The organism is Leeuwenhoekiella obamensis, assembly GCF_055391795.1.
The window spans coordinates 701030-816372 of sequence record NZ_AP029251.1 but is presented as its reverse complement, the minus strand read 5'-3'; the positions used below and the strand labels follow the sequence as shown (position 1 = coordinate 816372).

Genomic DNA, 115343 nt, shown 5'->3' with positions numbered 1-115343 from the left:
CCGTCTTTACTGAAAGGTTGAGATACTCAGCGATCTCAATATTTGTTAGACCTTCTCTTTTACTTAATATAAAGACCTCTGCACATTTATTAGGTAAAGCAGAAACCCCTTCAAAGACCATTTCCTTTTTCTTCTCAAGGAGATTGATCTCGTTGCTGTTAATAACAGCCTCCATTGTTTCTAGGTATACTTTATCAAAATAAGTAAGACGTTTGTTCTTCTTATAATGATTAATAAACTCGTTATAGCAACTCTTATAGAGAAAATTTTGAAGAGATTGATCTGGTTGCAAACGATCTCTATACTCAAAAAGCTTTAAAAACACATTTTGAATAATATCTTCTGCAACCGCATGATCATGCGTTAACGTCAACACATATGTAAATAAGCGCTTATGATAAAGCCCTAAAAGGTAGGCATAGGCAGACTCCTCCCCGCTTTTTAAGCTTTCAATAAGAACTAAATGATCTCTATACATATGTGAGAAAGATAATAAATAAATCGATTTATTAGCTAATATTAAAAAAAACATATAAAAAATTAAAAAAAATGTTAATCAAAACAAGGGTATCGAAAATTTGAGTTGTAATTACTAGCAAAGAATGTATTTATAAATGACTGAGAAAATTCAGCAAGCGATAATGAGATACATCACCAGCACTGCAACTGCAGATGATCTGGAGATGTTATCTGAATGGTGTAAAGTACCGGCAAATAAGAAAACGTTTGAGTGCTTTTTAAAAGACCACTATTCTATTACGCATAGCGTGAATGATCCTAATAGTGAACAAGCCATTAATAGACTACTATCTGCGCTGCAGAAAAAACAAAAATTACGTCTGAATAAAAAACGTCAAATTTTAACAAAATATGCCGCGGCAGTTTCAGCCATAATCATTTTATTTGGAACTTATTATTTTATAAATGTTATTTTTACCTTAAATTTATCGTCTCCTTCATCGAAGGAGATTAAAGTAGGGACAGATAAGGCAACATTGACACTCGCTGATGGCTCTGAAGTAGAACTTGGTAAAGAAGAAGTTTTTCAAGAAGAGAATTATAAGAGTAACGGTACTCAACTAGAGTATGACAATGATAAAGATGGGCAAACAGGTAAAATTGCTTATCACTTTTTAACTGTTCCTCGAGGGGGAAAATTCATGATCACATTGTCAGACGGAACCAAAGTTTGGTTAAACTCTGATAGCCGATTAAAATACCCTACAAATTTTAGGTCAAAAGAATCACGTAAAGTGGAGCTTGTATATGGTGAAGCATATTTTGATGTTTCTCCATCAACAAAGCACCAGGGATCGGATTTTATGGTTTATAACAGCGGTCAAGAAGTAAAAGTGTTGGGAACCGAGTTCAATATCAAGGCTTATATAGATGACAGTGATATTCTAACCACACTAGTGGAAGGAAAAGTAAACCTTAAGATAAATAACAAAGAACAGGTTCTTGCTCCTGGTCAGCAAGCTAAGTATGATTTTGATAAAAAAGCCATAGTTACGAAAACGATTGATATTTATAATGAGACGTCTTGGAAGGATGGAGTTTTCAGTTTTGACAATAAACCCTTGTCTGAGATCATGAAAGTACTCTCAAGATGGTATGATGTAGAGTTTAAGATTGAAAATGAGGATATAAAGACTGAAGAATTTATAGGAAGCCTGAGCAAAAATCAGGAAATAGAAGAAATATTAACCCAAATCAAAAACACTGGAATAATAAATAACTACAAAATCGAAAAAAATGAGGTAAAAATAGAATAAGAAAAAGAGAACGAAGTCAAACATTTGGCGATGGACTTAACTTCGTCTCTCTCAGGGATAAATATTAGACAATTAAGACTAACAATTACACAACAAATTTATGAAAATTAAATTACCCAATTCACATTTCCTATATCGGAAACTGTTGCTGTTGCTTATGAAAACATTGATATTCTTACTTTGCACTACTGTATTCGGGTTTTCTGCAAAAACATCTTTCTCTCAAGAACGTATTGTCGTATCGCAAGATCAGATGGCAAGTGTAGATGATGTTTTTCATATGATCAGAAAGCAAACCAATTACCGATTCATCTATTCAAAGAAGTTATTTGAGAATATCCCAGATGTCCAACTTACTAAGGGGGAAATAAATGTTGGTACTCTGCTAAAACGTTTTAGCGACTTGGCTGACGTAAATTTCGACTTAACTTCAGATCATACTATAACGATTAAGAAGAAAAGCGAAGCACCAATAAGCAAACCAAAAACATCAACAATACAGCAAACTATAACGCTTAAAGGAAGTGTAGCTACTGCTGCAGATAACCTTCCTCTACCAGGTGCTACCGTTTTAGAAAAAGGTACCACCAATGGGGTCGTTACAACCTTTGAGGGCGACTTTACCATTGATGTAAAGAACCGTGATGCTATTCTTGTTATCTCTTATGTAGGTTATGCTCCAAAGGAGGTGCCTGTAGGCGAAAAGAACATATTCGAGATCTTCCTAGAAGAAGATGCGGCTAGCCTTGATGAGGTTGTTGTAGTAGGTTTTGGTAAACAAAAGAAAATATCACTTACAGGTGCAGTTTCTACTGTAGATGTAGATGATATGAAACAAAACCCTACAGCAAGTATCTCTAATGCCCTTGCGGGGAATGTACCAGGTATCATGGCCATGATGCAATCAGGACAACCAGGTAAAAACATCTCTGAATTCTGGATCCGTGGTATCTCAACATTTGGTGGAGGTACTAGTCCTCTTGTACTTGTAGATAACATTGAGCGTGACCTTAACGATCTGAATATAGAAGATATTAAATCTATCTCGGTACTTAAAGATGCTGCTGAAACTGCAATGTATGGTTCTAGAGGTGCAAACGGTGTAATCCTTATCACAACAAAAAGAGGTAGCGCCGGAAAGATCAAGATCAACTTTAAAGACGAATTTATTTATAACACGCGTACCATAACTCCTGAATTTGAAGATGGTGTTACTTACGCTAGTTTGATCAACGAATCTCGTATCACGCGTAACGAGGCTCCTATATACCAACCAGAAGAACTTGAGATCATTAGACTAGGTCTAGACCCCGATCTTTATCCTAATGTTGACTGGAAAGATCTACTTCTTAAGGATGGAGCAATGACTTACCGTGCAAACCTTAACATGAGCGGTGGTGGTCCAACTTCGCGATATTTCGTTTCTGGTAGTTATATCAATGAAGGAGGTATGTATAATATTGATGAATCGCTTAAAGACGATTATAATACAAATGCAAACTATCGCCGTTGGAACTATCGTCTTAATGCAGACTTCAACATCTCTGAAACTACTATCGCCAAAGTAGGTGTTGCAGGATCACTAAGTAAAAGAAATAGTCCAGGTCTAGGAGATGTTGATTTCTGGGGATCTTTCTTCGGGTACTCACCTATTCGTACTCCTGTACTTTATTCTAATGGTTATGTTCCTGCTATTGGTACTGGTAATCAAACCAACCCATGGGTTATGGCTACACAGTCTGGTTTTAATGAAAACTGGGTAAATCAGGTACAAACTAACGTTACCATAGAACAAGATTTTAAATTCATCACTCCTGGACTTCGTATGAGAGGTATTGTAGGATATGATATTCAAAACGTAAATAATATTCAGCGTCGTAAGTGGCCTGAGCAATGGAGAGCGGCACGTGCACGTGATGCAAATGGAGATCTTGTTTTCTCACAGATCAGTGGACCACAAGAATTGGCTCAATCTAGTAACTCTACAGGAAATAGATTAGAGTTCTACGATCTTATGCTTTCTTATGATCGAACATTTGGCGACCACAATACTGGTGGTGCTCTTAGATTTACTCGTGATGCCTACGTTCAGACAGTGGCTTTAGGTGGAGATATCAAGAATGGTATCGCAAGAAGAAACCAAGCATTAGCAGGACGTGTGTACTATAATTACAAAAGCCGTTACTTCTTAAACTTTAACTTTGGTTATACAGGATCAGAGAACTTTGCTCCAGGACAGCAATACGGTTTCTTCCCTGCGATCTCAGGTGCTTATAACATTGCCGGAGAAGAGTTCGTTAAGAAGAACTTAAGTTGGTTAAAACTATTTAAGATCAGATATTCTTATGGTAAAGTAGGTAATGACCAGTTAGCTGGTGGTGAACGCTTCCCATACTTATATACAATTGGTCAAATACGTAATGGAGATGGCGATCAAGTAGGTGGCTATCAATGGGCAGACTTTGGATCTAGCAGATATTTTGGAGGAATGAGATATTCTCAAGTTGCATCCTCATACGTTACTTGGGAAGTGGCAACAAAGCAAAACCTTGGTTTTGATATTGAGACTAAAGGAATTACTGCTAATATGGACTTCTTTAATGAAGAACGTTCTGGAATTTATATGCAAAGAAACTTCCTTCCTGCTATTGTGGGATTAGAAAGTACTCCAAGAGCTAACGTAGGAGAGGTTAGATCAAGAGGTTTTGACGGACGCTTTCAGTACAGAAAACAATTTGGAGAATTCACTGTTACTGCTAGAAGTAACATTACCTTCAGTAAGAACGAAATTGTAGAAAGAGATGAACAAAACAATGTTTATCCTTATCAAAACCAAGAAGGTTTCCGTGTAAATCAATCTAGAGGGCTTGTAGCATTAGGTCTATTTGAAGATTATGATGATATTAGAAATAGTCCTGCACAACAATTTGGAACATATCAACCTGGAGACATCAAATACAAGGATGTTAACGGTGATGGTGTTATTAACGATGGTGACATTGTTGCTATAGGTGCTACTCAGAGACCAAACCTTATTTATGGTATTGGTGCTAACGCTAACTGGCGTGGTTTCAGCCTTGGTGTTTTATTTCAAGGAGCAGGGAAATCTACTTTCTCTACATACGGAAAAACCGTTCATGCATTTAGCGAAGGAGAATGGGGACAAGTAATGAAAGGTATTATGGGAGATAATCGTTGGATAGATTCTGATATCTCAGGAGATCCTTCTACCGAAGACCCTAATGCCTCATATCCTCGTCTTAGTTTTGGGCCAAACCCAAATAACTTTAGACAGTCAACCTTCTGGTTGAGAGATGGTCGCTACCTACGTTTGAAAAACTTAGAAATAGGCTATAATCTACCTCAAAAGTTGATCAATAAAGTTGGTTTTGAAAATGTGAGACTATATGTTGTTGGATCTAACTTGGTAACGTGGTCTAAGTTTAAGCTATGGGATCCAGAACTTGCTACTCCTAGAGGAGAGGATTATCCCCCTGCGAAATCTTACACAATGGGAATTAGTATAAATCTGTAAAAGAAAAAGAAATGACAAAAAGAATATTTTATACTGTTTTATCTGTTGTATTTGGAGCAGGAATATTAGCGTCATGTACTGACGACTACCTAGATTCCAGCAGATATTTTAGAGATCGCCTTACAGAAGAAAAGGTTTTTCAAAGTAAGGTATATTCAGAAGAATGGCTTGCAAACGTTTATGAGGAACTAGGAGGCATCAATGCAGATGTTGCTAGTAAGGGTGTAACCCCTCATAACTTTGCAGATGACATGTACTATGGGGATCGTGATAGCGATTATGATCCATCAAAAAATGAGCTTTCCTACAACAACTTTAAGATGGGAGAGTATGGAGAAAATGCAAAGCAAGGTACCTGGACCCGATGCTATCGTGGTATACGTAACGCTTCTACCTTTATTCAAAACATCTATATGAATGAAGAGATGACTGATGAAGAAATAGAGGATTATAGAGGTCAGGCTAGATTTGCCAGAGCATATATGTACTGGTTACTACTTCGTAAGTATGGACCTATACCTCTTTTGCCAGATGAAGGCTTAGACTATTCTGACAGCTATGATGATCTTGCAATACCACGTAGTACATATGAAGAATGCGCTACTTTCATTGCTGATGAATTAAAGCTTGCTGCCCAAGAAATGGAAGTTTTAGGAATGGTTCGTGGTCAGGATGCATCAGCAAGAGCCACAGTGGGAGCAGCACTAGCTGCACGTGCTAAAGTTTTGATCTATGCTGCTAGCCCAATTGCCAATGGTAATACATCTGATTTTGCTTCAAGATTGACTGATGATCAAGGAAATCTTCTTCTTTCACCAGACTACAATGAAGAAAAGTGGGCCAAAGCCGCAGCAGCTGCAAGAGACGTTATGGAACTTGGTATCTACGAACTTTATACTGTGCCTGTAATTGAAACAGGTGATGAAGCAACTGTTGTACCACCTGCAGATGGTAACTTTTCTGAGAGTCCATGGCCTTCTGGCTGGTCTAACATAGATCCAGAAAAATCTTATGCTAGAGTCTTTGACGGAACATTACCAGTTTCAGGTAACCCTGAGTTGATCTTTTCTAGAGGTAACAATCAAGATGGTGAAAGTATCAGAGCAATGGTTGCGCATCAGTTACCTAGATCTGCTACTGGATGGAATACTCATGGATTAACACAGAAACTTGTAGATGCTTACTATATGAATGATGGTGAAGATGTACCTGGGAAAGACAAGGAAATAGGAAGAGGAGATGGATCTGATCGTCCTTCAGGATATGTTACTCAAGCTGATTATGATGCTGGACTTCATAGACCTTTACTTCCAGGAGTTCATATGCAATATGCTGACCGTGAACCAAGGTTTTATGCTTCAGTAGCGTTTAACGGAAGTTTCTGGCCGCTATTGAATGAATCTCAAGAGCGTAACCGTAATCAGCAGGTATTTTACTACCGTGATAATCCAAAGGGTAATGGTTTTAACTCATCGAATGCCTACTGGTTAAGAACGGGTATTGGGGTTAAAAAGTATGTTCACCCTAATGACACCTATGAAGGCGGACAAATAGGTAACATCGTGTTTAAACCAGAACCTGCTATTCGCTATGCAGATATCTTACTACTTTACGCGGAAGCGGTAAATGAATTAGATGGATCATACAATGTAGAAGCATGGAATGGCGGTAGCTACACAATCTCTAGAGATATATCAGAAATGCAAAAAGGTATTCATCCTGTGCGCATTCGTGCTGGAGTGCCTGACTATCCATCATCTGTATATGCTAGTAAAGATGAGATGAGAAAGAGATTAAAGCGTGAGCGCTTTATAGAACTTCTTGCAGAGGGGCAACGTTATTATGACTTACGTCGCTGGATGGATGCTGATGAAGAAGAAGCTTTACCAGTATATGGTTGTAATGTTCTTATGAACGAGGAGGAAAGAGATCTTTTTCATCAACCCGTTGCTGTATGGGCTCTTGAGTCAACATTTGCAGATAAAATGTGGTTTTGGCCTATTGGTCTAGAGGAGCTAAAGCGTAATAAACGCCTTACTCAGAACCCAGGTTGGAATTACAATGATTAATAAAAACATAAAGCATTATGAATAAAGTTATAAAACTATTTGTGGCACTTGCAATGCTTATTGTATTGGGGTCCTGTAATGATGAGTGGACGGATGAACAATTTGAACAATTTGTTTCTTTTAAAGCTCCAATAAACAACCAAGGCGTTAGTGATATTTATGTGCGCTATCGAGCAAATGAGGGTACTACATTTGAACAACCGTTAGTGGTAAGTGGATCAACAACAAATGATCAGAACAGAACAGTTCATGTTGCTGTAGACTCTGACACTCTTGTAGACCTAAATTATGAACGCTTTCAATCACGCACTGATTTCTATTATAGAGAATTAGACAGCAAATACTATAGTTTTCCTTCTGAAGTACAAATAAGTGCTGGCGAGAATACTTCTATGCTTGACATCAATTTTACTTTAAAGGATATTGATATGGTTGATAAATGGGTACTACCTATAACAATTGAAGATGATCCTTCTTATAACTATACCGCTAATCCTAGAAAGCACTATCGTAAGGCGCTTTTAAGAATAAATCCATTTAATGATTATTCTGGAACTTATAGTGGTACTGCTCTTAAAACGGTGATGGAAGGTTATGAGGATGAAACTCCTATTGTAAAGTCTGAGATCAAGACTTATGTTGTAGACGAAAACACAATCTTTTTCTATGCCGGTAATATAGATGAAGATCGTACTGATCGTGGTAACTATAAGATATATGCTAGGTTAAATGAAAATGGTGGAGTAACACTGTATGCTGATAATCCAGCAATGAATTTTCAGTTAAACAAGGACGCTAGTTACTCTCTTAACGAGCAGATGGATGAGGTACGCCCCTATCTTTTGCGTAGATATCTAACCATTAATAATATCGATTATCAGTTTACTGATTATACGATGGTTCCTAATGTAGATATTAATTATAAAGTTTCAGGATCAATGATCTTAGAACGTAGATTGAATACCCAGATCCCAGATGAAGACCAAGCAATTGAATGGTAATCACAGAGCGTTTTCAAACGATGAAAAAGAGCTTTAGCTTAATAAAAAATTGAATTAAAAATCTAAAACTATGTATTTAAACATACTAATTAATATGAGGAAATTTCAAATCCTTAGTTTGATGCTGGCATTTCTGAGTGTAGGTTTATACAGTTGTAAAAGTGATGATCCGGGTGATGAAACCATGCCCGCTTTTGATCCCTCACAACCTGTAGTTGTATCAGGTTTCACGCCAGAAACTGGTGGTGCCGGTCAACGTCTCGTGATTTACGGTAAAAATTTCGGTACAAATAAGGATATCGTTAAGGTATTTATAGGCGGCAAAGAAGCTGTAGTTATTAGCGTAAATGGTGACTCACTTTATTGCCTTGTTCCAAAGCAAGCCTTTGGCGGAGATATTGAAGTTATAGTAGGTGAAGAGACAAGACAAGTAAGCGCTGTATCTGACACAAACTTTGATTATCAACGTAAGATGGTTGTATCCACTGTTATTGGCTATAAAAATGACCGTGGTGATGAACCATGGAAGGATGGCGTTTTCAAATCAGACAACCAAAATGAAATGGCGAGTGGATTTTGGAATCCTTCGTTTATGAAATTTGATCCTCTAAATCCTAAGCATTTATATGTAACCTTTGACTTTAATAATGGTCTTTATCTGATGAACTTTGCAGATAGTACCGTTACTAAGATACGTTCTGACTTTGACAGACCTCGTAGTGTTGATTTTACAAACGATGGTAAATATATGATCATTGCAGAAGACCGTGGTGGTGAGAATGATAGAGCTGCGTATAGACTGTCTAGAGACCAGAATTGGCAAGATAGAGAAGTATTGACCAGATACAGACAATGTAATGGAGCTTCAATTCATCCTGTAAATGGAGAAATGTACTTTAATAGTTATGAAAAAGGTCAATTCTTCCGCTTTGATCTAAATAAATATTTTGAAGAAGGTTTAGGTGATAAAGAATATGAGAACCTCTTTGTGATCCACGATCCGGGCTGGGAATTTAAAATATTCATTCACCCTACAGGTAATTACGCATATATTGTTGTAATCAACCAACATTATATATTACGTTGTGATTATAACTGGGAGAAAAAGCAATTTAACCAACCATACCTTGTTGCTGGTCAACTTAGAGGAGAAGGTTACCAAGACGGTGTAGGTTCTAGCGTACGATTAAGAAACCCATATCAAGGTGTATTTGTGAAAAACGAGGATTATGTTGAAGCAGGTAAGCCTGATGAATACGACTTCTACTTTACAGATCAACGTAACCACGCAGTTAGAACGCTAACCCCAGAAGGTAGTGTTACCACCTTTGCTGGTCGTGGAAGTTCTAGTATCAATCCAGACCCTTGGGGTTATGTTAATGGTGATCTTAGAGAAGAAGCTCGATTTGATAGACCATCAGGAATTGAGTACAATGAAGAAGAAAAAGCATTCTATATTGGAGATCAAGCGAATCACCGTATTCGTAAGATCGCGCTTGAAGCCGCAGAAGAAGACTAATTTTACATAGATTTTTCCATTAGTGATAAAGCCTGAGTTGTATAGCTCGGGCTTTTTTTTTTTAATTCCACACCCCTACTCTTCAATAGAATAGATTTATATTTAATATCAACAATAAGCAACAGATCCTTCTATGATCAATAGCATTAAAAAACTTAAGCCAATAAAAATCAAAGATCTGATAAGAAGAATTTCTTATAAAAAGAAGAATTCTGTCTTCTACAAAAAATCACCAAAAGATACTTTTACCTCCATTTACCAAACCAATCACTGGGGCGGAAAAGAAAGCTTATCTGGTAGAGGTTCTGACCAGGCACAAACCGAAACAATCATTGAAGAATTAAATTCTCTTTTAAGCTCACTTAATATTCAATCTATTTTAGACTTGCCTTGCGGAGATTTTAAATGGATGAAACACGTAGATCTAAAAGACATTCAATATCTGGGAGCAGATATTGTAGATGAATTGATTATAAAAAACAAAAATACCTTCTCTAAAAAGAACTTAGATTTTAAGGTTATTGATCTAATAAACGATCCTTTACCCACCTACGATCTAATACTATGCAGAGATTGTTTTGTGCATTTATCATATTCTGATCTCTACAAGTCTATTAATAATATTAAAAACTCGGGTTGCGAATATCTCCTCACAACCTCCTTTATAGATCGTGATTTTAATTATGACATATGCACTGGCGATTGGCGACCCTTAAATTTAGCTCTTAAGCCATTTCAATTCCCTGAACCCATAGCCATCATTAACGAAAATTGCTCTGAAAACAATGGTGAGTACCTAGACAAATCTTTATGCCTTTACAGAATAAAGGACATTGAAATAATCCCTAAATTGTTTGACATAAAGTAATTTTTATTATGAAATTCTACCTATCACTCCTACTCTGCACTTTCATTTCCCTTACGGGGAAAAGTCAATCGCTTGAGGGCGCTTGGCAAGCAATTCATGCTGATGCAAACGGAAACAGTCTAAAAAGCGTCGTGATATTCGCTGATGATTTTCAAGCAGTGGCTACGTATGAAGTAGATAGTGGGAAGTTCATTAATACAAACGGCGGCCTATATGCTATCAATGGAGATACCGTTACCGAGAAGGTGGAATTTAATTCTTCTAATCCCGAAATGATAGGAAAAGAAATCAGTTTTAAGATCGTGAAGACAGACTCTACCATCCGCATTGTAGGACACGATATAATTTTCAACAGAATTGATAATGGCACTCCTGGAGATTTAAATGGCGCATGGTTAATGTCTGGCCGCGTGCGCGACGGAGAGACGCAAACAAGAGACACAAGCGGACCTAGAAAAACAATGAAAATACTTTCGGGGACGCGTTTTCAATGGATAGCTTTTAATACAGAAACTAAGCAATTCATGGGTACCGGTGGCGGGACTTACACTACCATTGACGGCAAATATACTGAGCACATAAAATTCTTCTCTAGAGACGATTCTCGTGTGGGCGCCAGTCTTGAATTCAACTATAATATTATTGATGGAAATTGGCATCATGAAGGCCTTTCAAACAAAGGGGATCCTATTCACGAGATCTGGAGTAAAAGACTTCTAGACAATTAATTTTGTTCGGCTTACGCCAAAATCAGCATTCAACTAAAACGTTTTATTTTTTTTAGCTATATTTCATTTCTCATATAACTGAAGCCCTTTTTAATAGGCCAGCAAATAATTTGAAATAATGAAATATCGCTTGTTTTTTTGTCTTTCTCTCATAGTCATTTTCGCGAAAGCGCAAACACCAGTATCTCTACCTGAAAATCCAGAAGTAAACGCTACTAAAGTAGCGCTTAACGACGATCTCTTAACGCTAAGCTGGAAAATTGCAGATACTTATGGTTATGAAATGATCTTAGATCTTAAAGATGAAAATCCGCTATTCAAAGCGATAAATGTGTTGCGCGAGGGTGATGTACAATCCATCATAAAGAACGCAAACCCAGAGTTTATTTTAAATGTGGGTAAACGCGAACTCAAGCCAGAAAATGGCTGGACGGTTTTCTTTGACAAAGTGCCAACACGACCTTATGAAAGTCACCTATTAACCTTAGAAAAAAAGTCTGTTAAAGTCACTAAAACTGCTTCAAGGACAGTGGTAAGTATTGGCGAAATCAAAGCGCCAGATTTCACTGGTAATCTTGAGATAACGATCTACAGCAACACACATTTATTCAATATCGCAGCTGTTGTGGAGACAGAAAAAGATGCCACAGCAATCTTGTATGACGCCGGTCTTACCGTTGATGAGCCTTTTAAAAATGTGGCTTTCGCCAAAACTACTGACGAATTTCAAACCGTTACAACCACAGATGCTCCTAGCATAAATGAAAAGGTAAAATACCGCACGATCATTGGGACTCAAGATCACGGATCGATTGCCGTTTTTCCTGCGCCGCATCAATATTTCTATCCGCTCGATGAAGCCTTTAATTTGGCTTTTGTTTGGCACGGAAATAACTATCGCAACATGATCTCAAAAAACGGAATAGGGATAAGACAAGAACCTAAAGGTGATGAACGCTTTGTGCCTTGGTTCAATGCCCCGCCTAACACAAAACAGCGTCTTAACTTCTTCTGTGAGTTGTGGGGCGGTAATGAGAAACAATTGCTAGATAATGTAAAAAGATACACTCACGGTGATACATATCCAGAAATTGAAGGTTACAAAACCATGGCAAGTCATTTTCATAACGAATACATTATGAACGTGGTAAGAAAAGATAAGCCAGTGCCAGATATGCCAGAGTTTGTGAATGTCTTAAAAAGCATGGGGGTTGATATCGTGCATCTTGGTGAATTTCATTACACCGCGCATCCCAAAGGTCCAGATGAATTACGTCTAGAAGAACTTAAAGCCCTTTTTGATCTTTGTGATCAAGTCTCTGATGAAGAATTTTTGTTGCTACCCGGTGAAGAACCTAATGAATTTTTAGGCGGTCACTGGATGCAGCTTTTTGCAAATCCTGTGTACTGGATCATGTCTCGCGATGATGATAAACCGTTTGTCACAAATGACCCTAAATACGGCAAAGTATACCGCATTAAAGACAAAAATGAAATGCTTGATCTTCTTAAAAAAGAAAACGGTCTTGCATGGACGGCGCACCCTCGTATTAAAGGTTCTACCGGTTATCCTGATAAATATAAAGATGAAGAATTCTTTAAAGCAGATGAGTTCTTAGGTGGCGCCTGGAAGGCAATGCCAGCAGATCTATCTAGACCAGAACTAGGATGGCGTGTTCTAGATCTTCTAGATGACATGAACAATTGGGGACTTAAGAAGCATGTGATCGCAGAGTCTGATCTTTTTACTATCACACCAGAAAATGAGATGTATGCACACATGAACATGAATTATCTTAAGATCGAAGAAATCCCTGATTTCTCTAAAGGTTGGAAACCTGTGGTAAATGCCATGCAAAAAGGTCAATTCTTTAGTACCACTGGTGAGATCACGATCCCAAAATTTAAAATAAATGGCAAAGAAGCTGGAGAGACTGTTACATTTAAAGAAGATGATACTATTGAAATAGAACTAGATGTAAACTATACCTTCCCTTTGAATTATGTACAGATAGTTACTGGCGACGGTGAAAAGACGTACACTAAAAATTATGAAGCAGTTTCTTCTCGTGCCTTTGGTTCTGAGCAATTAAAATTCTCCACCACGCTTAACGGTAAAAAATGGATACGTCTAGAAGTATGGGATGTTGCGGCAAATGGAGCTTTTACACAAACAATTTATTTGGATGAAAAGCCTGTAAAAGATTAATTTCATTAAAATAATCCCCTAAATAATTCTTGATGAAAAAACACAGAATCTTTACCATGCCTTTTGCTAGCGTATATCCGCACTATATCACAAAAGCCGAAAAGAAAGGACACACTAAAGAAGAAGTTGACACAATAATAAAATGGTTAACAGGCTATGATCAAGAAAGTCTTGAAGATCAAATAAAAAATAAGACTGATTTTGAAACATTTTTTGCCGAAGCACCACTAATAAATCCTAATGTATCAAAGATCAAAGGCTTGATCTGCGGTTACCGCGTAGAAGAAATAGAAGATGAGTTGATGCAAAAAATACGCTATATGGACAAACTCATTGATGAGCTTGCCCGCGGCAAAAAGATGAAAAGTATTCTAAGAGAATAAAATGAATTAATAAAAACAGCAATCTTATGAAAGATCAAAAGATCAATTTGAATTATATTTTATGGGGTTGCATTATCGTTTTGTTCACTTGGTTGTTGCACGAATTCTCACACTGGGTTGTAAGTGAAATTCTGGGATACGACACCACACTAAGACTCAACGCTACATCTCCCGTTCAAGGAAGTTATAAGCAAACAGAAGATCACATTCTCATCTCGATCGCCGGACCGATAATCACGATTTTTCAAGCGGTATTGGCTTATATCCTTCTTAAGCCCCAGTGGAATAAAGCTTTGTATTTACTGCTCTTCACGCCGTTTTACATGCGCGCTTTAGCAGGATTCATGAACTTTATAAACCTCAACGATGAGGGTAGAATAAGCGCTTATCTAGCAATAGGTACTTTCACTTTGCCAGTGCTTGTAAGCGTGTTTTTATTTTATCTTGTTTATCGCGCTTCCGCGAAAAGTAATCTTGGATGGAAGTTTCAACTAGGTACGACATTGATCGTCATGTTTTTTAGTTCCATATTGATCTTAGCTGATCAAGTGTTTAAAATAACGCTCATTTAAATACGTATTATCGTGAGAATACAAATACTATTCGTTTGCCTTTACCTTGTCTGTTTTTCAGAAAAAAGCTTAGCACAACGTCATAAAGAACTTACTGACAATGTAGAAGTCTTTAAAAACATCCCTTATGTGACATATGGAGACAGAACGCTTTTACTAGACATTTACAAACCTCAAGAAACTACTATCGAAAAACTACCTGCAATTCTAGTCATTCGTGGTGGTGGATGGCAAAAAGGCGATAAAGAAGGCTATGCAACTATCGCTGCTGCGCTTACCGCAAAAGGATTTGCAGCCGTTTGTATAGAATATCGCACTGCTCAAGAAGCTTTGTTCCCTGCTGCGGTTTTTGATACTAAAAACGCTTTACAATGGATAAAAACCAATGCTGATAAATATGGCATTGATGCAAATAAAATTGGAGCGATAGGCGGTTCTGCTGGTGCGCATTTAGCACTTTTACTGGGAGTTTCAGCAGATGTTGAAGCGCTTAATCCAGAATCAGAAAATGCCGATTACAGTCTACAAGCGGTGGTTGCCCTTGCTTCGCCTACAAACTTTCATGCTACTTGGGGACCAAAGCATTGGCTGGGTAAACCTTTTGGCGAAAGCCAAGAAACCTGGCGCCTCGCTTCTCCTGTAACGCATATTGACAGCAACTCACCTCCTGCCCTTCTCATTCACAGTTCTAATGACAAAGTGGTAGATTATAGTCATTCAATTTTAGCGCTTGAGAAATATGGCGAAGCTGGTGTGCATTGCGATCTGGATCTTATTCCTGATGCTGCTCATGCCTTCTGGTTCAGTGAGAAATGGTTTGATTACACCATTGGTAAGTCGGTGGCATTTTTTCAAGAATACTTAAAATAAAAAACCACCTACGGATGCAGGTGGTTTAGTTGTTTTGGCTTTAAGCCAAATAAAATTTCATCTAGGCCTTAACCCATTTTTCTTCACGCTGACTCTCGATGATTCGCTCACAAAGGATCAACTCGCGCAATCCATCTGCAAAGGTTGGGAACGTAGGCTCATCTGGCTGTCCTCCTGCTCTCACCGCCGCATAGAATTCTTTAAATAATTGCTTAGAAGTATCTGGGAAACCTTCGTTATGACCACCAGGATAATTGATGATCTTAGCAGCCTCACCATCAAAAAGCGCAGGGTCGCGCATCAATTCTTGGTTAGGCTTATCACGATGTCCTACCCAAAGCGCGTTAGGGCTCTCTGAGTTAAACTGCACGGTTTCATTAGAACCGGCGATCTCAATTTTCAACTGATTTTTGCGACCAGCAGCCACTTGGCTTACCGTTACAACACCTTTGTTACCGTTATCAAAACGCAACAAAATAGAAGCATAATCTTCTGTAGTGATCTCCATATCTGCATAATCTTCTGGTTTCAACATTTTACCAGAATAGGTCTCGATAGGTTTAAGCGGTTTTTTTCTTGTGGGATGCACGGTATTAAAATCTGCAAAAACTGCTGTGATCTTCAATCCTGTAACATACTCAAGCAAATCGATAAGGTGACTACCAATGTCTGCCACAGCACGCGATTCGCCAGATTGAGAAGGCTCTAATCTCCAGTTATAATCTGTTTCATAAAACAACCAATCTTGAAGGTAAGAACCAATGATCGAGTAAATATTTCCTAGCTCACCAGTTTCGCGCATGCGTTTCATTTGACGAACAGCCGGATAGTAACGCAAATTAAAGTGAACACAGTTTGCAAGACCTTTTTCTGCAGCAAGCTTTACAAGCTCTTCTGCCTCTTCTATCGTGGTAGAAAGTGGCTTCTCACAAACTACGTGCAATCCTGCTTCAAGGGCTTTTTTTGCCATCTCAAAATGCAGGAAATTTGGTGTACAAATATGCACGCTATCTAGATCGTCATTTGCAATAAGCTCATCAAAGTCTGTGTAATACTTCTCGATAGAAAGACTCTCTGCTTTTGCTTTTGCCTCATTTGCATCTGGATGAAGAATTGAAACTACCTCGATCCCTGGATTTCGGCGTAAAGCTTCTATATGCACAGGCCCAATAAAGCCCATACCTGCAACGCCTACTCTAATATTTTTCATAAACTATGGTTGATTTTTAAAAAGTAAAAAATACTGCTTTTTCGTTAAGAAAGCTAAAAATAGCCATTTTCATCAGTAAAAAGCAGAAATATTGATAAGACCGTGAGAATAGCTTTAGTTTTTTGGCTTTAAGCCAAAAGGATTTTCAGAAATCAATAGTGACAAAAATCCCCTCCAATGGGTATTTACTAACTGTGAGGCCTCAAATACTTTTATGCATTATGAACTAAACCTATAAACCAATGCGTAAAATTCTATTTATTCTGTGTATTCTAATGGTATTAGGATGCGAAAAAGACGAGCAGCCCATACCTGACAAAAATGGCTCAGAGCAAGAAAATCCCGATCAACCAGATGGGTCTGGTGAAGAACAGCCAGAAACCTTTAACTTGACTGTTGAAAATGCTGATGTTACCACCCTAGAGATCGTAACGATTTCATCTAGTGACATGTCATTCTCTGAAGATTCTTATACTGGAACCTTAGGAGAAACGGCTGTAGATCTTGTAAATAATGGAGATAATACATTAAGTCTATTGATACCTAGTTCACTCACCGGTGAACATGATCTTAAACTGGAGATCGATGAGAAGCTAGGAGTTGTCGCTTTTAAAATACAAGAGCAAGTTACTGAAGATGCCACAGAGGTTATTTATGAGGCTGTTGAGAAACCTATAGGCCAATTGAGCAATATTCTGGAACAAATAAATGATACTGATAACTTAGACGATGGGGTTTTCAATCAATTAGAATCTGCAAAGCAGATGCTTGCGTATTATGAAAATGCTATGACCAATCTAACGGCAGAAGAGAAACTAGAGATGGCGCTCTTTTATGAGGCAAATCCACAGTTTTCACTTAACTTTTTGCTTGAGCTTACACGCGCATTAGATGGAAATACAGATTATGATTGCTTTGATAAAAATGCTGAAAGAATTGTGATCATAACAGCTGCAGTACTTATTGCATCTGTAGAAGGGATACCGCTTCTTGTAGCTAAATTATCAACTATTATACCGGGTGGTATAATTGCAACAGTTGTGGGTTATGCTGCGGGAATTTATGCAGCTGTTTCAATTATTAGTTATTCGCGAGAAAAACTACTTAAGGATTGCTTTTTACCTTTTGAACAAGAGCTAAAGGCTTTTGATAAAAGCTATGAAGAGAACGAAACGTTTGAGTTCTATAACAGAGAACCTAAGGAGTTTTCTATACTAACCTCTGAGCGTCATATAGTATCTAGTGATGCAAATGCTAATAGCGACTATCTTTCAAACGTGGCATCAAAAATGAACGAACTTTCTTCAAAATGGTCTTCTGTAAAAGATACTCTTAACCAGATACTTTCAGACACGGCAAACTGGTTTACAAGTTGGTTTAGTAGTTCGTCACAAAAGCTTGAACTTATAACCTATGATTTTGGTGCGATCCCAAGTTCCTCTGAAGAACGTCAACGAGCAGGAAAAAGTGAGTTTATAAGTATGCAAGGTTTTCCTTCAGATATAAATGTCAAAGTGACTAAAAACTCTTCAAGCTCTATAGAAATAGAATTTAATGCTGATGATAGCTCACTTCCTAGAAGCTTTTCTGGAAAAATAAGATATGACGATGGAAATTTTATCACAGAAGATGATGTGCGAGTTAAACTCGATAAGATCATAGATTCAACATCTATTTATGAAGAAGCGGTATTAGGAGAATGGTCAGTTCTTACGCTTAGTAGCCCATCAGAACCTAGAAAATTAATGCTTTATGAAGATGGTTACGGAAGATATGTGGGCGATGGACCTAATGGTGCTAATAAGGATGGTATTGATGACGATGGTAATGCTTATTGGGAAGTATCTTGGAGAATATATAAATCTGAAGGAAGATATTTCTTAAGAGAAAGTGGATTTTATCATTCTGGATTTGAGTCTTATAGAACCTTTGACTTAAGTCTAGAAAAAGTCCACCTCACTTACCCTGTAACAACATTTCTTACTTACACAGATTTTGGCTCAGGCCCTGGAGAAGCTGACAGGAGATATACAAAAATTTAAATACCAAAAGAGCGGTCAAATGGCCGCTCTTTTTATTTTTTCATTTTGGCTTAAAGCCAAATATCATTTCTTACGCACAGGAATGTAAATCTCCTCTTCGCTATCCGGATGTTCTGGACCCAGGCATTTATCGCCTAAAACTTCAAAATGCGCTCTATCATCAACAGTATATTGCGATTGGGGCAACCAAGTTTTAAAGATATAATTAGAGGTTTCTACAAACTCACGCACCGGCCCTTTATGAATGAATTTTGCATACATACCGCCTGCAAGCTCAAAATTCTTAAAACCATCTGGCTTTGCGCCAAAAGCACTCACCTCAACAGCTGCTCTGCGTTCAAAATGGGTATCTTCAGTAAAATCGTCCATTTTAAAACCATCAGGATAGCATTGCATTGAGTAGAGTTCACCAGCCACTCTATTCTCTATCAACTCACGCTGACTCATGAATTTTTGCCACATGGCTTTTGTATCGTCAAAGGATATCTTCCCAGAAATAGAAAGTCCCACAAGTTTTTTAGTTGGAAATTCTAGAAGTATAGGTTCTTGCATAGATCTTTGTTAGCCTAAAACTTACTGATTTTTAAGACCGTTTTCAAGTACTTTTTTAATTCCTTCTAAATTCTCTGTAAAAGCCATCATTTGTGCTAATACTTGTGCCATTTCATTCTTATCGCCAAAACCTTTGAGCTTGTTGTTCTTTACAAAGGTTTCTTTAATGACTTCCCAGCGTTCTAGTTCCTTTGGCGAAAGCCTATTTGCAAGCTCTTTAAACTTCAATAAGTTTGCTTCTGCTGATGCTGTCAAGGTTTGAGATTCACTCTCATAATGCGTGAGTAACAAGGTGTCTAGCTCCTTATCGTTCATGATAGGTACGACTTTAGCCACCAGTTTATTCATATCGCGATACGACCCTTGTAATTTAAAAGCCGGCTCTGTGCGATAGGCATCTTCCATACCGGCAGATTTGATATATGTGTTGTTTACCACAAGCAAAGTATCACGTACTTTAAGCACTTTTTCTAGCACATTAATGTAATCTTGAACCTCCTGATTGGTGTGATTTCCTTTAAGCTGAGCTTCTTGATTTCCGGTTTCTACGCGATCTATTAATGTATATACATCGTCAAAATTCTTTGCACTTAACTGCTGTAAAACTGTGTTTGACGTAAGTGCATTTTCCACTAAGCTCAACTTGAATAAATGCGCAGTGTCGCCAATAATATCTCCCAGATTATAAATATCTGCACGGTTTGCAAGCATATCTGGAATTCTAAAACGCTCGCCACTCTCAGTATACGGGTTACCCGCCATGATCACGCAAAACTTCTTACCACGCAGATCATAGGTTTTTGACTCTCCTTCAAAAACACCTTCTATCTTTCTTGTACCGTCTGACAGCGAAATGAATTTTTGCAAAAACTCTGGGTTACAATGCTGAATATCGTCTAGATACAACATCACGTTATTTCCCATTTCAAAAGCGAGGTTTAGTTTTTTAAGCTCTTCTCTCGCCGCAGCATTTGTTGCCGCACCAGGATCTACAGAAGTGATCTCATGACCTATCGCAGGACCATTGATCTTCATAAATGCAAGTCCCAGACGGTTTGCAACATATTCCATCAAGGTGGTTTTACCATATCCTGGCGGTGAGATCAATAGCAACATACCCATGCGATCTGTGCGTTTATTATCGCCTACCGTCCCTAGCTGTTTGGCAAGATTTTCTCCAAAAAGCGGCAAATACACCTGATCTATCAATCTGTTTCTCACAAAAGAAGTAAGCACTCTAGGCTTAAATTCATCAAGCTTAAGTTCATTTTTAAGATCTTCTGTGATCGTATGTTTTTGTTTTCTGAAGGCTTCAAATGCGGGTACAGTTTCTTCTGAGAAATGCTTAAGATCACTTACAAAATCATGATAATTAAAGAAAAAACTTCCATCGCTGATCGTTGCGTGATCGCCTAGCAAACCGCTGATATTTTCATCTGGAGATGCGGGTTTTGTATTTAAAACCGATTCATCCTCAAAAAGAAGTAAACACACCGTCTCATCTACATATCGCAATTTGCGTTGTAGTTCATTTGGCTTTAAGCCAAAAAACACCTTCTTAGTAAATGCAGAGACCCACTGACGGGCGAGTAAAATGCGTTCTTCATGCGTTTCTGCCTGTGCCAGACTATCTCTGAATTTAAGATCAGCCTTTTGCTCCTTCAGGTTTTTGTTGAACGCTTCTTTGAGTTGGCGAGCCACTACACTCACCGCAAAATTATTATCCGATTTAAGTTCGTCAAAAAGCGCCACGGCAACATCTTCTGCATTTGCAGAAAGTTTGATCTGTGTCGCTTCCGCGAAAGCGTTAATCCTTTGCTCAAGCATATGAATGATGAATGCGTATTCTCTACTCTCTGGAAAATAAGCCAGCACCTCGCCTGAAGCTTTTATGGTATTATTGAGTTTTTGCTTCTCACCATTTTGCAAACTATACCAGTAAAATTGTGCATAAGCCCTAGTTTGTGGATGATGCGTTAACATGCCAAGATCGCCATGTTTTTGCACAAGAACATTAAGGATCTTTGCCGCATCTACATCGTGTACACCTTTGATATACCCTTCTGAATATTGTGTACTGCTTTGCTTTTTCACAAGCTCATGCAGATCTTCTGGCGTTGCTTTTTGTAAAACTTCCCAAGATCGATCTTTAAAAATTTTATAAGCCAGATAAGCCGCACGGTAAATTTTATCATTTTCAGAAACCAATTCTTGATCCCAAAAAATCTTGTTTTCCTTGAGCGCTTCACTTTGTAAAGGGTAGTAAAAATCTGTACCTGTGATGTGATAGGTGAGTTCGTCGTTCTTGTATACAATGGTAAGATCTAGCGCTTGCTTGTTTACACCAAATTTATGTTTACCCAGCTTAATTACATTCTCGCCGTCTTCATACAATTCCTGACGATCCTTAAGTTTTCTCAAAGCATCTTCACGAGCGGTTTTTAACTTGTTCTCAAGCTCTTCTGCTTTACCTACATCTTCTAGATCTCTAAGTTGAGTGACAATATCTCGCACCTTATTGATCATTAGATCTGATGCAAAATAACCGTTGATCTCATCAGCAGACTTAAGACTTTCGGCTTTCTTGTTGACACCTTTAAGAATGCGTTCAGCAGCATTTTGAAAAGCTACCGCCTTTTTATTTCGGCGCTCAACAAGTGTATTTTTGCGCGCTTCGAAGGCTGTGTACACCTCTTCACGCTTCTCAATTATTTCGGTAATAAAACCTTCAAAATCTGCAAACTTACCTTCTAACTCCTCTAACTGTATAGAAACTTTAGTTAAGTATTCGTCACACTTCTCTGGTGTTTCTGAAACGTCTAGGTAATTTATGATCGCTTGATCTACCAGCTTCATCTGCGCGGCAAAATCTGCCTGCGCTTCTTCTTTACCCAGCGATTTGCGTGTATTCTTAAGATTAGCTTTGAGTTGGTTTATCGTAGCGAAGATCAGCGAAATATTATCTATGATCTTTGTGCTATGCGAAGTATCTTCTATCTCAAGATTAGAAACTATGTCAATAAGCAGTTCTAGATCTGTTGCTATCTGATTAACCTCATCTTCAAGCTTTTTAGCTTCAATGACCTTTTTAACCGCTTTAAGCTCCTTTTGCTTCTCCCCTACTCGTTTATGATATGGCGCAAGGGCTTTATCGTCTAGCAAGAAATTAACGCAACGTCCAGAGATCTTTTTTGATTGCTCTGCGATCTCTTCCTCTAGACCTTTAAGTAATTTTTCGTCTATATATCTTACTTCATAAAGACTTATGATCTCACCACGCAAGCCGCGCAACTGTGTGAGAACATTAACGTACTCTTCAATAGATCTAAAAGAGGTGCTCTTTATTTTATCAAAAACAAGCTGTGCTTTTTCCTTAATATCTTTGGTTTGCGCAGCTGCCGTTTTCTTAAGCTGTACTACTTTATCAAACTCGTCAATGGCAGCGTTCGCAGCTTTTTTTATTTCGCCAAGAGGCTCATTAAGTTTAAAAGCTTCGCTCTCATTGAGCCAATAAAACGCATCGCTTATATCTTTAGCCTGCTTTGCAATATCTGCATACAAACCATCATAATTATCCTCTTTATTAAGCAGCGTGATCAACTCATTAGACTCTGCCATGGCCTTCACAATATCCTTGTTACCTATCTTATAAAGAATGGTATCTTGATGCTGTGACGGGATAATATCGCCTTTGAGATAAGGCGTTTGCCAGATTTGAACAACATGATGTCTGGTTTGCTCATTCTCATTCTTGAAGTAACACAATTCACCATTTGTCATGATGGTAAATCCATTACATTGAATAGGCGTTTGAACTTCCTGCTCTATCACATTGTAGGAAATAAGATAGTATGACCCATCTTGCGGCAAGTAAAAAACATACATATAATCTTCGCCGTTTGGCGAAATGATCTGTTGCTCAAACTTGAGACCTTTGATCTGATTATCAAAAAGATTGTAGCGACCCGTTTGCAAATAATACCCGTTAGGAAACATCAATCCCTGATCGTCTGGAAGTAAAACCGCAGCATCTGCAACGCTTTCTACCTTCTGAACTTCGCGTAATTTATGATTGTAAACAAAGTAGCGCGGATTCTCTTGAAAGGGTTTTATCTCAAGAACAATAAGATTCCCCAGATCTGCGTATCTAAACTGACCGTCATCAAGCGTTTGATCAAGATGTTCTACAGGCTCTGATAAGATCCCTTGACCATCATCTGTATTATCTTCAATTTTAATGGTAAGATCGCCGCCTATGGTTTCTACAAATACCTTATCTAGAATGCTCACATGACTGTGCTCGCCATAACGATGCATATCTCTATTTACTTCCTGCCACTTAAAATCGTATTGCGATGGATATTTAAATTCATGATCGCTGCGGTTATCAACATACGTTAAGCTTCCATCTGCGATGAGCCATTTAAAGGTTTTGATATCAGTTACACTTTCGCTTAGCTGAAAAACCATATGCAGGTAATTGCCCATTACCGCAAACTTTGTAAAAATGGTATTGCGGTAATATTTGTAGAGATTGGCAAAATCTAATTTAAACTGATCATCATCGATCAAATCAAGATTTACAGGCTCAAATCTATTTTCACTATAAGTGTAAATGCTAAAAACATCAGAAAGCTTTATCTCTGTGCGCAGACCAAAATGCACATTGTACCCAAAAAGACAAACCTCACCCAGCGAAATAATATCTCGAGGAATACAATTGTTCTCTGTATTGATCCTATCAGTCGCAATTAGCTTAGTTTCAAGAGAACCAAAAACCTCTTTGCGCGACTCATTAAGTTTGCTTAGCCTTTGCTGTAGTTCGGTTTTTTGCTTTTGAAGACGGCTTTGTATGATCTCATACGTGCCGGCGTCTAGGCCTTGATTTGCTTTATTTGTATCTTGATCTTGTGCCATTAAGCTGTACTGAAGTAATAGTTATGAATGTAATTTGCGTTAGGGATTGAGGCATTTGTTGGAGCTCTTTTTTCTGCCTTATGGCGAAAAAAAGCGACTGCCGAAAGCCCGACCCAATTTCTGAAAGAAATAAGGGGAACGCCCAAGAAACAGACGTTCCCGCTTAGTACTAATTAATTTTCTTATCGCCCATTCCCAGACCATTTGCCAGATTTAGCAAATTACCAAAGAGTGTTTGCTCCTCTGCATCCTGAGATTTGTTCTTAAGATGCATTAAAAGATTAGCGATAGATAGATTCTTGATATCCTCTGAAGACACGCCATATTGCTCAGCAAAATCTCTCACTTTTGCAAGAAGATTGCCTTTAACATCGTCGCTTCCTAAGATCGCATCACGCACATCTGAAATGTTCTTACTGCTTTCAACAAGACGGTCAAAACCTTTACCACGTGCGATCTGACCCATGATCTGGTTAAAGAACATAGTCTCACCACCCACGATCTCGATCTTAGCAGCCTTAAGCGCATCGCTTATTACCTGTGCCTGTGCATCTGCAATATCCTTCTGGATGTTAATGTGTGCGAGATCTACCTGAAGTTCTTTGTCTAGACGTAGTTTGAACTCTTCGTGCTCACGACCTACACCGTCAAGCTTCTTCATCGCTTCAGCTTTTTCTTCAATACCGGCAGCATCTGCAAGCGCTTTTTCTTTGATAACCTCAGCTTCTGCGCCACCTTGTTTGCGTATCGCCTCGGCTTTTGCCTCGATACCAGCTGCTTCAGCTTTTGCCTTTTTCTCTGTGATCAATGCATCTACAAGACCTTGACGCTCATTCGCATCAGCTTTTGCATGCATTACCTGAGCTTCAGACATACCTATTGTAGCTTCTTCTTTAGCTTTGGCTTCCGCCAAAATCTTACGTGCTTCAGCCTCTTTCTCGCTGGCTTCTTTTTTGGCTTGAGCCTCAATATTGATCTCTTCTGCTCTTTGCTTAGAAGCTTCTTTTTCTGCCTCAGCAGCTTTTATTCTTTTGATAAGATCTTCCTGAGCATCTGCTTCTGCGGTAGTAATTTTTACCTGCTTGTTACGGTCTGCAGTTTTGAAGGCTGCAATATCTTTCATGTTCTCCTGCTCTTCTACAACACCTTTTTCGAGCATTACACGATCACGAATCACATCCTGAATGTTCTTCTTCTCTACTTCAACTACTTTTTCTTTCTCGATCTGTGCAAGCGTTACCACGCGCTCACGCTCTGTAGCTTCAAGTAAACGATCTTTTTCTACACGCTCTGTCTCAACAGCATCTGTGCGCTGTTTATTTTTTGCAGCGACAATGATCTGACGTTGCATATTCTCTTCAGCGACTTTTACTTTTTCTTCTGTAGCGATCCTAGCGCTTTCAGACTTTAAGCGTTCTTCTTCTCTTACCTTTAGCGTCTCAGCTTCTTCACGAGATTTTATATTAGCGATCTCGCGTTTTTGCTGTTCTTCTTTTTCGGCAAGTTGTTTATCTAGCTCAAGAATTGCTTCCCTTGCTTCTACATCTTGCTTTCTGATGGTTTTTTCCTCATCGCGTTTGATAAGGTTTGCCTTCATGTTTTGAACCGCAGTAAGTTCTGTGATCTTCTTGATACCCTCTGCATCCAGAATATTATCTGCCTTAAGATGATTGATCTCTGTTTGCTCAAGGTAATCTATCGCACAATCCTCTAGTGTGTAACCATTAAGATCTGTACCGATTATATCAACGATCTCATCTCTAAATTCTCGTCTGGCCTCATAAAGCTCAATAAACTCAAACTTTTTACCTACGGTTTTAAGCGCTTCAGAAAATTTTGCTTCAAAAAGATCTTCAAGTGTTTCTATACGTGAAGCACGCTCTACGCCTATGGTTTGTGCTACTTTCTTGATATATTCAATATCATTATTTACACGCACGAAGAAAGCCACTTTAATATCTGCTCTCATGTTGTCTTTACAGATCAACCCTTCGTGATTAAGACGTTCTATCTGTATCTTTTTTACAGAAATATCCATGATCTCCACCTTGTGGAAAACAGGAACCACATACAAACCTTTGTCTGTAGCGACTTTTGTACCTCCAAAACCAGTTCGTACAAGCGCTTTACCCTGCGGAACTTTTTTATAAAACATCGCGATGATCGCGAAGTAAACGATGATGAGGAACAATAAAAGCCCCACACCCATACCAATGATTGTTAAGATGTTACTCATTTTATTATGTTAGGTTATTCATTATATGCCTGGACGAAAAAGAAGTTCCCGTCATCAGATTTTTTAATTATTAAGATCTTAGATCCATAAGCTATGGTATTTCCATCCAGTGATTTTACATAAACTGACATAGAATTACCATCTGCAGTTACTTCTGCATTGCCCATCTTAGCTCCGGAAATGGTTGACAGTAAAGTACCCTTTCGCCCCAAGAAATCAACAGCTACATCGCCATCTTTATTTAAATTCTTAAAGAATGATTTAAATGGAGTTGTAAGCAACTTTGTTACAATAAGCGCAGGAATTATAGCTCCTAGCATTATAGCAAAGCCTATCCCATTGTCATAAGTATGTGTCAAGGTTGTTCCTAGCGTGGTCATAAACCACCATACAAAGATCACTGCTGTAAATGTGAACATAAATGGTAGACCTACAAAATTGAAATAGATCAAAAACACCTGCCACCATTTTAATGGTTGTCTACGTTTACCCACGACATGGTCTTTATGCACCTCTGCATTTGCCACATCCTGGAAGTCTAGATTTCCGCCTTCGATCCCTGAATCGACATCTATGTCTGCGTCAATATCAACGTCTACATCAACATCAAAATCCAGATCAAAGTCTATACCGCCTATCATAGTAACGAGCCAGTATATGACCATGAGGATCAATAAACAGGTAAGCACAAAGTTTACCTGTGAAAAGAGTATATCAAAAATACCGTCCAATGTTACCCCTGTTTACTGTCGTCTAATCCTAATTTTGATTTTAAGCTAGCAAGTTCATCTTCAGCCTTTGCTTCTGTGGTATCTGCTGCTTTATCTAATTCTTCATCAATACTCTTTGATGCATTTGCTATATCGCCATAAGCTTCTGCAAGAGCTTCTTCTTGTGCTACTTTTTCCTTCATACGCTCTAGCATAGAAACTGTGCTTGAGTTATCAATATCTGCCATTTGCTTGTTAAGACTTTTTGTAGCATTACTAACCTTAACTCTGGCTTTAAGCGTTTTCAGTTCGTTTTCCCAATTGCTGATATTGCTCTTTATCTTCTGCACATTGTTCTCTAGTTGAGAAACGTTTCCGTTAAACTTATTTACCTCTTCTTCAGAGCGTTTAACATGTGCTTGTGCCTCTTCCTTCTTAACTAGTGCTTCTTTAGCAAGACGATCTGCCTCAGCAGCGTCCATTTCGCCTTGAGCGCCTTTTTTAAGTATTAATACCGCTTTGTTATGGTAATCTTCTGCTTTGTCACGATACTCTTCTTGATCGTTCTTTGCTCTTATTGCCAGAGCTTTTACCTGCGCTAACGCCTCAAGACTTTTCTCAAGATCTACTTTGAGATCGCGTATGCCTTGCTCTGTCATCTTGATGGGATCTTCCATCTTATCTACGGCAGAATTTGCCTCTGCCTGGCCTATTTTAAAAATGCGTTTAAAGATATTCATGATTGTAATTTTATACTGTTATTGTGTTTAATATCTGGAAAATGCGATAATCTTCTCAGAGTATTCACTTAGCAAAAGACTAAGAGAATTAAGGGTTCCTTCTAGTTCGTTAAGATCTAGATTTTCAATTTGCAAGGTGTCTCTAAAAATCACACGCTCACCAGATTCATCAAGCACAAAAGCGCCATGAATTATATCTCTGTTTTTTTGCAAAAGGCTTTGAAATACTTCGCCAGACTTATTGTTGATCTTAAAGATAAACTGCTCAATGATCAAGATAGGTGGCGCGACGCCAAGAATAAGATTCTTGATCCCAAAGTTTTCTTTTTGAATCACCAATATCCCCTCATCCTGATTCTCTTTTGTTATATCGCAGTCAAGCTGGAAAAGAAAATCCTTGATCAAGGCATAGTAATTCTTCTCATTCATAATATTGGTTAGTGTTATATTTTAATAAAGGTTAATAATACGAAAAAATGCTAATCTCTTTAGAACAAAATTGAGAGTATTGTTAAACAGAGAATTGCGATTATAGATACCATAATTAAAATTTTGATTAAACTTATTTTCTAAAAGAATTAGCAGTATTGACTAGTATTTGCTAATATTGTTAGATAAATATATAAAGAGAAAAATATATTTGCAAATAAAATTAGCATTTTATGTCTTTTTTTGGAAATAACATTAAAAAAATACGCACCCTTAAGAAACTGAGTCAGCAGGCTTTTGCCGATCTATTTGACTTAAAACGTGGTACTTTAGGCGCATACGAAGAAGGAAGAAGCGAACCAAAGATAGATACCATCATAAAAATTGCTAATTATTTTAGCATACCTATTGATGATTTGCTAACGCAAGAATTAACGGTAAATAAGCTGCTAAAATTTAGATCAGACCTCACATTAGACGATGAGCAATATAAAAAAGAGGCTTTTGCCAGCGTACCGTGCATCACAGAAAATAACCGTGCAGATTATTTAAAATATTATGATAAATCGTCTTTTATTAAAGACATGCCTGTTTTATCGCTTCCGCTAAATGTAGAAAAAACCTTCAGAGCATTTACCATTAATAATCTTGAGATGACGGTAAATGACGACGGTTTATTGCCTAATGATATTGTAATAGGTGAACTCGTACCCGAAAAGGTTTACAAAAAGCTGAATAATGGTCAGTTGATCTTTGCTATTTTACAAGACAATATCATTGTAAGAAAATTGCTTATCACTGGCAAAACTGCTGTTTTAAGAGCAGAGCATAAAGGAATAAAAGATATTGAAGTAGACCTAAGTGAGATCAAAGAGCTCTGGCGTGTTCGCTATGTTTTTTACCGTAGAATCCCTGAGGTTCAAAACGGATTAGAAAACAAACTTGCTTTAATTGAAGCGGAGATCAACAAATTAAAAGGCAAGCTTTAAAGCTTCTTTGCCTCTTCCCAAAAAACATCCATTTCTGCTAAGGTCATATCACGAAGTTCTTTGTTTCCTTCTTTGGCTTTAGCCTCGAGATATTGAAAACGCTTGATGAACTTCTTGTTTGTGCGCTCTAATGCGCTCTCTGGATCAACTTTGAGAAAACGAGCGTAATTTATCATTGAGAACATCACATCGCCAAATTCGGCCTCTATTTTCTTCTGATCCGCAACGTTAACCTCATGTTGAAGCTCTTCTAACTCTTCTTGTAGTTTTTCAAAAACCTGTTGCGGCTCTTCCCAGTCAAAACCTACCCCGGCTACTTTATCTTGTATTCGGCTGGCTTTTACTAATGCAGGTAAAGATCTAGGCACACCTTCTAAAACTGACTTTTTCCCTTCTTTGAGTTTAAGGTTTTCCCAATTGCGTTTTACATCTTCTTCATCATTAACATCTACATATCCATAAATGTGCGGATGTCTTGTAATGAGCTTTTCGCAAATACCGTTTGCCACATCAGCGATATCAAAAGATTTTTTCTCGCTCCCTATTTTTGCATAAAACACAATGTGAAGTAAAAGATCACCAAGTTCTTTTTTTACTTCCTCAAGATCATTGTCTAGGATGGCATCACCAAGCTCATAAGTTTCCTCAATAGTAAGATGTCGCAACGTTTCCATCGTTTGTTTTCTATCCCACGGGCATTGCTCGCGCAGCTCATTCATAATGGTGAGTAGACGGTCTATTGCTTTGAGTTGATCTTGTCGTGTATTCATGCTTTTAAAATTAAAGAAAGATGCCTTTCGGCGAAAGCCAGATAAACTAAAAATCCCGGCTAATTTGCCGGGATCTTGTAATTGTATATAGAAGTTTTATTCTTCCTCGTCTGCTGCAGGAGCTTCTTCATCTGTGCTGAAGTCCATAATATCGTTTGCCTGCAGAAGGTTGTACCATTGTATCACCTTCTTAATGTCGCTCGCATACACGCGATCTTCATCAAAGTTAGGTACGATCTCAAAGAAATATGCTTCTAGCTCGTCTTTGCTTGATTTATGATCTAGCGCTTGACCACCATTTTCTTTTTCTTTGATCTTAGCAAAGATCTCTCTTAAAGAGGTCTCGCCGTCTAATGTGTAAATTGCGATCTCACTAAGTACGCTCACGTTGTTACGCATGCTTACTGGCATTTTCTTACCATCTGTAAGAGATTCTGCGATAAGCCCAGTTCTTGTTTGAGCTCTTAAGTAGTATAATCCAGGTTTTCCTGATATGGCCAAAATCTTGTCCAATTTCATAAATGTTGTCTTTTTTTAGGCCAGCAAATATCTTAGCCTTAATTGTATTTTCAAAACGGTTTAACGTCCTTTTTTTCCAGGAAACCTCATGCGGTAATCCACATTCACTTTTCCTTTAGTGACATTATTAAGTTTACCTTTTATTAAACGCTTCTTTAACGGACTTAGTTTGTCTGTAAAAAGTATGCCTTCAATATGGTCATATTCATGCTGTATGATCCTAGCAGCAATACCTGAGAATTGCTCTGTATGCTCCTTAAAATCTTCATCCTGATAGCGAATGGTGATGTCAGCATTTCTAAAAACATCCTCTGTAATACCAGGAATGCTTAAGCAACCTTCACTAAAACACCACTCTTCACCAGTTTCTTCAAGGATCTCTGCGTTGATAAAGGTTTTCTTAAACGTAGACATGAACTTTTGCTCTTCTGCACTTAAATCTTCATCATCGTCAAAGGGCGTTCCATCTACCACAAACATACGTATAGGCAAGCCCACTTGAGGAGCAGCAAGCCCAATTCCCGAAGCTCCATACATGGTTTCATACATGTTGCTAATAAGCTCCTTAAGCTCGGGATATTCAGGTGTGATATCTTTTGCTTTTTTACGCAATACAGGATCGCCAAAGGCTACAATAGGTAATTTCATCTATCAGATTTTCTTAATTATCGGCCATATTGCAAAAAATCTTGCAATATGATCGTTGCACTTATCTCGTCTAGCAAGGCTTTATTTTGACGCTTTTTCTTTTTTAAACCACTATCTAATAAACTGCGTGATGCCAGTTTAGAAGTAAAACGCTCATCTACTCTAACAATGGGTAATGATGTGATCTCTACAAGTTTCTCAAGAAACTTAACGATCTCAACCTCAACACCAGAGGCTTCATTGTTCATGCGTTTAGGTTGCCCTACGATTATTTTCTCTACACTTTCCTTTAGCAGATATTCTTTTAAAAAAGCAAGTAACTCGCCAGTTTGCACTGTAGCAAGACCAGATGCAATAAGTTGCAACTCATCTGTCACAGCCACTCCTGTGCGTTTTGTACCATAATCTAGCGCGAGAATGCGTGCCATAAAAAATTTTGGCAAAAATAAGGCTTTAAAACTTATTACTACTGCCTTGGCTTTTTAAATCCGCATGGGGTATCTTTATCGCCGTTTTTTGATAATTTACTTTTTGGCTACAGCCAAAAAAACCAAAACCTACAAACTGTGAAACAAGTACAAAACCTTATAGAAGCTGCATGGGAAGATAGATCCCTGCTTAATGAAGAAGTAACGCAAACCGCCATAAGAGAAGTGATCGAGTTGATCGATGCAGGAACCTTGCGTGTTGCAGAGCCAGACGGCGACGGATGGAAGGTAAACGAATGGGTAAAGAAAGCTGTGGTGCTTTATTTCCCTATTCAAAAAATGGAAAAACTAGAGGTTGGTATCTTTGAATATCATGATAAAATGCCTCTTAAAACTGGATATCAGGATAAAGGAATTCGTGTTGTGCCTAACGCTGTTGCACGTCACGGAGCGTATATCTCTAAAGGTGTGATCATGATGCCTAGTTATGTAAACATTGGTGCTTATGTAGACGAAGGCACAATGGTAGACACATGGGCAACTGTGGGTAGCTGTGCGCAAATAGGTAAAAACGTTCACTTGAGTGGTGGTGTTGGTATAGGCGGAGTGCTAGAGCCTTTGCAAGCTGCTCCTGTGATCATAGAAGATAATGCATTTATCGGGTCGCGTTGTATCGTGGTAGAAGGTGTACGCGTGGGTAAAGAAGCTGTTCTTGGTGCAAATGTGGTGCTTACAGGTTCTACTAAAATTATTGACGTTACTGGTGATGAGCCTGTAGAGACTAAAGGTTTTGTACCTCCTCGCAGCGTTGTGATCCCAGGAAGTTACCCTAAGAAATTCCCAGCGGGAGAATACAACGTTCCTTGTGCGATCATCATAGGTAAGCGCAAAGAAAGCACAGATAAAAAGACCTCACTTAACGACGCGTTGAGAGAGCATAATGTAGCAGTATAATTTTCTGATTTTGAAGAAAATTCTGGTCATACAACAAAAGATGATAGGCGACGTGTTAACGTCGTCTATTCTTTTTGAGGCCTTGCGTGGCCAGTATCCAGATGCGCAACTGGATTATCTAATACAGCCGCATACACTTGCTGTTGTAGCGCATAATCCGTTTATAAGCAATGTGATCTTTGACAGGCAGGACGATGCTGGTAATGAGATTTCTCTTATGGCTTTCGCCAAAAGAATAAAAACTCAAAACTACGACACCATTATTGACATCTACTCAAAAATAGGCACCGGGATCATCACTGCACAAAGCGGCGCAAAATATCGCATCGGTTATAAAAAGTGGTACACTAAACTCGCTTACAATTACACCTTCAGTTATGCTAGCGAACCGCAAACAGAAGCTGGCCTTGCTATAGAAAACCGCCTAAAAACATTAGAACCGCTTCCGGGAAAATTCCCTTTGGCTTTAAAGCCAAAGATCTATTTGCACAATGATGAGATCGCTGAAGCAAAAGCGTTTTTAAAGTCTGCTAATATCTCAGAAGATGAGAAGCCTATTATGATCTCACTTTTAGGAAGTTCTGAGAGCAAAACCTATCCGCTGCGTTACATGAAAGAAATAGTAGAAGAGATCGTAGAAAACACCTCTGCTCCTATTCTTATTAACTATATCCCAAAGCAAAGACCGCAGGTAGAAGAATTTCTAGCCTTATGCTCAGCCGAAACTCGTGCAAGAATTCTAGATGACGTTTATGCTAAAAGTTTAAGGAAATTCATCGCCGTTCTCTCGCAATGCTCAATGATCATAGGCAACGAAGGCGGAGCTGTAAATATGGGAAAAGCAGTAGGCATTTACACTTTTGCGATCTACGCACCCACCACAAAACGCAAAGCTTGGGATTCTTATCCCGGCCCAAGACAAGTAGCAGTTCACCTTAATGATTTCGCGCCAGCGCTATTTGAAGATAAAGACAAAAAAGACTTACGTGCAGAAAACAGTGAATTATATGATCACTTCACACCAGACCTAGTCGTACCAGAATTAAAACAGTTTCTGCAGAAATCTTATTGATTATCTGCACTCTTCACGATCCCGTGATCTGTGTAAGTGTAGCCATTTTTCTTTGTGGCTTTGCGAATTGCAAGGTTACGCTCTAGTGATTCTTTAGTTTTATAACCACGCGCATGATCTAAGTGTAAACACAGCGCACGATGACGAATCTGTTTTCCTTTGATTCCTTTATTTTCTAAACGCTCACCAAGCTCACGGTCTGGACCACCATATTGCATGCGTTCATCATAACCGTTTATAGCGATAAGATCTTCGCGCCAAGCAGAAGAATTACAATTATTAAAAGAAGCATTACTAGGCGTGATCGTATCTAGGATCTTTGCAACCGTCTCGCCACTGGCTAACTTTCTATGTTGAGAAGCGCCAACTTTGCCGTGTTCTTTTAACCATTTCACATCAAAGCAATTTCCAGAAGTTATATCCTCTGGTTTTATCAAAGTACTTAAATCCATATCCAGCTTACAATAACCACCAGATAAAAATCTACCTTTCTCTGCATAGATCGCATGACGTTCTAAGAAATCATTTTTAGGAATGCAATCACCATCAGTAAAGACAATATATTCGTGCTTTGCTTCCATGATCGCAACGTTAAGAATAGTCTGGCGACGGTACCCTTCATCTGCATGCCATACGTGTCTCAACGGCACAGGATAATCTTTCTGAAAGCGCTCTATAAGCTCCTTTGTCTCAGCACCAGAGCCATCATCAGCAATAATTACCTCAAAGTCTTTATACGTCTGTACGCTATAACCGTACAAAACTTTTTCTAGCCAATCTACTTTATTGTAGGTGGCCATTATAAGAGAGATTTTTGGTAATGTGTTCATGCTGTTATTTTTTGCAAAATTAACCCTTTCTGATCAAAAGTTGCTAGATTTGGCAGGCATACATGTTATGGAGAAACTTTCGGTAATTATTCCTGTTTTTAACGAGGCTCATACTATTGAGGCCGCAATACGATCTATATCATTTGCAGATGAGATCATCATTGTAGATTCTTATAGCACAGATGATACTTTGGCTGTAGCCAAAAAGTTCCCCGTAAAAGTCCTGCAGCGAGAGTTTGATTATCCCGCTTCTCAAAAAAACTGGGCGATCCCGCAAGCTACTCATGATTGGATCTTACTTCTTGATGCAGATGAGCGTGTAACACCAGAATTACAAAAAGAGATCAAAGAAACCCTGAAAAATTCACCACAAGACATCGCAGGCTTCTGGATCTATCGCACCAATCATTTTATGGGCAAACACATTAAGTATAGCGGTCTGCAAAATGATAAAGTAATTCGCTTATTTAAAAAAGCAGATTGCCGTTATGAAAACAAAATGGTGCACGAAGAAATTAAAACCGATGGAAAGATCGGTTTTTTAAAGAATAAGATCTCTCATAACACGTATCAAAGCTTAGACGATTATATCACAAAACTCAATCGCTATGCGTACTGGCAAGCCATTGATTATGATAAAAAAACGGGTAAGATCACTGCGTTTCACCTTTTAGTAAAGCCGCCTTGGCGCTTTTTTAAACACTTTATTATTCAGCAGGGATATAGGGATGGCGTTGTAGGTTTTACAATAAGTTTTCTTGCGGGTTATGCTACAGCCCTACGTTATATTAAACTGTGGCTTTATCGCAAAAATCAGTTATAATTACTTCTTCCAGAATTTAAGCTTCCTTTTTAGCGCACGTTTGCGGTGAAATCTATTTTGAAACTCTTGCGTTTCAGCCCACATTTTTGAGATCACTTCCGTGGAATTTTCTCCCACGAGTTTTGCATATTCATCTCCCATGATCTCGATCATATCTTTTCTGGGAGTGAGTTTTGCAAAATTCTTAATTCTGGTTTCAAGTGGCATTGCGGTATGAAATTTCATCCTATTTAAGTCAACGAGATAAAATTTCGCGGAAGCGTTATCAACCTTTATCAAGGTGTTGCCCGGCGAATGATCTAGAAACTCCACACCAGCTTCATGCATTTTAAAAGTAAATTGCGTGAATGCACGCAGCGTATCTTCCCAATTAGGTATATTTTCTTGATCATCTACAAGCGCTCTAAAGGTAAAATCACACACTAGATGCTCACAGATGTAGTAACTATCTTGAAAGGTAAACGGCGTTTTAAACTCAAAAAAAGCAATGGGCTCTGGAGTGCCGATGCCCTTTTCTAACAGCGTATTTGCGTATAAATATGAGCGTTCTGCCTTAGACTTGCGTATATGGCGATAGGCGATTTTATTGATAAAATGCGGAACCTTAAACGCTTTTACATTAATTGTTATCCCGTCAAGCGGAAAGATCTTGATGGTATTTCTAGAGCCGCCATAAATGGTTTTGCCAGCCTTTTGAAAATCTGAGATGATTTCGCGTAAGCGTGATTCTTGCGCTTTGAATTTTTGAGAGATAACCACTTTCATGCTGCAAAATTACAATTACTATACGTTATCAAAATCCTGCGGAAGACGGTTTTTTAATTTTAATAGTCCCAAACTATTTTTGAGTCTGGTTCTAAAGACTTTCCATCTAAAATCATTGCGGTGTCTGATCATATAAACCCACGGATTTCCCTCTCTCAAATCGCCAGGAAGTACTTTGATCTTGTCTTCTAAACCTAGCTTCCAGACGTGATAATTAAAACTAAGTTGATCTCTTTTACTTTGATTTAAAACCGTATCCCACCAGCTGTTCATCAAGTTTATGACATCAGCATCTTTGTGTTTTCTTATCAAAACAGAGGCAAAAATGAGTCCGTTATTTTGTGGGTAGCCTTCATTTTTAAATCGCTCCATCTGCGGTTTCATCACAGCAGGATCATCCTTAAATATGCCTGTATTCTCGCCTATCTCGATAATCGCTTCACACTCGGCATAAGCACAATCACGAGGATCATGAACGGTGAGATTATGATCAAAATGCACCATTATTTTATCCTTTAGCCAGAGATTGACTTTCTTCTTAAGATCCTGAAGAACTAAAATATTTGCATCTATATAAATACTCTGATCATATTGCTCTGGCAGATGCAGGTGTGGATTGATCTTGTACCAGCGATTACTTCTTACGGCATCATTTTCAACAGGTCGTTTTACCTTAATTACCTTCCAAGTTTTTGACTTTATATCATCACGATCTGTGTAACAAATAAAGTCAATGCCTTTAAAATTCTTTTGCTCTACAAGGCCGGTATTTTTACCGAATAGCGCGGTATAAACAACAATACTTTTGGCGAAAGCCATAACTACAAATCAATATTCATTGTGTGCAAATATAAGTTTCTTGATTACATATTATTTTATTCTCTGGCTGTTGCCAAAAGTTAATTGATAATTTTGCAATTTTACAGGCGTATGTTTGATCATTTTATAATTACTCGCTTCAACCTTAAAAAAGAAGGTTGGGATACATCAAAGAATAATATTCCTGTTCTTACTGAAGAATGGCTTTCTAATAGATTTGTGCTTTTTGAGCGTTTTTGTTTCTCATCTGTAAAGGCGCAACTCAACCAGAATTTCACATGGTTAGTTTATTTTGATGTTTCCACTCCTGAAACCTTTAAAAAAAGGATCGAGGAACTAGCAAAAGAATTCCCCAATTTCCAACCACGTTACGCTGATGGGATGGAGCAATTTGTGCCTAGCATTCAAAGTGAGATCAGACAATCACGCCAACCTTATATCATCACCAGCAGACTAGACAACGACGATTGTTTAGCAAATACATACGTTGCAGAAGTGCAAAAACGGTTTGTAAAAACCACGCACTGGGCGCTTGACTTTATTGATGGTTACACATTACAAGTTTCGCCAGATTATAAGATCGGTAAGCGTTTGCAACGCTTCAACCCTTTTATAAGTCTTATTGAGATTAATGAAAATCCTGAATCTGTGTGGCAGCGCATACACGGCGCATGGAAGCGCGATCCTAATCTTGAGACCATAAAAGGTAGTAGACAATGGATGTCTATCATTCATGAAGAAAACAAGGTGAATGATTTTGCTGGTTTTGGAGATGTTGAGCCTGAGGTGTTAGACAAATTCATTGCTGATCCAGAAGACAGAGCAGAAATTAAAACCGCGCTCATCCCAGAGTCTCAATGGAAGGGAAAAAGCCTTAGCAATAATATTAAGTCTCACGAGAAGTCTTTTACTAAATCTATTAAAAGAAGTATTCGCTTAGGATTTAAAAAGTAATTTGTGCAAATCACGATCTTACATATTAGTACCGGGATGTCATTTCGTGGTGGCGACTCTCAAATGCTTACTACCGTAGAATTGCTCAAGGATCTTAGCGATCAGCAGCATCATGTTTTTTGTGCTCAAGGATCTATCATAGAGCAAAAGTGTATTGAGAAAAACATAGCATACACAAGTGTTAAACGTGGCAGGAAGTTCTCGATCTCTTACATGAAAAGTATTGTAAAAACTGCCAAAAAGCTTAACGTCACAGCTATTCATGCACATGATAGCAACTCGCAGACCATGTCGTTATGGGCGATACGCTCGCTTAAGAATACAAAGTTAATTTTCAGTCGTAAACGCAATAACAGGATAGGTTCTAGCTTCTTCAAGAAACTTAAATACAATTCTAATAAAATAGATCATATTGTATGTGTTTCTAATGCGGTAAAAAGCGTCTTATTGCCCGCGGTTAAAGATCACAGCAAGATCAAAGTGATCTATGACGGTATTGATGTAGATCGCTTTACACAAGAATCTCAAAGCGATTATTTACATAAAGAGTTAGGGCTTTCGCCAAAAGTAAAAATCATAGGCAACATCGCTGGACTCGTACCTCAAAAGGATCTTTTTACCTTCATAAGAGCAATTAAGTCTTTTAATGAAAAAAGTGATATCCCGGTGAAGTTTGTAATAGCGGGAGATGGGCCGCTTCGTGATGAATTAGTCGCTTTCGCGGAAGCGGAAAACGTATCACAACACATCATTTTCTTGGGATTTAGAACAGATATACCAGAGCTGCTACAAAGCTTTGATGTATTTATGCTCTCGTCAAAAACTGAAGGTTTACCGCTTGTTGTCATGGAAGCTTTTGCCGCAAAGACTCCCGTTGTTGCCACTGACGCTGGTGGCACAAATGAAGCTGTAAAAAACAACGAGAATGGTTTTATCGTTCCTATAGAAGATGCTGATGCGCTTGCAACAAGAACCCTCGAGATCATTGAAAACACAGAGCTTGCCGCTCAATTTACAGAACGATCATCGAGACTTGTTCATGAGCAATTCACATTAAAAGTTATGCAAGAGAACTACAAAAATTTTTATCGCAGTTTGCTCAATTAGATCTCAAAAACTTTATTGATCCAACCACGGCGTCTGTATTTACTCAATATTTCTTCAGAAATGGGTTTGTAAGGACAATCTAGAAATTCAGTAGGTATCTCAATCGATTTCTTGTTTAGCACAAGAATATTATTAGGATCATAAAAATCGTAGTTCTTCACGTTTTGATTTGTGGTGATGAGTTTTTTACCTAGCCCAAGCGATTCAAAAACTCTAAAAGTCAGTCCGCCTTGATCTTCTTTTTGCACATCAAGCAAGATCTTGCAATCTGTGATCAGCTCCTTTACATTATCAAGCGGAATATTCTTTTCTATAATCTCAACATGATCTGAAGTTGTGCCCTTGTCGCTTCTTACAATGATATTATAGGGATAATTTTTCTTGCTAAGGTATTTTGCGATCCCTTCAATGATCTCAAAACGCTCATCATAAGACGACACATTAAAAACTCCTCTTCCGGCTGGCGCCGCATCGCAATCAAAGGGAATAAAATTGGGTAAAAAATCAAGGTCATAACCTTTTACGTCACAAGGCTCATAAGAATACACTTTATCAAATAGCGGTATCAATTCTTGCTTCTTAGGAAACTTTGTTATCGCATCAAAATACCACCCTAAAAAACGATCGCAATTGTGCTTTAAATGTTTCAGCAACTTTATCTGTAATTTATCTGGTCGCAAAACAAGAATTACATCTTGGTGACCTGCTGGCTCAAGGGCTTCAATAATTTTTGTAGTGATGTATTCTTTCTTAATATTCTTCCCGGTAAACTTTTTTGAGAAGAAATTACCCACTTTTTGGCGCTTAGATTTGTACTTTAGCCGGTAATTATCAAAGTTGATAAATCTGGCCTCAACGCCGGGTATTTGTTGCATTTCATCAATAAGAAAATCAATATATCCAAAGGAATGTGGGCCTACAATCGTTATCTTCAAGTTTATTTCGCTTTAAGCGAAAAATATAAAAATTATACCAATGCAGAGGGAAAATTTTAGAGATGAAATAAAAAAATGTCTGGAAGTCATGAAACGTGGCGGCACGATCTTGTATCCCACAGACACCGTGTGGGGCTTGGGTTGCGACAGCACAAGAACAGACGGAATACAAAGTATTTATGATCTAAAAAAGCGTGATGACAGCAAAGCTTTGATCTGCTTAGTGAGTGATTTTAAGATGCTTAATCAGTTTGTAGAAGAAGTTCCCGAGGTGGCTTATGACATTTTGAAATATGCTGTAAAACCCACTACGGTTGTGTATGATAATCCCATTCGCGTGGCCGAAAATCTTATCGCAGAAGATAATTCTCTTGCCATTAGAGTGACAAATGATCCTTTTTGCAAACAGCTTATTAAAAAATTAGGCAAACCGCTAGTTTCGACATCTGCTAATATTAGTGGCTCACCTACTCCAAAAAGCTTTAAAGAAATAGATAGCGCTATTTTGGAAGGCGTAGACTATATCGTAAATTTGCACCGAAATAAAAAATCGGGACCACCATCTGCTATAATCAAGCTTAAAAACGACGGTCAGGTTCAGGTTTTGCGTAAGTAAAGATCGATGTCGCAGACCCATTTTCCAGAGGCTATTTCGCAACAAATATTTAAAGTCATAAAAGAGGCAAGTATCGCACTTGACCTTGAAACCTACGTGATAGGCGGCTATGTTAGAGACTTTATTTTAAAACGCGGTGAAGCAAAGGATATAGATATTGTTACCGTGGGCAGCGGTATAGAATTGGCAAAAAAAACAGCAAGCCTTTTACCTCACAATCCCAAAGTTCAGGTTTTTAAAAACTATGGCACAGCGATGCTGCGAGACGGCGATATTGAGATTGAATTTGTAGGTGCCCGCAAAGAAAGTTATCAAAAAGACAGCCGTAATCCCATTGTTGAGAACGGCACTTTAGAAGACGATCAGAACCGTAGAGATTTTACAATCAATGCGCTTGCAATAGGGCTTTCGCCAAAAGAACACGGCCAACTGTTAGATCCTTTTAACGGTCTTGCAGACTTAGAGCGCGGAATCATTAGAACGCCACTTGATCCAGATGTAACGTACAGCGATGACCCATTGCGTATGCTAAGAGCAATACGTTTTGCTAGTCAGTTGGATTTTATGATAGAGCGTAGATCAATGGATGCGATCACAAAAAATAAAGATCGTATTAAGATCATCACTCGCGAGCGCGTCGTTACAGAGATCAATAAGATCTTATTAAGCCCTACTCCTAGCAAAGGATTTTTACTTCTTGAAAAAACCGGACTTCTTAATATCATCATGCCAGAGCTTACTGCGTTAAAAGGCATCGAAGAAAAAGAAGGACAAAAACATAAAGACAATTTTTACCACACCCTTGAAGTGGTAGACAATATCTCAAAGCATACTGAAGATCTTTGGCTTCGCTGGGCGGCATTGCTACACGACATAGGTAAAGCACCTACAAAGCGCTTTGACAAAAAAATAGGTTGGACGTTTCATGGTCATGAATTTGTAGGCTCAAAGATGGTTTACAAATTATTCAAGCGACTTAAAATGCCATTGAATGACAAAATGAAATTTGTTCAAAAAATGGTATTGATGAGCTCACGCCCCATTGTGATCGCAGAAGATTTTGTGACAGACAGTGCCGTGCGCAGATTGATCTTTGATGCTGATGAAAACCTGGAAAGCTTGATGACCCTTTGTGAGGCAGATATCACAACAAAAAATCCAAAACGTTATAAACGCTACCACAAGAACTTTCAGATCGTGCGTAAGAAGATCGAAGAAGTTGAGGAGCGTGACCATATTCGCAATTTTCAACCGCCGGTTACAGGTGAAGAGATCATGGAGACTTTTGGCTTAAAGCCAAGTAAAGAAATAGGGATCATAAAGGATGCGATCAAAGAGGCGATCCTTGAAGGAGACATCCCCAATGAATACGAAGAAGCCCGAAAATTCATGTTGAAAAAGGGCGAAGAAATAGGATTGACGCTTAGCAAATAACAAACAATCATAAACGATAAAAGTGTTTAGAAAATCTGTTTTAATATCGCTTATCCTTGTGTATCTGGTGATCATCGCCGGTGCTGTGGTAAGGATGACGGGCAGTGGGATGGGATGTCCAGACTGGCCAAAATGCTTTGGGTATATCGTACCGCCTACTGAAGAAGCAGAACTTTTATGGCAGGCAAACAAATCGTATGAAGCCGGCCAAGTGATCATCGTAGACGAAAGTTTGCGCGTCGCAGCTGCAGATTTTACTACTGGTTCTTCCTTTGATGAAACGAACTGGAGTGTTTATGAGAAGCACGATTATGCCATTTTTAATCCGCTGCATACATGGGTAGAATATATCAATAGATTAGTGGGCGCACTCGCTGGGATTGCTGTTTTTGTTATGGCCATCCTTAGTTTCTGGCAATGGAAAAGATCTAAACGCCGCGTGCTACTTTCATGGCTTTCGGTGTTTTTAATGGGCTTTCAAGGTTGGCTGGGTGCTACCGTTGTTTACTCGGTTTTAGCGCCGGTGCGTATCACTTTGCACATGATCGTTGCTTTGATCATCGTCGCTGTATTGATCTATTTACTTTACGCTTCAAGCGAAATAAAAAAATCTTGGAAATACGACAAGAAGTTTAAAACCGGGATGGTTATCGCACTTTTTCTTACGCTTTTTCAGATCGCGATGGGTACGCAGGTAAGACAATTTGTTGATGAGCAAGTTTCGGCCTTTGGGTATGATGCTAAGACGATGTGGCTTAGCAGTCCGGAGTTTGAATTTTATTTTCACCGTACCTTTTCCATCGTGGTTTTATTCTTAAATGGGTTGCTTTTTGTGAGAAACAGAAAAGAACATTTAAGTCATAATTTAATGAATTGGGTTATGATCTTACTGGGAATAGAAATTCTCACAGGCATCGCAATGTATTACCTTGATTTCCCGTTTTTATCTCAGCCGTCGCATCTTGTTATCGCTTCGGTTTTATTCGGGATACAGTTTTATGTTACCCTGCAAAGTTTTAAACAAAAGCGCAACGAGCAATTGGCGACTAATGCCTAAATCGTATCTTTGACCCCTTAAAATTTTTGACGTTATGATCTACCGTTTTCGAGTGATTCTTGATACAGAAGAGGATATTTTTCGAGACATCGAAATAGAGAAAAATGCGAGTTTAGAAGACTTTCATAATTGCATTACACAGGCCTTTGGCTTTGATGGTACAGAGATGGCTTCCTTTTTCATCAGTGATGATCAATGGCATCAAGGCGAGGAGATCGCACTTTTTGACATGGAAACCAGTGAAGATCCTATACGTGTAATGAGCGAGACAGAACTTGAAGAAGTTGTGCATCGTGATCAAACGCGGTTGATATATGTTTATGACTTTTTAAGCCTGTGGACTTTCTTTGTTGAGCTAGGCGATATCGTTGAGCCAGAAGACGGCATGAGCTATCCTAATTTGATGTACACACACGGCCAGATCCCGGCAGAAGCGCCAGAGGCAGATTTTTCTGGTGATGAAGAAGATGAGTCTGAAGATATCTACGATCAGGACGACTTTGATGACGATTATGACGTGGATGATTATGACAATCTCGACTTTGACGAGAACTGGAATTAGGAGCTACTAATTCTTTAAATTTCTTTTGGCTTTAAGCCAAAAAACCTTTTTTACTATAACGAGCACTGCAAGATGATCAATTTATATTCAGCACAGATAGAGACGCTTTCAATACACCGCGTGGGAAATAAAAGCCGCAATGAAGGTGTGTTTTTTTCTAATGAGCCGTACCAACTTAATGATGAGATCACTCCGCTGATCAAGGAGTTTTTCTTTAAAAGCTTTCGCGAAAAGGAAGAAAATTATTTTCAGTTCACGCACGAGTCTGATCTAGAGTTTCACTCGCTGTATAATCTTGCACAAGAACTATTTACTAACGCTGGCAAAACGCATGAGATCTCAAAAGAGATCACAAAATTGCTGTATGATCAAAGCAGCCATCCACACATCAAACCCGGTGAAGTTTATGTAGCTCACATTAATAATGTGATGCTAGATAATGAAAAAGTGGATGTGATAGGGATCTTTAAATCTGAGGTTAAGCAGGAGTTTTTACAATTCCGCGAAAGCGAAACAAACCTTGAGATGATCTTAAAACAAGGTGTGAATCTTAATAAGCTTGATAAAGGTTGCCTTATTTTTAATAAAAATGCTGAGGAAGGTTATAAAGTGTTGTCTGTAGATTCTAACCGTTATGATACGAAGTATTGGTTAGAGAATTTTTTAGGAGTTGACACGCTTGCTGATGAGAATTTCTACACGAAGAAGTATTTAAAATTCTGTCAGGATTTTGCTAAAGACGTGGTTTTACCGGCAGAGGATAAAAAAGAGGAAGTGATGTTTATGAACCGTGCGGTGAATCACTTTGCTAAGAATGACAATTTTGAAGAATCTTCTTTTGTAAATGAAGTTCTTGAAAATCCTGCGCTGATCCCAGAATTTCAGCATTATAAAACAGAGAAAGCGCCAAAATATAAGATCGAGGATCTTACCTCCTTCCCTATTGCGAATACCGCTGTTTCTGCGGCGAGAAAAAAGATCAAGAACGTAATTGATCTAGATACGAATATCCAGATCAAGATGAATTTTATCAACCCAGAGAGTGCTGAGAAATTCGTTGAAAAAGGTTGGGATGAGGAGCGCCAGATGTATTATTATCTTGTGTATTTTAACAAGGAGCAGAAGGCTAAGGAGTAACCTATTAATTTGATAATTAGCTGGTTGAGCAATTAGCTAATTACCTGTATGTTTTGAGGTTAATAGTTCGTCATTCGTAAATCTTTTATCCTACGTTGCTAGTATCCCGCTTGCATCAGGCGTTTCATGCTTACATCTTCATAGTTACGTTTTACAAAATCTACTGCGGTGCGTATGATCTGTCCCATTGATTTTGCACGTTTAAACTTCATGTCTTTAGTGTAATCATACAATTCCATACGAAGGCGTTGCAGGTTCTCTTCGGTAGAAATGGTATCTGTAGTCATACATTTTAATAGTCGGCGTATGCGTGTTTTAGAAGTTATGATACGCTTTGCCATTACCGCTCTTTCTTCCTCGCGATATTGTTCAATAGAATTTGACCTCAACTTTTTAGAGACTAACTCAACGATCTTGAAGTTCTCTTTAAAAAGGTGTGGCTTATAAACCTTAAAATTACCTTCATAACATTGCTGGTCAAAGTCTATCGCACGTATCTTATATCTAATATGATCAAAATCGTGCGTAGGGATCACCACATAATTATACGCGCGCATATCGCCCAGCAATAAAATATTACAACGCTCATTGAATTTTACAAACTCTTTAGCGATCTGCGCTTTTCCTACTTCGTCACAATCATCAAGATAATCTTTAATGAATTCGTCACCAGGAATGCCGGCAATATGCTCTTCTATCAATGTGTCTTTATAAACCAGGAAGTTGATCCTATTTGGCGAAAGCGTATGCTCTAACTCTAGCCCATACACTCTACTGGCATCTGCCTTCTTCACATAAAAATACGTGTAGTTATCATTGTAGATGTTCTTAATTTTTATGCGAAACGGCTTAGAATTACCAAACGTACAATAGTCGATCGCATCAACACTTAAGAACTGGATGATGTTATCATTACCATCTGAGTGTAAAATGGTGTACACCTTTTTAAGACTTTCCTCGATCTCTGCGCGCTCATGCTCGGGATAATACACGCGTATCCACAAAGTATCATTATCATCTTTATCATACACATTTATACCGCCAGAAAAACGCTTCAGATCTTCATAAAACACAGGTATCTTGGTATCTCTGTTGTATTTTACAAGATATTCTTTTAGCTTGTCGCTCACCGGGAAGGTGGGCTTCTTTTTTGACATCAATTTTTCTTCAAGAGGAAATTCCATAGTTGTAAAGTTACAAAAGCGATGTAACAAAAGTATGCTCTACTCGTCTACTCAATAACACCACCAAAAAAATAATCCTTTGGACACAATCTTATCGATTAACAATCTCTCAAAAAATTTTGGCTCTGTACGAGCTGTGAGCGATCTCTCTTTTACCATTCAAAAAGGCAATGTTTATGGCATTCTAGGACCTAACGGTAGTGGTAAATCTACCACGCTAGGTATGGTTCTTAATGTCGTGAATCCCACATCAGGAAATTTTTCTTGGTTTGACGGTAAAGAAGACACGCATAACGCACTTAAAAAAGTAGGCGCAATTATAGAACGTCCTAACTTCTATCCATACATGACCGCTGGTCAAAACCTTAAACTGGTTTGCAAGATCAAAGGCGTACCATTTACAAACATTGACAAAACGCTAGAGACCGTAGGTCTACTTGATAGAAAGAACAGCAAGTTCAGTACATTTTCACTGGGGATGAAACAGCGTTTAGCCATCGCCTCTGCCCTGCTTAACGATCCAGAGATACTTATTCTTGATGAGCCTACAAACGGTCTAGACCCACAAGGAATTCATCAAATACGTGAGATCATAAAACAGATCGCTGCAGGAGGAACAACCATTTTGCTCGCTTCTCACTTGCTTGACGAGGTAGAAAAAGTGTGTAGCCACGTGGTGATCATACGCAATGGTGTAAAGCTATATTCTGGGCGTGTGGATGAGATGAATGCAAACTTTGGTTTCTTTGAACTCAAAGCAGATGACGAGGCTGCGCTTTTACGATTTCTCGAAAAGCACGCTGACTTTGGCCAGATCAAAACCCAAGACGGTCTTGTTACCGCTTTTCTTGAAAATGAACTCTCTGCAGCTGAATTGAACAAGCAACTTTTTGGCGAAAGCCTAATTCTCTCGCACCTTGTAAAACGCAAGGAAAGCCTAGAAGAAATGTTCTTGCAACTTACTAACAACCAAAACTAAACCGAAGCCATGTTACAACTTCTGGATATAGAATTTCATAAATTAAAACACAGCAGATCTTCTAAGGTTCTTGCTATTACATATTTTGTCATCCTGTCTTTTATTGCGCTTATAGCGTCTATAGAATTTAATTTTGGTGATGTGCAGATACGCATTGCAGATCAGGGTATTTTTAACTTCCCATACATCTGGCATTTTAATACGTGGATCGCCGGGATCATAAAATTCTTTCTTGCCATCGTGATCGTATCGATGATAAGCAGTGAATACAGCAACCGTACCTTAAAGCAAAACTTGATAGACGGGATGAGTAAAAAGGAGTTTTTGCTCTCTAAATTTTTAATGGTTGTTGCTTTTTCTCTTTTTTCTACACTGTTCATTTTTGTATTGTCTGCGATCTTGGGATACTCATTTTCAGACTTTACTGAGTTTAGCATTGTAACTAGAGATCTTGAGTTTTTACTGGCGTATTTTTTAAAGTTGGTCGCTTTCTTTAGCTTCTGTATTTTTCTTGCGGTTCTTGTAAAACGCTCTGCATTTGCTTTAGGGTTTTTATTGATCTGGTGGATCATTGAGAATATTATTCACTGGCCTATTCTTAGAGGATATTTTGGCTTAAGCGAAGAGACTGCTGATGCCGCAGTACAATTCTTCCCGCTCGAAAGTATGAGCAACCTTATCAATCAACCGTTTACTAGATTAGATTTTATAAAAACCGCTGCAAACCAACTTAAGGCTGACGTGGCTTTTGATTATGCGGTGCACTGGTATGAAGTGGGTATTGTCTTAGTATGGATCTTCCTTTTTATATACGGTAGCTATTCTCTTTTAAAGAAGCGCGATTTATAGTACATTTGGCCGTAACCTCTAATTTTTATGCGTGTTTCGGCCATTTTATTTTTTCTTTTAGTAAGCGCTACGACGTTTGCTCAAGGTTCTGCGAATACATGGTATTTTGGTCATAATGCCGGCATATCATTTAATACCTCGCCGCCCACTGCCTTAACAGGTAGTAATATGAGCACCTTAGAAGGTTGTGCCACGATCTCTGATGTAAATGGTGATTTACTTTTTTATACAGATGGAAGTACAGTGTTCAATAAAAATCACCAGGTCATTGAAAATGGAACCGGACTTTATGGCGATGCTTCTAGCACACAGTCTGCTTTAATAATCCCTAAACCACTGGATGAAAATGTATATTACATCTTCACGGTTGATAATTTCTTAGATGATGTCAACTTTGGTGTAAATTATTCAGTTGTAGATTTTAGCAGTAACCCATTAGGAGAAGTGACTCAAAAGAATGTCCCGATTTTAGATTTTTCTTCTGAGAAACTTAGCGCTGTGGTAAAAGGATGCGATTCTGATACGGTGTGGATGGTTACTCTTTCAACCATAAATCAAGAAACAACAGAAGATCTTAATACATTCTATGCGTTTGAGATCACACCTTCTGGAGTAAACAACACGCCTGTGCGTTCTACTGTAAGTATGGATGTTCAAGACATGCGCGGGAATTTAAAGTTTTCGCCAGACGGCAAAAAGTTAGCTTGTGCAAATTCTTCTAGCGGACTCTACTTACTCGATTTTGACTCACAAACGGGAAGAGTTTCTGCTCCTGAATTTATCGATTTGAACTCGACCAACTATGCGCCATACGGTATTGAGTTTTCACCAAACAATAGATTTCTGTATGTGCATAGTAGCAATGATGCAGATACGAGATTACCAGCTACATTTCACTTTTCATCGCTTTTTCAATATGATCTAGAGGCTGCGAATATTGAAGCCAGTCAGGTAACTTTAGACGAGCAGAATTATTTTCGCGGAAGCTTACAACTAGGCCCTGATGGAAGAATTTACAGAGCGCTTAGTGCGAATTACCGAGACGGTTTAGGCTATCTGGGAGTGATAGAAAATCCTAATGAAAAAGGAACAGCGGCGTCGTATGTGGATAAAGCGATACGACTGGCAAGCGGTACTTTGAGCTATCAAGGATTACCACCTTTTAATCAATCGCTCTTTAATACCGTAGATGTTATTCAAAATGACATTAGCACTTCTCGCCTTGATCTTTGTGCTGATGAAGTTTACACCTTAAAATATGATAAAGTTACCGGTGCGACATATCAATGGTATCGTAATGATCAGATATTAACCGGCGAAACAAACAACGAACTCACCATTAGCAGGCCGGCAGGAAGTGCGTTACCGTATAATGAGGAATATGAACTCAAAACAAATCTCAACGACGGCACGTGCGAGCGCATAGGTATTGCAAATGTTACTTATTACGCATATCCGCAAGCTCCGGCAAATGCTGTAGAATTAGTACAATGTGAGGATGCAGCGACTTCAGATGGTTATAGCGTTTTTAATCTCGCAGAAGCCATACCAGCATTGACCAATAATGATGAAAATCTCTCTGTGCGTTTTTATGAAAATGAAACCAGCGCAGATAATGATGCTGAGATCTCGCTAGACACCATTTATGAAAACACATCGCAAGATCAAACGCTTTACGCGCGCATTGAGAATCCTGCGGCATGTAAACTAACGGTTCCTTTTACCTTGCGTGTTAGCACAACGCAATCTATTTCTACTACTTTGTATCGTTGTGATGATGGTAATAATGGTTTTGGGGTTTTTGATCTTAGCGAAGCAAACGCAACGTTAAAAGATGGTCTTGACCCTAATATTGAGATCACTTTTTACAGCAATGAGAATGACGCTTTGATAGAAAATAATGCCGCTGTTCTACCAAATAATTACACAAATACAACAGCTTACGCACAGACGATTTACGCACGCTTAGAGAATAGTGACGCGTGTTATGACATCAGCGAAGTGTACCTCACGGTAAATTCTAGTCCAGTGTTTAGCTTGCCAGAAGAAGCTATTTATTGCACTAATTTCTCGCCAGAGCCCACGCGTGTAGATCCAGATCTTTCTTATTTGGATGCATCCAAAAGTTATTCTTATGAATGGTTACCTTCTGGGCAAACCACTTCGTATCTCGAAACGACACAGACCGGCACATACACGCTAACGATCACAGACGATCTTACAGGTTGTAGCACAACTGAAAGCATCAACATCATACCAAAAGGTCTTGCAGAGATCGTTTCTATCGAAACTACTGATCTTAGTGAAAACAATACCGCGACAATAGAGATCACTGGTAATGGCGAGTTTGAATTTGCGCTAGATGACGAACTAGGTTTTTATCAAGACAGCAATCATTTTGAGAATGTTTCTGCTGGTTTTCATACGGTGTATGTGCGATCAAAAACAGATTGCGGTATCGTGAGCAAAGAGTTTAGTATTATCGGTTTTATGAAGTTCTTCACGCCTAACGGCGATGGCTTTAATGACTACTGGCAAGTTTTAGGTATCAATGAATTTATTCAGCCTAATTCTATAATCTTTATCTACGATCGTTACGGCAAACTCATAAAGCAGATCACACCGTATTCTCAAGGTTGGGATGGTACTTCTCGTGGTCAAATTATGCCATCAGACGATTACTGGTTTTCTGTGACTTTAGAAGATGGCAGGCTGGTAAAAGGTCACTTCTCGTTGAGACGATAAATCGCGTTTGTGTTTTTTTCGCTACAGCGAAATAGAGTAAATTTACAGTAAAACGCTACTCCTTGAAATTTAAGATAGAATCAGAATTCTCTCCTACGGGAGACCAACCAAATGCCATAAAACAACTTGTTGAAGGCATTAATGCGAAAGAAACCTACCAAACCTTGTTGGGTGTGACCGGTAGTGGTAAAACCTTTACTGTGGCTAACGTGGTGCAGGAAGTGCAAAAACCTACGCTGGTGCTTGCTCATAACAAAACACTGGCGGCGCAGTTGTATTCTGAGTTTAAGGCATTCTTCCCTAACAATGCGGTAGAATATTTTGTTTCATACTACGATTACTATCAACCAGAAGCGTACATCCCAACATCAGGAACATATATTGAAAAAGATCTATCGATCAATGAAGAGATCGAAAAACTGCGATTAAGCACCACTTCTTCCCTACTCTCTGGGCGTCGTGATGTTCTTGTGGTGGCTTCGGTTTCTTGTTTGTATGGTATTGGTAACCCGGTAGAATTTCAAAAGAATGTGATTTCGCTAGAGCGAGATCAGGTGATCTCTCGCACCCAACTTCTTAAGCGTTTAGTGCAAAGTTTGTATAGCCGTACTGAGGCAGAATTTAGACGTGGAAGTTTTAGAATTAAAGGAGATACGGTAGATATTTTTCCGGGGTATGCAGATGATGCGTTTAGGATTCACTTTTTTGGTGATGAAATTGAGGAGATCGAGGCGTTTGATGTACAAACCAATAACGTCATCGAGAAATACGATCGCCTGAATATTTACCCAGCGAACATGTTTGTTACTAGTCCGCAGGTATTGCAAAATGCAATTGATCAAATCAGTTTAGATCTGGGTAAACAAGTTGAATATTTTAAAGAAATAGGCAAGCATCTAGAAGCAAAACGCTTAGAAGAGCGCACGAACTTTGATCTTGAAATGATTCGCGAACTTGGCTACTGCTCTGGTATTGAGAATTACTCACGCTATCTAGATGGCCGTAAACCGGGAACAAGACCATTCTGCTTACTAGATTATTTTCCTGATGATTATTTAATGGTGGTTGATGAAAGTCATGTTACCGTTTCACAGGTAAGCGCAATGTATGGTGGCGACCGTAGCCGTAAAGAAAACCTAGTAGAATATGGTTTTAGACTTCCTGCTGCAATGGATAACCGCCCACTGAAGTTTGAAGAATTTGAAGCGCTACAAAACCAAGTGGTGTATGTGAGTGCAACGCCAGCAGATTATGAATTGCAAAAAAGCGAAGGAACCTACGTAGAGCAGATCATTAGGCCTACCGGACTTCTTGATCCTGTGGTTGAAGTGCGCCCTAGTTTGAATCAGATAGATGATCTTATTGAGGAAATTCAGCAGCGTGTGGATAAAGACGAGCGTACGCTTGTGACCACGCTTACAAAACGCATGGCCGAAGAACTTACCAAATACCTCATACGTGTGGACATTCGCACGCGCTACATCCACAGTGATGTAGATACGCTAGAGCGTGTAGAGATCATGCAAGATCTGCGTGAGGGACGTTTTGATGTGCTTGTGGGCGTTAACCTTCTTAGAGAAGGACTTGACTTGCCAGAAGTTTCGCTTGTAGCCATACTGGATGCAGATAAAGAAGGTTTCTTACGTAGTAACCGCTCGCTTACCCAGACGATAGGTAGAGCCGCCCGAAACATCAATGGTAAAGCCATAATGTATGCAGACACGATAACCCGCAGTATGCAAGAAGCTATTGATGCATCAGAGTATCGCCGTCAGAAACAGATAAAGTATAACGAAGATCACGGTGTCACTCCTAAGGCGATCAAGAAATCTTTATCAAATACGCTTGCGCGAAAAGATCGATACAAGATCGAGGCAGAAGAACTTACCAATATGGCTGCAGAGCCAGAGACAGAATATATGTCTAAAGCCCAACTAGAAAAACTAGTTCGCGATACCCGTAAACAAATGGAAACCGCCGCAAAAGAACTAGACTTTATGGAAGCTGCAAAACTGCGTGATCAGATAAAAAGATTCCAAGAGCAGATCAAAGAATTGGCTTAAACAAAGTTTTATACACTTATAAGCGCAACAAATTTTTGTTGCGCTTTTCTGTTTTTTCTTACGCCAAAACGTTACATGTGAAATTTTAATGTATATTGCGCCGCATTCATATAAAAACTGGAATGCAATATCATCTGAGCCCTTATAAACAGACACTATAAGAGAGCTTAGAATAAATTTCACTTACATATTCAACCGATGAAGATTATTAAATTTACGCTTTTCCTATTAGGAATTGTTTCATTAACTAGTTGTGCTTCTGGCTATAAAATGATAGAGCCAAAATCTATTAACTATATCTCAAAGAATGAAAATGATGATGTAAAACTTGAGTACAAATATGATCTCCTGAAAAAGAAATATGCTAAAAAAGAGGATAAAAAGGGCATCAAACTAGTTGCTGTAAAAATCACAAACAATTCAGATAGAGATCTAATGCTGGGGCGTGACCTTAATCTTGTGTATGAAAACGGAAGAACTATTCATATTTTAGAAGACGAGAAAGTTTTTAAGGCTTTAAAACAAAGTCCGGCATCTCATCTTTTTTATCTTCTCTTAACGCCTGTAACTTTTAACACAACAGATTCTAATGGGTATACCACTATTTCCTTCCCTATAGGTGTGATAATTGGTCCTGGACTCGCTGGAGGTAATATGATCGCTGCAGGTTCTGCTAACAAAAAATTTAAGCACGAGATACAAGAGTACAATATCTATGGTTCTGTAATTAAAAAAGGTGAAACAAAATATGGATTAATAGGCATACAAGCAGATACATACGATGCACTTAAACTAAGCGTGCAATAGCTTAAAACAGTATGAATTAATAACATCCTGCATATAATTTTAAAGCGCTTAGGCGGAATTTTTAAACAAAATTCCGCCTAACTATTTTAAATAACCTTCATATATTACAGCAGCACAATAATTTACATAATCATTAAACTGGTTCATGAAATTACCTTTAAACTGCGAAGCTGAATATTTAGAAAGATTCATGACACCCTCTGATGCAGATGCATTGTATGCTGAGCTAAACCAACTGCTAGAAAACACGCAATACAAACCACAAACCATAGATGGCATTATTGTAGCGGTGAACTTCAATAAGATCATGTTTATCGATCAGGAGCTTAAAGACGCAAATAAATTTCCTGAGCCGTTTTGGGGTCCTAGCCGGGTGTGGACAAACAAACTGCGTGATCTAAAGCAGCAAATCGAGCAACACACCGGCCATCAGTTTCAAGTATGTGTACTTATTTATTATCCCGATGGCACTTCTGGTGTAGACTATCATTCAGATTATGTAGCGTATGGCGACACCACGGTAATTCCCTCTATCAGTCTGGGAGAAGAACGTGTTTTTTGCTTACGCGAAAAGGACACAGGTGAGGTTTTTTCGCAACAGCTAAAACATGGAAGTCTTGTTGTAATGGGAAAAGATTGCCAGAAAAACTATGAACACGCGTTACCTGAAGACCCTAAATACAAATCACCCCGCATTAATCTAACCTTTAGAAAATTTGGGTTTGAAGATTAAATAATTGTCATAATCAAATCTGTTTACCGTCTTTAGAAAAGAAATAGTTTACTTTAGCTTACGCCAAAACGTTAAACACCAATCAACCATTACCAATGAAAAGTACACCGTCATTATCAAAACTCGCATTTATCATACTGGCAATAACAATAGCCTCTTGTTCATCTACAAAAAAGGTCGCGAGTGAGCAAAAAGACGGCAGCTCTTTTGAAACCGCAATAGTTGTAAAAAGTATTTCGGCAGAATATGAATATGTAAAAAAGGTGTGTCCAGATTGCAAGTTCTTAGGACAATCTTTAGTGAAAAATGAAAAGAAACCCTACGATGTTTTAAGATTTGTACGACCTAACGGCAAGGAAGTTTCATACTACTTTGACATATCATCATTCTATGGGAAGATGTTTGGGTTGTAGTTTTTTATCGTCAGCGACAGTGCGGGAAGGTTTCCTGTACTCTAGATTCCATCAGCGACAGTGCGAGAAGGTTTTCTGATCTCCAGATTTCATCAGCGATAGCGCGGGAAGGTTTCCTGCACTCCAGATTTCATCAGCGGAAGTGCGAGAAGGTTTTCTGCACTCCAGATTCCATCAGCGACAGCGCGAGAAGGTTTCCTGCGCTCCAGATTCCCTCAGCGACAGTGCGGGAAGGTTTTCTGCACTCTAGATTCCATCAGCGACGGTGCGGGAAGGTTTTCTGTACTCCAGATTCCATCAGCGACGGTGCGGGAAGGTTTCCTGATCTCCAGATTCCTTCAGCGACGGCGCGGGAAGGTTTTCTGTACTCCAGATTTCATCAGCGACAGCGCGAGAAGGTTTCCTGCGCTTTATTATATGCTTTATCGTTAATAAGTCATTGAAAAGCCATTTTCGCTAAAGCGAAATGCATATATATTTGATTTATCTTGAGTTTTGTTAAACTGAGGATATCCGGAAGTTGGCAATAAGCTGAAATCAATCAACAGCAAACGAATGAAAAAAATATTAATCTCAATACCAATCATAGTTTTAATAATGGGATTTTCACTATTTAACAAACAATCTAAAGAAGAAAAATTTTGGAATTGGGTTTCTAAAAATAAAGCTGAACTAGAAAAATTTATTAATTCAGACCAAGAAGATTATACAATCTATAATCAACTGACTAAAGAAATGAAAAAGTATAATTCGGTTCTTTTCCCAGAAATGACTTTAACAGAAAAAGATGAAGTCGTTTTAATAATAACACCCGATGGAATGCCAGAAGGTGTCTTACCAACCGAAAAATTATATGACTCAAGACCAGAATTAAAAAATTGGATAATTAAAAAATTCAGACAAGCAACAGACGAAATTGGACTGAATTATGACGGAATAGAATATCCAAGTTCTGACATTGAAATCCTTCCTGAATTGGACAAAGAAAGAGGGAAAATAAATATCAAAGTCTTCATAAAAAATATGAATTCGGATGTAAAAAGACATCAAGCTCTGTCATTTCTTTATTTTGACCATATTCTTGGAGAGTACAATACAATTACGAAAGTCGGATATATTGATTTTTATCATTTAGAAAACGACAAAAGTGTTGCGAATGGAATTTCGATTTTGGAATTAAGAAAATTAATCGAAAAGGAATTTGGAAAAAATAAATAAAAGCCAGTTGCCAACATGGCTATAATTCATTGTGGCATAAAGTTAAAACAAAGTTTAATTTATAAATCAAACGGCTGGATTTCGTTGTGACGCATTTTCTCACTCAAATCTGATAAATGAAAAAACTGATATTTCGACTGACTTTACCTCTGACTTTAATTTCATTCGGAATTATTACAAAATGGAGTTACGGAATTATAATTGACGGAACAGATGAATTCTTTTACGGATTTCCGCTAATTTATAAATGTAGAGGATTTCACACTTCTGGTTCAACTCAATATTTTATAACTGAAATGGTCATTAACTTACTGACTTATTTTGCTTTTTGGTTAATAATAACTTGGACCTTAAACCGATTTTGGAAAATCAATATTCCTAAACTGATTTCTAAAATATTTTGGGTTGGATTTGGAGTTTTATTTTTAGGATTAGTTTACTTATCAAATGACTTGGACGACCGATATTTAATGAAACGTGATTTTCACGTTAAAATATTTGACAACGGAATTTCAATTTTTGGAAGTCACTCAACTGACCGAGAAAAGTATCGAACTGAAATTGAGAATATGAATGAAAAATAAAAAGGACACCGCAACAATTTACAACCGCAATTATGGCTTTGTATCTTACGATCACAGAGGCTCACGGGTTAACGTCAGTTCTTTTTATTATCCGAATTTCCAAAATTCCTTTAGTTGGGCAATTAAAATGAAGACAATCAAAAAAATAGTATTAAGCCTTATAGCAGCAGTATTTTTTTCTTGTATAAACCAGCAAATGAAAAATCCTAAAACTGAATTTAATTCTTCAGACACGGTTAAAGCTGTCTCTGTAGATAGTGGTTTTTTAGACAAAAATGAAGTCAACTCAAATGAGTGGAAAAGCGATTCTGTTAAAAGAAAATCGCCAATGCAAGTTGAGTTAGATAATGCTCTAAAGGATGAATCAATTGATAATTATTACAAAGAAATATTTCAAACTGAAAAATTGATTTTAGCTGACGACATTAAAATGCTATCCATTACTGACAGTTTGTTTACAAAGGATGCAGAAACAGATTTGTTCTATTTTATCGTGTTCACAAAATCAATGAATGGTTCTGATGGGTTTTATATAGAGTCTATAGGTCTATCTGCATTAGACTTCATTACTAAAAAGACTGAATGCTTTGCTACCTACTTTTATACCGCTCCTAAACTGACTGAGAAGGATATGGATAATTGGGCAGATCATATCTATGACGAAATACAAATTTCAAGAGAGAATGAAGATGAAAATGCAATTAACGAACTAGAAAATAAGCTTCTAGAAAACATTACAGGAACAAGAAAAGAATACAAACCAGTAATAGAAAAACTGATAGAAAGAATCAAAAAAGCCCATAACGATGTATAATCCGTAACTAACGGTCATAAAAGCATCTTGAGCATAAAGGCAACAAAATTAAAGTGAGCAAAAGAATTTTACCACAACCAGAAAACAATCAAGTTTGCCCGCCTGACGGTTATTCAATTCGTAAATTCTATAACGGATACTTTGAAAGTAGCTATATAATACTTCATCCCTTTTTTAAAGTAAAAAAACCAGACCAAATCGATTTTAACTCAGAGAATTATCCAAGCAAGGAAAAAATGACTGAGTGTTGTGAGAAAATTAAATGGTCAGAATTTCTTAAAATGTCGAAGATTAAAGACTATAAAGAATTGGATATCGCTATAAGGAATTCTATTCACGGACTAAACAAAAAACATAGAAATGACGAGAGTTTAAATAAACTCAAAAATGCACTTGAACAGTACAAAATATATCAGCCTAATGAAGGATTATTTGAAGAGCTTCTTTTAGAGGATATGATGAAAGCGCTATTAAATTTGGATTTTAATTGGGTATTTCTTGCCGATGAGTTTGGGACTGAAAGAAAACTGACCTTTATTGAGGACATTATTGATAATAAAACGCAATTAAGAAACGAACATAGAAATATTTACACACCAAAAAGCGAAGTACTGTATAGCGTTCATTGGGACAGTCATTTTACATTATTGTCTTCAACTAAAAATAATCTCGAAAAAATAGTTACCCAATTTGATTTTGAAGGTTTTTATTGTGATGAGAAAACAGAAATTTATTGGTCTGTGAAATAATAAACTACAGAGCTCATAGGGTTTCTAAACCCCGATATTTCTCTTATATCGAGTGGTTTTCACACATAATTCAAGCTGCAAAAACTGAATATCAAACCGAGTTAATATTGAAGAAGTATACAAAATGGATTAATGTTTTAACTAAACTAAAAAATGAAATAGAGAAAGTATATTAATGAAATAAGTAGCTTCCATCGAGGTAAGGCCTATTTATAAATGCTCTTACCCTTTGTTCCCTTTTTTTCAAAACAAAATCTGTTTTGTTTTCATTTCCATGAAAAGGACAAACACTCGTTCAATGAATGCAACTAAAGGATTTATCTTTATATTATACGCACAATCGTTAATAAGTCTTTAAAAAGCCCATTTCGCTTAAGCAAAAAGCATAAATTTTTGATTTATCTTGAGTTTGGTAAACTGAGAATATCTGGAAGTTAGGCGTAATATTAATTCAAGAGAATCGTTGAACAGAGATAAAATATATGAAGATTTAGATTTCTCAACTGAATTTTCGGTAGATGATTGGAATAGTTTAATTGAACTTAAACTTGCCAAGTATTTCGAAGATGAATCTATTTTTAAAGAAAATAAAGAAATCTTAAGAACTGAGGTTGTAAACTATATTAGAATCTCAATTAAACCAGAATATTTAAAATTATTTGATTGGACATTTGATCAATATTCAGATTGCCTAGAAAAAGATAGAGATAAAACTTTAGCAATATTTTCCAACTCGTTTCACGAAGTATCTAACACAGATATGAAATGGATGACTAACGTTTTAACCCAAGCTGATTTTCATAAGTTTTCAGAAAGAGATAAAATTAACTATTATTTTAAAATAATAGATGAAACACTTGAAAGTACTTTTAATCCCAGATTTAGATTATTTGATCAAATAATAAATTTCAAGGTTAACAACGAAATAATTGATAATTCAAATTCTAGTTTTGGAAATATTATTTCAAATTTTCCAATTGAATTTAAAGAAGAAGCTCAATTATATTTAAATGATCCTCTATTTTCAATCAGTACAAATCAATGGAGAAATATTGCGTCTCATAAATCATTTTCAATTAAAAAAAACAGTATTGATCTTGTTTATGGCAGATCAAACAATCATTTTAAAAACATTACTTACGATGATTTTTATAAAATCATAACGTGGACACAGGACATATATCGTGTTATTAGATTGTCTCAAGTTTTAATAAGTCTCAATCTTATTCAAGAAATCTTACCCAAATTAAATGGAAAAGAAGAGTTGAAAATACGATTCGAATCAAACCTTTTCCATATAGTGCATAATATGCAAATTGTAGGTTTCAAATTTGTCTCAACAGAAGAAACAGATTCTACATTTAATTTAAATGTAAATGGGAAGTTAGGCCATAAAGTTAGTCACTCATTAATTCACGCATCACTGTGTTTAGATCAATTATCTTGTGCAATTTATGATGATGATTTCGTAAGAGATAATTTTGAATATGCTCGTATTAGTATTGTGGACAATGAAGGAAAAAAATTAGCATCCGCAACTGTAAAGATTAAAATTGCTTTAAAAAGGGCGAACAACGAAATAAGTCAAGATGAATATCTAAAAAATATCAAATTTGAGGTATAACACTACGCCTAACAACGGCTCATCGCCAAAAACGAGTATCATCGAAAAAGTGTAATTTTAGAAACCAGGAATTAGAATAAATAAGCCGAAAACTCCGCGTTTCAAGTCCCGCAACAAAACTATAGCAAGACCGTTGTAAGCAATTACACATCTGCACTAAAAATAGAATTGAAATATCTTTTAAATGAAATTTTATAACAAATTGTCTGACAGGAAAAAAAGTGTCTTAGTTGGAGGAATACTAATTATAATTTTATTTTCATTTTTATTCTATTACGCAGATAAAAGAAAGAATGAACTTTATAGCGATTATTCAATCACGAGTGTTAAAATAACTGAAGTTCAATTGAATGCTTCTAAAGGAACATTTACAACTAGGAATATTGCGAAATATAATTATATAATCAAAGGAAAAGAATACAACAAAATAGTGGAAATATATCAAAGAGATGTTCAAGTTGGCGAATGTTATGAAATTAAAATTTCCAATAAAAATCCCAACATCTGTGAAATTGATTTGAATAAGAAAATTAAATGCTGAATTTAAATTCTAGAATGGTTTTAAAATGGATAAGAATTAAAAAGGCAAATGAAATCTGATATATGAAAACTCTTAAATCCACTTGGAAATTATCAAGAAGATCGATTTTAGTAAACTTTGCCTTTCTACAGTCTGAATTTCAATTTCCAAAGTTCAAGAAAGAGTGGATCAAGGATGAGTACTATATAACAACTCAAAAAAACGGAATTGAATTTAGCGCTTTAATATTTCAACTATCGTCAAACTCTCCGGTATTTAGTATTGTAAATCATAATGAACTTACAGTATTTCAAGAAGAATCATTTCCAACGAATTATTATCAAATAGATAACCTTGACCAAACTGGTGAAGAGAAAAAAATGGCAAATAGCGGAATTGATCATATTGAGCCTTACATCAAGAAATGTGCTGAACTATTAAAAGAAAATCCGACTATATTAAACGGAATTACTTCCGACTTCAAAAACAACAACCAATAAAAATCAAATCATGAAAAAATTACTAGCGATCGTAGTTTTCGCATTAACAACTTGGGGAATTACAGCACAAACTTCTAAAGAGGAAAACTCAACTTTTTACATCAATGTTTTTATAAATAAAGATAAAGACATCAGAATAGAGAGCGATTTAGTGGAGTTCAAAAATGTGAGCCAAAAAGTAAAAAAACGAATATATGCACATCCTTTTAAACTAGATGAGAATGTGACCTACCGAATATTTGCTGACGAAAATCTTATGCTGGGGTACATTATGGACGTTGAGAATGAAATGCTTGAAGCATATAACTTGAATATCAAAAGAGAACGATATCTATTAGAAACAGTTAAAACAGAAATCGACGGTCCTAATTGGTTTAAAAAATTAGAAGGCATGAAACTGGAAAAAATGAAGGGGTGACATTTAACATTTGAAGAAATAGTAGTCATAAATCGGGTTGTATCTCATGAATAGCTCATTCCAGATTAATTTCTAGATTAGAACTATACAGTTCTAAAAACAAAAATAATTGCGCCTCCTTTGATAAATTGAAAATTTAAATCGCTATAACTATCTCTGAATCTTCTAAGTAACTGCTGTAACAACTTTAGTTTTATTTCGTCATCAAGTAAACACTTGAATAACAGATAAAATAAAGACGTTTAGCACTATGAAGTCAATCTACATCTCCTGCATCTGCTTTTTAGTTTTTGGCAATCTACTCGCTCAGCAAACTAACAGCACAGATAAGACCATTAAGCAAGAAATAAACACATGGCTTGCAGACGCCAACGTCCCGGGTATCGCAATTGCTAAAATTGAAAACGGTAAAGTTTCCCAAACCATTCTTGAAGGTACAGATGCTAAAGGTAATGCGATAACATCTTCCACCATCTTTGATGTGGCTTCTCTTACTAAAACAATTACCACTTTAATCACCTTAAAACTCGCCGAAAGCAAAGCAATTGATCTGGATGAACCATTGTATAAATTTTGGATCGATCCTGATATTAAAGAAGATATAAGACATCAGAAGTTAACGCCACGCATTATTCTAAGCCACAGAAGCGGCTTTAAGAACTGGCGGTATATGAACGATAATCATAAACTAGCATTTGATTTTGAGCCTGGTGAGAAATTTCAATATTCTGGAGAGGGATTTGAATATCTTAGAAATGCACTAGAGCATAAATTTGATACTTCTCTTGAGCAGCTTGCAGATTCTCTTGTTTTTAATCCCATTGCCATGGGAAAAAGTTCGCTAGTATGGAATGATACGATAGAAAATCTAAATTTTGCAGGTGCTCACGACCAGGAAGGCAAAGCTTATGATTATGAAAGATCATTTGAAGCAAATGCCGCAGATAACCTTTTGACCACGCTGTCAGACTTTGAAAAACTAGCCATAGCACTTTTAAACAATTCTTATCTTGACACAACCCTGTTCAAAGAAATGAGCAGACCACATTCAAGCGTTAGAGAAGGTATAAGTTTTGGGTTGGGATGGATAATGTTTGAAAATTTACCTAATGATGAATACGCGCTTTTTAACGCTGGTAGCGATGAAGGTTTGAACTCTTTGATAGTTATTTTGCCTAGATCAAACAGCGGACTAATTGTTTTGACCAACGGTGACAACGGGAGAGGTCTTGCCATGAAAGCCATTAAAGTGTTTCTTGAAGAAGCAGGAACCGAAATATTGAGTCGGTTTTAAGCTGCATTGCTAGAATATGATTTGAGAAAAGCCTTTTCGCTATAGCGAAAAAAAACCACCACTTCCCTACCCTTTTAAGAATTTTAATAACGCTTTAGCGAAAAGCACTCCCATAACATACAGCAAACCGTTTATAACTTCTTTATAAGAAACCCCATGCAAAAACGATGATTTAAAAGATTGATTTATATTGTATTGAATTAACGACTGCGGATATTCTGAGTTGTGTTTAATTTGAGAAACTCTATTTACTTAATTTAATATTTACCAAATAAAAAATAATGGACATATTACAATGGATTTTGAATCAATTTGACAAACCATTTAAAATGATTATGTATCGATTCAATATTGATAAATGGTCTTGCCGACATTGTGGTGGAAGTGGAGTATGTCAAAATGGATGGAATAATTTGGGTGATAAGTATAGTTGCAAAACCTGTATTAAAGAATTTAATGGAAAAGAAATAGGAGAACATTTAAGAGTCAAATGTTCAATTTGCAATGGTACGGGTCGAGAATCTGATTATATAGAAAAACGGGCATTAAAATTCTCACAAGATGAAATAAAAGCCAAGCACAACAATGCAAAATCGCAATAACGACGGATTCGACTACCCTTCGACTTCGCTCAGAACAAGCTTCAGAATCCTCCCGATAGCTATCGAAACAGTGTTGTGCTAAATCGAAAATTATTACTTTAAACCCGTAACTGACGGTTATAAGAATACGTTGTGCAACATATCTCAACAGTACGTTGAAATCGAAATGAAAACGAAAATATTAAGTTTACTAATAATTATTCTATTTGCATCTTGCGACAAATATTCTCGTGAAAAATATCCTCAATTTGCTTCTAAAACGGAAAGTTATAAATATGTAAATAGTTGCTATTCTGCCGAATTTGAGAGTTTAGATATAATTCCAACTGAAATACAAAGTAAATTAATTAGCTACCTAAAAAATAGGTTAGGAAATAACAACTTTCACAAACTGGAATTTAAAGATGGATATGTGCTTTCTGACAAACCAATAGAAATAGAAAGAACCGAAAATGAAAGTTCCATTTTAGCACTTTTAGGTCAAGACAAAGAAAAATCTGATTGCGACTCAATTATTGACTTTCCAGTTTATTCAATCGTTTATGAATTAAAATTACCTGAAATCGGTATTGAGAAAATCGGACTGAATTTAATGCTTGATAGAAATGGAAAAACGATTAAGGATATTGATTTTCCAAAAGCAGAATTTGCGAATAATATAATACCGATTGATTCTGTGCACTCGGAATTAATTCGTAGAAAAATACCTTATAAAAAACTGAATATTGAATTGTGGTTTGACAAAAGAACAGAATCGTTTGTTTGGTCAACAAATACATTAATTCAGGAAGGCAGTATTATGGGACCTAGTTGTTTTCCAAAAGTGAAATATCACTTTAAAATGAATGCAAATAATGGAGAAATTACAGAGTTTGACAATAAACAAACGAATGAGTATTTCTTCGGAGCTGACAACCATTATGTTGATTAAAAATACGTTGCATAATCACAATTACAGCGGATTCGACTGTGTCCGAATTCTCTCGAAAATGCTGGCGAGAGTTTTAAAACCGAATATTCACACAAAATAATCTTTAACTGACATTTATACTAAACAATTAGCTGTAACCTTAGAGATGAAATACATTGAAGAATTAATCGAAATTGTACCAGAAATAATCGGAGGTTCAAATAAGTATTTTTGTATCGTCAGAAAATCTTATGTTCCCGCTACTCCGGAAGAAAAAGTTCGCCAAAATTTTCTAAAATATTTAATTGATAAACAAGGCTTTCCTTTTGATAGAATAAAAGTAGAAGAATCACTATCTCACTATAAAACTGGTAATCGTAGAATTGATATTCTGATAATCGATCAACATAATCAACCTTTCATTATCTATGAATGCAAAAAACAGTATATGCCATTAACTGATGATGTTTTGGACCAAGCTCTCGATTATTTCAATAAATTACCGACAGTAGAGTATTTAGGAATTGTAATCGGTGATAATCTTGATTTGGTGATGTTTCAGAATGATGATGAAAACCCATTTATTTATGTTGAGCAATCTGACTACAAAACCTTAATTTCGGGTGGAAAAATTAGCATTTTAGAATTAGTAAAAGAAGAGTATCAAAGAAATGAATGGAGAAAACCTCTAAATAAAGAAATTGTGGATGAACTTATCAATTATGGCATAATTGGTCATGGAACAGATGAAAAGTTTTATTCATTTCTTATAAATCTTGATGGTTGGTTGCTCGACGAAAAAGACCAACTAGATTTGGGTAAGGATATTCAGGACATTGGAATTAAAAACACAAAATTTGGTAGTGCAGGTGGGGGCTTTTTTGCGAAAGAATTCCGTTCGTTTCTTGTAAAGAACAAAAAACAAAAACCTATTGTTTGTATTGCATTAACTGAAATGCAAGGTGGAAAAAACTCACCAATAGGAACTGTAATAATGGTGGGCGTTGAATCAACAAAAGAAAAAAATTCTTCTTTAGAACTTAGAATTGGAAAATCAGTCAAAGTTGAAAATAAAAAAAATTTTATTACTCATAATGGTACAATTATAATAGGAAGATTAGGGGCAGCTAGAAAGCAAGACTTATTAAATTTCATAAAGAAAAAAAATCCCAATCTTATTAAATATGAAGAAGTATATTTAGGTGAGTTTAATGAAGATGAAGAAATTAACTCGCAAAACGTACAGCATTTCATTAAAAATCTAATAGACTATGCTTTATTGAGAAACGAATTTAGGGAGATAAAAAAGCAGGCTTTAGCTAACAAAATATAACCGCAATAACAGCGTATTCAACTACCCTTCGACTTCGCTCAGGACAGGCTTCAAAATCCTCCCGATAGCTATCGGGACAGAATTGCTAACATCAGTGGTTAACTGAAAATTTGCGTACTTTAACCCGTAACTGACGGTTATACGATACCGTTAGGCACAATACAGTAAAAAATAATCACCTTTTGAAAAATATTATCAAAATAATTTGCTTAGGACTTTTAACATCGTTTTATGGATGCTTACCAGGAATGGGAGAATGGGACATAACTCTTTACGAACAGAAAATAGAAGGAACTTCAAAAGCTATCTATAAATATGATGCTTGGGGAGGTCGAGACTCTCAAGTTGCAGGCTATGCGATTTTAGACACAATCGAGACTTTTACAATTCAAAGAATATCAAAACTTCCAATCACACAACTCAATGGAATTCCGAGCAAAAATTTGATAAAAACTATTGGAACTGAAAGTTCAAAAGAAACCTTTGACTTTTTGCCAACGGCAACAGAAAAAATAAAATCCGAAGGAATAAATATTGAAATCAAAAAATATAAAAGCAATAGTTTACGAAGAAAAAGCCAAGGACTTTGGAGCTACGATTTTACAAAATTTGAGGAAACTAGAGATAGCCTTTTCTTTTATGATTTAGATGACAATATCAGCAAAGAAAAATCTCATATTGACAGTTTGAGAATTAAAAAAGGAAACATAATAATCAGACAGAAAGAAAATAAGGAAATTATACAAATTGTTATTGAACATCTTATTTTGTCAAATGACGGAAAAGATAGTATAAAATCTAATAGAACCTATTTTCTAAAACCAAAAACCCTAACGAAGTCTGATCAATTTTCAGATTATGGGATATTTAAAGAAAAAAGTACTGTTCCTAACAATGTAAAATAGTAATTACGGCGGATTCGACTACGTCCAAATCCACCCGATCTTCATCCGGACGGAATTGCTAACGCCAGTTCTTAATCGAAAATTATTACTTTAAACCCGTAACTGACGGTTATATGAGATCGTTATACACAAGCTGTGAAATGAAAACAGGAATATTAATATCAATTGGAATTGCTCTGAATTTAGTCGGAATTTTGATAATTGCCCAAATTATTGAGAATGGAGATATAAATGCAATCTCTATGGACTTTCTTGTTTACGGATTTTTTGCAATTGGAATAGGAATCTTAAACGGATTTTATCTCAATCTTGTGGAAAGAAAAACATTAAATCTAAATTATTTAATTGGACTCGGAATCTTGCCAATTGGAACTTTAATCGGATTTTCAATTAGCGGAATTTTTCGATTAACATTTATTGGAGAATTTGGACTTGTAGGAATCGGAATTACAAATCTGATATGGATAATTGAGCAAATACTAAATGAAAAGCCTGAATTAACAGGATTGGAAAAGTTTAAATCAAAGAATGCTGATGACAGAATGGGAGACATAATGATACTTGGAGATACTGGAAACCAAAAAGCTTTTGAAATAATTGAATACGCAGTCATGAATGACAGTGATTCTGGAGTTGTAATGGCTGGTTTGAAAAGATTACCGAACTTTAAAGAAGATCAGAGATTTTTGCCTTTGTTAGAAAAGCTGAAAAACAAAACGGACATTAAAAAATATGAGCCATATTACTCAATGACTTTATTGAATTTAGGACTAATAGACGACAATGAATTCAATAAAATATTTGAAGAATAAATAGATCTGCTGACAACGGCTATAGTTTAGCGTGGCGACAGCGCAACAATAAACAAAACATACATTTATGTTGATCTCTGCGTGGAATTAGAACATCAGAAATGGAAAAATGGATCCGAAAAAACCGTGGTGGAAATTTTAAAATAAAAGACAGATTACAACAGCGACCATAATTCCTTAACCACTAAATTTCCTTTGCCGGAAATTCAATCTTTAATTATATTTCCGCTACAATGAGAAATAGACTCGAGTCTTTTTCTTCTTAAAATCATACACAAAAACGTTGCAAAAACTTCATTAAAATGAGAATAGTATATAAAAGAGGTCATATGAATATGTATCTGATTCTAGGAGTGATTTGGCTCGTTTGGTTTTTACTCGGACTTCTAACAAACGATGACCCGCACTGGACAGATTATGGTTGGATTGTAATTTCTGTACTGTATCTAACTGTATACTTCTATATAAGACAAAATAAATATCTAACTATTGAAAATGGCTTTATAAAAATTAATGGTTCATTCAGAAAAAAACTAAATCTTTCTGACATAAAACAGATTAAAAGTTTTGCAGGAGATTATATCTTAAAATCAGACAGTAAAAAATTGACTATTAACACACGAATAATAGACCCAAATTCTCTCGCAGAATTAAACACAGAATTAGAAAAACTTAACGTAGAATGGATTTAAAAGATATTTTACAAAAAAATGTATAACAGTCTTCACGGAACATTACCTACTAACTGATGCTAAGTCACCGACAGTTCTAAAACACCTCCGTAACAATGTTTAAAAACTATATTCAGCACTAAAAAAATTAGATAAGCGACAGTGCGAGCAGGTTCTATCTTATGCCGTATCGTTAATAAATCGTTGAAAAGCCCTTTTCGCTATAGCGAAAAGCATAGATATTTGATTTATATTGGATTGTATTAAAACTGCGGATATCCGGAAGTTGTGCGGCATTCAAAAAATGAGAGACCTACTGACAATACTAATCGCTGAAAGAAAATCACTCTTGAAAGGGTTGACAATTTCTTTCTTGTTGATTTTGCCTTTCACCTTTCTGCCAACTTTAATCAAAAGTGGAATCTCATTTACAGCGATTTTTGGACGTTTAAACGATTCAATCCTTTATTCATTTGGTTTTGCTTTAATTGTAGTCATAGCGTCTGTAATTCATAACTATAACGGACTTGTTGACCGTAAATGGTATTTCGACCGACCAGCTTTTAAAGCCTTGGACTTTTATGGAAGAATAGACGGAGTTGGAAGTATTGTTTACGACTTAGAGACAGTCTTACTTGGCAAAATCGAAAACTACTTCTTCCGACTGAATTTAATTGATACTGATAAAAAAAATCCAATTTTGGAAATCATCCCTTTAATTGACTTGACTGACAAGGATCAAGAAGTTGACAACTTAAAGACTGACGACAAATTTCAAACTGACTTCTTTTTTGGAAAGCGAATGAAACTAAATGAAATCGACTTAGAAGACCCAAATGGTATTCGAGAAATTATGAAGGACTTAGCGATAAGACTTAAAGATTTGAAATTTGAAAGTCTTGACATTGATGAAGAACAATTAGAAATGGATTTAAAATAAAAAAGAACGACCGCACAACAACGCATATAGCTTATGGCGGGTGAACGGCTGCCAGTAAGGTTTTCGCTCCGTAGCCAGCTTTGGTTTCGGTGGACAGGAAAGTACTTCGAAACCGCAACAAGCCATATGTAAACCGTTGTGCGCAATTTCGAGCATAAATGACGAAAAAAGAAATTAATAACATTCTGAAAAATGAATCTGGGGTTATCCTGTTAGAAAAGGAATCTGAACAATCTTTTTTTGAATCGGTTTTAAACAACACTATTTCGTTAATCTCTGCCATATATTTCTTGACAAGAAAAAAACTTGATTCTTTAATTCTAACCGAAAAAAGAATTTTACTAATAGTGCGGAACAAAATTCAAATTGAAAAAAAATTAAATGGAAATGAATCATTAATTTACAATGGAGTGAAATCTACATTAGAAATAACTGACAAAGATGAAAAATCTATTATTGCACTGAATAAATTGCGTGTCAGTTATGAAGAGGGAAAATTAATTAGACAAAAACTAATCGAATTTGACAACAGAACTGAATAAAAAACTGTTTACAACAATTTAAAACCGCAATTACTGCGGATTCAACTATCCACGCTTTAAAGCGAAATATAACACGTTTCGCAACCATTTATTGCCGTAATTTTTAAATTAACCAGAGAATATTATATACAAAATGGTTAAGTTTAAGAATAATAGAATCTATCTTAAACTATGAACAAAACGTTATCAATTATATTTCTGCTTTTTGCTCTGAATTTCACCTATAGCCAAGAAAAAGAATGTAATTGCATAAATGAGCTTGAAAATATTGCTACTTTAATTAAGAATGCAAAAAGTTATAGTCAACAAATAAAAAAAGATCAAGAGACCACTGAACTTAAATCTTGGCAAGAAAAAATAAGGCAGGAAATAGTAAATGACAGCCTAAGCAACTATTTCTGCTCAGGCTATTTACAGAAGTATATTTCGTTTATTAAAGATAAACACAATCAGGTTTACACTATCCCGGATAATATCTCTTTAAATGTTCCAGATTATCCAAAAGCAATAGACACTACGCTAAAAGGTACAGATAAGATTTCTGGAATTTATCATGCTGGAAGCGATGAAATTGTATTGCAAAATGAAAATGATAGTATTTGGTTTGGAGTTACCTTAAAATCAAATTCTGATGCATGGACAAAAGGTAAGATCAGATTGAGACTTCACAAAACTAAGGATGGTAAATTTGAACTTTTTGAATTCTATAGTAATGGAATACTCTTCTATCAAAATAACGTGAAAATTGAAAATGGAAGAATTTATTCTACTTTCTGGAACAAGCAAAACGATTACTATTTCAATAAGAATTTTGAAGATAATTTTACTTTTAAATCTTTAAATCCATCATTTAACTACATTGGTATTAAAACCTTAAGCAGAACCAAGGATCTTATAAAAGAAGCTAATACTTTTTATGAAGATCACTTAGAACTTTTGAACAAAGAGAATCTTATTATCGATTTAAGAAACAATGGTGGAGGCTCTACTAATCAAGCTAAACCTTTATTAAAAGCGCTGAAAAAAAATGAACAAATTAAACATATATATGTATTAATTAATTTTAAAACTGCAAGTGCAGCAGAGTTAGTTACCTTAAAATTGAAGGAAGACAAGCGAACTAAGATTCTTGGCGAAAATTCTCGAGGCATGCTCGAATATGGTTACGGCAATCGTTCATTTTCAGCTAAAACAAAATGTGCTGAATTTAACGTGGTTTTGTCTACGAAACATACAAACAAAAAGCTCGGTAAATATGAATCTATAGGAATTAGTCCAGATATAGAACTAAATACCAAAGCCGATTGGGTGGAGCAAATAATTGAAATGGCTAAAAAATAACTGTGCACAACATATTTAAACTTATGTGAGTTGAAAAGGTTGAGGGTAAAATGCCTTACGAATTCCCCAAGATCCAGATAACAATTGGAAAATCAATGACAATTGGTATCGAACATTTGAAGAGTGAAATAAAGAAAGACTGTAAAATTGTTAGTTTTATACCGCAATCTACTGCCGAATAAATATGAAATACCTTAAAACTTACCAAAAACGATCTATATAAATGAAAATTAAACTCATACTACTCCTTTTCATCAGTACAATAGCAGTGCAAGCCCAAGAAAAACTAGAAACTCTTTCAGGTAAGGGAAATAGTGGATCATTAAGACAACTAGATCTCAATATTGTGAGTTTAGTTCCTACTGTTGAAGATTACAATGATTTCAAGAAGAAAATCAAGAATCTCCCTCTTGACTACATAAAATATGTTGATTCAATTGACTTTACAGACTTTGACAAAAAACTATCTGTCATTCAAATATATTCACAAAACAGAACCTCTAGAAGTCAAAATGCATACGAGCTAAAAAAGAATATTAAAAATGATTCATTAAAGTTAATGATCATTAACCTTGATATGAAATTGAAAGATCTCATCATTGACCTAGAGCAGTACAATGATCTAAAAGTTGAATATGAAATAATTGAAAAAATAGTAAAAACAGATACTAAGATCAATAGAATAATATTTCGCAAACCAATCATTGAGAAAGTGCTGAATCCATAATAGCCTCGACTAAACACCATGAATTCAATCTTAAAAACATTATTGACTCGGTTACCTTCAGTTGCAGTATCATTTTTTTATATCCCTAACGCTTTAGATAAGATCATTCATGCTGATCAAATAGATAAAATCGTTGCGAATAGTACGATCATGATCATCACAGGAATATTTCTTTTACTCGCAACAGCATTGTTCTTGTACAATAGGACAATGCTGATAGGTACTGCGCTCCTATCTCTTTATATGACTTTTATAGTATTTGTGCACATGTATAAAGGGAAACTTTTTGAGGTTACGATCTTAATAATCATGGCAACGATTTTTGCATCCTTCATCAGAAAACCAAAGTTATTTTCAAACAAATCAAACGCTTGATCCTTAGTTTTTAAATTCAACAAGATTTTCCTCTCGCCGCTTCACTTCTACTCTGTATCAATTAATGCTGTAAGTGTGCTTTTCGCGAAAGCGTAACAAACATATACCTCGATCGTTTACCTCGTATAAAGCTGTATTAGAATTATGTATTTTTTGTGCAGCGTAAAACCAAAAATCGATCAAAACCTCAACCATCATGCTACCTAGAAAACTTGCCGTCATTGCCGGTGTGGGCTATATCATCATATTTTTTGCCGCAATATTTGCAAACTTCTTTGCTCTTGAAGCTATTAAAACCGCTCCGCTAGAGACGGTGCAAAATCATGGTTTTATGGCTAGAGCGGGAATCATGGCTTTTATGATCACTGTTGTTTTTGATGTTGTTGTCGCCTGGGCGCTTAATGCATTGTATGCAGATCATGCGCTTACTAAACTCAGCACATATTTTAGGATGATGCACGCCGCAATTATGGGTGTGGCGATATTTGGGCTGGTAATGGCTTTAAATAGTGTTACAGCGGAAGAAATCCTGCAACACGTTGATACATTTAATATAATCTGGTTGATCGGGTTATTCTTTTTTGGCGCACATCTTATCTTGCTAGGTAAGATCATAAAAAAACCGCGAATAATCGCGGCTTTTCTTATCGTTGCTGGTATTGCGTATATGCTAGATACAACGGCTCATTTTATGCTAGAAGATTATGAGCAATATGCAGATGTATTTTTAGCGATCGTAGCGATACCAAGTATCGTAGGAGAAATGGCTCTGGCTGTCTGGCTACTTATAAAAGGCGGCAAAACAGTGAGCAATATTGCTATAAATTAGCTTCTAAAACTTTAATAAAAGTAAGTGATCCTAAACAGCTTTCGTTAGGTTCACAAGGAGGATAGACAAGCTTTAGGCTAGTTTTGTCTTCCTCAATAATTGTGGTGTATTCTACCGTTACAGCTTCTGGAACGTTAAGTTCTACAAGTTCATCGTAAGCCACATAACTTGCTTCTTCATTTGCAGCAATGCCTAGCATTGTTTCTGCTTTAAGGGTCATCTCGTTATCGCGTATAAGATAATTTCCTGTTTGTTCAGAAACATATCCTACTAAAGAATTTTCGGCCGTGTTCCATATAAAAACCTTCAGAGTATATGTGCCGCTCAATCTAAACTCATAAGTAGTAATATATTCTTTATCGCCGTCGCCTATGGCAACAGTGCGCGCCCAGGTGCCTATAACATCTGTGTTTTGTAATTCAATTTGACCATCGTCATCAGAACATGCAATGGTTAGGATCGCGAGGATCACAATGCTAAAAATCTTTTTCATAAGGATTGTTTTGTTTTTCAGTAGATATCAAAAACTAAAAAAGGTTGCCTGAGCAATTATCACGTAACCTTTTCTTAATATAACTTTATTTTTTTGGCTTAAAGCCAAAGAAAATCAAATCTCCTTAAGCCTAATCTAGCACCTGAAGCTTTGCAAATCTTAGCAGTAGTTTTTTAATGCCACCGTTAGCAAATTCTATTTCTGCTTTTTTATCTTGACCTACGCCTTCAATTTTAAGGACTTGTCCGCGACCAAAACGTGAATGCTCTACTCTGCTTCCTTCCTGCAATTTACCTTCAAAGTCTTGCGGTGGACGTGGTGAATCTGTTTGCGGTTTTAGTTTGCGTAACTTCTGTAATTTATCTGGTGACGGCGCGTTAGCACGTGGCGGAGTACCGCTCACGGGTTTGGTTTGACGCAGTTTACTTTTGTCTACTTCGCCAAAGATATCAGTATTCATCAAAGGTTTGTAGCGATATGACGTCATAGGCGTACGCACATCCAGATATTGATCATCAATTTCTTCGATAAATCGAGACGGCTCTGCATCGATCAATTTACCCCAGCGATAGCGATTCTCAGTATAGGTAAGGTAGGCTTGTTTCTCAGCACGCGTAAGTGCAACGTAGAACAATCTGCGTTCTTCTTCTAGTTCGCTACGCGTATTCATACTCATGGCACTTGGGAATAGATCTTCTTCCATCCCCACGATATATACATACGGGAATTCAAGACCTTTTGCCAGGTGAATGGTCATAAGCGACACGCGATCATCATCTTCTATTTCTTTATCAAGATCTGTCGCAAGTGCTACATCTTCTAGAAATTCTGATAACGAACCAGTGGCATCCACGATCTCCTCCTGCCCTTCTACAAAGTCTTTAATACCGTTAAGAAGTTCTTCAATATTCTCTATTCTGGCAATACCTTCAGGCGTGCCGTCCTTTTTAAGTTCTTGGATCAAACCGGTCTTTCGGGCAACTTGTTCCGCTACAGCGAAAGCATCATGCGTCTCATTAATTACCTGAAAGCTCTTGATCATATTGACAAAGTTGACCAACTTATTTCGCGTCCCAGCGTTAATCCCTATATCTAGCTGAGTGATGTGCTCCATCACCTCAAACATAGAACGATCATAATGTCTGGCAGCAAGCGTAAGCTTATCCATCGTGGTGTTACCAATACCTCGCGCAGGATAATTAATCACACGTTTGATGGCTTCTTCGTCTTTTGGGTTGATGATAAGACGCAGATAGGCAAGAATATCTTTTATCTCCTTACGCTGGTAGAATGAGAGTCCACCATAAATTCGATACGGAATATCTCTTTTGCGCAAGGCATCTTCTATAGAACGAGACTGCGCATTTGTTCTATACAACACCGCAAATTCACTATGCGGCAGTTGCTGATTCATCTTATTCTCAAAGATTGAACTGGCAACATATCGTCCTTCTTCAGCATCTGTAGGAGAACGGTGAACAACGATTTTAGGACCTTCGTCATTTGCTGTCCATACAACCTTATCAAGACGTGTTTTGTTTTTTTCGATCACAGAGTTTGCCGCCTCTACGATGTTTTTTGTAGATCGGTAATTCTGCTCTAGACGATAGACCTTCGCATCATCATAATCTCTCTGGAAGTTGAGAATATTATTAATATTCGCCCCACGAAAGGCATAGATACTCTGCGAGTCATCACCTACCACACAAATGTTTTGATATCGATCTGCCAGCGCTTTTACGATAAGATACTGTGAGTGGTTTGTATCTTGATACTCATCTACCAGGATATATTTAAAACGCTCTTGATACTTTGCCAGCACCTGCGGAAAACGGTTAAGCAACTCATTTGTACGTAAAAGCAGGTCATCAAAGTCCATCGCGCCTGCCTTAAAGCAACGCTCTACATACTCATTATAAATATCTCCCAGACGTGGCTTTTTTGCCATTGCATCTGCTTCAACAAGCTCAGGATTCTGAAAATATGCTTTAACCGTGATAAGGTTATTCTTGTATGAAGATATACGGCTATGAACCTGTTTGTATTTATAAATATCCTTATCCAGCCCCATCTCTTTAATGATGGCAGAGATCAACCGCTGGCTATCTTGTGAATCGTAAATAGTGAAGTTAGATGGAAAACCCAGATGGTGACCTTCTATCCGCAATATCTTTGCAAAAATGGAGTGAAATGTTCCCATCCAGAGGTTCTTTGCCTCACTAGCTCCCACAATACCCGAGATACGGGTTTTCATCTCACGCGCCGCTTTGTTAGTAAATGTTAGTGAGAGTATGTTAAACGCATCTACATCCTGCATCATCAAGTATGCAATACGCATAGTTAACACTCTGGTTTTACCAGAACCCGCACCTGCAATTACCATTAAAGCACCATCTTTTTGCAGCACTGGCGCACGCTGAGCATCATTTAATCCTTCTAATAAAGACTCCAAACCTTACTTTTTCATTAGTGAGGTAATTTAAAAAGGCATCCTTTAATCGTCAAGGTAAAAGCTGGGTTTTTATAAACAAATAGCGAATGCTTACTTATGAATCGATTTTTAATATCTTTAGGCAACAATTCACTATTTAATTCATGAGGTTTCTTTTTGTAGTTCTTGCTTTTTCTCTTTTTCAACTTAGCCACGCACAAGAAAAAAATGTTTTGGGCAAACCCTTAACAGTAGAAGGCCCATTGATCCATGACTACGGAAAAACCTTTATGATCAAAGAAGCAGATCTGGATATAAAAACAAGAACAGATCTAGTCTTTAAACCCGTTTTTGATATTGCCAAAGCACCAGAAGATCCGGCTGAAGTGAATGTTTATTTTAATACTGTTGCTCGATTTTTAAATATGCATGCTATTCATCGGGTGCCTTTAAAAAACTTACAACCAGCAATGGTCGTTCACGGTAGCGCGGCTTTTGGACTGCTAACTAATGAAGCGTATAAAGAAAAATTTGGCGTAGATAATCCTAATTTACCATTATTAGATAAGTTACACTCAAGTGGAGTTCTCATCATCATGTGCTCGCAAACCGCTGGCGCTCGCGAGATCTATAAAGAAATGCGATGGGAACATACTAAAATGGCACTTTCTGCCATGACCGCGCTCATCCAATTGCAAGAAGGCGGCTATAAACTAATTTCATTCTAACATAAATCCTATGAAGCAAACTACAACACTGATCCTCGTGGCGCTGGTAGGTTTTTCGGCTTTCGCCCAAAAATCTCCAGACTCGAAACTTATGGCAGATGCCACGGCTATTGAAGATAAAGTCATTGAGTGGCGTCGTGACATTCACGAAAATCCAGAACTAAGCAATCGTGAATTTGAAACAGCAAAAAAGATCGCAGCACATCTTGAATCTTTAGGCATTGAAGTACAAACCGGCATCGCACACACCGGTGTAGTAGGAATTTTAAAAGGAAAACATAAAGGTAAAGTTGTTGCCTTAAGAGCAGATATTGATGCGCTTCCTGTAACTGAAAGAAACGATCTAGCATTTAAAAGTCAGGTTAAAGCCGACTTCCTAGGTCAAGAAACCGGAGTCATGCATGCTTGTGGTCATGATACGCACACAGCAATTTTAATGGGTGTGGCAGAAGTACTTTCAAAGAACAAAGACAAAATTCACGGTACGGTAAAATTTGTATTTCAACCAGCAGAAGAAGGTCCGCCTCCAGGTGAAGAAGGTGGTGCAAAACTGATGATAAAAGAAGGTGTGCTTAAAGCTCCAGATGTAGATGCAATTTTTGGGCTGCATATCAATTCCGGGACACCGGTAAACACAATACGCTACAAAGCCGGCGGCATCATGGCTTCTGTAGAACGTTTTGTGGTAAAAGTGGAAGGTAAACAAACACACGGCTCGCAACCTTGGGGTGGTATTGATCCTATTTTAATAAGTGCAAAGATCATTGATGGTTTCCAGACGATCATAAGCCGTAACGCACCGCTTACAGAAGGTGCCGCGGTAATTACTGTGGGCAAGATCACCTCTGGTGTGCGATTTAATATCATCCCAGAGTCTGCCGAAATGATAGGAACGGTTCGTACACTTGACCCAGAAATGCGCGCATTGATCATTAAACGCATGGACGAAGTTGCTGAGAAAGTTGCAGAAGCTTATGGTGGTAAAGCGACTATTGAGTGGCAAAATAACACCGTAGTTACTTATAATGATGAAGCGCTTACAGCTCAAATGTTACCTACTCTGCAAGCTATCGCCGGCGAGGATAATGTAAATCTTACAAAACCTACTACTGGTGGTGAAGATTTTAGCTACTTTCAAGAAGAAGTTCCAGGATTTTTCTTCTTCTTAGGCGGTATGACACCAGGAAATAAAGAACCTTTTCCTCATCATACACCAGATTTTATGATCGATGAAGAAGGACTTCTACTGGGAGTCAAGACAATGAGTCAACTTGCGATAGATTACCTCAACGCAAAATAATTTTTACGCAATCTTCACAAATGTCCACCAAATTTGGTGGACATTTGCTTTATATTAAATTGTAATCAAATTCTTTAAACATTGTCTTCAGTATTAGATTTTCTTACCGTTATCCCTTGGTGGGCATGGGTGCTTTTTGTGATCGCAATTATCGCTATCAAGGATATATTCTTTAATAAAAAACACATCATTCAGCATAACTTCCCGGTGGTAGGTCACATACGCTACATGCTCGAAAGTATTGGCCCAGAACTGCGTCAATACATCGTTGCTAATAACCGTGAAGAATTACCATTTAACCGCATAGAGCGCGGCTGGATATACGCTTCCGCGAAAAATCAAAACAACTACGAAGGCTTTGGTACTGATAGAAATATCTTCGAGCCCAACTATATTTTTATCAATAACGCCATGATGGCAAAGAAGCTTCCGGAGGATCACCCTAACACTAAAGATCCTTACTTTTTGCCTTGTGCAAAAGTGATGGGAGCGCACAGCAAACGTAAACGTCCATACAGACCGGCTTCTATCATCAATGTATCTGCGATGAGTTTTGGTAGCCTTTCGGCGAAAGCCATAGCGTCTTTAAATAAAGGGTGCGACAAAGCGCATGCATATCACAACACTGGAGAAGGCGGTTTATCGCCATATCATAAACAAGGAGCAGATGTGATATTTCAAGTTGGTACCGGCTATTTTGGTGTACGCGATGAAGACGGAAACTTCTCGTTTGATAAGATCAAGAAATTGGTTGAAGAAAATCCGCAGGTTCGCGCTATCGAAATCAAACTTTCGCAAGGCGCAAAACCTGGAAAAGGTGGAGTTTTACCGGCCTCTAAGATCACACAAGAAATTTCTGAAATACGTCACGTGCCAATGGGCAAAGATGTTGTTTCGCCACCGAGCCATAAAGCGTTTAGCAACGTGCCCGAAATGGTAAACTTTATCGAGAAAGTCGCTGCAGCAACGGGATTGCCTGTGGGTATCAAAGCCGCGATAGGTAAAGTAGATCAATGGAAGGAACTAGCAAAAATAATGGCCGAAACGAATAGAGGTCCAGACTTTATCACCATTGACGGTGGTGAAGGTGGTACAGGAGCCGCACCGCCTAGTTTTGCAGACCACGTGGCATTGCCTTGGGTTTATGGTTTCAGCGAAGTGTACAAGATCTTTAAAGCAAAAAATCTAACCGAAAGAATCGTTTTTATAGGCGCTGGTAAATTAGGATTCCCGGCAATAGGTGCGATGGCTTTTGCGATGGGTGTAGATTGTATTAACGTTGCGCGTGAGGCGATGATGTCTATAGGTTGTATACAGGCACAAAGTTGCCATACAAACACTTGCCCCACTGGTATTGCAACGCAGAATAAATGGTTACAAGCCGGAATTAATGTAGATGACAAAGCTATACGCACGCTTTTCTATTTTAAGAATTTCAGGAAAGAATTGCTTGAGATCACACATGCCTGTGGTTATGAACATCCATGCGAGATGACCATGGAAGATGCTGATATCACGCTAGGAGATCAAAATATGATGAAAGCCCTTGCAGGAAGTTTTGGGTATAACAAAGTTCCCGTGCATTTTGAAGGCATGCAATCGCTTCAAGACTGTGAGCATTTGGGCGGTAATTACCAGAAGAAAAAGGAAGAAAAAGACGTTAAGAAATTAAATAAGAAAAACCTCGTTCGTTTTTAAATTTAGAACCATGGAAGAATTATTCATACAGATATTGATCGCTTTAATTCCGGCAGCACTTGTGGGCGCTGTAGCTTATCTATTCTTTAAGCGCTTTATAGAAAACGAAGCTGGCCGCCGCAGATTCTTATTGCATCGTGATTATCAAAAAGAAACTTTGCCCATTCGCTTACAAGCTTACGAAAGGCTTACATTGTTTCTAGAACGCATCAATCCGTCGCAATTGTTACTTAGGGTTAAGCCAGGAAATCAAGATAAAGCGACGTATGAAAATACTTTAGTCGCGCAGATCGAGCAAGAATTTGAGCACAACTTATCGCAACAGATCTACATGAGTGACGAATGTTGGAATATCATCAAGTCTGCAAAAAACGGAACAATTAAGATCATACGATCTGTAGGCATGAAAGAAAATGCATCGTCTACTGATAAATTTCGCGAAAGCGTTCTTAGAGAAATGATAGACACACCGCCGCCATCTGCAGTAGCTCTTGAATTCTTAAAGAAGGAAGTGAAACAAACATTTGCTTAAAATGAGTTTAAAGCAACGTATCTCAAAGCTAAATCCAGTTTTTGTTGAGTTGCTTTTTTACATATTTGTCGCAGTTTTTGTTTTTGCAAAAGGTGCCCTTTTCGCTCCTGATAGTTATGCTTTTTTAGCTGGCGACATCAATCGCTCTCCTGGATATGTTTTGTTTTTAGACGGGTTACAATTGCTTTTTAGCAACGTGGGTTATCCTGTTATTTTTATTCAGCTTGCGCTAAATATTCTCGCGCTTCACTTAGTTTGCTCTTACTTCTGTAATCTTTTTAAGCTGAATATTCTTTACCGCCTTTTCATACTTATTATTCTTGCGGCGCCACTACTTCACTTGCATTTTATCGCAAACTTTATTCTAACTGAAGGTATTTGTTACCCGCTGTTTCTAATTGTTTGCACGTATCTTCTTAAAGCCGCTCATGAAAAAAGTGAGCTTTATCTCTTAAAAGCCTTTACGATAACGCTGTTACTGATGTTTTTCAGAGGGCAATTTGCCTTTATGTTACCTGTAGAAATTGCGGTTAGTTTATACGTTTTCAGCAAAACAAGAAACAAAAAATGCTTACTTGCGATCGCTTTGTTTGTAGCGACTCCGTGGCTTCATAGTTTTAATACAAAGACCTTTCATTACTTTAAACACGGGCATTTTGTAAATACTCCTTTTGCAGCAATCAGCTTTATCACACCTTCGCTCTATGTTTCAGATAAAGATGATGTTACGCTTTTCAAAACAGAAGAAGAACAACTATTTTTCAGCAAAGTTCATTTCGCTTTAAGCGAAAATAAAATGAATTATACCTCAGCAGAAAATACAGTAGAGACGAGTTATTTTGAACATTACAAGACAAATTTTGTTTCGATCTGTAACCACACTATTCATCCCATTGCAATGCAAATGTATGCTGATCAAGGTTTGAGCAGCAATGATCAGTTTATAAAAGCTAATACCCTAGCCTCAAAAATGTGGTGGCCGTTAACTAAAGATAATTTCTCTAAATGGTTGAGGCTGTATGTGCAGAATGTAAAAGCCGCTTTAGGCAATAGCCGAATCTTGCTTTTACACTTCTTGTTGTTCGCTTGTGGTTTTTTACTGTATAAGAAAAAGCACAAAAAATTGGGTTTAACAGCAATAATTCTCTTTGCTTTGGTGTTATCTAATGTTTTAGCCACTGCGCTTGCAACGCACTCTTTAAAACGATATCTCTTTTATGGTGATTGGGTAATCTTTGTTTTTATCATTTTGCTGATATCAACATTAATTAGAAAAGGCAAAGAAAATTTTTAGATTTACTGACTTTCACCCCACTTCACCCAAATCTTTAAGCTTGTTTTCTTGCGCTTGTTTCGCTTTCGCGGAAGCGTAATCCCAACCTTGTTGCCACCAGTTTGTCATCAACTTTTTGTTAAAGATCAGGCTATTCTCTGTGAGTTTTGACGGTGTGTAATACAGATTAAGTGGCACTTCTCTATTGATCGCTGCTAGCTTACCCACGACCACATCGTGATACTCTACTTGATCCATTAAAAAGCCAAAGAGATTTACCATCAAAGCAAAAGGATTCTTCCCCAAGACTTTGTTGTATTCCATATTTTCTGACTCAAGAATTATGGCGTCAACCTCTGTCGCGCCACGTCGTATCGCCTCTCTTATAGGAACGATACAGCCAAAACCACCATCTGCATACTCACAACCATTTTTGTTAACCAGACTCATAAACGGCACGTAATTGCAAGAAATCCAGATCCATTCACAAAAATCTTCATAACTACAATCGTCCATACTTTTGTATTCTACCGTATTTTTTGTGAGGTTAGAAACGGTAACAACAACGTCTTTTGAGCTATGTTTTATACGTTCAAATTCTGCTTTACTTAGATTTTTTTTAATGTTTTTGAGAAGGTTTTTGCTTTCGCCAAAAGTTCTCTTTTTCTTCATGAATTGTCTCACGGTGTTCAAGTAATTTATCGAGACATATTCTCTCCCCGCCTTTTTCTTGATCCGGAAAGGATTCACATTAAAAATGGTATTCTGGTTTACCTGAGTATACAATTCATACGCACGCGAAACATTGCCGCTGGCAAGCTGAGAGATCAGCAAACTACCGGTAGAAGTGCCCAGAAAAAGATCATAATCATTCTTTGCTTCTTCTATGAGGTATTGTGCAACTCCGCCAGCGTAGGCTCCTTTACTTCCTCCGCCAGATATAACAAGTGCGCGCATTTACTGTAGTTTTTTATTTAAGAATTCTTGTTGTTTTGTGTTGAGTCCGCCTAGACCTTTAAGCATGGCTTTCCAATTTTCATCTTTAATAAGCATATCTAGAATTTGACGACAAGACTGTGCAAATCGCCAGTTTGCATGCAAAGATCCTTGAACCAAATTACCTAAAGACTGCGCATCAAAAAGCTGCAATTGATATAAATATTGAAATGCGTTCTCTCTAATATTTAAAGAATACTGCGGTGCAGTATAACTCTCTAATCTATCATAATACTGCTGCCATGAAGATCTATCAAAACCATCTGTCGCCATTGCGAGCGCCAACCATAATGTCTCAATATTCTTGTTTGAGAAACCTGTGAGTCCACGGGTTTTTTCAAGATATTTTGCTCGGTCTTGTGGGAAGTTCATCCACAGTTTTAAAAGCGCTAACTCAACGGTGAGATACGATTCATCCTCTAACAGTTTTTCAAAATCAAGCTTCAATTCTGCCGGAATTTCTTCTAAAGAAACTGCAATTGCTTGCCTTACCAAAACATTATTACTTGCAAAGGCTTGCTTATAAATAGGCCATGATTTTGAAGTGGGCTCGCTGGCCAATTGATAAACCACTTCTTGCCCTATGTAATCATTAGGCAAAGTGACGGCATCCATCAGTTGGTCTTTCTTCTGATCAAAAGAAACTTTGCGCAAAGAATTGACCATTAAGTATTCTTGAATGAAATCAGATTTCTTTAATGATTCTAATGCTTCAGTAGCCTGAAAAGCCGACTGCTCCAGCCAATCTTTCACAAAATCTGAGAGATCTTGCCCAGAAGTCTTTTCCGCGGAAGCGATAAAATCTTGCGTCTCTACATTTTTAAATTTGTGCTCATTGAGATATTCTTGAACCGCTTTTCTAAAGTTCTCTTCGCCAATTTTCTCTCGCAAAATGTGAAGCGCCCAAGCTCCCTTTTGATAAAAAGTCAACGAAGATGCCTTGGGGTTTAATAATTTTTCACCCTTGCCTTGATCGCTTAGCGCCTTGAGCTGCTCTGCAGACTCATACAGCTGCCAGTAATAATGGTCTTCGCCAAAAATCTCTCGCTCTGCCAGCAAAGCATAAAAGGTCGCAAAACCCTCGTGAAGCCAGTGATGCGTACCGCTAACCTCTGTCACAAGATCGCCAAACCATTGATGCGCTAACTCGTGTGCGTTTACATTAACGTAGTTGCGATCGATAAAACCACGTTCGTCAACCATAAAATCATCACTAAAAATGGTCGCCGAAGTATTCTCCATACCCGCATAAAGAAAGTCTTTTACAGGTATTTGCTTATAATTTTGCCATGCGTATGGCACACGTATTTCGGACTCTAGATAATCAAAGATCTGCTGCGTGTACAAATATGTTGAAGAAACCTTAGCAGAGTCTTTGGGGTAATAATACAATTCGATAGGCACCCCAGACGTTGACGAGATCGTTTCTTTCTTATAATCGCCGGCGGCAATTGCGACCAGATAGCTCGCCATAGGTTCAAGCATATCAAATTGCCAGGTGGTAATTCTATCTTTTGTGGTTTTGTTAATGAGTTTACCGTTTGCTATTACTGTTTTTTCGCTTGGCGCGGAAATGCTCAGGTCAAACTCTATCTTATCATTCATATCATCAATAGACGGCATCCAGTTTGAAGTGTACTTTCCTTGGCCTTGCGTCCATACTTGCTCACTGCCTTGATTGTTTACAAAATACATCGCACGATCTGGTGTAGAAATAAACTTGATCACAACTGAATACTCCTTACCTGATTTAAAATCGTGATTTAAGATCAGCTTGCCGTTCTCTGCAACAAGTGGTAACTCTTTACCTTTTAAAGTTGCGCTATACGTCACCAGATTTTTAGCATCTAGAAAAATAGAATTCGTTTCTTTTAAAATCGAAAAATCTACCACCAACTCACCATCTACAGATTCATTATAAAAATCAAGCGATAGATCTGCTTTGATCTTTTTAAAATCTACAATTTCAGTTTGTTGAGAATATGAAAAAAATGAAGTTAGTACAACGACTACAACCAGTAAAGCACGCATAAAAAACCTTAAAAATATCTATTAGCAAAATAGTGAATAGAACTCATAAATGGAAGTGTACTCAAGAATGATTAGATTTTTTATCTTCGTTTGTTATGAGCCAGGGAAAATTACAAACCCCCATAGATTATCTTAAAGGTGTAGGCCCCAACCGGGCAGATTTGCTGCGCAAAGAACTTAACATCCACACCTATCAAGATTTGCTCAATTTATTCCCTAATCGCTATCTGGATAGAACCACGTATTATAAGATAAATCAGTTGCAACCTACAGCGGCAGATGTCCAGATAAAAGGTAAGATCACACACATAAAAACCGTAGGTGAAGGTCGTGGCAAACGATTAGTAGCAACGTATGTTGATGAAACCGGCGCGATGGAGCTCGTCTGGTTTAGAGGCCATAAATGGATCAAAGAAAGTCTTAAAATCAATGTGCCGTATGTAGTTTTTGGCAAGAGCCAAAAATACGGCAGCACCTACTCTATCGCCCATCCAGACATGGAGCTGCTTACCGAGCACGAAAGTAGTATTCGTGGCAGTATGCAACCCGTATATCCTTCTACCGAAAAACTTTCAGCAAAGGGTATCACAAACAAAGTGATCAACACCGTGATGCAACAGCTTTTTAAAGAATGTGGTAGACTTATACCAGAAGCACTTTCTCAACCGCTTCTTGACGGCCTTAAACTTATGCCAAAGGCTGAGGCGTATTTTAATATTCATTTTCCGCAGTCGCAAAATGATCTCGCAAGAGCACAATACAGACTCAAGTTTGAAGAACTTTTTTACATTCAGCTGCAATTACTCATAAAAAACAGGCTCAATAAGAAAAAAATTAAGGGGTACGCTTTCGCGGAAGTGGGACAAAAATTCTCTGATTTTTATGCTAATCATTTACCCTTTGAACTTACAAACGCTCAAAAACGCGTAGTAAAAGAAATACGCAACGATCTGGGTAAACCAGCGCAAATGAATAGATTGTTGCAAGGAGATGTGGGCAGTGGTAAAACCATCGTTGCCTTGATGAGTATGCTTCTAGCCATTGATAATGGTTACCAAGCTTGCCTTATGGCGCCTACCGAGATTTTAAGCGCGCAACATTATAATGGTTTGGTAGAGCTTTGCGAACATATGGATATTGAGATACGTTTGCTTACAGGTTCTACAAAAACCGCTGAGCGTAGAGACATTCATAAAAATCTTGAAAACGGTAATATACATATCTTGATCGGCACGCATGCTTTACTTGAAGATAAGGTTGTTTTTAATAATCTTGGTTTAGCTGTTATTGACGAGCAACATCGTTTTGGAGTGGCGCAACGTAGTAAACTTTGGCATAAAAATGAACTCCCACCGCATGTGCTTGTTATGAGTGCAACGCCTATTCCGCGTACGCTTGCCATGAGTGTTTATGGTGATCTTGACGTATCTGTAATAGATGAACTTCCACCGGGAAGAAAAGAAATTAAAACCGTGCATCGCTATGATGCAAACCGCCTGAAAGTTTTTAGATTCCTTAAAGATGAGATCAAAAAAGGAAGACAGGTTTATATTGTTTATCCACTAATTCAAGAAAGTGAAGCGCTAGATTATAAAGATCTTATGGATGGTTACGAAAGTATCGCCAGAGAATTCCCTGCGCCACAATATCAAATTTCTATCGTTCACGGTCAGATGAAACCTGTCGACAAAGATTATGAGATGGAGCGTTTTGTAAAAGGCGAAACTCAGATAATGGTTGCAACCACAGTGATCGAAGTAGGCGTGAATGTTCCTAATGCATCTGTAATGGTTATAGAGAGCGCTGAGCGTTTTGGCTTAAGCCAATTACACCAATTGCGTGGTCGTGTGGGGCGTGGTGCAGAACAGAGTTATTGCATACTTATGACAAGCCATAAACTTAGTGACGACAGCAGAACGCGTTTACAAACTATGGTGAGCAGTAATGATGGTTTTGAGATCGCAGAAGTTGACCTTAAACTGCGTGGTCCAGGAGATATTACCGGCACACAACAAAGCGGAGTAGTAAATCTCAAGATCGCAGATATCATTAAAGACAACGAGATCATGAAGATCGCACGTGGTTATGCAGCAGCATTACTTAATGATGATGCAAAACTCGCCCGCCCAGAAAACCTCATCATTAGAAAAACGTATCAGGATATGATGAAGTATAAGAACATCTGGAATTATATTTCTTAAATGAAAAAACACCTCGTTCTCCTCCTAATCTTTCTATGCTCAGCTTTTTGTTATTCTCAAGAATATCCAGAGCTAGAGACTTCTTTTGTAGAAAAAACAGGAGATGTGCTTGAATTTGCTATGCCTATTTCTGCAGGTTTAATAACGTTGCTTGAAAAAGATTTTCAAGGAAGCAAACAATTTGCTCTTGCTTATGGATCAACCATGGTATTGACTTACACTTTAAAAAACGTGATCAAAAAAGAAAGACCAGAATCTAATAAACCCCGTTATGATTCTTTTCCATCCGGGCATACGGCCTCGGTTTTTAGTAGCGCTTCATTTTTGCAGCAACGCTACGGCTGGAAATATGGAATTCCCGCCTATGCCCTAGCCACGTATGTAGGCATAAGCCGCGTGGAGGGCAAAGTGCAGCACCATGATTATGTTGACGTTCTGGGCGCTGCTGGCATTGCTATAGGATTCACCTATATTTTCACTTCAAAACGCCCTGAGCAAATTCCACAAGTTTCATTTAATTCACGCCATCAAGAAGTATTGATTTCTTGGAAGCATACTTTCTAGGTTATTTTGGCTTTAAGCCAAAACAATCCCCAAAAAATCCCTAACTAGAAAAACGGATAATCTTATATTTGCGATTCTTAAAAATGCAGCATGAAGATTTCTTATAACTGGTTAAAACAGTTCATAAAAATAGATTGGGATGCCACTAAAACAGGCAATCTTTTAACAGACCTTGGTCTTGAGATAGAAGGTATAGAAGCTTTTCAAAGTGTAAAAGGCGGTCTTGAAGGTATCGTTGTGGGGCACGTACTTACTTGCGAAAAACATCCTAATGCAGATAGACTTAACGTTACAACTGTAGACCTAGGCGATGGGCAACCTGTGCAAATCGTATGTGGCGCGCCTAACGTGGCTGCAGGTCAGAAGGTGCCAGTAGCGACTGTGGGAACAACGCTTTATGATGATAAAGGCGAACCATGGACGATCAAAAAAGGAAAAATTCGCGGTGAGGTAAGCAACGGGATGATATGTGCAGAAGATGAGCTAGGTCTGGGCGAAAGTCATGATGGTATAATGATCCTACAAGAAGATCTTGTTCCTGGTAAGCCGCTTGCCGAAGTTTTTGAAGTAGAAGATGATAAAGTTTTTGAAATAGGTCTTACTCCTAACCGCGCTGATGCGATGAGCCACATGGGTGTTGCTCGCGATCTTCGCGCTGGTTTGATCCAAGAGGATATTAATCTTGAATTTATCACACCGTCTGTAAGTTCTTTTCATGTAGATAATCGCACAAGTGCTGTTTCTGTAGAAGTTCTAGATCACGAGAGATCGCCGCGCTATTGTGGTGTTACCATCACTGGCCTTAAGGTTCAAGAGTCTCCTATGTGGTTACAAAACAGATTAAAAGCTATAGGGCTTGCGCCAAAAAATAATGTCGTAGATGCCACAAATTATGTGCTTCACGAGTTAGGTCAGCCGCTTCATGCCTTTGACCTTGCAAAAATTTCTGGTGGAGAGATCAATGTAAAAACATGTGCTGCAGGAACAAAATTCACCACACTTGATGAAGTTGAAAGAGAGCTTCACGAAGAAGATCTTATGATCTGTGATGCGGAGAAACCACTTTGTATTGCAGGTGTTTTTGGAGGATTAAACAGCGGCGTTTCTGAAGGTACAACATCTATTTTCTTAGAAAGTGCATTTTTTGATCCAGTAAGCGTTAGAAAAACTGCAAAACGTCACGGTCTGAATACTGATGCATCTTTCAGGTTTGAGAGAGGTATTGATCCAAATATTACAAAATACGCGCTAAGGCGTGCTGTATTGTTAATTCAAGAGATCGCAGGCGGTATCGTATCTAGCGAGATCGTTGATATTTATCCTAAGAAAATAGAGGATCATCAAGTTTTTCTTCATTTCGCGGAAGCGCATAAATTAATAGGTGAAGAGATCCCTAGAGAAACGATTAAAAGCATTCTTACATCGCTTGACATCAAGATCAATAATGTTACAGAATCTGGTATTGGGATGACCATCCCGGCGTATCGCAATGATGTAACGCGCGAGGTTGATGTGATTGAAGAAGTGCTGCGTGTTTATGGTTACAACAACATACAGTTTAAAGAAAAACTGAATGCTTCAATCTCTGGTAGCAGCAGATTTGAAGATTATAAATTACAGAATATCACCGGCGATCAGTTGGCTGCGCTTGGGTTTAATGAGATATTGAACAACTCGCTTACTTCGCCTAAATATGCTGAACTTACAACAGAGCTTAAACCAGAGCATAACGTTACTATGCTTAATCCGTTAAGTCAGGATCTAAGCGTTATGAGACAATCTATGTTGTTTTCTGGGCTTGAAGCTGTGGTTCATAATATAAATAGAAGACAAGAAAGTCTTAAGCTTTTTGAATTTGGCAAAACATACCACCATTACAGCGAAGAAAGAGAAGAGTTTAAACATCTTTCTCTAATTCTTACAGGTAATCAAAACGATGAGAGCTGGACTACGGCCACAAAACCTGTAAGTTTCTTTTACCTACGCGGTGTTGTAGATGGTATTTTCACAAAACTTGGTATAAAAAACTACAGCGTAAAACCCGTTAAAGATTCGGTTTTTGCTGAGGGAATCACGCTTAATCTAGGCAAGAAAACACTTGTGAAGTTGGGCATGGTCTCTAAGAAAATCCTGAAGCATTTTGATATAGATCAAGAAGTGCTTTATGCAGATTTTGATTGGGATCTAATCCTTACGCTTGTGGGTAAAAAGCAGATCCTTTTTGCTCCTATTTCAAAATATCCTGCCGTAAGACGTGATTTTGCCCTACTTGTGGATGATAAAGTTACTTTTAATGAACTGTATCAAACTGCAAGTAATGCAGAGCGCAAAGTGCTTAAGGAGGTAAACCTTTTTGACGTATATCAAGGTAAAAACATACCGCAAGGCAAGAAAAGTTACGCATTAAGTTTCACGCTACAAGACGAACATAAAACACTTACAGACAAGCAGATCGATAAGATCATGAGCAAGTTACAGTCTAGTTTTGAGAAGTCGCTGGGAGCAGAACTGCGCTAATCTTAAAATTTGCTATCCTGTTGACCTATAAATAACAATTGGCTAACTTTACGAGAAAAGACGGCTATGCTTATTAAAAGGACAAACATTCATCATAAACTGCTTAAGCAAAGAGGGCAGCATTTTGATGGAGAAACTGTTTTGCAGCAAATCAAGCAGTTTCTGGATGAGGATGCAAAAAACGATGCGCGTATTTTTAATAGCCTTGGCGGCGAAAAGAACGCAGACAACACTCTTGATTTTGACAAGCTAGACAGTGAGCGTATTTTTCACGTAAGTGATATAAAGAAAATTTGCATCACCTACCGCTTGCGTTTTCTTGACACAAAATACTTTAAAGGAAATTTCCCAAACCAAGTATTGCGTGAAATAAAGAATCTTGAACGTGAGCACCATACACAACTAGCCGACTTTAAGATCATTGCACCGTCAAAAATGTTTGTTCTAGAAAAAACTGACGATCCTTTGCTGTTTGTACCTATGGGGAATGATTATTTCTATTTGATCCACAAATGGGGAAATGATCTTCACCCGTTGCGTAAATGGATGATGTGGCCTTTTAAGAGTTTTGAGAATCTTATCGCTGCCATCCTTCTTTCTAGCATTGTGGCAACTTTGATGGTTCCTGACGGTCTGTTTACTAAGAAGCAAAGCTTTGATCAAGATATAATGGTTTTCTTTTTTATGTTTAAATCCATTGCGGCTGTAGTTCTTTTTTATGGTTTTGCTCTGGGCAAAAATTTTAATACTGCCATCTGGCAAAGCAAATACGATAAAGCTCAATAATTTATGCTTAAAGATTCTTCCTACGAACGCGTTTATACTGGTTCGCAAATAGAAGTTGCCTACTTAAGAGGTCTACTTCAAGAAAAAGGTATTCATGCCGTAGTGCGCAATGATTTTGAGAGTGGATTGCGAGGAGGATTTGGCGCAAGCCCAGATAATGTAAAGTTATTTGTGCAAAAGCAAGATATCGTTACATCTAAGCGATTAGTTGAAACTGCTTTTGAAAACGGTATTCCTGATGAAATACTAGAAGAACAAGCCACAAAAAGTAGACTTGCCGAGCAAGATGATGTGCAGAAAAAAGCAACAAGACCGCTTATTCAAAAAGAAGATAAAGCTCCTAAGCGTTCAATTTTTAATGTTATCCTTAACATTGGCTTGATCATATATTCGGCTTGGAGATTATCTCCTTTATTAAAAGGTGAAGAAGTGCCAACCTTTAGAATAATTCTTAGCGGTGCGATCCTAGTTTTCTGTGTTGTAGCGCTTGTGAATCATTTTCGCCGAAAGGCATAAAAAAAGCAGATGTTACCATCTGCTCTTCTTTATATTAAAAATCAAATTTTTAAGCTTCTACAGCATACATGCTTTGACGCTGCTCTTTGATCTTAGGATCGCTCATGTAATCATCAAAGGTTAAGTATCTATCGATGATTCCCTTTGGCGTAAGCTCTATCACGCGATTACCCACAGTTTGTGCAAACTCGTGGTCACTTGTAGTTAAGATCACGGTTCCTTTATAGTTTTTTAAACTGTTGTTAAAGGCGGTGATACTTTCAAGATCAAGGTGGTTTGTAGGCTCGTCAAGCATCAATACGTTTGCGCGCTGCATCATCATGCGGCTAAGCATACATCTTACTTTTTCACCTCCAGATAGTACGTTAGAAGTTTTTAAAGCTTCTTCACCAGAAAAGATCATTTTACCTAAGAAACCTCTTAAGAACACTTCTTCTCTTTCTTCTTCAGTTTTTGCATATTGACGCAACCAATCTACGAGTGTAAGATCGTTATCAAAAAACTCCTGATTATCTACCGGTAAATATGCTTGTGTTGTAGTTACACCCCACTCGTATTTACCTTCTAGTGCATTTTGTTGACCATTGATGATCTCATAAAAAGCGGTTGTTGCACGGCTATCTTTAGAGAAAAGAACAACTTTGTCTCCTTTTGCAAGGTTAATGTTCGCATTTTGAAACAAGATCTCACCATCTACAGAAGAAGCTAATTTCTCGATATTAAGAATTTGATCTCCCGCCTCACGCTCACGCTCAAAAATAAGTGCAGGATATCTACGGCTTGATGGCTTAATATCTGAAATATTAAGCTTATCTATCATCTTCTTACGAGATGTAGCTTGTTTACTTTTTGCCACGTTCGCACTAAACCTGCGAATAAACTCTTCAAGTTCCTTTTTCTTCTCTTCGGCTTTTTTGTTTTGCTGCGCACGCTGGCGAGCCGCTAATTGTGAAGATTCGTACCAGAAGGTATAGTTACCGCTAAAGTGATTGATCTTACCAAAGTCAATATCAGAGATATGCGTACAAACCGCATCAAGGAAGTGACGGTCGTGAGAAACAACGATCACACAGTTCTCGTAATTTGCTAAGAAATTCTCTAACCAACTAATCGTTTCATAATCAAGGTCGTTAGTAGGCTCATCCATGATCAACACATCTGGATTTCCAAATAAGGCTTGCGCCAAAAGTACACGTACCTTTTGTTTACCATCCAGATCCTTAACCAGTGAATAGTGCAGATCTTCAGTAATACCTAGGTTTGAAATTAAAGCAGCTGCATCGCTATCTGCGTTCCAACCATTCATTTCTTCAAACTGCACCTGAAGCTCCCCTATTCTATCAGCATTTTCATCAGAATAATCTGCATACAAAGCATCTATCTCTTGTTTAATAGCAAAAAGTTCTTTGTTACCCATCAACACCGTCTCAAGCACAGTGTGCTCGTCATACGCGTAGTGATCCTGCGTTAAAACAGACATACGTTTACCTGGCTCCAGGTGTACATGTCCAGACGTAGGATCTTCTTGCCCACTAATGATTTTTAAAAAAGTGGATTTTCCTGCACCATTGGCACCTATTATTCCATAACAGTTACCCTCAGTAAACGTTACATTAACCTCATCAAAAAGGACACGTTTACCAAACTGAACTGACAAATTAGAAACTGATAGCATAGACTATATTTTATGTCATTTACAATGGCGCAAAAGTAAGATTAAAGCAGTAAAGGATGAAACATTAACTTTTATTATAATCCTTTTAATAAATAGTTAACATAGCGATGCTAACTGCCCCGTTAATTTTGGCATCCGTCACCTAAAACGTTTATCCTGTATACCTTTAATACTTGTTCGAAACGGTTTTATACCGCAGCATCGCTTGTGCTGCTATCTGCCCTTGTGTCTTGTGATGATCATAAGTCACAGGAAGGTACATACTTAGGTGGTGAGATCGTAAATCCTGTCTCTAATAATGTTGTATTAAGAAAGGATAATATTGAGATCGAAGAGATCGCTCTTAATCAAAACAACCAATTTCTTTATGAGTTTGAAGACTTCACTCCAGGTCTTTATACCTTTTTTCATAAAGAACGTCAATTAGTCTTTATTGAAGAAGGAGACAGTATCATGTTGCGAGTAAACACCTTTCAATATGATGAGACGCTTACTTTTTCTGGATATGGTGCAGTAAAGAATAATTTACTCCTTAAATATTTTTTGATGTATGAAGCTGAGGGTAAAGCGATGCTAGATCAGCAGGTTTATCAGCGCAGCTACTCTGAGTTTAAAAAATATGTAGACTCACTACAGCAAGAACATCAGTTGATCTGGCAAGATGCTAAGCTCAACAATCAATTTTCAGAGGAGTTTATTGATCTTATGCAGGTAGACATAAATTACGAGGATTATGCAATGAAGGAGGCATATTGTCTTTCTTCTTTTGGCAAAAGCCAAGTAAAAAATATACAGAGCTCTCCTGATGATTTTCATGCATATAGAAAAGACATTAATCTTAATATGCCACAGTATTTAAGTCTGTATGCATATCAAAGATTCTTGTACAATTACTTTAATCATCTAGCCTTTGAAGAATATGTAGATGATATGGCGTATGACCCTAAATCGTTTACACACAATGCGCATAAACTGCGTCTTATTAACGAGAAGGTAGAGAACGACAGTGTCGAAAGTTATTTGCTTACCAGAACAATTAAAGATTATCTCTCTGATAGTAATGATAAAACTGGCGGCAAACTTCTTTATGAAATTTACATGGAGCGCATTGCTTCGCCTCGAGATAAAGCCGAAATACAGGAATTATACAACGCTAACAAAAATGTAGAGGCCGGTCGTTTCTTACCAGAAGAGACACTGTATGATACCCGCGGCAATGAAGTAAAATTAAAGTCGTTGATACGCAAGCCTACGATAATTTTCTTTTGGACAGAGAATCGCAAGAGCCACATCGTTACTTCTCACGAGAAGATGAAGGAGCTACAGCGCAAATTCCCGCAGTATGATTATCTGGCGATAAATATTGACAAAGATTCTAATGAGTGGATCAAGTTTATTGAGCTTTATAATCTTGACCCAAGAAAAGAATTTCAATTTAAGGATGATCTTGAGCAGCTTAAACAAGATCTTGCTATCACAAACGTGATTCGCACCTTCATTGTAGATGGTGATGGCACCATTCTTAATGCTCACGCAAATATGTTTAGCTCCAGCTTTGAAAAAGAATTAGAGAAATATTTAAAACGCTAATTTTTCTTTTTTAACGCTTCCGCGAAAAAGTCTAATGCATAAAAAAACCGCTCTTTTAAAAGAGCGGTTTTGTGTTTTTATAGCTTTCGCCGAAAGGCAAATATTAATTATTACCTTTTTTATAATCTTCTAAGAACTTCTCAAGACCTATGTCTGTTAATGGGTGTTTAAGAAGACCCTCAATAGAAGAAAGTGGTCCTGTCATTACATCTGCACCTAGCTTAGCACACTCTATCACGTGCATAGTGTGACGCACAGAAGCTGCAAGGATTTCGGTTTCAAAAGCATAGTTATCATAGATCTGACGGATCTCTGCAATAAGGTTAAGACCATCTGTAGAAATATCATCTAGTCTACCGATAAATGGAGAAACGTAAGAAGCACCAGCTTTAGCCGCTAATAACGCTTGCCCAGGAGAGAAAACCAAAGTACAGTTTGTGCGAATACCATTATCGCTAAAATACTTAAGCGCCTTCACACCGTCTTTTATCATTGGTACTTTTACTACGATCTGCTCATGAAGTTCAGCAAGTTCTTCACCTTCTTTAACCATTGAGTCAAAGTCTGTAGCAATAACCTCTGCACTTACATCACCACCTTCTACGATCTCGCAGATATCTACATAATGCTTAAGAATATTGTCTTTACCAGTTATACCTTCTTTTGCCATTAAAGACGGGTTTGTTGTAACCCCATCAAGCACACCCAGCGCCTGAGCTTCTTTAATCTGGTCAAGGTTAGCTGTATCAATAAAAAATTTCATCTTTTTGGTTTTGAGTTATATCTTCTTCAAAGTTAGGCAAACGCAAGCAAAGTGTTTACCTTCTTTACAGTAATTTAAAGGTTGTTTAGATTGTTTTGGCTTTCGCCAAAATACTAAAGCTTATAATGATTAAGTAGCATTTTCTCAAACATCTTGTTAGGCAATAAGCCTTTGAGCTTCACAGAGATTTTTTGCAGAAAAGCACCTACCTTATAATGCACCTCAGGATTAGGAGTATTTATGATCTTGTAAACCGCCTTTGCCATCTCCATAGGATCGCCGCCATCATCCACATGCTCATCCATAAGGTTAAGCGACATATTATAGTTCTTATAATATGGAGAAGCTTCATCTGCCGGCGCATGGTATCTACCCGAAGCTATATTTGTAGCAAAATCTCCCGGAGCAACATTAGCGAGCTTTATATTAAATTCTTTAAGCTCCATACGCATCGCCTCTGTAGTTAAGGCAAGCGCTCCCTTTGTAGCCGAATATGGTGCGCGATACGGCAAGCCCATATATCCTGCGATAGAAGTTACATTAAGAATGATCCCTTCGCGCTGCTTACGCATAGCTGGCAAAACAGCTTTCATCACATTAATGGGTCCAAAGTAATTAGTCTCAAAAACAGCTTTAATTTCTTCTTCTGGAATTTCTTCTAATGGTCCGGTGATTCCCTTACCTGCATTATTGATAAGCACATCAATTTTACCTTCCTTTTCTATCAAAGTATCAACTGCGGCAGTGATTGTCTCTTTTTTGGTTACATCTAGTGCTAAAAAATGCACACCATTAATGATGCTTTCTTTAGGACTTCTACTAGTACCATAAACGGTATATCCTTTTGTAACAAGAAACTCTGCGATGCTTTTACCTATTCCTGAAGAAGCTCCTGTAATGAGAACTATTTTTGACATAGTGCGTTGTTTATCTGAATATTAAGCGAAGAAAAAACACTTCAAAATAAGGCACAAAAAAAGGCAAGCTACCTACATCACACCGCTACGACCATCTACCCTTGCTGCGTTCCCGCCCTGGGGGATTAAACAGGAGCTGGTTGTGTAGGACTTGCCGGGCGCAAATATAAGGCAAGAGAATGGTTGCCACAATGTTTTTTAAACCGAATTTATTATAATACCTTGTCAAAAAATTAAGCAGTAAAAATGACTCTCTATAAAAGACTGGCGCTCTTTGCACTACTCCTCTCTTTACTTTCGTGCGGTAACGGAAAAGACCTGGCAAAAAAGTTTAAACTAACCACAAATGCAGATAAAAATGCAATTGTTAACGGCAGCGATCTTTCTATTACGCTTACGCCAAAAAACGGCGCAACCATTGACTCGGTCGTTTATACTTTAGACAATAAGCGTTTAGGAAGCTCCACAGACTTTAAAGCCTTCACAAAAAAGGTTGAACTGAAAAAACTAGGCAAGAAAACACTTGTCGCTAAACTTTATGCAGACGGCAATACAGATGAGATCGCTGAAGAACTTTCAGTCTTAAATACTGTTGCTCCTAAGGTTTATAAATACGAGATCGTAAACACATATCCACATGATGTAAGTTCATACACTCAAGGCTTAGAATTTAAAGATGGTATTCTTTATGAAAGTGCTGGTCAGTATGGCGAATCTAGCTTGATGCAAACCAACTTTGAAACCGGAGAGATCATTAAGAACATTGATCTTGAAGATAAGTTTTTCGCCGAAGGGCTAACCCTTATAAACAATAAGCTTATACAACTTACCTGGCGTGAGAATGTGGGCTTTGTTTATAATCCTGAAACGCTAGAAAAAACAGACAGTTTTACGTACAACGAGAGTAAAGAAGGTTGGGGTTTATGTAATGACGGTAACGTGATCTACAAAAGCGACGGGACTTCTAAGATCTGGACGCTAGACCCAGAAACCCTTGCCGAAACAGACTACATCGAGATCACAGACAACAAGAAGGTTAGACGAGAATTTAACGAACTAGAATGGGTAAACGGCAAGATCTACGCAAACACTTATCAATATGACAGCATCGCGATCATTGATCCAGAAAGTGGCGCGATCGAGGCCGTGATCGATCTTAGATCATTAAAAAACAAAGTGCAAAACGATCTTGACAAGGACAACGAAGTTCTTAATGGCATCGCTTACAAAGCAGACGAAGACAGACTTTTTGTGACCGGTAAACACTGGAACAAACTTTTTGAGATCAAGATCATTAAAGAATGAAAAATCGCCTCGCTCCTTTAAAAAATCTTTTTTTATTGGTCGGGGTTTTGACCCTTACATTGCTTGCGAGTTCGTGCAGAGATGACTTTGCAACTACGCCTAGCGAGGGCAATTTAGAATTTAGCCGTGACACCATTTTTCTAGACACGGTTTTCTCAAATATTGGCAGTAGCACATACACGCTCAAAGTTTACAATCGCAGTAATAAAGACATCAACATCCCGCGGGTGGCGCTTGCAAAAAATGAAAATTCTCTTTACCGCCTCAACTTTGATGGCGTTGCAGGTAAAGAATTTACAGACGTTAATATCCTCGCAAAAGACAGCATTTTTGTCTTTGTAGAGACCACTGTGAATTTTGAGGATTTGCCTTCCGGCGAAAAGAACAACTTTCTCTACACAGATGCGCTGCAATTTGAAAGCATCGGCACAACTCAAAAAGTTGAACTCGTAACTTTAATTCAGGATGCGGTTTTCTTGTTTCCTAAAAAAGACGCGCAAGGCATCGTAGAAACCATAAACCTTGGCACAGATGATCAAGGCAACGAACTGCGCATAGAAGGATTTGTGCTTGATGATGATCAACTTACCTTAACAAATGAAAAGCCCTATGTTATTTATGGATATCTGGGCGTGGGCACAAACAAAACATTAACTATTGAAGCCGGCGTGCGCTTACACTTTCATGAAAACAGCGGTATCATTGTGGGCGCAGACGGTAGACTAGAAATTAATGGCACCCTGAGCGCTGATCAAGAATTTCAAGAAAACGAAGTAATTCTAGAAGGTGACCGTTTAGAACCACTATTTGCTGAAATTCCCGGGCAATGGGGCACAATTTGGCTTACACCAAAAAGCTCAGCATCCATCTCACATGCCACCATAAAAAATGCTACAATCGCTCTCATCGCAGATACAGAGTATGATGGCGAAAATACAGACGTAGAAATTGAAAATACGCAGATCTACAACAGCAGTAACATTGGTTTGTATTGCGTAAACTCAAGCGTAAACGCATCAAATTTTGTCGTGAATAATTCCGGTTTAACTTCTGTATGGTTAAGACTAGGCGGTAATTACAATTTTGCGCACAGCACTATCGCAAACTACTGGAATCAAGGAATACGAAATTTTGCAGCACTCACAATTGACAATTATCTGCAAACAGAAAATGAGATTCTCGCAGCAGACTTGGATCAAGCAACTTTTAGCAACAGCATAATCTACGGCAATCAGCAGCAAGAATTGAACATTACAAAAGTAGAAGGCACAGCTTTTAATTTCAATTTTAATAACAGCTTACTACTTTTTCAAACCGGATCGAGCCAAGCAGATGAAGACAGTTTTTACAATTTTTCTAACTCGACCTATTATTCTAATATTGTGACCAACGAAGAGCCGGCCTTTAAGGCTCCTTATGATAACGACCTTCGCATCAGTAATGAGAGCGCTGCAAATGCACTTGCTAGCCCCACAATTGCAGCAGAAACTCCGCAAGATATTCTGGGAACCGCCAGAACAAGCGCGCCAGATTCAGGTGCGTACGAGAGCATTACTTTTGACGAAGACAACTAAATATATTTTCCTTGAAAAGCAATTTTTCTTCTTTAACTTATAAAATAGCCGCAGGTTTAGCAGTTCTATTTTTTTGGGGTAATTCACAAATTCTTTTGGCGCAAGCTCCAAATGTCGCCCCAGTTGTAACCGCAACGGGAGATCAAGTATATTGTGCATCATCACAATTACCCATTACAACGGCATTTAATATTGTAGACCCAGATGACACCGGGATCGAAGCGATCTACATTCAGATCTCTTCTGGATATGTAAGCACTCTAGACCGTTTAACGCTTTCAGGAAATCACCCTAACATACAAACAAGCTGGAGCTCAGTTCAAGGAAAATTGACACTAACTAGCGCAACCGGAGGAGAGATCCTTTACAGTGATGTGATCGCGGCAGTGCAAGATGTGGTGTATACAAATAATAGCACTACGCCTTCCGGCGAAAGACAATTTTCTATAACTGTAGCTGATGCCAACTATTTACCCAGTACGGGACATTATTACAAATATGTACCCGCTAATAATTTGCGTTGGGATAATGCGAAAACACAAGCCGAAAATGAACCGTTCTACGGTTTGCAAGGATATCTAGCAACATTAACCTCACAAGAAGAAGCAGAATTTGCCGGTGAACAAGCCGGTGGCGCTGGATGGATAGGCGGAACTGATGAAGATCAAGAAGGCGTATGGAAATGGGCAACCGGCCCAGAAGCGGGAACCGTATTCTGGAATGGGGCAGCAAATGGCTCTTCTCCTAATTATGCAAACTGGAATAATGGAGAACCAAACAACCTGAATAATGAAGATTACGCACACATTTATGCAAATCAAAATGATCCTAACCTTAACGGAACTTGGAATGACCTGCGTATAGAAGGTGGTAGCGGTGCCGCAGATAATACGGCAGGATATATTGTAGAATTTGGTGGTATGCCGGGAGATCCTGTTTTACAAATTTCTGATGATACGAGAATCGTGATCGAGGAAGAACCTGAGTTTGATGGCGATGATCGTTGCGGTCCAGGGACTTTGACATTAACCGGTGAAGCTTCTTTTAACCAGACGATCAATTGGTACGCCTCTCCTACTTCAACAACTATTTTAGGTTCTGGAGATAGTTTTACAACACCTAGCATAAATAGCACGACTACCTTTTATGCTGAGATCCCAAGTTCGTCATGCCACACAGAGCGCTATCCCGTTGTTGCGAGAGTTGATCAGCTAGCCGCGATCAATCAAAATGTAACTCTAGAGAATTGTGATGAAGATGGAACTGCTGATGGAATTACTGGTTTTAATTTAACCGAGGCTGATTTTTTAATTGATCCTAACGATGATCCATCACTCACGCTTACTTATTATAATTCTTTGGCTGACGCCCAAAATGGATACAATAGAATTGACACTTCAGCGCTTTATAGGAACGATACAAATTCTACCGTTTACAGCCGAATAAGACAAGATAACGGTTGCGATCAATTTGCTACCGTTGATCTTGTGGCAAGTAATGCTTCGTTTCCGCCAAACTATGAATACGCAATAACTGTTTGTGACGAAATAGATTCACCTGACGGTATTTACACCTTTGATCTTACACCATCAATTGAAGATATGCGCAATCAATTTGCCAACCCTCAAGACATCGCAATTTCTCTGCATAGAACGTACGAAGATGCTTTGGCTGAAGTAAACGCCATTCAAAATACAACTGCATACACAAATGAGATTCCTGATGAAGAAGTTCTTTTCGCTAGAGCGGAAAAAATAGATGGAACAGGCTGTTACGGGATAGCGCCTGCATTAAGACTTACGGTAGACACACCTCCACAATTCTCTATTTCGCCGCAAGGCCCATATTGTATAGAGGATGGTTCGTTGAGAATAAGTGCGATCAATCCGCAAGATGTGTACACATACAGATGGGCAGATGCGCAAGACAATACATTAAGCACAGCGGCATTTTATGATGCAACTTCACCAGGAGATTACACGCTTGAGGTTTCGACAAATGAAGGCTGCACGGTTGATTCTACTTTTACTGTTGAGCTAGCGCAACCGCTATCGATCACATTAGATGATATTACCATTGAAAGTGATGGCGAAAACAACACTATCACGATCATTGAGGCCAATTTGGGCAATGGTGACTATGAGTATGCTTTGGAAGATGTTTTTGGCCCATATCAAGACGAAAATGTCTTTACAAACGTAGCGCCAGGCATTCGTCAATTGTACGTAAATGATAAAACAAGCTGTGCGCAAGCAGTAATAGCAATTCCTGTTCTAGGCTTCCCAAAATATCTTACACCTAATGGCGACGGAATTAATGACACTTGGGGTGTTCTTGGCTTAAGATCTGAGTACTTTAGAGAATTGAATATCCAGATCTTTGACCGCTATGGGATGCTTATAAAACAGCTTGGTCCAGGAGAGCCAGAATGGGATGGTACATTCGTCGGAAAACCACTTCCATCTTCAGAATATTGGTTCAAAGCAAATGTTAAAAACTACGATGGTGACCTTTTAACGTTAAAGGGGCATTTTAGTCTAATACGCCGATAATACGGTATTTCACAAGTGTAAAATCGACATTTGTCTCCGATAAAATACACATGTTTTACGTTAAAGTGCACGTTTGATATTATTTTTTGCAAGTAAAAATTTTTGTTGTATACATTTGAATCATAATACAAGCCCCAATGTATTTTCAAATTATGCGAAACGAACTTTTAACAGCTGTTTTTCTTCTTATCGGGATCACAGCATTTGCTCAAAACACTGCTCACCTAGATGGTGTAATTGACCTTTCGATCGAAGAAAGATCAATTGAAGGTGTTTATGAGATCTCTGAACTTCCTACTGGCGACAACACACTTTTCTTTGCACTTAACAAACAACTTGGTGTAGATGCTATTCACATGAACGATGTGAGAATCGCTAGCGCTAAAGTTCCACAAGACAATAAAGACTACTACGTTTATAAGCTAATTGTTGAGAATCCATTTGCAACTGGGGACAAGCTTAAAATCGCAGTTTCAGGAAAACTTAAAAAGTTCAAAGAAGGTAAGAAGAGAGAACTTCGCAGCTCTCAAATCTTTATTAACGAAGGTATCTTAAGAGCTTATGGGGATTCTAAGTGGTATCCTGTTATCGTTGATAACATAGACATCACTGAAGAAGTAGCTTTTACTTATGACTTCAAAACTTCTTGCAGCGATTGCTCAAACACACTTCTTAACGGTAGCATTACTAGCGAAACTCAAGGAGACTTCCACAGTGCTAAAGCTGGTAAAGATGTTGTTCTTATCGCGGGTAACTACGAGACTACAAAAGGTAAATATGCATCTTATGTAAATCTTCCTGCTGCAGACGTTAGCAAACTAGAGACTCTTATAGGTAGCATTTCTAACTTTTATAATGAGTTAACTGGTGAGCAAACTCCAGAAAATCTTGTTTATGCTTACTTACCTACAGATGTAAATCATGAGTTGGTAAGCGGTTCTACTCTAATTAGAACTTCTGAAAATACAAACTACCAAGATCTTGCTGCTTTTTTAAGTCATGAGATCGCTGGTCAATACCTTAATAACTTAGCTGGTAAGCAAACTGCTTCTCGCGAGTATTATGATAGATCTCTTGCTAAGTATTTAAGCTTAAAATATCTTAAGGCTTCTCAGCCAGAGCACTTCGCTCTAATCTCTAACACATACAACCAAGCTGTTGTAGATGCTGATGCTTCTCTTAAGAACAGAACGCTTAATCCTTACCAACTCCTTGCTCTTGAGCAAAACATTGGTTCTGATAAGATGGCTGAGTTCTTAAAAGTCTTCTATAACAATCTTGATGACACAGCTAACGCATACGACACGCTAATGGCTAGTATGGATCAAGTAGGTGTTGAGCAAGAGCGTATCGCAAACATTGAGAAGAACATCATCAATAACTTTGATAACGCAGAGGAGACTGTAGCAGGTTTCTAATTCATGCCGCTTCTCTTTTCTTACGGCACACTTCAATTTCAAAACATTCAATTAGCGCTTTATAAGCGTAATCCTGATTTCTTTTCAGATAGTATTTCTGGGTATTCTATTATTTCCATTAGCCTTGGCGGCGAAAAGTATCCAGCACTCATCCCTTCTAACAACTCATCAACCTTAATCAAAGGCAATGTCTACAACATCACTGAAGATGAATTAGCCATAACCGATGAATACGAGGGCGACGCTTACAAAAGAATATTACAAAAGTTAGCTTCAGGAAAAGAAGCCTGGCTTTACATTCTCGCATAATTTAATTGCTTACCTTTCTTACAACTGAAAAAGAAAGCCATGCAAGTATCTCAAGACGTCCCAAATAATTCTAATAACGCACCAATAGATCTTACCAGTTGGGCTGATATCACGATCTACATTATCTTACCTATTGTTGCAATTATCTTTTATTTTATTTGGCGTAAGCGAAAAAACAAAAGAGATCAATGATACAACTCTAGCGCTTCAAGGATTTTCTCTAAAGCTTCCTTCTTTTCCTTTGGCAACTTCTCTTGATCTATCAAAAATTCTAATTGTCTTTTCTCAATTCTTATTTGTCTCAAGCTATGCATCAGCTGAAACACTTTATGGAACCTAGAAATAATATCGTCTAATAGTTTATCTGTAGGATTTTCTGAGATCAAGATGAGACCGTAACCCGCTTCTGCCATCCCTAGAAGTGCTGAAATATCTGTATCATCTGGATCAATATCATCTAGTTTAGCATGTTGGGCTTCTAGATATTCTACAGGTTGGAGATCTGTAATAGGTTTAAAGATTTCTTCTTTAGATATCGCTTCTTCTAGATATAGCAAATAGCCTATAAAAATCACATTAGATAGCGCATCTAGATAAGCACCGTCATAGGGATCTTTTTTAAGATCGTATGCACGTTTATAGAAAGAAAGCGCCATCTCAAGGTCTGCAATTCTTTCCTCTTTTGTGGTAGCGTGAGCTGATGCAAACTTGTAAGCGTTACCTACAATCCCTAAACGCAAAGTCGTCTGACCTACGATAGCAAGACGCTCTATCATTTCGATCTCTTTTGCTCTATCATCTTTGTTTGCTGACAAATTAAGAGAACGTAACAAACAGAAATGTTCTAAAACCTTGACACTAAAATTTGCATCCTCTAAAGTCAATACACTTCTGAATGTCTCAAGAGCTTTGTCTGTAAGGTTTAATTCGTCGTAGATCAAAGCTTCCTTCTCTCTTATTTTTCCGTCTAACAAACCATTGCGTTGAGCGTTATCTAGAATAGAATTTAGTTTTGCTTGAGCAATAGCTTTATCATAGTCACTGTGTTTTATTTGATTGTATAAATTATCAATATCGATATATACTTGCGATGGCAACACATATTCAATCTTGTTTTCTTTTTTCTTCAGGCGATTATTTAATCTGTAATGGCTGTACCCATAACATTGATAAGCACCCCAAGTATTTGTGTACTTGTGCTCCTGGAAGCATTTTTTTCGCGCAAGCTGAACAGCGGTACCAAATTCATAACCTTCTATCATTTTAGTATAAAAAGTACTTGCGAAAGTTCCTGCTGCTGCATCGTCAACCGCCCAGCCAGTAACAATTATAGCCTTAACACCCATTTGAATAAGTTGAGTACCCACATTTGCCGCGAGTTTATAACGAGATCGCACATACGCATCATCTTTAGCGATCACTTTACCGCTGTAGCAACAGTTGATAAAAACAAACTCTGGCACATAACTCATTTGCTTGATCATCGCAGGGTTGATACAAATACCGTTGCCGATGGCAATACCCACTTTGTTTTTCTCAGGTTCATAAAGGCCGTGACCTGAGAAATGCAGAATTTTATATTGATCTGAGAACATTTGCATCATGATCTCAGCAGACTGTGAGCCGACAAGCGCAGTTGTGTCGTAGCCAAAAGAAGACAATTTATCTGCCGCCATAACAGCTTCTGCCTCTGCAGCGGGAAGTTGTGGTAAAGTATCATCTTCATATAAAGGATCTCCAATAATTAAAGCAGTATTCTTGATGCTTCCCATTTGAGAATCATCATAAAATGATGTCTTTAATTGACGTATCATTCCGCTGCTGACCACCGTAGGCGTTTGATCTACCATTGAGTCATAAAACATCTCCCAAGGAAATTGAGCAGCCTCTAGATCTAGCTTAAAAACTATGTTATTCTGGTTACGGATTATGTCTTTAAAGTTGTTAGGAATAAGCAGCTCAAAAAGGGTTTTTGACAATCTCTTATCCCATTTTGAGGAACGTGACATTGTATCTAGCAAAGATTCTAATTGCCCCATTTGGATATTTACCTGCTCCTCTTCTACCCTTGCCAGACCGGCCGAAGAATTATACCTAAACCCTGAAATATAACTAGAATCTGTATTAAGGTTTTTCGCGTGAAGCGTATCTACAAAAAAGTGATGCCACCACTCGTGACCTTCATCTATGTATGTTTGCCGTTTTTTAGCGCCTTCTTTTTTCTTGAGTCCTTTAACCAATTCAAAATTGAAGCGTTTATCGCTATTCTGCAATCTGCTTAAAGCCCAATATGCCTGACTTGCGAGCGATTCATAATAATTCACGAACTCTACTTGTGTGATCTCTCTAAGACCTTGACCTGTGGCTTTAATATATTCGTTAGCCCTGCTGATTCCCAGCATGATCCCTTTAACCGAGTCTTCAACTTTTAATCTACCATAGCCGGTACCAATTAGAATAAAAGAAATTCCGTCAGCGTATTTCTTCACCTTTGCAAGCGTATAATTATCACGTATGAACATCGCATATTTAAGCGTTGCCATCTCAACAGTTTTAGCAAGCAAGAAATGTGTTAACTCTTGCGCAGCTCCCAGTCCACAGATGATTGCACCTTTTGGGATCGTATTTAGGTTGAAGAACACTTCACTCTCGCCTATTTTACCCGGATAATAGCCCATTGCATGACGTTGAGAAAGTCTACCATCAAGATATCTATCTAGCGCACTCTCTGCACTGTAAACGCCATCGTTGTAAAAATGCCCTATCATCACCGGATTTTTGCTGATCTTAAGATCTGCATTAACCACATTAACCGTAACCGGAGTGTTTAATTTTTCATCGCTTTCTAGTCTTGGCTTTACGCCAAAAATCACATTTGCAACTTCATTGTGGTCATGCAAAGGCTCTGAAACTCCATGAATCTCGCTGATCACCTCTCCTGCTCTTGCAATAGGTCTATCAATTAAAAGTTTTGAGGTTTTACCATCTTTGATCAATTCTCTTAAACCTTCAAAGTTCTCCTCGTCATTCGCTAGATCGCCATGTGAAGTCCTGGTGTAGTACAAATTATCTTCTGGAAGTTCCTTAGGTATTCCTGTGGCCCAAGTCACGCTGCCATCGCCATGTGTTGTGGCGAGATAAACCAGCTTTTTCTTCTTTGATAAAAACCGCTTTTTCTCTCTATAATCATGAACGGTTTGATCTGCCATACCAGCAACGTAATACACATTCTCGAGATCTTCTTTTTTAAGTTGCTGCGTGAATTGTAAAAGCGCCTTTTGATATTTATGGAATTCGTCAAGCGTTTCTTTCTCTGGTATGACCATATGATCTCCAGAAAGTTCCTTGATCTCTTTCCAGAATGTTTTTGTCCAAAATTTTCGCTTATCATCATCTTCTAAAGGCAACAAATGAAAAACACCCATATATTTTGAAAACACCTCCATAAGCTCACGTTTATTGTGTTTAAAATCTATCATTGTGAGTTGTTTAACTCGGCTGCTATGCCCTGTGAGTACTTCCATAACAAGGTATGATCCTAGCCAAGGCGTGCCAAGCATCACCAACTTATTACTGCTGCGATTGATAAAATTTTTCCAAAGGTCGCTATGCTCGTACATCACCTGACGCACTACAAGACCGCCCATACTGTGCGCCACGATATGTATAGGTTGATCATATTTATCGATAAAATATTTAATCTTTTCAGCGAGTTGTGCAGCTGCTGGCACCACAGAATTACGCCAATCAAAAGGAAAAGTCACAACATCATGTGATTCTTGCATAAATCGCACGAACTTGTCGTAGAATTTCTTGATCACTCCAGATGCTTTCACTCCACTTTTGGAGACATCCAGATGATCTTTTACCGCACCACGACTAATTTCTTTAAGATCTATCCATTGATTTTTGCCTTTGTAATCAAGGCTTGATCCCATGATACCCGGCAACAAAATTAGAATGGGTTTTTCACCACTCACCTCATCATAATGCACACCTTCCATCGAGAAAAGATCAAGAACCACACCTCTACTGCCCGCACTTTCTTTATGCACATATGTAAACATTGATGCTGTCTCGCCTTGCTTTAAAGTAAAGGCTTGAAGCAGTGCATCGCAGGTATTTTGATTAACGAAATAATTAAAATGATTGGTCTTTGCATCTTGAGAAAGGTATTTGTAAAAACCGTGTGCTCGTGGCGCTCCGTGATCCATTCTGTGAGTGTCTACAACTAGATCATTTGCTTTCCAATAAAAAAGATTTGCTAGAATTACTTTAACAGAATCGATCAGTTTACCGCCCACTTCTGCATCGCCGCTTATCACATAAAGTTCATTTGTGATGGTCTCGCCAGAGTTATTAAGCATTTTTTGAAAAACAGAATCAGGAACCATACTGGCCAAACCAGGCATGGCTTGCGGATCTGCTCGTTTTGCAATAATCTCTAGCAAGAGTGTTTTGACCATATTTAAAGGAATAGTCGCAATTCCGCCGGTGGCTAGCCCCAAAGCATTAAGAACAACATTAAAGAAATGATCAATTCTTCTTCCTAAAATTGTCGTTCCGCTGGCTGGTGCCGCAACGCGAACAACCCGGCGAACGGATATTTTTAATTTTCGCGCAAGCGTATTTATGGCCAACATTAGATCGTAAGAATCTTTATCTTCTTTTGCCATAAGCCCTAGCTCAAAGTCACTAAAACCTATGGTATTGTTGTCTTTATCACATTTGCTAAGTACATCTGCAACAAGACCACCGCGAGAATGGCTCATAATATCTAGCGTGATCCCCGGCGAGCAAGCGTTAAGAAAATCTAGTGCGTTTTGAAACGGATTTTGAGAAAGTGTATAATGCTCAAGGCCAAAAATCTTACCATCGTATGTCTCATGCAACTGTTTCCAAGCAGGATTTTCACCTGTATTAAGATCGCCAAATGCTGCTACGGTGTTTGACATTGTACCGTGAATGAGCAGTAAAATTGGAGTTTCGGTGGTTTTTATTTTCTTGGATTCGATCAACTGAAAATCATCCAGAACCCGAAAAATTCCGGGGCGCGTCATGAATTTATGATCAAATTTTGTCACCAACGCTTTACTAACATCCTCTATCTTATCATCTATCGTATCAATTTTTGATGGGCTAAAAAGCGTAAGCGCTTTGACGATCACAGTACCAATGCCACCTCTACTCACATTTGCTCCGCTAATTTGCGAATCAAAAAAGATCACATCTTCGTCTGCAGATCTAGCGATATTCGCTGCGCCATAAATCTCATTGATATCCTCTGCGCTGCCTATCCACTGTGAATGATCATCAAAGGTGAGTTGCACAATATCATCTTCCTTAAGATCTAGTTCTATCTTTTTACTTTCGGATCTGGATTTCTCCAAAATGATACTCGTAACGGGAATGAATTGTGTGAACTCTCCTGAAATGGTTTCTAAACCTTGCGACTGCTCAGAACCATACACAATAGCTTTGCTCATGGCGGTTGAATTTAGTTGACTGAATGTTAGTTAATTAAATCTATACATTTTTAACAACACAACCTATTTTTAACCCAAAACAGGGGAAAAACCCCTAGTGGAAATTCGTATTTACCCTATGTATTCTGAGCCACGAAATCTATCTTTGAGAAAAAGCCAAATATGACAACTATAAGAGCCAAAGCGATAATCTTTGATATGGATGGTACCATGATTGACAACATGATGGTACATCATAGAGCTTGGCAAAAAAAATTAGCTTCTCTGGGTCTTGATCTAACTATTAAACAAGTGCAAGAAGAAGTGCATGGTATTAATGAGGAGATTATGGAGCGGCTCTTTGGCGATAGATTCACTAAAGAAGAGGCAGATCAAATCGCTTGGGAAAAAGAAAAAGAATATCGTGATCTTTATGAGAATGATATAAAACTTTTGGATGGCTTGCAATCTTTTCTTGACGCATGTAAGACCGCAGGAATACCTATGGGTATCGGGACGGCTGCGCCACCGGAGAATGTAGAATTTGGCGTAAGCCAACTTAACTTACAGCCTTATATCTCGACTGTTGTGCATTCTAAAATGGTATCAAAAGGTAAACCCAATCCTGAGGTTTTTGAGAAAGTTGCTAATGGTCTCAATGTAAAACTGGAAGATTGTATCGTTTTTGAAGATAGTCCTTCTGGGGTAAAAACAGCAAATAACGGTAATTGTCCTGTGGTGGTACTGACCACCACACATAAAGAATCAGAATTTAAAGAAATAGACGCCGTTAAGGGTTTTATGAAAGACTTTAAAGGATGCGCTATCAAAAAAGGTGATGACAATTGGTTTGAAATCGTGTTTTGATACGTATTTTTAAGCCCATAAATGAACTGATCCTGCTGAAAACTTCTAGGGATCCATTCATAAACACTTTACTTAATTTATAAAAATGAAAAAAATATTCCTACCTAGTTTGGTTCTTGCTTCGCTTGTGATGGTGAAATGCGGACCAAAAAAGAATGCTGATGATGAAGTAATGAAGGACATTAGCAAAGTAAATCCTATGAAGTATGCAGAAACTATTACTGCAAGCGACCTTAAGGATTTATTATATGTATACGCTTCAGATGAGTTTGAAGGACGCGAAACTGGTGAGCCAGGACAAAAGAAAGCTGTTGAGTTTTTAAAAAACTTTTATGTAGATAACAAAATCCAGCCAGCTATTGAAGGTAACTACTTCCAGACTGTGCCAGAGAGTTTCTTTAAAGCAGGAAGCGGTATAAAAGCTTCAGAAAATGTACTTGCCTTTATTAAAGGTTCTACAAAACCAGACGAAATTCTTGTAGTTTCTTCTCACCTTGATCACATAGGTGTTACAGATGATGGTGTTGTAAACAACGGTGCTGATGATGATGGTTCTGGATCTGTATCAGTTCTTGAGATCGCACAAGCATTTCAACAAGCTGTAAAAGATGGGTACAGACCACATCGCTCTATCCTTTTCTTACACGTTACAGGAGAAGAAAAAGGTCTTTATGGATCTCGTTACTACACAGAGAATCCTGTTTTTCCACTTAAAAACACGATCGCTGACCTTAACATAGATATGATAGGTCGTAAGGACTTTGATCACCCTAACGATGACAATTACATCTACCTTATAGGTTCTGAAATGTTAAGTACAGAACTACACGAGATTTCTGAGCAAATGAACGATAAGTATATCAACCTGACGCTAGATTACAAATACGATGCGCCAGACGATCCTAACCGTTTCTATTACCGTTCTGATCACTATAACTTTGCTAAGAACAACATACCTGTGATCTTCTATTTTAACGGTGTACACGCAGACTATCACAAACCTACAGACACTCCAGACAAGATCGAGTATCCATTAATGGCAAAGAGAGCAAGACTAGTTTTCCTTACCGCTTGGGAACTTGCAAACCGTCCTGACAGAATCACTGTAGACAAATAAGAATTTAGCTTAAAGCCAAAAACAGAAAATCACTAGCCTCGCATTTTGCGGGGCTTTTTTTATTAGCCTTTCGGCGAAAGCCATAAAAACAAAACCACTATAAACGAAAAAATCCCCACATTACTGTGAGGATTTTTACTTTCGGGTGGAAGATCGGTCTCGAACCGACGACCTCCTGAACCACAATCAGGCGCTCTAACCAACTGAGCTACAACCACCATTTTAAAACATGATTCGCTATCGAATTATGCGGGTGCAAATGTAATGCAATTCCGCAATTTGAACAATAGTTTATTTAAAAATTCTTTATATCAGATCAAAAATTGAATCTACCGCCGGGTAACGTTCTGCAGTAAAGCCTTCTGCATAATCAGTCCCTATGAGTCTTCCCAGGTCTTGAGCTCTATATTTTACACTTTCTTTAAAATTAGAACTGCTTATGGGCGTATCTCCTTCTTTGCTACTAGGATCATAAAATTGCGAACTATAAGCCATCACAGCATCCATTTTAGTCTCAATAAAACCGCTGATGTCTACCACAAAGTCGGGCGTGAGATTTTTCCACTGGATGTAATGGTAAACATTCTTAGGTCGCCAATGTTCCTGCTCTTCTCCGTTGTGAATTGTTTTGATCTGCTTTAATCCACTTAAAAAACAAGCGTCACTTGCTAGTTTGCTTCCACGACCATGATCTATATGACGATCATCTATAGCATTACAAAACACGATCTCAGGTTTGTACTTTCTTATGATCTCAATGATCTTAAGTTGAGATTCTTTGTTATTCTCAAAAAAACCATCAGCCAGACCTAGATTCTCTCTTGCACTAAGGCCCATAATTTTCGCGGCAGCGTCAGCTTCTTGAGCTCTAATTTCGGGTGTACCGCGAGTTCCTAGTTCGCCACGCGTAAGATCAAGAACACCTACTTTTTTACCGTTGCTTACCTCTTTAGCAATAACGCCAGCACAGCTTAGTTCTACATCATCTGGATGTGCGCCAATAGCGAGAATATCTAATTTCAAAATCTTTTAATTTTTTATGCCTTAACAGCCACTTTTTTTAGCGCCTGCTCAATATCTTCAAGAATATCTTCTTTGTCTTCAATACCCACAGAAAGTCGTATTAAACCATCTGCGATCCCTTGATTTTTGCGTTCTTCTGGTGATAACAATCCGTGTGAAGTTTTCATCGGGATGGTAAGTGTACTCTCTACTCCCGCTAAACTCATACTAGCTTTTATCATCTTTAACTCTGCCTGAAATCTATCTACATCAATACCTTCTGCAAGTTCAAAAGATAGCATCCCTCCAAAACCAGACATCTGTTTTTTTGCCAGTTCATAATCAGGATGACTCTTTAGTCCCGGATAATACACTGCCCTTACATGCTCGTTTTTCAGAAGTTTTTTAGCAACCTTCTTTGCGTTGCGATTTTGTTGTTTTACACGTAGAACAAGCGTTTTCATACTGCGCTCTAGCATCCACACCATAAAGTCACTAAGATTACCACCTAGGTTTTTTGCTTTATTCCAGATAACTTCCATGTGTTCTTCACTAGTGGCGATCGCACCAGCACAAATATCACTATGTCCGCCCATGTATTTTGTCGCACTGTGAATGATAATATCTATACCAAAATCCCCCGGACGCTGATTAATAGGCGTCGCAAAAGTGTTGTCTATCATGGTAAGAATACCTTTTTCTTTAGCCAGCGTTGACACCATCTCAAGATCTGTAACCGTCATTAACGGGTTACTAGGCGTCTCAACAAAGATCACTTTTGTGTTGGGCTGTATCGCTTTCGCGAAAGCGTCTCTCTCCAGACCTTCTGTAAACGTGTACTCTATACCGAATTTACCGAACTCTTCCTCAACAAAGTTAAAAGTCCCACCATATAGCGCCTTTTGTAAAACCACATGATCACCAGTCTGCAAAAAAGCTAACATCGCAGTACTCACAGCCGCCATACCACTAGTAAAGATCATCCCAGCTTCTTTGTTCTCAAGCATCGCGATCTTCTTACCTAGCATTTCTTGATTAGGCGTATTAAAATAACGTGGATATCGCTTCACCTCAACATTGTCATAAGCATAAGATGTTGACATATAAATAGGTGAAACAGCACCTTTGAATTGGCTATCCTTCACCTCGCCCACATGGGTACAAATAGTATTTAAACCAGGTTTTTTGATCTTCATTGTAATAGATTTTTCAGTCATGCCAAAATACAAAATCAACCGCAGTTAAAACACCTATAACCGCTGATAAAAATTGAGCAAATCATAGTAAATTTGCGCTATGAAAATACAATTTGACACCTACAAACCTCAGTATAAAACGGTTTTTAAAGACCTAAATCTAGAGTGGCTCAACACCTATTTTTATGTAGAACCACATGACGAAGAGGTGCTTAGTAAACCAGAAAAATACATCCTCGATCCCGGCGGCCATATTCTTGTGGCGCTCGTAGATGATCAACCTGCTGGTGTTGTCGCGCTTATGCCCATAGAAGAAAATATTTACGAACTCACAAAAATGGCAGTAGACAAGCAGTTTAGAGGATTAAAGATCGGGCAGCAATTAATGGAGCATTGTTTGGCTTTCGCCAAAAGCATAAAAACTGAAAAACTCATTCTCTATTCAAATCGAAAACTAGAGAATGCAATTCATATTTACCGCAAGTATGGCTTTGAAGAAATTGCTCTAGAAGAAGGTTTACCTTATGAGCGTGCAGATATTAAAATGGAAAAGATCTTGTAAAACGCTACAATCATTTATCCTCTCTTTAACAGAGTTCTACAGGTTTTTCCCGAAATTACCACTCCACAAATCAACACTAAAATGAAAAGATCACTTCTACTATTTATGACTATCGCCACGCTATGGTCATGCAAAAATGAAAAGAAAGAAAACATAGAAGAGAACGCTGAAAAAGCAGAAGCTCAAATAATGGAAGAAACTCCAGAACCCGCTGCAGAAGCCGATTTTGAGATCACTCCTATATCGCATGCAACAGCCGTTTTTACTTGGGATGACAAAGTATTTTATATCGATCCTGTAGGCGGTGTAGAAGCTTTTGCAGGTCAACCAGAACCTGATGTAATCCTTGTAACAGACATTCATGGAGATCACCTTAACAGCGAAACACTGAATGGCGTGATTACAGACAGTACTTCCGTTTTAGCTCCACAAGCCGTGATAGACGCTATGGAAGGCAAAGTAAAAGGCATGACAAAGCTTATCGCAAACGGTGATACAGTAAACTGGGAAGGTTTTATGATAGAAGCCATCCCGATGTACAACCTGCGTGAAGAAGCAAAACAATTTCACACTAAAGGTCGTGGTAACGGTTATGTGATCACAAAAAATGCTTACAAAGTGTATTTCTCTGGCGACACAGAAGACATTCCTGAAATGCGCAACCTAGAAGGTATCAACAAAGCATTTGTTTGTATGAATTTACCGTACACAATGACGGTTGATAAAGCGGCAGAAGCTGTACTAGATTTCGCTCCAGATCAAGTGTATCCTTATCACTTTAGAGGGCAAGGCGGCATGAGCGACACAGACAAATTTAAAACATTAGTAAACGAGGGTAATCCTGATATAGAAGTTGTGATGCTAGATTGGTATCCTAACGCTGATAGATAAACCATCGTCGATAAATTTGAGAAGCCCCTGATTTGGGGCTTTTTATTTTCATTAAAATCACTATTTTGAGGTCTTCAATCTCAACTTAATGAAAAAACACATTGCCGTAGCTCTTTTTGCATTGACGATCTTTTCGTGCAAAACAGATAAAAAACAGGAAACTCCAGCCGAAAAAGAATCTATGAAACAACAGACTTTTTATCTGGGTACGTATACAGATGGCGATAGCGAGGGCATTTATAAATATGCTCTTCTAGAAGACGGTACGTTGAGTAAGATTGGCCTTTTGGCGAAAGTCGAAAACCCATCATTTCTTGCTTTAAGCAAAGACGGCAAAACGTTGTTGGCAGTAAATGAAAATGAAAATGGCTCTATTGAATCTTTTGCAATAGAAAATGATTCGCTTACTAAAGAGAGTCACAGCGAAACCGGTGGCGCGCATCCTTGCTTTGTAAATGTTAATGCAGATGGCGATGTACTTGCAGCAAATTATACCGGCGGAAATATTGGTTTACTCAAACTGGATGGCAACAAATTATCTGATCTTAAATTCGTAGAACAACACGAAGGTTCTGGCACTGATGAGAGACAATCTGCACCGCACGCGCATTCTACTTGGTTTTTACCGGGAAGTGAGAAGGATTTTGTTTCGGTAGATCTTGGTACAAACGAATTGTGGTTTTCTACTATAAAAAATGACTCGATCAAGCTTAAAAATAAATTAATGCTACCAGAAGGCGTTGGTCCTCGTCACCTTGTTTTTCATCCTACGGAAGACTGGATCTATGTGGTTAATGAGCTTATCTCGTCTGTGACTTTGATCAAGAAAGATGGCGATAATTACACAATTGCATCTACCGTTTCAACGCTTCCAGAAGATTTTGAAGGCGAGAGTTTTTGCGCAGATATTCATATTTCTAAAGATGGAAAATTTGTGTACGCCTCTAACCGTGGTCATGAAACTATCGCTGTTTTTAAAGTGCAAGAAAACGGTGATCTAGAAGCGCTAGAATATGAATCTGTGCGTGGTGAACATCCTCGTAATTTCGCACTTTCTCCAGACGAAGATTTCTTGCTTGTGGCTAACAAAAACGCAAACAACATCGTCTCTTACAAGCGCGACGCAAACACAGGAATGCTAGATTTTGTAAGCGAGATCGCAGCTCCTTCGCCTGTTTGCATACTGTTTGACTAGGTCGTTCATCGGTTTTAAGAATATGTTGAGAATAAAGTAATTATTAAAGAGGTATTTTGGCTTAAAGCCAAATAAAAAATGCCCCGATATAAATACTTACCCTCATTTTTTGTGTTGTTTTTTGTGCTCTCTTGTGCAACAACAAATACGCGTTACAGACTACCAGAAGAGAAAGATCAGACATATTCCTTAACTCAAGATCATGAAAATTACACCAGTTATTTTATGCTGGGTAATGCGGGTTCTGGCGATGATGAGCCTAATGCCGAACTTCTACAAGCGATAAATGATTACACCGCTACAAATGCAGCTGAAGATGATTACCTATTCTTTTTAGGAGATAATCTTAAACGTGATAAAGTCTCATCAGACAAACTGGGCGATTATCTCAAACCTCAGCTAGCACTTGCAAAACAATTCCCCGGAAAGTTTATCATGTTGCCTGGAGATCATGAATGGCATGAACGCTCGCCAGATAATATTGAAGATCTGGAAGATCAGATCGAAGAAATTACAGGCAAAGACAATCAATTTTTACCAGAAAATGCGTGTCCACTAGAAGAAGTTGAAGTGGATGATGAGACGATAATCCTTGCAATAGATTCACAATGGTA

Annotated in this window: 100 protein-coding genes, 1 tRNA gene and 1 other RNA gene (2 of these 102 running past the window's edge); 73 read left to right on the top strand and 29 right to left on the bottom strand. The window is 37.9% G+C overall.

The window, feature by feature from the left end; translation table 11 throughout:
- Positions 1 to 478: the 5' portion of an RNA polymerase sigma factor gene (locus ACZ5L8_RS03615; protein ID WP_464439826.1), read on the bottom strand. The gene continues 89 nt to the left of window position 1, outside the view; 478 of the gene's 567 nt are visible here — the first part of the coding sequence; it begins with the start codon at positions 476 to 478; its stop codon lies off the left edge, out of view.
- A gap of 163 nt (positions 479 to 641) precedes the next feature.
- Between ACZ5L8_RS03615 and ACZ5L8_RS03610 the strand changes: the two genes are divergently transcribed.
- The 11 genes from ACZ5L8_RS03610 (at position 642) to ACZ5L8_RS03560 (ending at position 15529) form a co-directional block, all read left to right on the top strand.
- Complete coding sequence (locus tag ACZ5L8_RS03610) at positions 642 to 1775, top strand: FecR family protein (RefSeq protein WP_464439824.1); 1134 nt, start codon at positions 642 to 644, stop codon at positions 1773 to 1775.
- Between the two features lie 157 nt (positions 1776 to 1932).
- Positions 1933 to 5310 (top strand): SusC/RagA family TonB-linked outer membrane protein, encoded by a 3378-nt coding sequence (locus ACZ5L8_RS03605; RefSeq protein ID WP_464439822.1) that lies wholly within the window; start codon positions 1933 to 1935, stop codon positions 5308 to 5310.
- A gap of 11 nt (positions 5311 to 5321) precedes the next feature.
- Positions 5322 to 7379 carry a RagB/SusD family nutrient uptake outer membrane protein gene (locus tag ACZ5L8_RS03600; protein WP_464439821.1) on the top strand — a complete coding sequence of 686 codons (2058 nt, stop codon included), beginning with the start codon at positions 5322 to 5324 and terminating at the stop codon, positions 7377 to 7379.
- Between the two features lie 17 nt (positions 7380 to 7396).
- Positions 7397 to 8380 (top strand): DUF4973 domain-containing protein, encoded by a 984-nt coding sequence (locus ACZ5L8_RS03595; protein ID WP_464439820.1) that lies wholly within the window; start codon positions 7397 to 7399, stop codon positions 8378 to 8380.
- 94 nt (positions 8381 to 8474) lie between these two features.
- On the top strand, positions 8475 to 9899 hold the full coding sequence (locus ACZ5L8_RS03590) for an IPT/TIG domain-containing protein (RefSeq protein WP_464439819.1): 1425 nt from the start codon (positions 8475 to 8477) through the stop codon (positions 9897 to 9899).
- A 133-nt stretch (positions 9900 to 10032) separates the two neighbouring features.
- The gene (locus ACZ5L8_RS03585) at positions 10033 to 10767 is read left to right on the top strand and encodes a class I SAM-dependent methyltransferase (protein WP_464439818.1); all 735 of its coding nucleotides are present in this window, start codon (positions 10033 to 10035) and stop codon (positions 10765 to 10767) included.
- 8 nt (positions 10768 to 10775) lie between these two features.
- A complete protein-coding gene (locus ACZ5L8_RS03580; protein WP_464439817.1) occupies positions 10776 to 11495 on the top strand; it encodes a membrane or secreted protein in 720 nt (239 codons plus the stop codon).
- 118 nt (positions 11496 to 11613) lie between these two features.
- A complete protein-coding gene (locus ACZ5L8_RS03575) occupies positions 11614 to 13704 on the top strand; it encodes a CehA/McbA family metallohydrolase domain-containing protein (protein WP_464439815.1) in 2091 nt (696 codons plus the stop codon).
- A 32-nt stretch (positions 13705 to 13736) separates the two neighbouring features.
- Positions 13737 to 14087: a DUF2200 domain-containing protein gene (locus ACZ5L8_RS03570; RefSeq protein ID WP_464439814.1), complete on the top strand. Its 351-nt coding sequence runs from the start codon at positions 13737 to 13739 to the stop codon at positions 14085 to 14087.
- 26 nt (positions 14088 to 14113) lie between these two features.
- On the top strand, positions 14114 to 14659 hold the full coding sequence (locus ACZ5L8_RS03565; protein WP_464439813.1) for a hypothetical protein: 546 nt from the start codon (positions 14114 to 14116) through the stop codon (positions 14657 to 14659).
- A 12-nt stretch (positions 14660 to 14671) separates the two neighbouring features.
- Entirely contained in the window at positions 14672 to 15529 is an 858-nt protein-coding gene (locus ACZ5L8_RS03560) for an alpha/beta hydrolase fold domain-containing protein (RefSeq protein ID WP_464439811.1), read from the top strand.
- Between the two features lie 61 nt (positions 15530 to 15590).
- Here the strand turns inward: ACZ5L8_RS03560 and ACZ5L8_RS03555 are convergent, their stop codons facing one another.
- Positions 15591 to 16739, bottom strand: coding sequence for a Gfo/Idh/MocA family protein (locus ACZ5L8_RS03555; RefSeq protein WP_462598814.1), 1149 nt, complete (start codon positions 16737 to 16739; stop codon positions 15591 to 15593).
- A gap of 242 nt (positions 16740 to 16981) precedes the next feature.
- Between ACZ5L8_RS03555 and ACZ5L8_RS03550 the strand changes: the two genes are divergently transcribed.
- Complete coding sequence (locus ACZ5L8_RS03550; RefSeq protein ID WP_464439809.1) at positions 16982 to 18781, top strand: hypothetical protein; 1800 nt, start codon at positions 16982 to 16984, stop codon at positions 18779 to 18781.
- A gap of 63 nt (positions 18782 to 18844) precedes the next feature.
- Here ACZ5L8_RS03550 and ACZ5L8_RS03545 read toward each other — a convergent pair whose 3' ends face one another.
- From ACZ5L8_RS03545 to ACZ5L8_RS03520, 6 genes are all read right to left on the bottom strand, one after another.
- Positions 18845 to 19333, bottom strand: a complete 489-nt coding sequence (locus ACZ5L8_RS03545; RefSeq protein WP_464439808.1) for a GyrI-like domain-containing protein — start codon at positions 19331 to 19333, stop codon at positions 18845 to 18847.
- A 21-nt stretch (positions 19334 to 19354) separates the two neighbouring features.
- Complete coding sequence (locus ACZ5L8_RS03540; RefSeq protein ID WP_464439806.1) at positions 19355 to 24250, bottom strand: DNA repair ATPase; 4896 nt, start codon at positions 24248 to 24250, stop codon at positions 19355 to 19357.
- 169 nt (positions 24251 to 24419) lie between these two features.
- Positions 24420 to 26486 (bottom strand): flotillin family protein, encoded by a 2067-nt coding sequence (locus ACZ5L8_RS03535; protein WP_464439805.1) that lies wholly within the window; start codon positions 26484 to 26486, stop codon positions 24420 to 24422.
- A gap of 14 nt (positions 26487 to 26500) precedes the next feature.
- Entirely contained in the window at positions 26501 to 27217 is a 717-nt protein-coding gene (locus ACZ5L8_RS03530) for a hypothetical protein (RefSeq protein ID WP_464439804.1), read from the bottom strand.
- 2 nt (positions 27218 to 27219) lie between these two features.
- A complete protein-coding gene (locus ACZ5L8_RS03525) occupies positions 27220 to 27936 on the bottom strand; it encodes a PspA/IM30 family protein (protein WP_464439803.1) in 717 nt (238 codons plus the stop codon).
- Between the two features lie 27 nt (positions 27937 to 27963).
- Positions 27964 to 28365 (bottom strand): CesT family type III secretion system chaperone, encoded by a 402-nt coding sequence (locus tag ACZ5L8_RS03520; RefSeq protein WP_464439802.1) that lies wholly within the window; start codon positions 28363 to 28365, stop codon positions 27964 to 27966.
- Positions 28366 to 28598: 233 nt separating this feature from the next.
- On the opposite strand from ACZ5L8_RS03520, the gene ACZ5L8_RS03515 reads away from it, so the two are divergent.
- Positions 28599 to 29354: a helix-turn-helix domain-containing protein gene (locus ACZ5L8_RS03515; RefSeq protein ID WP_464439801.1), complete on the top strand. Its 756-nt coding sequence runs from the start codon at positions 28599 to 28601 to the stop codon at positions 29352 to 29354.
- Here the strand turns inward: ACZ5L8_RS03515 and mazG are convergent.
- The 4 genes from mazG to ruvX form a co-directional block, all read right to left on the bottom strand.
- Complete coding sequence (gene mazG, locus ACZ5L8_RS03510) at positions 29351 to 30124, bottom strand: nucleoside triphosphate pyrophosphohydrolase (RefSeq protein ID WP_464439800.1); 774 nt, start codon at positions 30122 to 30124, stop codon at positions 29351 to 29353. The genes ACZ5L8_RS03515 and mazG overlap by 4 nt on opposite strands.
- A gap of 96 nt (positions 30125 to 30220) precedes the next feature.
- Positions 30221 to 30643, bottom strand: coding sequence for a DUF5606 family protein (locus ACZ5L8_RS03505; protein WP_462598824.1), 423 nt, complete (start codon positions 30641 to 30643; stop codon positions 30221 to 30223).
- Positions 30644 to 30703: 60 nt separating this feature from the next.
- Positions 30704 to 31291, bottom strand: a complete 588-nt coding sequence (gene def, locus ACZ5L8_RS03500) for a peptide deformylase (RefSeq protein WP_464439798.1) — start codon at positions 31289 to 31291, stop codon at positions 30704 to 30706.
- Between the two features lie 17 nt (positions 31292 to 31308).
- Positions 31309 to 31719, bottom strand: coding sequence for a Holliday junction resolvase RuvX (gene ruvX, locus ACZ5L8_RS03495; protein ID WP_464439796.1), 411 nt, complete (start codon positions 31717 to 31719; stop codon positions 31309 to 31311).
- 138 nt (positions 31720 to 31857) lie between these two features.
- On the opposite strand from ruvX, the gene ACZ5L8_RS03490 reads away from it, so the two are divergent.
- Positions 31858 to 32673: a 2,3,4,5-tetrahydropyridine-2,6-dicarboxylate N-succinyltransferase gene (locus ACZ5L8_RS03490; protein ID WP_464439794.1), complete on the top strand. Its 816-nt coding sequence runs from the start codon at positions 31858 to 31860 to the stop codon at positions 32671 to 32673.
- Between the two features lie 10 nt (positions 32674 to 32683).
- A complete protein-coding gene (locus ACZ5L8_RS03485; protein WP_464439792.1) occupies positions 32684 to 33745 on the top strand; it encodes a glycosyltransferase family 9 protein in 1062 nt (353 codons plus the stop codon).
- Here ACZ5L8_RS03485 and ACZ5L8_RS03480 read toward each other — a convergent pair.
- Positions 33739 to 34575, bottom strand: coding sequence for a glycosyltransferase family 2 protein (locus tag ACZ5L8_RS03480; RefSeq protein WP_464439790.1), 837 nt, complete (start codon positions 34573 to 34575; stop codon positions 33739 to 33741). The genes ACZ5L8_RS03485 and ACZ5L8_RS03480 overlap by 7 nt on opposite strands.
- A gap of 49 nt (positions 34576 to 34624) precedes the next feature.
- On the opposite strand from ACZ5L8_RS03480, the gene ACZ5L8_RS03475 reads away from it, so the two are divergent.
- Positions 34625 to 35398 carry a glycosyltransferase family 2 protein gene (locus ACZ5L8_RS03475; RefSeq protein ID WP_464439788.1) on the top strand — a complete coding sequence of 258 codons (774 nt, stop codon included), beginning with the start codon at positions 34625 to 34627 and terminating at the stop codon, positions 35396 to 35398.
- Here ACZ5L8_RS03475 and ACZ5L8_RS03470 read toward each other — a convergent pair whose 3' ends face one another.
- Together ACZ5L8_RS03470 and ACZ5L8_RS03465 are read right to left on the bottom strand one after the other, a co-directional pair.
- The gene (locus ACZ5L8_RS03470) at positions 35399 to 36163 is read right to left on the bottom strand and encodes a Kdo domain containing protein (protein ID WP_464439787.1); all 765 of its coding nucleotides are present in this window, start codon (positions 36161 to 36163) and stop codon (positions 35399 to 35401) included. It lies immediately after the preceding gene.
- Between the two features lie 18 nt (positions 36164 to 36181).
- Positions 36182 to 36982, bottom strand: a complete 801-nt coding sequence (locus ACZ5L8_RS03465; protein WP_464439785.1) for a glycosyltransferase domain-containing protein — start codon at positions 36980 to 36982, stop codon at positions 36182 to 36184.
- 111 nt (positions 36983 to 37093) lie between these two features.
- Between ACZ5L8_RS03465 and ACZ5L8_RS03460 the strand changes: the two genes are divergently transcribed.
- Complete coding sequence (locus ACZ5L8_RS03460; RefSeq protein WP_464439783.1) at positions 37094 to 37936, top strand: glycosyltransferase; 843 nt, start codon at positions 37094 to 37096, stop codon at positions 37934 to 37936.
- Positions 37937 to 37939: 3 nt separating this feature from the next.
- Positions 37940 to 39043, top strand: a complete 1104-nt coding sequence (locus ACZ5L8_RS03455) for a glycosyltransferase family 4 protein (protein WP_464439781.1) — start codon at positions 37940 to 37942, stop codon at positions 39041 to 39043.
- Here ACZ5L8_RS03455 and ACZ5L8_RS03450 read toward each other — a convergent pair.
- A complete protein-coding gene (locus ACZ5L8_RS03450; RefSeq protein ID WP_464439779.1) occupies positions 39040 to 39978 on the bottom strand; it encodes a WaaS/CpsH family glycosyltransferase in 939 nt (312 codons plus the stop codon). The two genes, ACZ5L8_RS03455 and ACZ5L8_RS03450, sit on opposite strands and share 4 nt — an antisense overlap.
- Positions 39979 to 40018: 40 nt before the next feature.
- Here ACZ5L8_RS03450 and ACZ5L8_RS03445 point away from each other — a divergent pair, with 40 nt between their 5' ends.
- From ACZ5L8_RS03445 to ACZ5L8_RS03425, 5 genes are all read left to right on the top strand, one after another.
- Positions 40019 to 40594 (top strand): L-threonylcarbamoyladenylate synthase, encoded by a 576-nt coding sequence (locus ACZ5L8_RS03445; protein WP_462598836.1) that lies wholly within the window; start codon positions 40019 to 40021, stop codon positions 40592 to 40594.
- Between the two features lie 6 nt (positions 40595 to 40600).
- On the top strand, positions 40601 to 42028 hold the full coding sequence (locus ACZ5L8_RS03440; RefSeq protein ID WP_464439777.1) for a CCA tRNA nucleotidyltransferase: 1428 nt from the start codon (positions 40601 to 40603) through the stop codon (positions 42026 to 42028).
- A gap of 22 nt (positions 42029 to 42050) precedes the next feature.
- Positions 42051 to 43085, top strand: a complete 1035-nt coding sequence (locus ACZ5L8_RS03435) for a COX15/CtaA family protein (protein WP_464439775.1) — start codon at positions 42051 to 42053, stop codon at positions 43083 to 43085.
- Positions 43086 to 43119: 34 nt separating this feature from the next.
- The gene (locus tag ACZ5L8_RS03430; protein WP_462598839.1) at positions 43120 to 43647 is read left to right on the top strand and encodes an IS1096 element passenger TnpR family protein; all 528 of its coding nucleotides are present in this window, start codon (positions 43120 to 43122) and stop codon (positions 43645 to 43647) included.
- A 72-nt stretch (positions 43648 to 43719) separates the two neighbouring features.
- Entirely contained in the window at positions 43720 to 44784 is a 1065-nt protein-coding gene (locus tag ACZ5L8_RS03425) for a nucleoid-associated protein (protein WP_462598840.1), read from the top strand.
- Positions 44785 to 44882: 98 nt separating this feature from the next.
- Here ACZ5L8_RS03425 and ACZ5L8_RS03420 read toward each other — a convergent pair whose 3' ends face one another.
- Entirely contained in the window at positions 44883 to 45968 is a 1086-nt protein-coding gene (locus ACZ5L8_RS03420; protein ID WP_462598842.1) for a hypothetical protein, read from the bottom strand.
- 79 nt (positions 45969 to 46047) lie between these two features.
- Between ACZ5L8_RS03420 and ACZ5L8_RS03415 the strand changes: the two genes are divergently transcribed.
- From ACZ5L8_RS03415 to ACZ5L8_RS03280, 28 genes are all read left to right on the top strand, one after another.
- A complete protein-coding gene (locus tag ACZ5L8_RS03415; protein WP_464439773.1) occupies positions 46048 to 46947 on the top strand; it encodes an ABC transporter ATP-binding protein in 900 nt (299 codons plus the stop codon).
- 9 nt (positions 46948 to 46956) lie between these two features.
- Positions 46957 to 47796 (top strand): ABC transporter permease, encoded by an 840-nt coding sequence (locus ACZ5L8_RS03410; protein WP_464439772.1) that lies wholly within the window; start codon positions 46957 to 46959, stop codon positions 47794 to 47796.
- 168 nt (positions 47797 to 47964) lie between these two features.
- Entirely contained in the window at positions 47965 to 50541 is a 2577-nt protein-coding gene (locus tag ACZ5L8_RS03405; protein ID WP_464439771.1) for a T9SS type B sorting domain-containing protein, read from the top strand.
- Between the two features lie 62 nt (positions 50542 to 50603).
- The gene (gene uvrB / locus ACZ5L8_RS03400; protein ID WP_464439769.1) at positions 50604 to 52604 is read left to right on the top strand and encodes an excinuclease ABC subunit UvrB; all 2001 of its coding nucleotides are present in this window, start codon (positions 50604 to 50606) and stop codon (positions 52602 to 52604) included.
- A gap of 198 nt (positions 52605 to 52802) precedes the next feature.
- Positions 52803 to 53411 (top strand): hypothetical protein, encoded by a 609-nt coding sequence (locus ACZ5L8_RS03395; protein WP_464439767.1) that lies wholly within the window; start codon positions 52803 to 52805, stop codon positions 53409 to 53411.
- 145 nt (positions 53412 to 53556) lie between these two features.
- On the top strand, positions 53557 to 54144 hold the full coding sequence (locus ACZ5L8_RS03390) for an alpha-ketoglutarate-dependent dioxygenase AlkB (RefSeq protein WP_464439766.1): 588 nt from the start codon (positions 53557 to 53559) through the stop codon (positions 54142 to 54144).
- 95 nt (positions 54145 to 54239) lie between these two features.
- On the top strand, positions 54240 to 54557 hold the full coding sequence (locus tag ACZ5L8_RS03385; RefSeq protein ID WP_464439764.1) for a hypothetical protein: 318 nt from the start codon (positions 54240 to 54242) through the stop codon (positions 54555 to 54557).
- Positions 54558 to 55112: 555 nt separating this feature from the next.
- The gene (locus ACZ5L8_RS03380) at positions 55113 to 55775 is read left to right on the top strand and encodes a hypothetical protein (protein ID WP_464439762.1); all 663 of its coding nucleotides are present in this window, start codon (positions 55113 to 55115) and stop codon (positions 55773 to 55775) included.
- 116 nt (positions 55776 to 55891) lie between these two features.
- Positions 55892 to 56359, top strand: a complete 468-nt coding sequence (locus tag ACZ5L8_RS03375) for a hypothetical protein (RefSeq protein WP_464439761.1) — start codon at positions 55892 to 55894, stop codon at positions 56357 to 56359.
- Positions 56349 to 57173, top strand: a complete 825-nt coding sequence (locus tag ACZ5L8_RS03370) for a hypothetical protein (protein WP_464439760.1) — start codon at positions 56349 to 56351, stop codon at positions 57171 to 57173. The genes ACZ5L8_RS03375 and ACZ5L8_RS03370 overlap by 11 nt, the downstream gene beginning before the upstream one ends.
- Before the next feature lie 53 nt (positions 57174 to 57226).
- Positions 57227 to 57922 (top strand): DUF2711 family protein, encoded by a 696-nt coding sequence (locus ACZ5L8_RS03365; RefSeq protein ID WP_464439759.1) that lies wholly within the window; start codon positions 57227 to 57229, stop codon positions 57920 to 57922.
- Positions 57923 to 58385: 463 nt separating this feature from the next.
- The gene (locus tag ACZ5L8_RS03360; RefSeq protein WP_464439758.1) at positions 58386 to 59546 is read left to right on the top strand and encodes a hypothetical protein; all 1161 of its coding nucleotides are present in this window, start codon (positions 58386 to 58388) and stop codon (positions 59544 to 59546) included.
- A gap of 184 nt (positions 59547 to 59730) precedes the next feature.
- Positions 59731 to 60087, top strand: coding sequence for a hypothetical protein (locus tag ACZ5L8_RS03355; protein WP_464439756.1), 357 nt, complete (start codon positions 59731 to 59733; stop codon positions 60085 to 60087).
- A 62-nt stretch (positions 60088 to 60149) separates the two neighbouring features.
- Positions 60150 to 60566 carry a hypothetical protein gene (locus ACZ5L8_RS03350; RefSeq protein ID WP_464439755.1) on the top strand — a complete coding sequence of 139 codons (417 nt, stop codon included), beginning with the start codon at positions 60150 to 60152 and terminating at the stop codon, positions 60564 to 60566.
- 10 nt (positions 60567 to 60576) lie between these two features.
- On the top strand, positions 60577 to 60984 hold the full coding sequence (locus ACZ5L8_RS03345; protein ID WP_464439754.1) for a hypothetical protein: 408 nt from the start codon (positions 60577 to 60579) through the stop codon (positions 60982 to 60984).
- A 250-nt stretch (positions 60985 to 61234) separates the two neighbouring features.
- On the top strand, positions 61235 to 62278 hold the full coding sequence (locus tag ACZ5L8_RS03340; RefSeq protein WP_464439753.1) for a serine hydrolase domain-containing protein: 1044 nt from the start codon (positions 61235 to 61237) through the stop codon (positions 62276 to 62278).
- 281 nt (positions 62279 to 62559) lie between these two features.
- Entirely contained in the window at positions 62560 to 62880 is a 321-nt protein-coding gene (locus tag ACZ5L8_RS03335) for a hypothetical protein (protein WP_464439751.1), read from the top strand.
- A 166-nt stretch (positions 62881 to 63046) separates the two neighbouring features.
- Complete coding sequence (locus tag ACZ5L8_RS03330) at positions 63047 to 63811, top strand: hypothetical protein (RefSeq protein WP_464439750.1); 765 nt, start codon at positions 63047 to 63049, stop codon at positions 63809 to 63811.
- A gap of 145 nt (positions 63812 to 63956) precedes the next feature.
- On the top strand, positions 63957 to 65123 hold the full coding sequence (locus tag ACZ5L8_RS03325) for a type I restriction enzyme HsdR N-terminal domain-containing protein (protein WP_464439749.1): 1167 nt from the start codon (positions 63957 to 63959) through the stop codon (positions 65121 to 65123).
- Between the two features lie 182 nt (positions 65124 to 65305).
- The gene (locus ACZ5L8_RS03320) at positions 65306 to 66028 is read left to right on the top strand and encodes a hypothetical protein (protein ID WP_464439748.1); all 723 of its coding nucleotides are present in this window, start codon (positions 65306 to 65308) and stop codon (positions 66026 to 66028) included.
- A 140-nt stretch (positions 66029 to 66168) separates the two neighbouring features.
- Positions 66169 to 66840, top strand: a complete 672-nt coding sequence (locus ACZ5L8_RS03315; protein WP_464439746.1) for a hypothetical protein — start codon at positions 66169 to 66171, stop codon at positions 66838 to 66840.
- Positions 66841 to 67142: 302 nt separating this feature from the next.
- Positions 67143 to 67532, top strand: a complete 390-nt coding sequence (locus ACZ5L8_RS03310; protein WP_464439745.1) for a hypothetical protein — start codon at positions 67143 to 67145, stop codon at positions 67530 to 67532.
- Positions 67533 to 67815: 283 nt separating this feature from the next.
- Entirely contained in the window at positions 67816 to 68451 is a 636-nt protein-coding gene (locus ACZ5L8_RS03305) for a hypothetical protein (protein WP_464439743.1), read from the top strand.
- A gap of 158 nt (positions 68452 to 68609) precedes the next feature.
- Positions 68610 to 68993, top strand: a complete 384-nt coding sequence (locus ACZ5L8_RS03300; RefSeq protein ID WP_464439742.1) for a hypothetical protein — start codon at positions 68610 to 68612, stop codon at positions 68991 to 68993.
- Positions 68994 to 69164: 171 nt separating this feature from the next.
- On the top strand, positions 69165 to 70334 hold the full coding sequence (locus tag ACZ5L8_RS03295) for a S41 family peptidase (RefSeq protein ID WP_464439740.1): 1170 nt from the start codon (positions 69165 to 69167) through the stop codon (positions 70332 to 70334).
- 223 nt (positions 70335 to 70557) lie between these two features.
- Positions 70558 to 71061, top strand: a complete 504-nt coding sequence (locus ACZ5L8_RS03290; RefSeq protein ID WP_464439739.1) for a hypothetical protein — start codon at positions 70558 to 70560, stop codon at positions 71059 to 71061.
- An 18-nt stretch (positions 71062 to 71079) separates the two neighbouring features.
- Complete coding sequence (locus ACZ5L8_RS03285; RefSeq protein ID WP_464439737.1) at positions 71080 to 71436, top strand: hypothetical protein; 357 nt, start codon at positions 71080 to 71082, stop codon at positions 71434 to 71436.
- 196 nt (positions 71437 to 71632) lie between these two features.
- Complete coding sequence (locus ACZ5L8_RS03280) at positions 71633 to 72265, top strand: DUF4386 domain-containing protein (protein WP_464439735.1); 633 nt, start codon at positions 71633 to 71635, stop codon at positions 72263 to 72265.
- Here ACZ5L8_RS03280 and ACZ5L8_RS03275 read toward each other — a convergent pair.
- Both ACZ5L8_RS03275 and ACZ5L8_RS03270 read right to left on the bottom strand, forming a co-directional pair.
- Positions 72255 to 72758, bottom strand: coding sequence for a hypothetical protein (locus ACZ5L8_RS03275; RefSeq protein ID WP_464439733.1), 504 nt, complete (start codon positions 72756 to 72758; stop codon positions 72255 to 72257). The genes ACZ5L8_RS03280 and ACZ5L8_RS03275 overlap by 11 nt on opposite strands.
- Before the next feature lie 130 nt (positions 72759 to 72888).
- Positions 72889 to 75210, bottom strand: coding sequence for an ATP-dependent helicase (locus ACZ5L8_RS03270; RefSeq protein ID WP_464439732.1), 2322 nt, complete (start codon positions 75208 to 75210; stop codon positions 72889 to 72891).
- 143 nt (positions 75211 to 75353) lie between these two features.
- On the opposite strand from ACZ5L8_RS03270, the gene ACZ5L8_RS03265 reads away from it, so the two are divergent.
- From ACZ5L8_RS03265 to ACZ5L8_RS03245, 5 genes are all read left to right on the top strand, one after another.
- Positions 75354 to 75917 (top strand): DsrE family protein, encoded by a 564-nt coding sequence (locus ACZ5L8_RS03265; RefSeq protein ID WP_464439730.1) that lies wholly within the window; start codon positions 75354 to 75356, stop codon positions 75915 to 75917.
- A 10-nt stretch (positions 75918 to 75927) separates the two neighbouring features.
- Positions 75928 to 77217 carry an amidohydrolase gene (locus ACZ5L8_RS03260; RefSeq protein WP_464439728.1) on the top strand — a complete coding sequence of 430 codons (1290 nt, stop codon included), beginning with the start codon at positions 75928 to 75930 and terminating at the stop codon, positions 77215 to 77217.
- An 81-nt stretch (positions 77218 to 77298) separates the two neighbouring features.
- On the top strand, positions 77299 to 78915 hold the full coding sequence (locus ACZ5L8_RS03255; protein ID WP_464439726.1) for an FMN-binding glutamate synthase family protein: 1617 nt from the start codon (positions 77299 to 77301) through the stop codon (positions 78913 to 78915).
- A gap of 10 nt (positions 78916 to 78925) precedes the next feature.
- Positions 78926 to 79447: a DUF7935 family protein gene (locus tag ACZ5L8_RS03250; protein WP_462598881.1), complete on the top strand. Its 522-nt coding sequence runs from the start codon at positions 78926 to 78928 to the stop codon at positions 79445 to 79447.
- 1 nt (position 79448) lies between these two features.
- Complete coding sequence (locus ACZ5L8_RS03245; RefSeq protein ID WP_464439724.1) at positions 79449 to 80741, top strand: hypothetical protein; 1293 nt, start codon at positions 79449 to 79451, stop codon at positions 80739 to 80741.
- A 12-nt stretch (positions 80742 to 80753) separates the two neighbouring features.
- Here the strand turns inward: ACZ5L8_RS03245 and ACZ5L8_RS03240 are convergent, their stop codons facing one another.
- A complete protein-coding gene (locus tag ACZ5L8_RS03240; protein WP_462598883.1) occupies positions 80754 to 81677 on the bottom strand; it encodes a patatin-like phospholipase family protein in 924 nt (307 codons plus the stop codon).
- Positions 81678 to 83747 carry a M1 family metallopeptidase gene (locus ACZ5L8_RS03235; protein ID WP_464439722.1) on the bottom strand — a complete coding sequence of 690 codons (2070 nt, stop codon included), beginning with the start codon at positions 83745 to 83747 and terminating at the stop codon, positions 81678 to 81680.
- 95 nt (positions 83748 to 83842) lie between these two features.
- Between ACZ5L8_RS03235 and recG the strand changes: the two genes are divergently transcribed.
- From recG to ACZ5L8_RS03210, 5 genes are all read left to right on the top strand, one after another.
- Positions 83843 to 85948 carry an ATP-dependent DNA helicase RecG gene (gene recG / locus ACZ5L8_RS03230; protein WP_464439720.1) on the top strand — a complete coding sequence of 702 codons (2106 nt, stop codon included), beginning with the start codon at positions 83843 to 83845 and terminating at the stop codon, positions 85946 to 85948.
- Positions 85949 to 86512, top strand: coding sequence for a phosphatase PAP2 family protein (locus tag ACZ5L8_RS03225; RefSeq protein WP_464439719.1), 564 nt, complete (start codon positions 85949 to 85951; stop codon positions 86510 to 86512).
- A 90-nt stretch (positions 86513 to 86602) separates the two neighbouring features.
- Positions 86603 to 89029, top strand: coding sequence for a phenylalanine--tRNA ligase subunit beta (gene pheT, locus ACZ5L8_RS03220; protein WP_464439718.1), 2427 nt, complete (start codon positions 86603 to 86605; stop codon positions 89027 to 89029).
- Between the two features lie 66 nt (positions 89030 to 89095).
- Positions 89096 to 89815, top strand: a complete 720-nt coding sequence (locus ACZ5L8_RS03215) for a hypothetical protein (RefSeq protein ID WP_464439716.1) — start codon at positions 89096 to 89098, stop codon at positions 89813 to 89815.
- Positions 89816 to 89818: 3 nt separating this feature from the next.
- Entirely contained in the window at positions 89819 to 90331 is a 513-nt protein-coding gene (locus ACZ5L8_RS03210) for a putative signal transducing protein (RefSeq protein ID WP_464439714.1), read from the top strand.
- A 49-nt stretch (positions 90332 to 90380) separates the two neighbouring features.
- Here ACZ5L8_RS03210 and ACZ5L8_RS03205 read toward each other — a convergent pair whose 3' ends face one another.
- The gene (locus ACZ5L8_RS03205; protein ID WP_464439713.1) at positions 90381 to 92006 is read right to left on the bottom strand and encodes an ABC-F family ATP-binding cassette domain-containing protein; all 1626 of its coding nucleotides are present in this window, start codon (positions 92004 to 92006) and stop codon (positions 90381 to 90383) included.
- A 207-nt stretch (positions 92007 to 92213) separates the two neighbouring features.
- Here ACZ5L8_RS03205 and ACZ5L8_RS03200 point away from each other — a divergent pair, with 207 nt between their 5' ends.
- Positions 92214 to 93596, top strand: coding sequence for a TlpA family protein disulfide reductase (locus ACZ5L8_RS03200; protein ID WP_464439711.1), 1383 nt, complete (start codon positions 92214 to 92216; stop codon positions 93594 to 93596).
- A 103-nt stretch (positions 93597 to 93699) separates the two neighbouring features.
- On the opposite strand, the gene fsa is transcribed toward ACZ5L8_RS03200, so the two are convergent.
- From fsa to ffs, 3 genes are all read right to left on the bottom strand, one after another.
- Positions 93700 to 94359: a fructose-6-phosphate aldolase gene (fsa, locus tag ACZ5L8_RS03195; protein ID WP_464439710.1), complete on the bottom strand. Its 660-nt coding sequence runs from the start codon at positions 94357 to 94359 to the stop codon at positions 93700 to 93702.
- A 113-nt stretch (positions 94360 to 94472) separates the two neighbouring features.
- Positions 94473 to 95276, bottom strand: a complete 804-nt coding sequence (locus tag ACZ5L8_RS03190; RefSeq protein ID WP_464439708.1) for an SDR family oxidoreductase — start codon at positions 95274 to 95276, stop codon at positions 94473 to 94475.
- 58 nt (positions 95277 to 95334) lie between these two features.
- An RNA gene (gene ffs / locus ACZ5L8_RS03185) (signal recognition particle sRNA small type) lies at positions 95335 to 95433 on the bottom strand.
- A gap of 89 nt (positions 95434 to 95522) precedes the next feature.
- Between ffs and ACZ5L8_RS03180 the strand changes: the two genes are divergently transcribed.
- From ACZ5L8_RS03180 to ACZ5L8_RS03160, 5 genes are all read left to right on the top strand, one after another.
- Positions 95523 to 96581, top strand: a complete 1059-nt coding sequence (locus tag ACZ5L8_RS03180; RefSeq protein ID WP_464439706.1) for a glutaminyl-peptide cyclotransferase — start codon at positions 95523 to 95525, stop codon at positions 96579 to 96581.
- Positions 96578 to 98155 carry a hypothetical protein gene (locus ACZ5L8_RS03175; protein ID WP_464439704.1) on the top strand — a complete coding sequence of 526 codons (1578 nt, stop codon included), beginning with the start codon at positions 96578 to 96580 and terminating at the stop codon, positions 98153 to 98155. The genes ACZ5L8_RS03180 and ACZ5L8_RS03175 overlap by 4 nt, the downstream gene beginning before the upstream one ends.
- Before the next feature lie 11 nt (positions 98156 to 98166).
- Positions 98167 to 100707, top strand: coding sequence for a T9SS type B sorting domain-containing protein (locus ACZ5L8_RS03170; protein ID WP_464439703.1), 2541 nt, complete (start codon positions 98167 to 98169; stop codon positions 100705 to 100707).
- Positions 100708 to 100859: 152 nt separating this feature from the next.
- Positions 100860 to 102125, top strand: a complete 1266-nt coding sequence (locus tag ACZ5L8_RS03165; protein ID WP_464439702.1) for a hypothetical protein — start codon at positions 100860 to 100862, stop codon at positions 102123 to 102125.
- Between the two features lie 3 nt (positions 102126 to 102128).
- Positions 102129 to 102434: a gamma-glutamylcyclotransferase family protein gene (locus tag ACZ5L8_RS03160; protein ID WP_464439701.1), complete on the top strand. Its 306-nt coding sequence runs from the start codon at positions 102129 to 102131 to the stop codon at positions 102432 to 102434.
- A gap of 185 nt (positions 102435 to 102619) precedes the next feature.
- On the opposite strand, the gene ACZ5L8_RS03155 is transcribed toward ACZ5L8_RS03160, so the two are convergent.
- The gene (locus ACZ5L8_RS03155; protein ID WP_464439699.1) at positions 102620 to 107920 is read right to left on the bottom strand and encodes a CHAT domain-containing protein; all 5301 of its coding nucleotides are present in this window, start codon (positions 107918 to 107920) and stop codon (positions 102620 to 102622) included.
- Positions 107921 to 108082: 162 nt separating this feature from the next.
- On the opposite strand from ACZ5L8_RS03155, the gene ACZ5L8_RS03150 reads away from it, so the two are divergent.
- Both ACZ5L8_RS03150 and ACZ5L8_RS03145 read left to right on the top strand, forming a co-directional pair.
- Positions 108083 to 108766: an HAD family hydrolase gene (locus ACZ5L8_RS03150; protein WP_464439697.1), complete on the top strand. Its 684-nt coding sequence runs from the start codon at positions 108083 to 108085 to the stop codon at positions 108764 to 108766.
- Between the two features lie 85 nt (positions 108767 to 108851).
- Positions 108852 to 109883, top strand: a complete 1032-nt coding sequence (locus tag ACZ5L8_RS03145) for a M28 family metallopeptidase (RefSeq protein ID WP_464439696.1) — start codon at positions 108852 to 108854, stop codon at positions 109881 to 109883.
- 143 nt (positions 109884 to 110026) lie between these two features.
- Here ACZ5L8_RS03145 and ACZ5L8_RS03140 read toward each other — a convergent pair.
- The 3 genes from ACZ5L8_RS03140 to ACZ5L8_RS03130 form a co-directional block, all read right to left on the bottom strand.
- Positions 110027 to 110102, bottom strand: a tRNA-His gene (locus tag ACZ5L8_RS03140).
- 87 nt (positions 110103 to 110189) lie between these two features.
- A complete protein-coding gene (gene bshB1 / locus ACZ5L8_RS03135; protein ID WP_464439694.1) occupies positions 110190 to 110906 on the bottom strand; it encodes a bacillithiol biosynthesis deacetylase BshB1 in 717 nt (238 codons plus the stop codon).
- A gap of 14 nt (positions 110907 to 110920) precedes the next feature.
- Positions 110921 to 112081 carry a trans-sulfuration enzyme family protein gene (locus tag ACZ5L8_RS03130; protein WP_464439692.1) on the bottom strand — a complete coding sequence of 387 codons (1161 nt, stop codon included), beginning with the start codon at positions 112079 to 112081 and terminating at the stop codon, positions 110921 to 110923.
- A 100-nt stretch (positions 112082 to 112181) separates the two neighbouring features.
- Between ACZ5L8_RS03130 and ACZ5L8_RS03125 the strand changes: the two genes are divergently transcribed.
- From ACZ5L8_RS03125 to ACZ5L8_RS03110, 4 genes are all read left to right on the top strand, one after another.
- Positions 112182 to 112643 carry a GNAT family N-acetyltransferase gene (locus ACZ5L8_RS03125; protein WP_464439690.1) on the top strand — a complete coding sequence of 154 codons (462 nt, stop codon included), beginning with the start codon at positions 112182 to 112184 and terminating at the stop codon, positions 112641 to 112643.
- An 81-nt stretch (positions 112644 to 112724) separates the two neighbouring features.
- Complete coding sequence (locus tag ACZ5L8_RS03120; RefSeq protein WP_464439688.1) at positions 112725 to 113534, top strand: MBL fold metallo-hydrolase; 810 nt, start codon at positions 112725 to 112727, stop codon at positions 113532 to 113534.
- Between the two features lie 88 nt (positions 113535 to 113622).
- A complete protein-coding gene (locus tag ACZ5L8_RS03115; protein WP_464439687.1) occupies positions 113623 to 114729 on the top strand; it encodes a lactonase family protein in 1107 nt (368 codons plus the stop codon).
- Positions 114730 to 114807: 78 nt separating this feature from the next.
- Positions 114808 to 115343, top strand: partial view of a hypothetical protein gene (locus ACZ5L8_RS03110; protein ID WP_464439685.1) — the 5' portion only. The gene runs 3136 nt beyond the window's last position; 536 of the gene's 3672 nt are visible here — the first part of the coding sequence; it begins with the start codon at positions 114808 to 114810; the stop codon falls past the right edge of the window.

Excerpts from the sequence above, each read along its gene's own strand:
- ACZ5L8_RS03610 (WP_464439824.1), top strand. The coding sequence starts at position 642 with ATGAGATACATCACCAGCACTGCAACTGCAGATGATCTGGAGATGTTA.
- ACZ5L8_RS03605 (WP_464439822.1), top strand. The coding sequence starts at position 1,933 with ATGAAAACATTGATATTCTTACTTTGCACTACTGTATTCGGGTTTTCT.
- ACZ5L8_RS03600 (WP_464439821.1), top strand. The coding sequence starts at position 5,322 with ATGACAAAAAGAATATTTTATACTGTTTTATCTGTTGTATTTGGAGCA.
- ACZ5L8_RS03595 (WP_464439820.1), top strand. The coding sequence starts at position 7,397 with ATGAATAAAGTTATAAAACTATTTGTGGCACTTGCAATGCTTATTGTA.
- ACZ5L8_RS03590 (WP_464439819.1), top strand. The coding sequence starts at position 8,475 with ATGAGGAAATTTCAAATCCTTAGTTTGATGCTGGCATTTCTGAGTGTA.
- ACZ5L8_RS03585 (WP_464439818.1), top strand. The coding sequence starts at position 10,033 with ATGATCAATAGCATTAAAAAACTTAAGCCAATAAAAATCAAAGATCTG.
- ACZ5L8_RS03580 (WP_464439817.1), top strand. The coding sequence starts at position 10,776 with ATGAAATTCTACCTATCACTCCTACTCTGCACTTTCATTTCCCTTACG.
- ACZ5L8_RS03575 (WP_464439815.1), top strand. The coding sequence starts at position 11,614 with ATGAAATATCGCTTGTTTTTTTGTCTTTCTCTCATAGTCATTTTCGCG.
- ACZ5L8_RS03570 (WP_464439814.1), top strand. The coding sequence starts at position 13,737 with ATGAAAAAACACAGAATCTTTACCATGCCTTTTGCTAGCGTATATCCG.
- ACZ5L8_RS03565 (WP_464439813.1), top strand. The coding sequence starts at position 14,114 with ATGAAAGATCAAAAGATCAATTTGAATTATATTTTATGGGGTTGCATT.
- ACZ5L8_RS03555 (WP_462598814.1), bottom strand. The coding sequence starts at position 16,739 with ATGAAAAATATTAGAGTAGGCGTTGCAGGTATGGGCTTTATTGGGCCT.
- ACZ5L8_RS03550 (WP_464439809.1), top strand. The coding sequence starts at position 16,982 with ATGCGTAAAATTCTATTTATTCTGTGTATTCTAATGGTATTAGGATGC.
- ACZ5L8_RS03545 (WP_464439808.1), bottom strand. The coding sequence starts at position 19,333 with ATGCAAGAACCTATACTTCTAGAATTTCCAACTAAAAAACTTGTGGGA.
- ACZ5L8_RS03540 (WP_464439806.1), bottom strand. The coding sequence starts at position 24,250 with ATGGCACAAGATCAAGATACAAATAAAGCAAATCAAGGCCTAGACGCC.
- ACZ5L8_RS03535 (WP_464439805.1), bottom strand. The coding sequence starts at position 26,486 with ATGAGTAACATCTTAACAATCATTGGTATGGGTGTGGGGCTTTTATTG.
- ACZ5L8_RS03525 (WP_464439803.1), bottom strand. The coding sequence starts at position 27,936 with ATGAATATCTTTAAACGCATTTTTAAAATAGGCCAGGCAGAGGCAAAT.
- ACZ5L8_RS03520 (WP_464439802.1), bottom strand. The coding sequence starts at position 28,365 with ATGAATGAGAAGAATTACTATGCCTTGATCAAGGATTTTCTTTTCCAG.
- ACZ5L8_RS03515 (WP_464439801.1), top strand. The coding sequence starts at position 28,599 with ATGTCTTTTTTTGGAAATAACATTAAAAAAATACGCACCCTTAAGAAA.
- mazG (WP_464439800.1), bottom strand. The coding sequence starts at position 30,124 with ATGAATACACGACAAGATCAACTCAAAGCAATAGACCGTCTACTCACC.
- ACZ5L8_RS03505 (WP_462598824.1), bottom strand. The coding sequence starts at position 30,643 with ATGAAATTGGACAAGATTTTGGCCATATCAGGAAAACCTGGATTATAC.
- def (WP_464439798.1), bottom strand. The coding sequence starts at position 31,291 with ATGAAATTACCTATTGTAGCCTTTGGCGATCCTGTATTGCGTAAAAAA.
- ruvX (WP_464439796.1), bottom strand. The coding sequence starts at position 31,719 with ATGGCACGCATTCTCGCGCTAGATTATGGTACAAAACGCACAGGAGTG.
- ACZ5L8_RS03480 (WP_464439790.1), bottom strand. The coding sequence starts at position 34,575 with ATGAACACATTACCAAAAATCTCTCTTATAATGGCCACCTACAATAAA.
- ACZ5L8_RS03470 (WP_464439787.1), bottom strand. The coding sequence starts at position 36,163 with ATGAAAGTGGTTATCTCTCAAAAATTCAAAGCGCAAGAATCACGCTTA.
- ACZ5L8_RS03465 (WP_464439785.1), bottom strand. The coding sequence starts at position 36,982 with ATGGCTTTCGCCAAAAGTATTGTTGTTTATACCGCGCTATTCGGTAAA.
- ACZ5L8_RS03460 (WP_464439783.1), top strand. The coding sequence starts at position 37,094 with ATGTTTGATCATTTTATAATTACTCGCTTCAACCTTAAAAAAGAAGGT.
- ACZ5L8_RS03445 (WP_462598836.1), top strand. The coding sequence starts at position 40,019 with ATGCAGAGGGAAAATTTTAGAGATGAAATAAAAAAATGTCTGGAAGTC.
- ACZ5L8_RS03440 (WP_464439777.1), top strand. The coding sequence starts at position 40,601 with ATGTCGCAGACCCATTTTCCAGAGGCTATTTCGCAACAAATATTTAAA.
- ACZ5L8_RS03430 (WP_462598839.1), top strand. The coding sequence starts at position 43,120 with ATGATCTACCGTTTTCGAGTGATTCTTGATACAGAAGAGGATATTTTT.
- ACZ5L8_RS03425 (WP_462598840.1), top strand. The coding sequence starts at position 43,720 with ATGATCAATTTATATTCAGCACAGATAGAGACGCTTTCAATACACCGC.
- ACZ5L8_RS03420 (WP_462598842.1), bottom strand. The coding sequence starts at position 45,968 with ATGGAATTTCCTCTTGAAGAAAAATTGATGTCAAAAAAGAAGCCCACC.
- ACZ5L8_RS03410 (WP_464439772.1), top strand. The coding sequence starts at position 46,957 with ATGTTACAACTTCTGGATATAGAATTTCATAAATTAAAACACAGCAGA.
- ACZ5L8_RS03405 (WP_464439771.1), top strand. The coding sequence starts at position 47,965 with ATGAGCACCTTAGAAGGTTGTGCCACGATCTCTGATGTAAATGGTGAT.
- ACZ5L8_RS03395 (WP_464439767.1), top strand. The coding sequence starts at position 52,803 with ATGAAGATTATTAAATTTACGCTTTTCCTATTAGGAATTGTTTCATTA.
- ACZ5L8_RS03390 (WP_464439766.1), top strand. The coding sequence starts at position 53,557 with ATGAAATTACCTTTAAACTGCGAAGCTGAATATTTAGAAAGATTCATG.
- ACZ5L8_RS03385 (WP_464439764.1), top strand. The coding sequence starts at position 54,240 with ATGAAAAGTACACCGTCATTATCAAAACTCGCATTTATCATACTGGCA.
- ACZ5L8_RS03380 (WP_464439762.1), top strand. The coding sequence starts at position 55,113 with ATGAAAAAAATATTAATCTCAATACCAATCATAGTTTTAATAATGGGA.
- ACZ5L8_RS03375 (WP_464439761.1), top strand. The coding sequence starts at position 55,892 with ATGAAAAAACTGATATTTCGACTGACTTTACCTCTGACTTTAATTTCA.
- ACZ5L8_RS03370 (WP_464439760.1), top strand. The coding sequence starts at position 56,349 with ATGAAAAATAAAAAGGACACCGCAACAATTTACAACCGCAATTATGGC.
- ACZ5L8_RS03355 (WP_464439756.1), top strand. The coding sequence starts at position 59,731 with ATGAAATTTTATAACAAATTGTCTGACAGGAAAAAAAGTGTCTTAGTT.
- ACZ5L8_RS03350 (WP_464439755.1), top strand. The coding sequence starts at position 60,150 with ATGAAAACTCTTAAATCCACTTGGAAATTATCAAGAAGATCGATTTTA.
- ACZ5L8_RS03345 (WP_464439754.1), top strand. The coding sequence starts at position 60,577 with ATGAAAAAATTACTAGCGATCGTAGTTTTCGCATTAACAACTTGGGGA.
- ACZ5L8_RS03340 (WP_464439753.1), top strand. The coding sequence starts at position 61,235 with ATGAAGTCAATCTACATCTCCTGCATCTGCTTTTTAGTTTTTGGCAAT.
- ACZ5L8_RS03335 (WP_464439751.1), top strand. The coding sequence starts at position 62,560 with ATGGACATATTACAATGGATTTTGAATCAATTTGACAAACCATTTAAA.
- ACZ5L8_RS03330 (WP_464439750.1), top strand. The coding sequence starts at position 63,047 with ATGAAAACGAAAATATTAAGTTTACTAATAATTATTCTATTTGCATCT.
- ACZ5L8_RS03325 (WP_464439749.1), top strand. The coding sequence starts at position 63,957 with ATGAAATACATTGAAGAATTAATCGAAATTGTACCAGAAATAATCGGA.
- ACZ5L8_RS03315 (WP_464439746.1), top strand. The coding sequence starts at position 66,169 with ATGAAAACAGGAATATTAATATCAATTGGAATTGCTCTGAATTTAGTC.
- ACZ5L8_RS03310 (WP_464439745.1), top strand. The coding sequence starts at position 67,143 with ATGAGAATAGTATATAAAAGAGGTCATATGAATATGTATCTGATTCTA.
- ACZ5L8_RS03305 (WP_464439743.1), top strand. The coding sequence starts at position 67,816 with ATGAGAGACCTACTGACAATACTAATCGCTGAAAGAAAATCACTCTTG.
- ACZ5L8_RS03300 (WP_464439742.1), top strand. The coding sequence starts at position 68,610 with ATGACGAAAAAAGAAATTAATAACATTCTGAAAAATGAATCTGGGGTT.
- ACZ5L8_RS03295 (WP_464439740.1), top strand. The coding sequence starts at position 69,165 with ATGAACAAAACGTTATCAATTATATTTCTGCTTTTTGCTCTGAATTTC.
- ACZ5L8_RS03290 (WP_464439739.1), top strand. The coding sequence starts at position 70,558 with ATGAAAATTAAACTCATACTACTCCTTTTCATCAGTACAATAGCAGTG.
- ACZ5L8_RS03285 (WP_464439737.1), top strand. The coding sequence starts at position 71,080 with ATGAATTCAATCTTAAAAACATTATTGACTCGGTTACCTTCAGTTGCA.
- ACZ5L8_RS03280 (WP_464439735.1), top strand. The coding sequence starts at position 71,633 with ATGCTACCTAGAAAACTTGCCGTCATTGCCGGTGTGGGCTATATCATC.
- ACZ5L8_RS03275 (WP_464439733.1), bottom strand. The coding sequence starts at position 72,758 with ATGAAAAAGATTTTTAGCATTGTGATCCTCGCGATCCTAACCATTGCA.
- ACZ5L8_RS03265 (WP_464439730.1), top strand. The coding sequence starts at position 75,354 with ATGAGGTTTCTTTTTGTAGTTCTTGCTTTTTCTCTTTTTCAACTTAGC.
- ACZ5L8_RS03260 (WP_464439728.1), top strand. The coding sequence starts at position 75,928 with ATGAAGCAAACTACAACACTGATCCTCGTGGCGCTGGTAGGTTTTTCG.
- ACZ5L8_RS03250 (WP_462598881.1), top strand. The coding sequence starts at position 78,926 with ATGGAAGAATTATTCATACAGATATTGATCGCTTTAATTCCGGCAGCA.
- ACZ5L8_RS03245 (WP_464439724.1), top strand. The coding sequence starts at position 79,449 with ATGAGTTTAAAGCAACGTATCTCAAAGCTAAATCCAGTTTTTGTTGAG.
- ACZ5L8_RS03240 (WP_462598883.1), bottom strand. The coding sequence starts at position 81,677 with ATGCGCGCACTTGTTATATCTGGCGGAGGAAGTAAAGGAGCCTACGCT.
- ACZ5L8_RS03235 (WP_464439722.1), bottom strand. The coding sequence starts at position 83,747 with ATGCGTGCTTTACTGGTTGTAGTCGTTGTACTAACTTCATTTTTTTCA.
- recG (WP_464439720.1), top strand. The coding sequence starts at position 83,843 with ATGAGCCAGGGAAAATTACAAACCCCCATAGATTATCTTAAAGGTGTA.
- ACZ5L8_RS03225 (WP_464439719.1), top strand. The coding sequence starts at position 85,949 with ATGAAAAAACACCTCGTTCTCCTCCTAATCTTTCTATGCTCAGCTTTT.
- pheT (WP_464439718.1), top strand. The coding sequence starts at position 86,603 with ATGAAGATTTCTTATAACTGGTTAAAACAGTTCATAAAAATAGATTGG.
- ACZ5L8_RS03215 (WP_464439716.1), top strand. The coding sequence starts at position 89,096 with ATGCTTATTAAAAGGACAAACATTCATCATAAACTGCTTAAGCAAAGA.
- ACZ5L8_RS03210 (WP_464439714.1), top strand. The coding sequence starts at position 89,819 with ATGCTTAAAGATTCTTCCTACGAACGCGTTTATACTGGTTCGCAAATA.
- ACZ5L8_RS03205 (WP_464439713.1), bottom strand. The coding sequence starts at position 92,006 with ATGCTATCAGTTTCTAATTTGTCAGTTCAGTTTGGTAAACGTGTCCTT.
- fsa (WP_464439710.1), bottom strand. The coding sequence starts at position 94,359 with ATGAAATTTTTTATTGATACAGCTAACCTTGACCAGATTAAAGAAGCT.
- ACZ5L8_RS03190 (WP_464439708.1), bottom strand. The coding sequence starts at position 95,276 with ATGTCAAAAATAGTTCTCATTACAGGAGCTTCTTCAGGAATAGGTAAA.
- ACZ5L8_RS03180 (WP_464439706.1), top strand. The coding sequence starts at position 95,523 with ATGACTCTCTATAAAAGACTGGCGCTCTTTGCACTACTCCTCTCTTTA.
- ACZ5L8_RS03175 (WP_464439704.1), top strand. The coding sequence starts at position 96,578 with ATGAAAAATCGCCTCGCTCCTTTAAAAAATCTTTTTTTATTGGTCGGG.
- ACZ5L8_RS03165 (WP_464439702.1), top strand. The coding sequence starts at position 100,860 with ATGCGAAACGAACTTTTAACAGCTGTTTTTCTTCTTATCGGGATCACA.
- ACZ5L8_RS03160 (WP_464439701.1), top strand. The coding sequence starts at position 102,129 with ATGCCGCTTCTCTTTTCTTACGGCACACTTCAATTTCAAAACATTCAA.
- ACZ5L8_RS03155 (WP_464439699.1), bottom strand. The coding sequence starts at position 107,920 with ATGAGCAAAGCTATTGTGTATGGTTCTGAGCAGTCGCAAGGTTTAGAA.
- ACZ5L8_RS03150 (WP_464439697.1), top strand. The coding sequence starts at position 108,083 with ATGACAACTATAAGAGCCAAAGCGATAATCTTTGATATGGATGGTACC.
- ACZ5L8_RS03145 (WP_464439696.1), top strand. The coding sequence starts at position 108,852 with ATGAAAAAAATATTCCTACCTAGTTTGGTTCTTGCTTCGCTTGTGATG.
- ACZ5L8_RS03130 (WP_464439692.1), bottom strand. The coding sequence starts at position 112,081 with ATGAAGATCAAAAAACCTGGTTTAAATACTATTTGTACCCATGTGGGC.
- ACZ5L8_RS03125 (WP_464439690.1), top strand. The coding sequence starts at position 112,182 with ATGAAAATACAATTTGACACCTACAAACCTCAGTATAAAACGGTTTTT.
- ACZ5L8_RS03120 (WP_464439688.1), top strand. The coding sequence starts at position 112,725 with ATGAAAAGATCACTTCTACTATTTATGACTATCGCCACGCTATGGTCA.
- ACZ5L8_RS03115 (WP_464439687.1), top strand. The coding sequence starts at position 113,623 with ATGAAAAAACACATTGCCGTAGCTCTTTTTGCATTGACGATCTTTTCG.